Raw genomic sequence first — 115,343 nt, forward strand, 5'->3', positions numbered from 1 at the left:
AATTAAGAGGAGTAAGAAATACCGAGTTCTTCCTATTTAGACTCGAAAAATTATTTGCTTAAAAAAGCAAAAACCCAGAAAATGGTCTTGATCCGCCATTAACCATCCTTATCGAATCCATAAACCCGTATCCTAACCATATTTACTCTTCTCCAAAAAAGGATCTATCAATTTAAGACTTAGACTGCCTGACATATTAGAATTGCGATACAATTTGGTAGGGAAGACTCAACTGCTTTAAACTATTAGCTATCAGCAAATTGTAATAAAAACTCATCGATCGATGAGCCAAATATGAGCCGCTTTTTCGACTAAAAATGCGTAAGCCTCTGATTTACAGAGGCTTACAGCGATTTAGTAGCGGGAACTGGACTCGAACCAGTGACCTTCGGGTTATGAGCTTGACACTTAGCATCATTAAAACAACACAAAACCCCTCATAATGAATTGTTTTAAAGCTATTTAATATTTTATAGATTAGAATAAAATCATCCAAAATCAAATTATTCTGTACTTATTCTGTACTAGTTTTTAGTATCTTTGTGTTATTCTAAAAAGGTTATTATGGCAAGTATCAAAATTGTATTGCGTAAAAATATGATGAAAAAGGATGGCACTATTCCTTTGGCTATAAGAATTAGTGAAAACTACAAGACAAATTATAAATGGCTTGGTCAATATGTTTTTGAAAAGGACTGGGACAAAGTTGCCGGAAAAGCTAAAAGAACCCACCCAAATCACAAAAAACTAAATAACTTCTTGATGAAGAAGTTAACAGAAGCGAACGATCTCTATTTTGATTCTAAAGATGATAGCATTACCCCCAAACAAGCTAAACAAAAACTGAAAGGGCCTGGAGGCTCTAAATCATTTTTTTTAGTTGCTGCTGAACGAGTTAAAAGTAAATATGACCGTGGAACTTTCTCAGTAGCCAAATCTGAACTATCTATATTATATAACATTGAAGAGTTTTTAACACTTAAATCCTCATCACCCAAAAAGAAGGTGATTGCAGATATACAACAAAGAAGAAAGGACAGGGTTAGCAAGTCTCGAAAAGGCCAATATTCTTTTATGGATGGTATTAATCATTTTAAGAAAAGTAAAACCTTAAAATTCCGGGATATAGATCAAGCGTTTATAGAGAAATATAAAACTTTTTGTTCAGTTTATCTCAATCAGAAAACGCGCACTATTACAAATCAATTAATTTTTATAAGAACCCTTTTTAATATTGCAATTAAAGATGGGATTGTTGCTCCTAAATTTTATCCGTTTGCAGGAGAAAAAGAAAAAATACGGATTGGTTCTGGCAACAAAATCGGTCTTACGATTAAGGAAATTGAAAAAATAGAATCATTGGAATTTGAACCTCAATCATCAATCTGGCATACGCATAATGTATGGTTGATTGCTTTTTACTTCGCTGGAATACGCATCTCTGATGTTGTAAAATTAAAATGGTCAGATTTTAACGATAATAGACTTTACTACATTATGAATAAAAATGAAAAGCCTTTAAGTCTTAAGATTCCGGATAAAGCCAATACCATATTAAATTATTACAGGAAGAAACAGGTAGAAAATAACGGATATGTCTTTCCTTTCTTAAAAGATGCCAACTCTAACAATGATGAGGATATTTTTAGAAAGACGAGAAATGCGACAAAACTCTTCAATAAATACCTTAAGCGTATAGCTAATCAATGTGGTATTGATAAGAATTTATCAAATCATATTGCTCGTCATAGCTTCGGAAACATAGCAGGAGACAAAATACACCCTTTGATGCTACAAAAACTTTACCGTCATAGCGATTTAAAAACGACACTAAATTACCAAGCTAATTTTATCCATAAGGATGCAGATGATGCTTTGGATAGTGTAATAAATTTTTGAATTCAAGAGCCTTCAGTGAGAATCAACGTTCTTAAGTTCTCTAAATTGTTTCTTTTTTCCGTTTGTAATGCAACTGTGCCAATCCAGTATCAAATGTTTTTGCACTTACAAACTCAAGTAGCTGCTCTGGCCTTCCGCCTTTAAATAATCGTGTCCCATTCCCTAATAATATTGGGATGACAGAAATAATAAGTTCGTCAATCAAGTCATTTTTTAAGAGTTCATTTATGATTTCAGCCCCACCATCACAATAAATATTTTTGCCTCTATATTTTTTTAGCTTTTGCACTAATTCAGTTAGATCTCCAGTATAGAACTTAATTTTCCCCACATCCGGTCTTTCCGTTCTTGTAATTACATAAACATCTCTTTCTCCATTATCATAATGAGAAGCACCGATTTCCTTTAATACATAATCATAGGTTTTTCTACCAATAATTAAGGTGTCTATAGTTTCTATAAATTTCGTATAACCATAATCTTCTCCTTCTTTTTCTACCAATTTCAAGAAGCTAAGATCATCATTTGGCTTGGCGATGTAACCATCCAAACTCATCGCAATAAAAAGTGATAATTTTCGCATACATACTGTCTTAAAGTTTCAACAAAACTAATATGATATTTCAATTAATTCTTTGGAAAAAAACGACAACTTAAATTTCTGATGGGGAAAATCCTGTATTTCTCTTGATTTCGTTGGTAAGATGGGAATGGTCATAAAAACCACACTCAAATGCTATATCCAACAAACTGCGTTTTTCCTTTGAATTCTTAAGTAAGGTTAAAGCCTTCTGAAAGCGAATAATGTTTGAATATGCTTTTGGCGAAATTCCAACATACTTTTTAAAATTTCGTTCTAATTGCCTTACTGTTGTATAATTACGTTTTGAAAGTTCATAAATACGCAATTGCCCATTTGAAGAATGAATATCATTGATTACTGATTGCAATGGATTCCCTTCATTAATTCTGTCACTATAAAATCGATTGAAATGATTAACTGGATCTTTTAAAATTTCATCTATATCAAAGGAAAAGGATTTTTCAAGCTCCACGGTACTGCCGGTCAGTTCATTTTGTGGTGCGTAATTATAGAAGTTAGCAAAAGTGGCAGGTTTTAGACAAACGCCTAGTAAATGCGTGTTATTATCAATAAAACTATCTTTGAAAGAAGTCATAGTGCCCACTACATACGTTTTTCCAAACTCCATAGCAACTGAACCATTATCTGTAAGACAGGTATCCCCCAAGTTCACTACTAAGCCTGCACATCCATCAGGAAAATTCCGTTCCCATTGTTTGTCATTCTCACCCCCTTTCAATTCCCAATAGGAATGAATAAAGCGCGCTAGCTTTTTATATGGTTTTATTTCTAGGTATTCCATTAATTATTATGATTCCAATTTCTTGCTATTCTAAATCCTAAATCGTCAATTCTAAATGAAAAAGGATGACTTCTTCTGCGGGTTGTTGCCATTACACTTCTTTTTTGGTCGCACCATCCTCCACCACGAAAAATACGATAGGATCCATAAATTGTTTCGTCATATATGTCCGTACACCATTCCCAAACATTTCCCAGCATATCATAAAGCCCCCATTCATTGGGTTGCTTTTGTCCAACATCTTGAGGTCGGTTCCTAGAATTATCTTTAAACCAAGCAATTTCATTTAATTCTCCGTACCTAATATCTTTACTACCTGCTTGACAAGCATATTGCCATTCAGCTTCTGTAGGTAATCGAAAACCTGTTGCATCTGAATTCAGGGTTATTTCTTCAATATCCAAGTCAATTGAATAACATTGGGTTTCCCAAAAAATTTCAGATAATTTATTACAAAAATTCACTGCTTCAATCCAGGAAACAGTTTCAACTGGTAATTTTTTCCCTTTGAATGTTGATGGGTTTTCTTTAACAATCGCCTGATAGAGCTCCTGTGTTACCGGAAATTTCGATAATTCGAATGAGACTATTTTAGCTAACCAAACTTCCTTAGTCCGGTCATCTCTCATTTCTACTGTTCCTGATGGAATGTTTACAAACAAGTCGTCAATCAATTTCTTATCTATATCTTTATTTATTGTTTTCAATGTTATTTTTGATTAAACCTATGCAGTTCTTTAGTATTACAATTTTGACTTTTAAGTAAATTCAAATTCTTTTCCGACACCTTTTTATGTTGATAACCTAAGTCGGCACAATATAAATCTACTGGTTTTAAGTATCACCACTCTTGTCGATACTAAAATTATTGGTTTATATTGCTTTTATAGGTGGGTTAATAAATTTATAGTAAGCCCGTTTGGATCTTTGACAAAAAAACGCCTAACACCCCAACTTTCATTCGCAATGGGATAAACAATTTCTATTCCTCGATTTTTGGCTTCCTCATACCACTGATCAATATCGGACAGCTCTATTGATAAAAATATTGCCGAATTATCTAAAGGCTTATTATTTTCATTTTTGAAAATCGATATTTGTGCGGTTTTGTTTTCTTTTGATACGAAAGTGAGTATCCACCCCATATCCATCGCTAAGTCCATTTTCAAAAATTCGGTATAGAACTGTTTACTTTTTTCTAAGTCATTTGAATAAATATTTGGGACTATCCTTCGCATATCTCATCTGTTTTTAATTGTAAGAATTTTCATTTCTCCTGCTTGATTCCATCCCTATTTCTTGTAAGTGCTTTGCTCCGTTCAGAAGGAGTGCTCTCCTAAAAATAACAAGGCTGCTTTGACGTAATTAATTTATCTTAAGCTTTTTATTATTGATTATTTTTTAAATATCTAACTTAAGGTTCATTCAAGAATTGATTTATCATACTCATCAATAGTTCGGGTTATTCTTTATTCACTTAATGGCCGCAAAAAGGGATATTTGCCAAATTTGAGTCATTGATTCTTTCTGATAATTCCAACGTATGTCTTTTTTCTACTAAAAAGTCTTTATCACCCCGCACAATTAAAGTCGGACAGGTGATCAAGTTTTCGGAAAACATATCATTTTTGAAATGTTTTTTGTACAAATCAACTGAGAACAATCATCTAAATCACAAACAGAAAATTATTTTGTCTTGAATTTTTGTTTAAATGTTCATCTTTTTCAGTTTTCACATACTACTTTCTTGGTTGTCCTAATTCAATTTTAATTCATCCAAAGCACAGTTTAGATCAATCCGCTTCTATCTTTTATAGCAGAATCGAACAAAATAGGTTGTCCGTGAATATGTCATTTAAATATGAACAAAATTTGTACATTGATCTATAATAAATTTTATTTGAAGGAATTAATTTCCTGAATAATTTCACCTTCCCCATTTAGCATTTTGAACAATGGATTTCCAATACTATCTACAGAGATAATTATTCTTGGTTTCTCATCTGGACCATTAATTACTAAACTTGAATTTCCATTAGTAGTCATTAAATTAATTCTATTTGTATTACTTCCTATTTTACCAGAAAGATCTTTATCATTAATTACAATACCCGACTTATACATATTTGTATTATTATTTTGCTGGGTTAAAAGCCCTATAGCATCTGCATTATCATAATCAAAGGCCAACGCATATGTCCCTGTATCTGGATTTTTAGAAATTGCTATCCCGCCACATTCGTCTCCTTTTTCATTATAAAAAATAATACCTGCTGGATTAAGAGCCCGTTTGTATTTTTTACCTAATAAAATGGGAGGTTCCATCCGTTCTTGATTTGAAATAACCATTCTATTTATCCCGTTATCATCAACGATATTTATCCTTTTTACAGTAATTTCTTCAAATTTCTGATCCAAAGTTTTAAAGGAATAAAATAATATTAAAAATGCTACTGTGACAATTCCTGCATAAAATCCGATTATTAATTGAGATATTTTTTTCATTGTTTTTAGAGGTTTGTTGTTAACTATGTATGGTTTTCTTTAGATTTAAACTAATTATTAATGGTTATTTAAAATGTTAATATAAGTCAATTCGCAGTCGATAACTTTTAGAATGCCAAAAGAGGCTTCAACTGTGCCCAGCTTGACACTTTTGAATCAATTTAATCAAGTAACTATCTACAGACCTCCAGCATTGTTTTTTCGTTTTTTAGAATTTATAAGCATAATAATGAGACCTACAAATGTTAATAATACCGCAACCAAGTATGGGGCTCCGGGAAAATAAATATCTGAATTTTCATTTTTTGTAAAATGTGTAAAAACCATTGTCAATAAGGGTGGCGCGATAATCGTTGATAAACCTAAAAGACTGCTTAAACTTCCCTGCAATTCACCTTGTTCGCTTTTTGATACTTGAGAAGATATAATACTCTGAAAGCCGGTTCGCTGTACACTCCCAATAACATTAATTACCATTGCCGGGAATAACAACCATTCAACATTTGAAAATGCTATGAGTAAGTAACCTGTGATTGAGAAGAGCAAACCAAATATGGTCATTTTATCATCTCCAAACCTTTGGGCTAATATCCCTACAAGCCAAGATTGAACAATAATCGAAAGTAAACCTAAAAACGCTAACGAATATCCTATTAATTCTACGCTCCAATTAAATTTTTCAATCGTAAAATATGCCCAAACGCTTGGCATACTATGCCCTGCAACTGCTACAAAGAACATTGCCACAATTAAAGTAATAATAGTTGGAAATTTACTTAAATGTTTAAATGCCCCAAAAGGGTTTGCTCGCTTTAACTCGAACTTTCTTCTATTTGAATTCTCCAAAGTGTCTGGAAACAAAAAATAACCGAAAATAAAATTCCCGAAACTTAAAATTGCTGCTGCAATAAAAGGGATATGCGTCCCGAATTGCCCGAGTAATCCACCGATTACCGGTCCGATTATTAGACCAGAACTATAGGCCGCATTTATATACCCAAAATTCTTGGTTCTGTCTTGGTCAGTACTTATATCAGCAATAGAAGCCGCTGCAACAGAATAACTTGCTCCTGATATCCCAGCAATTATTCGACCTATAAAAAGCCAGGTTATGTTTTGTGCGAATGCAAGAAATATATAATCAATTGTAAAACCGAAAAGTGATATTAGCAAAACCGATCTTCGGCCATACCTGTCACTCAAATTACCTAAAACAGGGGCAAAAATAAACTGCATCAACGCATATGCAAAAGTTAACCAACCTCCATAAGTTGCCGCTGTACTTATGTCTGTATTTACTAAATCCTCTATGAGTTGTGGCAAAACAGGATAGATAATCCCTAACCCCGTGGTATCTAAAGCTGTAACAATTAAGACAAATAATATAGATTTTCTTTGCGATGGTACCATTTAAAAATTGAACTGTTGTTCTTTTACTGTTTTTGAATTATTCTATAATTAACTGTTTTACAATATCCCCTTCTTTTTCATAATTAGTAAACTTTGGTTCGTTATTTTTATCAATTTAGATATTCTGTTTTCTATAAGTAATTGGTGATTTCCCCGTCCATTTTTTAAAAGCTTTTGCAAATCCACTTGTTTCGGCATATCCTAAAATATGTGCAATTTCTTTTACCGATGAGCTTCCGTTTTGGATATAATGTATTGCCAATGATTTCTTAACTTCTTCAACAATCTGAATATAAGACACCCCCTCTTCTTTCAATTTTCTTTGAAGTGTGCGGACACTCATATTAAAGTTTGATGCCACAAATTCTACCGATATTGAAAATAAATAGGAATTTGCCGTTAAAAAATTGAAAATGGCAGCAGAAAACTCCTTTTTTCCTTCATAACTATTTTCTTTACTTCCCACGTGCTTTAATAGTAGCTTCTGAAGATCATAATTTGCCGTTATGATTCTAGTATTAAGATATTTATTATCAAATTCCAGTAAATAGATTTCCTTTTTTTGAATAGGACAATTCAAAATTTCATCATATATAGGAAGATGTTCTGCTTTATAAGTTGGTATTTCTGCTTTAATAGGGTGGAGTGACTTTAAAAGCAGTCCATCTAACTCGTGAAGCGTAAAAGCCATAAGAAAATCTCCCATCTGATTAAATGTATTCGGATAGTTCTTGAACTTTTTATTTTTCTTTAGCACAATACTAAATGTTTCGCCATTATCTATTAGCTGCATAGAAAACATATCAGTAAAAAGATGAATGAGGGAAGCTGCTTGTAGAAGTGCATCCTTTACCGTATTACTTGTTTGTATTATTTGGCCTACTGCATCTAAAGCGGCTATTTGCATTGTTGCGCCAAAACGAAGACCTATTAATTCGTCTCTTGAATTTTGAATTAAATTTCTCCACAACAATTCAAGTTGATTATGATCTATAGAAAAGTCTTTCGCAGAAAATAAGTCCTGTACCTTAAAACCAGAAATTGACGCCAACTTCTCAATGTCAATATTTTGCTGCTCACAAAATAAAAGTAATGCTTGAAGAAAAATTCGTTTGTAATTCATAGTTCAAAGATAAAAATAAGTTGACAAAGAATTGTTATTATGGCGCAAAATGACAGCTAAGTGTCGCATAAGGATAATAATTCAAAAAAAGGAAGGATTTAACTTTGTAAAAAAATAATTAAATATGAAATTAAAGACCGTTTTACTCATTAACGCCCTCAGTTCAGGCGCAACAGGTATTTTATTAACATTTATACCTCAATTTTTTACTGATGTTTTCAAAGTAAAAGTTACAACCCCTTTCTTAGCGACTGGTATTTTCTTAATACTATTTTCCTCTTTTGTTTTTGTTTCAGCCCTTAGTAAACCTATTAAAATAAGTTGGGTGAGAGCGATTATTTTTATGGACAGTATTTGGGTGGTTGCAAGTATAATTTGTGTGGCAATACTTTATTCTTCAATAAGTAATTGGGGCTCATTTTTAATTATTGGTGTAGCCTTATGGGTTGGCTTAATGGCATATTTACAGAAGAAATACATAAAACAGATATAAATATGAATTCCGTAAAAAAGATAACAGAAGAATTCCTAGACTACTTAGGAAAAAGAGATTTAAATAATCTTATCAGCCTATTTTCTGAAAATATAGAATGGGAAATCCCCGGAAATGTGGAGAAGGTAGATTGGTTGGGAAAGAGAAGTTCAAAAGATGAAATAAAAAAAAATTTCGAGATGTTGTGGTCTGCTACAGAACCCTTATCTGTGAAGATAAATAAAATTTTTATAGAGGACGACGAAGCAGTAATTGCTGGTGCCTTTTTTACTAAGATGTTGAAGACAAATAAAAGAGTCGATTCTATATTTTTTATTCATATAGTCATAAAAAACCAGAAGATTATTAAATACACTCTATTGGAAGATAGCTATGCTGTTTCAGAAGCTTTAATGTAAAAATTAGAATGCAGTTTGTTGTGACAATTGAAATACAACATATACTTGATGATTGTAAGTTGGCGCTTGGCGAGGTTAACGATAAGAGCCTAAATGAATTTTCAAACGTCGAAAAAGGCATTAAAATAACCCGAAAATATTTACAAAAACTAAGAGTAGTATTGCGAAAAGGTAGTTTTAGTAATAAAGAAAATGAAATCCTATTTTTTAAAAAGCAAAAGCCTTTTATCTATGGGCAACTTAAATTCTATGCTAAACTATATAAGTATTTAATGCAAAAACCAAGAGGTACAGTTAAATCAAAGCGTAAATACCTCAATACTGAAATAGTTAAACTACAAGAATATTATTATCACAATAGCGAGTTCATTAAATATTACAGGCAGAATGCAACCTTTTTGGATGAGTTTTATTTTTTACGTGGTAATGACAACATCGGACTGCTATCTGATACGTCTCATTTTTATACGGATGCTGAATTTTCAACAAGCCACGACAATGCGGTTGCAAAAATCTTGGCATATGATTTACTGCTGAATCATTACACTAATGAACTAAATGACTTGAAAAAATCAAAAAGAAAAATTTCCAGCAATGAAAAATTATTGGAAAGCCTGAATCTCACTTGGACATCCAATAAAATTGATTTAATCGAACTTGTTTATTCGCTAATAGCATCTGGAGCAGTAAAAGGAGATATCAAAGATTTGGCTACCGCTTTTGAAAAGATTCTTGATATTGACTTAGGAAATTACTATCGTAGCTTTCTTGAAATACGTGGCCGTAAAGAGGATTTCGCTAGATTTTTGGACTTATTGAAAACAAGTCTCATCAAAAAAATCAGGGAAGCAGATGAGTAGTATAAAAGTAATAATCTTAACAGAACAAACACCCAAGTTGAACCCAACTTGGGTGTTCGCTTTAGTAATAAATCTTAAAGGATTCTAGATGGTATTTTCAGTTTTCAAGCTACCAAAATCAACCAAATAACACTAATAATCAATATGTTAAATCTTCGCCCAACTTGGGTGTAACTTGTGAATAAAACCCGATAAAACTCTTCAAATTCGTAGAACGAAAGTCAAATCAGGTAAAAGCTCACTATTCTAAGCTTTTCCATAAATCATTCTATTATGCCAACAAGTATTATTACCACAGACGATCTTCGAGAATTTAAAATGGAATTGCTCGATGACATCAAAAATCTTCTAACCAAACAATCTTCTGGAAAGATTAAGAGATATCTTAAATCTTCTGAGGTTATGGATCTACTCCAAATAAGTCCAGGAACACTTCAAAATTTACGAATTAACGGCACCCTTCCCTATACCAAAGTAGGCGGGATAATATATTATGATGTGGAAGAGATTCAAAATGTTATGGATACCAATCGTGTACAGCACGATTTAAATTCATAAGAGATGAACTACATAAAGTTATTGAATTCGGCTTTTTCAACATTCTATTTTGACGACCGTCTAAACCCTACTCACATTAGTCTGTATATGGCTCTGTTTCAGGAATGGAACAGCAGCCGTTTTGCAGATGAGTTTTTCGTGAACCGCAGGGATTTAATGCGATGTGCCAAAATAGGTTCAAAATCTACTTACCACCGGTGCGTTACTGATTTAGACACTTGGAATTACCTCACCTACTTTCCATCAAATAATCCATACAAAGGAAGTAAAATCAAGATGTCCATAATCGGGACAAGTGTTGAACCGGATACGGGACACTACAATCCCGAATTAGAACAGCTGGCGGAACAGCACCATCCCATACGTGAACCAGTAGTGAACCAGCACCGTCCCGTGAGTGGACAAGCATTGGTATCTAATATAAACAATACCAAACAGGTAAACATTAATAAACAGCCAAACAGCAGGCAGGCTGTATTAAATTTTTTTATTGAAAAAGATTTTAATGCTGAGGAAGGGAAAAAATTCTATGCACACTATGAAGCCAACGATTGGAGAACAAGCGATGGGAAAGCAATTAGAGATTGGCAGGCTTTAGCCCAAAATTGGATGGATAGAAACGAATTATTTGCCGAAGAAAGCAAGTCAAACAAAAAGGGAGCGTCCCAGAATCGGGACAACCTGCGAACTACTAAAAGTAAGGATTATGGACAACCCCTCTAAAATAACCGAAGGTGGCGTGGAATATTCGCTAGGTAAATTCGACGGCAAAACTGTACTATATGATTTTTCAAAAATTCTAATTTATCTGAATGCAAAGGGCAAACTGCTTTTTGGTCAGAAATTCAAGATTTATGATGAAGACAAAGATATTTTGCTAAAACTCTGTTCCTACTTCATCAAGGATAAAGAAAACTGCAAAAAATATGATATTGATGTTGACAAAGGAATTTTGCTTTCAGGACCCGTAGGCTGTGGAAAAACCAGTTTGATGAAATTGCTTCGCCATTTAGTTCCTTTACAGCGACCCTACGAAATGATTCCTTGCCGTAATGTAAGCTTTAGCTTCAATCATTTAGGTTTTAAAACTATCGAAGAATACGGTAATACGAAGTTTTTTTGTTTCGACGACATGGGAGTTGAACCTGCTGGAAGGTTTTATGGAAAAGATTTGAACGTTATGGGTGAAGTGCTTTTATCTCGCTATGATTTGTACTTGCAAACTAAACATAAAATAAAAACTCACGCTATCACAAACCTAAACGCTGATGAACTTGAAGAACGTTACGGCAACCGTGTTCGTAGTCGAATGCGTGAGCTATTTAATTTAATAGCTTTTGATGAGCGAACTGGGGATAAGAGGAAGTAAAATATTTTAAAATAGAGATTCCTAATATATATTATTTCGAATTCATTACATTTGTTAAAAAATAATTGGCAGCAGCAGAAAAAATAAAGGCACTATTACAGAGTTTTGGTGATGAAGATGACAACCGTTTTTACACCACAGCAATGCAGATTGCCGCTGCTGAAGCTAAGAAAGGTCATACAAAACTAGCTGAAGAACTTAAAGGACTTATTGAAAAAATCAAGTCCAAGCGAAAGTTAGATTCAGTTTCCAAAACAAGAATTCTTCCCGTCAACGAGGCTCAACGAGAGTTAAAAGACTTACTTGAAGTATACCGTCCGCATATAAAAACAAAGGATATGGTTTTGACCGAACAAGTGTCAGAAGCAATCAAACGTATTCTTTCCGAACAGCAGAAATTTGATCAACTTTTACAACACAATTTAGAACCAAGAAGGAAATTAATGCTTGTTGGACCACCGGGCTGTGGAAAAACAATGACAGCCAAGGCTATTGCTGGTGATTTAGAAGTACCTTTATTCATAATACGTTTGGATGGATTAATTTCAAGATATATGGGTGAATCAATCGCCAAACTCAAACTAATTTTTGACTCTATGTATCAACATAGGGCAGTTTATCTGTTTGACGAGTTTGATTCCATTGGTTCAAATCGCAGTTATGGTAATGATGTTGGGGAAATCAAGCGTGTTCTAAATAGCTTTCTAATGAATATTGAGCAAGACCAATCCAATAGTTTATTGATAGCAGCTACCAATATTCCTGAATCTCTTGATAAGGCACTCTTCCGAAGATTTGATGATATTATACAATATCCATTACCAAAAGATAAGGAAATTGCTGAACTCATTAAGGTTCAACTTAAAGGATACTCACTCACTAAAGGCAAAACTGTTAGTGCTCTTGCCAAAGAAGCCGTAGGCCTTAGTTTTGCAGATGTTTCTAATGCGTGTAAGGACGCTATTAAGGAAATGATTGTACACAATACAGACAAAGTATCTTCAACTACTCTTCTCAAATTTATTCAAAACAAAAAGACCCAATTTTAATTCATAAATGCCTAGAAATTTAGAACATATAATTCTTTCTGGGTATACATCTACCGAGTCCTATACAAGCCCAAGCACAGGGAGGGACAGAGTGACGCCAATTGGAAGAAATAGAAACACCCACGGTAATGCTTTACGCAACCAGCTTCAAATGGCTGAAATGGCGTTTAGGCAAAATATAGATACTGATTTTGTATATCTGGAGTTTATTTCTGAAAGAGATTGTCTTTTGGCTTTCGATAGCTTTGAAGATGGTAGAAGTGGCGACCATCGTTTTGTGTCGTCAAAATTGGAGAAAGTAATAATTGATGGTCAGGAACACGAACGCTATAGAGCTTGTGTCTTTTTAAACACTAATGGAATATCTAAATTCCTAAGAAAAATTGAAGCCTATCTAAATCCTGAGAAGGACAGTGATTCCGGAAATCCTAGACATACAAAGTTACTTAACAATATTGCTAATATACAACAAGCTACCTTAGCTAGTTTTTGGCAAGAAGATGAAATCGATTTTCCTGACTTGGATGAAGAAGTTTGGTGGGAAGTTTGGTTAAGACGGGACAATACTCAAGGCGACATCCGGGAAGATGAGGACGTGATAAATATGCTTGCGGATAATATTATTGTGGTTGCCGAACGTAGATTGTTATTCCCAGAACACATTGTTCGTATGATTCGATGTACCGCAAGAGAACTATCAACGACTCTGTTATATACTGATAAACTGGCAGAATTAAGAAAACCCAAAGAGGCTGCTGATTTTTTCACAGGATTAAATAATGATGATGCCAACAATTGGGTTGAAGACCTAAAAAATAGGACGCTCAATAGAACCACAGATGATTCCATAATTATCTGCTTATTGGACACGGGTGTAAATCGAGGTCACACATTGTTACAAGATTTTATTCCAGAAGAAAATTTGGATTCCGTGAACCCTGAATGGGGAAATGCCGACACACATTCCCACGGTCACGGAACACCAATGGCCGGAATTGCATTGTACGGCGATCTTACCGATTTATTGCAAGACACCTCAAATATTGAAATATTTCACCGTCTAGAATCTATCAAATTAATTCATCCCAATAATCCACATCAACCTGAATTATACGGTGCGGTAACAGAAGAAGCTATTTCCAGAGCCATAATTCTTAACCCGAACAATAAGCGAGTTCTTGCAATGGCTGTAACCGCTACTGATGGGCGTGATAAAGGTAAGCCATCGTCTTGGTCAAGCTCGGTAGATAAAATTGCGTTCGGTGAGGAGGGTACATCCGATGACAAATCGTTGTTTTGCGTTTCTAGCGGAAACACTGTTATATTTGATGTTTCTGAATATCCGCAAAAGAACTTTGAAGAATCTATACACGACCCTGCCCAAGCTTTCAATGCGCTTACCGTTGGTTCATTCACTCAAAAGACTATCATAGACCAAAGTCAATTTAATGGAGCAACCCCTTTAGTACCAGCTGGAGGAATGTCACCAAGCAACAGTACTTCTCTAATTTGGGAGAACAGTTGGGCTTTAAAGCCAGAACTGGTTATGGAAGGTGGCAATTATGGTATTCATAACGATGGTATCATTGACCCTGATTCTTTACGAATACTTTCCGTGGGAAAAAATTTTAGAACCGAACCACTTTACAGTTTTGGTGATACCAGTGGTGCTACAGCTTTGGCTTCAAGATATGCCGCGATGCTGACCTCGCAATATCCAACATTATGGCCTGAAACCATAAAAGGACTTCTTGTTCATTCAGCAGATTGGACAACCGAAATGCTTGGCAATAGGGCTATACAGGAATTAAACAAGACCGAGCAAATCAATTTATTAAGAACCTTTGGGTATGGTGTTCCCGATTTTCAAAAAGCTGTGAGAAGTGCAAATAATTCACTTACACTTATTGCGCAAGAATCTTTAAGTCCTTTTATACTTGATGACGGTACGGTTAAGACAAATCAAATGCATTTACACAATTTACCTTGGCCTGTTGATGTTCTAACCAGTTTATTTGATAGTGAAGTGACCCTTACGGCCACCTTATGCTATTTTATTGAACCAAATCCTGGCAACAAGCAATATAGCAAATCATACTATTACCAATCTCACGGTCTGCGTTTTAAAATGATTGATTCAGGAGAATCCATCGAACGTTTTCGGGAAAGGGTAAATCGCGAGGCAAGAATGGAGGATCAAAATGGCTCCTATTCCGGTGAAAGCTGGATTATTGGTAATAAAGTCAGAGACAAGGGCTCAGTTCACAAAGATATATGGAAAGGAACTGCTGCTGACTTAGCTACTAGAAATGTAGTCGCCATTTTTCCAGTTAATGGTTGGTGGCGTACCAGAAAGAAACTGTTACGATACAATAATCAAGTCAGGTACAGCTTAATACTATCCATTGAATCTCCCGACAGCACGATTGACCTTTATAATCCAGTGCTTAATCAAATTGACATTCTGATATAAGAAGTTATAATCTCAAAGGTCGTTTTTAAAATTTCTTTTAGGCTACTTAAGATTTTTTGAAATAATTCTTTCATTGCTTAATTGTTTTGTAATTGAAATAAATATGATATTTGCCACGAGTGTAATATTTTTAGAGTTTGCAAGATATTTTTCCTCATCCCAATTACTCAAAAACCCCAGTTCTACCAATACCGAAGGAAAATAACTAATCGTTTCCCGCAACACCTGAAAATCGGCAAACTTCACACCTCTACTTTCAAACCCTAATTTCTTTTTAAACTGGTTCTGTAATTGATAGGCAAACCAAGTAGAATTTTCGGAATACTTTGATATAGGGCTGGCCACATAAATTTCAACCCCTCTTGCATTCGGATTATGAGAATGATTACAATGCAGAGACACAAACAAACCTGCTTTAAGGGTGTGGGCAAGCTTAGTCCTATCCGATAAGGAAATTAGCGTATCACTATAACGGGTTAAGTAAATATCCAATGGTGTTTCTGACATCTTGTTAAGCCTTAAAATTTCCAAGCCAATATCCAATACCACATCTTTTTCTTTAATACCATTTATTCCGACAGTACCGGAATCTTTTCCGCCGTGGCCAACATCAATCACTATTCCTTTTTTTAATTCAGTTTCCTGCCCAAAAATGATGCAGATTTTTAGAAACAAAATCACAAAACAGACGTTTTTAAGCACTTTTTCCATTTTCACTTTTCGAGTTATTAACAACCGCTCTTCCAAATTCCATAGAATTTGATATTAAATAACAGCATCGAAATCCAAATTAAACTAAATAATATTTTATCCACAATAATTTGATTTACAGTATTTTAAACACAAATATATGTACTTTTCTCATAACGAAAACGAATCAAAAATTTAAACCGTTCCGTTATGAAAAAATCAATTTACCTAGCGACCTGTCTTTCGCTTCTCTCAAGTTCTCTTTTTGCACAAATTGGCGGCATTGAAGATTCTGTTGATGATGTTTCGAATACCATTAGAACTATTTTCCCCATAATCCTGGGAGTAATTTTCTTAATCGGCTTTCTTTTTAATGCTGGTCACTTTTTTGGAGAGAATGCAGATCTAAAAAAAGGAATTACCCGTGTGCTTGTCTTTGTCCTTATTGCGGGTGCAGTAGTGGGTATTTTCACATACCTAATCGGAATCGTAGTATAATGAAACGGTTCGAGGTCTATAAAAACATCAGGAAAAGGGCAGTCATTTTTGGATTGCCTATATCCCTGTTTGCGGTGATGATGATTTCCATAATTACTTCTTTATTGGTCATTATCTTCTCGTTTAGTTTTGGAGTGATCATTGGCGTATTGGTTCTCAATTCAGTCTTATATATCGCCTTGACCCGAGTCACAAACAATCCACAGCTATTCCAAATGGCGAAAACTTTCCCAAAAAGCATCAGTAATAAACGAAATTCCGGTCTCGATTATGAATAAGATTAACCTTTCTACCTATCAACCCCTTGCGGACATTCAGGACAATATCCTATTTGCCAATAATGGTAATGTGGTTTTATGCTATGAAGGAAATCTACCTGAAATCTATTCATTGTCGGAAAAAGACTTTGAAGATATGCACGGTGCCTGGTTTCAAGCATTAAAATCGTTGCCCATCGGAACAGTAGTTCATAAACAGGATCTCTACCTTAGAAAGTCCTATACCTCTGAACAGCTTTCCAATAAAACATTTTTGGAAAAGGCCACACACGATCATTTTAAAGGCCGCGAGTATATTGACCACAAATGCTATCTCTTTTTCACCCTGACCAAAAATAAAGCGCTGAACAATCCTAAATATGTCAATCCTTTCCGCAAGGTTTCAAAGGGTATCATACAAGAATTGGATGATAATGTACAGCGTTTTATAAACGCCGTAAGTGATTCAGTTTCCTTTATCAATAATAGTCGGAAAATGAAATTTCTCCCACTTGACGCTAAAGAAATTCAAACGATAACCAAGGGATATTTCAATGGCTTCAATGAAAGTTTTGACACCGATATCATACTGGACAAGAAAAACGTCAATATAGGCGAAAACTATTTTGATGCCCTTGCCATCAACAGCGAACTGTGCTTTGGCGAAAGTGTACAGAGTAGCAAAACCAATGATAAATTCACTTCTGACGATTTTGTATTTCATCAAGGGTTTATTGATGGTTTAGGGCTTACGCTAAATGAGAATCATATTATCAACCAAATCTTATACTTGGATGACAAACACAAGTGGCGCAAGTTACTTGATAAGAAAGTCGAAGAGCTCAACAAGAGTTCTAATTTCGGTTCGCAAAACAAAGTGGTTCTTGGAAAAATTCAGCACATTCTGGATCAGATAAATGTCGATGACAATGCCCGGATTATACGCGGACACTTAAACATCATTTTCTGGGATAAAAATGTTGCGAACCTTAGCCGTATCAGCTCTAAAATTAAAACGGAGTTTAAAGAATTGGACATTATTCCCTATTACCCAAGGGGTGAGGAACGGAAGAATTATATTCTGAACAGCTACTGCTGTTTTTCTTCTAATTTTTCGAATAACGATTTGTATGTAACGGACCTGAAACACGCACTCTGTCTGTTCATTAACAACAGTAACTATAAATCGGATACTACTGGAATTATTTTTAACGATAGGGAACATAATATTCCTGTTCTTAAAGATGTCTGGGACGAGCAAAAAAAGCGCATCAAGGCACGAAATTTTGCCATTTTCGCCCCGACAGGTGAAGGGAAATCTTTTTTGGCTAATAACATCCTGCGCCAATATTTTGAGAGTGGTGTGCGCTTGGTCATTATCGATTTGGGTGGTTCGTATACCAAATTTGCCAAACTTTATCCTGATGAGTACACCGTACTCCGCTACGAAAGCGGAAAAAACTTGGGCATCAATCCATTTTACATTAGCGATACCAATGACCTGACACCGGAACGCCTTGAAGATTTGTCGGTATTTCTCTTTGAACTGTTTGCTTCTGATTTAAAGGTGACCAAGGCACAATCGGTTTCCGTAAAAAAGATATTACGCCATTATTACCATAGTGTTTTAGAAAATCACTCGCTGGATGGTTTTTACAACTTTATTGAAAGCAATCAGAAAGACCTTCTTGACACCCTTAAAATCCATCCTGACTACTTCAATATTACCAGCTTTTTACACGTAATGTCGGAGTATGTTGGCGATGGTCTATATAGTTTCCTTTTTGAAGTTAGTGAAGACCAGACATACAAAATCGAGGATAAGCGCCTTATTGTTTTTGAACTGGACGAAGTAAAGGATAATAAAGAAATCCTGTCCGTAATGTTGAAGCTGATCAAATCGGCCATTCAACGAACCATCTGGAAGAATCGTGCTGAAAAAGGAATCATCCTGTTCGATGAGTTCGCCAAGCAACTGAAGTTTGACGATGTACTCGAAAGTGTCGAGTTCTACTATCAAGCAATCCGGAAACAAAATGGTGCGATTGGTATCATTCTACAATCCATTAATCAACTTCCGAACAATTCCACTTCCGCAAGTATTCTCGAAAACACACAGGTCATTTATAGCCTGAACAATGAAAAAGGTTATGACGAACTGGTCAGGCGGCTCAACCTTTCTAGTCACGATTTGAATCAATTAAAATCCATCAAGAATAACCTTTCCGGATCACGCAAGTACACCGAAATGTTTATCAAAATCGGAAAGGAAAGTAACATTTTCCGGCTGGAAGTCCCGAAGGAAGTATATGCCGCTTACTTGACCGATGGACAGGAAAATGAGGCCATAATGGCCATTTATAAAAAGACACAAGATATGGAAATGGCTATAAAAGAATTCACCTCTAAAACATAATATTATGAAGACAAAAATTTTAATCGTTGCAACAGTAATCATCCTTTTCTTGCCTACCCGCGCTGCGTGCCAAGGGATGCCCGTTTATGACAATACCAACTTTGTAAGCTTGGTAAAATCACTTGTTGAGTCTGCAAAACAGACTTCCAATCTTGTAAAGACCGTAAAATTTCTGAAAACCCAAAAGGAAAACCTTGAAAAGGTCAATAATGTCGTGAAGCAATTAAAAGCAGTGCAAGAAATAGGACAAAACAATCAGCGGCTCATCAATGTGATGCAAAATGACCTTCAGGATATTTTAAACTCTCCCTATATCAAACCCGATGAGATTAACCGGGTCACGGAATCCTTCAACAGCATTATAGATAATTCTTTGGAAACAATGGATTTTATTGACCAGGTATTGTCCAGCGATTACCTAAAAATGAGTGACGCCGATCGCGCTGAAATCCTAAAGCAAAAAGAAATGGAATCGAAGGAAATGGTCTCCAACATAAGGGTGAAAACCAAACGTTACCGGGAGATTATTTCCTTTCGGAAAATGCAGGATAAAATCAATAACAGGGAAACAGGATATTGATTATGAATGCGGTAATTATTTTAGGAATTGGTCTTGAATATGTGGACACCGTTTTTCAGACCATTCAAAACAGTGATTTTTCCCAATATACCATTGGCGGAATGAAAACCCTTGCGGTACTTTTCTTCCTGATTAATATTCTAAAAAAATATAATGAGGGCGTAGCTGATAAAGATGGCTATACTTGGGGATTGAGCCCGGCGGAACTCGCCAAGAATTTTGCGGTTGTCGTCTTAGTTATTTTTTCCACACAAGTATTGGGCTTTTTTGATAGTATTCTTGTTTCCATCGAAGGACAATATAGAGACACAGCTCCCGCTTTGCTCCCCTTGCAGATGCAAGATATTCCTATTGAAGAAGATGTAAATCTAATAGATGCTGCTAAAAATGCAATGACATTGCTTTATGAAGCCTTAGTCACCCCATTATATGGTTTCAAGTTAATCGCTTTTATTGGAGGTGTTATTTTATGGATTCTTGATTTATTTATCTATCCATTATTCTTGGCTGAACGCTTTTTCCTTCTCGGAATAATGCAGGCGTTTTTCCCATTGGTTATCAGCTTGGCCGTTTTTGAAAAATTCCGCTCACTGGCGTATACATTTTTTAAACTTTATGCCGCGGTTTATATGTTAGTGCCTGCTTTCTTTCTGGTGAATGTTTTTGTCAATGCGCTCTATACCGAGATCAATACTAGTTTTTGGACCAACCTATTTGGTTCAGATGTCAGCCAGGGAATATTCGCCCCTGTGGTACAACTCGGGTCAATTGGGTTCATTGTTTTTCTGAAGTTCAAATTGTACCGCCGTGCGACTTCCTTTACGCTTAGATTATTTACCAATTAATTAATGCTCAATGAAAACATATTATAAAAATATCTATACTGTCTTGAAAATTAACCGGTTCATCGTTTTGGCTTTGATCGTGTGCAGCTTGCTTTCCAATATTTTTGCTTTATGGATGGCATTCTCAACCCATAAAAAGGCCCTGAACAATGCTTTTGCCATCAACACCGATGGCAGTATCATCCCTTTAAAGCTTGTTACCCAAAAAGAAAATTTTAAAGTAGAGGCCTTGGCGCATTTACAACTCTTCCATAATTATTTCTACAATATTGATGCAAGCAATTATGAAAAGAATTTAGAAAAAGCACTGTGGCTGGGCAATAGTACTGTGGATAATTTATATCGCCAAAAAAAGGCAGATGGTGTTTACAATCGACTTTTGCAATATTCCCTAGTTCAAAAAGTATTGAGTATCGATTCGAAAATCGAAGAAAAAAACGGGGCTTATACCTTCAGGACGGTTACCATTTTTGAGATCAACCGGGGATCGATCATCGACACCTATCAATTGGTCTCCACCGGAAACCTGATTACCGTAGACCGAAACTTCCCCAACAATCCGCACGGATTACTCATCACCGATTACTTCGAAAAGTCGCTTAAAAAACTAAACGATGAAAACCGATAATGGGTATTTAAAAAACCAATGATTATGAAGATAGAAAAAAATAAAATAGTTTTTGCGGCAGTACTCGCCGTAGTAGTCATTTTCCTGATCTCCTATTCTATTATGGTAATGGGCGATGATAAAAGTGAAGATACAAACCTAAAAGAAACATCGGTTCCTGCACTGGAAGAAGACCAAAAGGAATATGATTCCAAACTGGATGCCATCAACGACCTAAAAGAAGTACGTGAAACCAATGCCCCCAGCATCTATGACGAAAAACTGATTGATTCCCTTGGTTTTTACGATGAGGACTTCGCCGAAAATGAAAAAGAACGTATTGTGGATAGTATCTACTCCGCAGGGAAAATCAAGTATTCCAAACAAAATTATCAGCATATTGGTGATAGGAAAGCTTCTCCCAAGGTTGAAAAGGTTGTGGACTCTGCAGAAATAAAAGCGGAACAAAAAATTGCTGCTAAAGAAATGGGACTGGAACATCAGTTGTTCTTTGCCTCAGATCCGAAAGAAAGTGATATTTCAGTTTCCGGTAGTACCGATGCCTTGATTTATGCAGTTGTGGATGGCGACCAAGTGGTCAAAGCCAATTCCCGTTTACGGATGCGCTTGACCAAAGCCGCTACCATTAACAGCAAACAGATTCCAAAAAACACCCCTATCTACGGTTTTATTAGTTTTCAGCCCAACCGGGTTTTAATAGAAATCGAAAATATCAAGAATCATCCAACCAAATTAAAAGCCTTCGATCTTCAAGACGGAAACGAAGGGGTTTATGTAGAAAACAACTTTCGCGCCCAGGTTTCAACTGAGGTTATCGGTGATATGGTGGATGATATCAATATTGCCGGTGTGCCACAAGTAGGTGGTTTTAAAAAGATATTCCAGCGCAATAACCGCAATATTAAGGTCACCGTGCTTAACAATTACAGGCTCATCCTTAAACCTAAATTATAGACTCAAAACATTAAACCTATTCTTATGAAAAATTTTATTCTTATCTCAATATTCCTGTTTGGTACAATTCTTACTACAGCACAAACATCTTTTCGACTTGATACCATTTATGCGAATGATCAAAAAAATGTAGCATTGTTCTTCCCAGAACCTATCCGCCAAGGAATAACAGGATCTGAAAACTTTGTCTTTACCTATAACCGTGACAAAGGACAATATTTCGGATTGCTCCAGGCAAAGCCCGGAAAAGAAAGCAATCTTTTGGTAGTCAACAAAAATGGTTCTGTTTTTTCGTATATTGTAAAGTATAGGAAAAAGCTGGATCGGCTGAATTATTTTATACCAACGTCTAAAAGCATCGGTAATGAAAAACCTATTGTTGCTGATTCAACTACTATTGTTAAACGTGAAGACACAATAGATAACAGAACCTATTATTACAATGAATTTTGTTCTTATCTAAATAATCGAAAACAACGGATTGGGCGACTCAAAAAAAGGAACGAAGGCGTCATATTAAGTGTTGAAAATATTGTTTTTGACAAGGAGGAACTTTATTTCGTAATTCAGGTTGAAAACAAATCTTCATTGGATTATGACCTCAACTTCCTGAAATTATCGGTTGAGACAAGAAAAAAGGGCAAAAAGAAGTCTTTACAACGACTTTATCAAGAACCAGTTTTTAAATATAATTTGCCCTCAAAAGTAAAAGAAAACGAAACAGTGAGGTTGGTTTACATATTGCCAAAATTCTCAATAGGAAATGATCGCAGGGCAGTTATAGAGCTCAATGAGAAGAACGGGGAACGGAACCTAAAATTAAAGGTCTCGCATAGATTCATCAATAATCCAAATTAACATTGTTATGAAAAAAATAGCAGTTTTTTCTTTAGTAGTATTATTTCTCTCTTGTGCCGGAAAACAAGATTTATCACCTTCAGAAACCGCCAAAATCGTAGCTGACAGCTTTTATCACGGTGATAAGACAACTTTAAAGGAATATACTACAAAATCCGGGTATGCAAATCTTTCCAGTATACAAGAAATGTTTACCGAGGATAAAAATTCTGAATCTCATTTTAAGGTCGTGGATGAACAAAAAGAAGGTGAGATAACCTGGATTAAGTATTCAACATCCTACGACCCCAAACCTGGTATCTTTAAATTGGTCAAGGAAGATGGTCAATGGAATGTTACCCATAATGGACCGAAGGATAGAGGGCCGTTTTAATATTTTAACAAAAATTTTTAATTATAGCCTGATTTTGAATATTTTAGTGGTTTTTAACTAGAAAAACCACTATATGGAAATAAAAATTAGAGAAATAGCTATTCATTATTTGGAAAAGGAACCAAAAAAAATGGAGGCTGAAATTGATTATTCTAAGGAACCTCTCGAAAAGAATGAATTTGCTTTAAACCTAACCGAACAAGTCCATAAAGCAATTAATACAAGTCCAAGCCTTAAAAACGCTTCTTTTAAAGAGGATGAAGAAAATAAATTTACCATTACGCTCCAAAAATATATTAGTGAACCCTCTGAAGATAAATTTACTAATTTCACGCATTCTTTGGACTTGTTAAAAGACAAAGTAAAAAAAGAACCTTTTGCCAAAGGTGGGTACTACTTATTTTCGGACTACACTATCGATAACCAAAGATATTTAGGTGTTATATTATTACGAAAAAAATCTGGAATTAATATTATTAAGAAGAATGGAACATATATTCTAGATAGTACTGAGAATATTAATATTGAAAAGATTGCTATGGGAGTTCGGCTTAATTTTACTATTTATAATTCGAATTCTGATGACAGAAATTATTTAGCTTTGATTACTACTCAACAAGATGGGGAAGTTTCTGAATATTTTAAAGACTGGATCTTAGCAGCAGGTTTAATTAAAAATTCAGTCAACACTGAAAATATGATTAACATAATTAAAACCATCCCATTACCATTAGATGAAAATGGGAAAGAATTATTTGGGCGAAGTGAATTCAATAAAGCTGTCTTTGAACACGTTAATAGTAGAAGAGATAAGCGTATAAATTTATTTGAATTGGGCTCTACTTTCTATGGAGAGGAAAACAAAAACTCATTCAGAGACTTTGCAGATTCCAATGGTATAACGATAGATTCGGAATTTAAAAGAGATGCACCTAAATGGAAAACACTTATCTCCATAAAAGCTTCTGTTCCTGGAATTAACATAAATGTAGATTATGATAAATTTGGCCAAGATGGAGTACAAATAAAAAATGGTAAAGTGATAATAAATTCTAAAGATTTAGCTGAAGCTATGCAGAAACAATATGAACAATATTAATACTGGAAATAAGGATATTGATAGATTTTTAGAGACTATAGCTCAACAACACTTGAAGGATAAAAAAGTTGAGTATAATGGTAGCAAACTTATATTAAAAACTGAGGTTGAATTTTCTCAATTAAAAGAAGCAGCTGAAAAGATTTTTGATGATGTAAATACTCTTTTAAGTGATACTCTAGAAATTAGATTATCCTCTTGTAAGATAAACAAAACAAGTATTTTTTATAAAGTAGAAGATTTCCTACAAAAATATGAAAAGGTGAAAGAAGACTTTGTTTTACAAACAATAGTCATAATTACTGCAGATGGGCGCTACTTAATTAAAAAACCTAACGCCACTTATAACAAGACCAATAAGGCAATATTTAATATTCACGAATACAAACAGATATTATTTTTTTTCTTAAATACTCCTGAGTTCACACCATACATTAGTGAAACTGACAATCAGTTTACTCTTATTAGTAAAACCCACGGCGTATTTAATATAGGTTATCAATTACCAAAGGTTAGTTTTTTTCAAGAACTTGACTTAAATAATTTGTTCAATCGTTTTCAAAAGGAGTTTAAAAAGAAGGAATTTATACAATTTTTTAAAGAGGTACTAATAACCGGAGTTCACAATACTGAAGAAGAAAATAGGTTTAATAAAATAATAAAAGAACACAATACACTTTTAAACCTAGCAAAAAGAGATTATGAAATCTATGTTTCAAATTTTGCTTTTGATAAAGTGAAGTCTGAATTCAAAGAAGAGCGTGGAATGTATTTCGATTCAATCGACAAAAACATAGCTTCAATAGGAAAGCAAGTTATTTCATTCCCTTTAACCTTTGGTGCAACCATTTTTGCAAGCTATAAAGTGAAAGATCAACCTGCACTATTAATTTTAATTCTATCAGCTTATTTTCTCTATACAATAATTGCTTTCCTTGTTCTTAATATGACTGCGTATAATATTAAGTGCTTAAGAAAAGACGTGAAACAAGAAGAAGAAATTATTCAAAAATCATATGGTGTAATTTATGACGATTTTAAAAATGATTTTAAAAAAATAACTCATAAGATAACTAATCTTCGTATAATAATAGGTTTTCTCTATTTTATTTTAATTTCTTTATTGAGTTTATTTATAATATTTACACTTCATCAAATTAATATTTTAGATTTATCTGATTTACTTTCTTCAAGCTGATATTATTAAATTCTATAGCGCTTCTTCTAATCTTAAAATTCGGTTACTTGTAAAGTAGCTTTAAGAAAAGGACCTCCATTATTTGAAACTCGTTTAAAATTATCATTACTTCTTAATAAATCCCCTTACTTCATCAAATTTGTTAGGAATTAGCTTGCTCTTTTAAATACGTTCACTATATTTGAATGTTCATTGTCACTGAACAAAATTAAATAATGAACACAAAGAGCTATGTATCGCAATAACGACTTCATCTACGAGGCTGCTTCTAAACTGGAAGAACTAACTAAAGTTTCTATTCAGGTAGATAGCAATAGAGCTGATTATGATGCACTTTTGATTGTAAACAACACACCGTTTATCGTAGAGAGCAAATCTGCTGTTCGGACATCTAACCAAGGGTTTATCTTATCTCAATTAGAAGAACTGAAAAATAATAGTAGCAGACCTATTATTTTAATAGCTGAATATATTTCAAAAAAAGCAGCCCTGGAATTGAAGGAACGTGGTATTAATTATATCGATGTTGCCGGCAATGCGTTTATAAAGCATAAGGATTTAACGATTTTCGTAGAAGGTCAAAAGAATGTAAAGAAAGATAAGACAAATCAATCACGAGCTTTTCAAGAAACAGGGTTAAAAATTATTTTTCATTTATTAAATAAACCAGAAAACCTTCAAGATTCTTACAGAATAATTTCGGAACGAGCTGACGTATCCGTAGGATCGGTAAGCAATGTAATGGCTGAACTTGAAGCCTTAAATTACTTATTGAAAACAAGTAATAAACGAGTTCTTAAAAATAAAAGAGAATTATTAGAGCGTTGGGTGGTCGATTTTAATGCAACGCTTAGACCTCGAATTCTCAGAAAACGAATGCGTTTTATAGATCAGGAACAACTAAAAAACTGGCGCACTATAAATTTACATTCAGAAAATGGTTCTATTCTTTGGGGAGGTGAACCAGGAGGAGCGCTTTATACAAACAACTTAAGACCCGAGCAATTTACCCTATTTACAGATTTAGAACTTTCTCAAGTCGCAAAAACACTGCGTTTAATCCCAAGTGAAACCGGTACTGTTGAAATCTTACAAAAATTTTGGAAAGATAGCGACACTAACAACAAAGCCGCCCCTCCACTTTTAGTGTATGCAGATTTAATAAACAGTGGCTATGGAAGAAATATCGAGACCGCAAAAAAAATACTAGAGAATGAACTACAGTATATCTAGCGAGAAATTTACGCATCCACTATTGAAACCTATTCTGGTAGAACTTACAGAATACTTCAAAGAAGCGGGTATTTCTTTTTTTGTGATCGGTGCCACCGCAAGGGATATCATTATGGAACTACACGATGCGCAGTCCGGTCGCTTAACCTATGATCTTGATATCGCAATTACAGTGAATAATTGGAAACAATGGTTAAGTGTTGAAAAGGAGCTTGTAAAGCTTGAAAATTTCACCAAAGATAAAGATCAAAAACAACGCTTCATTTACAAAGACAAATTCCAATTAGATATTGTGCCTTTTGGAGAAATAATGAAAAAAGAGCACAAAATATTTTGGCCTCCTAACGAAGAAATAGCGATGTCCGTTTTAGGTTTTACAGCAGCTAATGAAGCTGCATTGCCCGTTCGTATAGACGATGAAACCGAAATCAAGATTGCAACACTCAGTGGCATTTTCATTTTGAAAATAATCGCTTGGAAGGATCGCCACCAGCGTAACAATAAAGATGCCGATGATATAGGTTTTATTTTAGAAAACTACTTATCAATTCACGAAGAAAGAGCTGCTACCCATTATTATGATGCCGTATATGGCCAAGAGCCATTCAAAAATACTACGGGAGGAGCGGTTCTTTTAGGAAAGGATAGCAAGGAATTATTAGAAAAACACACAGAAACAGTAGTCTCCATTCTTAAAATCTTGAACGAAGAAATCGATAAAAAAGAAGAAAGTAAACTGATTAATCAAATTATAGAAACCCATAAATCCCTAAACTATGACGACGTGCTACAATGCATTCAAAATATAGTTAATGGATTAAACGAAAAATAAATGACTCAAAATTCGCATTCTAAACTTATAGCTTTTATCTGGTCTATTGCAGACGATTGTTTACGTGACGTATATGTACGTGGAAAATATCGTGATGTTATCCTACCAATGGTTGTTTTACGCCGATTGGACGCTTTACTCGAACCATCGAAGAAAGAAGTAATGGACGAAGTCCAGTTCCAAACTGTAGAAGCAGGGTTTACAGAGCTGGAATCTGAAGGACTGAAAACGGCAGCTGGTTATGAATTTTACAATACCAGCAAATGGACACTTCAATTACTAAAAGATACTGCTTCTAACAATCAGAGTATTCTCTTAGCTAATTTTGAAGACTATATTCTTGGATTTAGCGATAATGTTAAGGAAATCATTTCAAAATTTAATTTGGTTCGCCAAATTAAACATATGGCCACCAAGGATGTATTACTCGATGTACTGGAAAAATTCACCTCACCACGAATTAACTTAACTCCATTTGAGAAAGAAGATCCCGATGGCTATAAACTTCCCGCATTATCCAATTTGGGGATGGGATATGTATTTGAGGAACTCATACGAAAATTCAACGAAGAAAATAACGAAGAAGCCGGAGAGCACTTTACACCACGTGAGGTAATTGAATTAATGACGCATTTGGTATTCGAACCCGTTAAGCACCAACTCCCACCCGTAATGACTATTTACGACCCGGCCTGTGGTAGTGGCGGAATGCTCACGGAAAGTCAGAATTTCATCAAAGATGAAGCTGGTGCAATTCAAGCCAAAGGAGATGTCTATTTATTTGGAAAGGAAATCAATGACGAGACCTATGCCATTTGTAAAAGTGATATGATGATTAAGGGCAACGATCCGCAAAATATCAGATTGGGATCTACGCTTTCTACCGATGAATTTTCCGGAAAGAACTTCGACTTTATGCTGTCAAATCCGCCTTACGGAAAAAGCTGGGCCAGTGAGCAGAAATACATCAAAGACGGAAAGGATATTATCGACCCACGTTTTACCATTCAACTTTCCAATTACTGGCAAGAAACAGATACTGAAAAAGCCATTCCTAGAAGCAGCGATGGGCAATTATTGTTTTTGATGGAAATGGTGTCCAAAATGAAAAATCTAAAACAAAGTCCATTGGGAAGCCGTATTGCCAGTGTTCACAATGGCAGTAGTCTTTTTACTGGTGATGCAGGCAGTGGGGAAAGCAACATTAGGCGTTATTTAATTGAAAACGATTTGCTGGAAGCCATTGTGCAACTGCCCAATAACCTATTTTACAATACTGGCATTACCACTTACATATGGTTGCTTAGCAATAATAAAACCAAAGAACGACAAGGCAAAGTACAACTCATCGATGCGCAACCGCTTTACCAAAAACTAAGAAAAAACCTGGGGCAAAAAAATTGTGAATTTACTCCGGCACATATTGCAGAAATCACCCAGACTTTTCTCAATTCAGAAGCAAGAGAACGAGAGGAAGACGACCAATTAGCAAGCAAAATTTTTAACAATACAGATTTTGGGTATTATAAAGTGACTATTGAACGTCCCAAGCGCTTACGGTCTCAATTTACATTAGAAGCTATTGAAAGTTTACGCTACCACAGCCAATTGCAAGAACCAATGGAGTATGCTTATAAAACCTTTGGTAAAAAGGTTTATACAGAATTGCCCAGTATTAAAACAGAAATCTTAAACTGGTGTGAGGCTAATGACATCAGTTTGAGCTCAAAAAAGAAAACGCAGCTTACAGCAAAGAAAACTTGGGAAGATGCTAAATTCTTGGTCGATACCGCTACCAAATTATATGAAGCTATTGGAGACGAAGTGTCTATGGACTTTAACCGATTTTCAAAACAGGTCAACAAGGCACTCAAAAAATTGGAGATCAAACTAAGCAACTCTCAGAAAAAAGCCATTTTGGATGCGGTGAGTGTTTACGATCCTGAAGCTGAAAAAGTCATCAAAGCCACCAAAATCTTAAAAGGTGAAAAATTAGAAAAACTTTGTTCCCATTTGGATTGCAGTACAGACCAACTCTCGCATTTCGGGTATTTCCCAAGCGGAAACAAAGGCACCTACACCATTTATGAGAGTGAAAGTGATTTACGGGATTATGAAAATGTTCCCTTAAACGAAACCATTTATGATTATTTTTTAAGGGAAGTTTTACCTCACGTGGAAGAGTCTTGGATTGACTTGGATAAAACCAAAATTGGGTATGAAATCAGTTTTAACAAGTATTTCTATCAGCACAAACCCTTACGCCCGCTGGATGAAATTGATATAGACATACGCGAACTGGAAACCGAAAGTGAAGGTTTGATTATGGATATTTTAAACAGCGTGAACGTATGAAAACCTATCCGACATATAAAGACAGCGGCGTAGATTGGCTGGGTAAAATACCTAAGGATTGGCAAGCTATAAAAATGAAATATTTATTTAGAGATGTTTCAATAAAAGGCAAACCTGAAGAAGAATTGCTTTCCGTAACCCAAAATAGAGGTGTAATTCCCAGAGATTGGATTGAAGAAAGGTCTGTAATGCCTTCTGGGAATTTAGATTCTTTTAAATTCATAGCTAAAGGTGATTTTGCAATTAGCCTGCGTTCTTTTCAAGGTGGTTTAGAATATTGTTTTCACGATGGAATAATTAGTCCAGCATATACTGTGCTAAAAAAGTGGAAGCAAAATACTCAAGATAACTATTTCAAATACCTATTTAAGAGTATTAGTTTTATATCAGAACTCCAAACAAGTGTTGTGGGTATCAGACAAGGAAAAAACATAAGTTTTAGTCAACTTTCCTACTCTCTAATGCCTCTCCCCCCAAAACAAGAACAACAAGCTATCGCCAATTTTTTAGACGATACCTGCGGAAAACTGGACACCGTCGTAGCGCAAAAGGAAAAAATGATTACGTTTCTTAAAGAGCGTAAGCAAGCTTTGATACAAAATGCAGTAACACGAGGTTTGAATGAAAATGTGCCTATGAAAAATTCAGGAGTAGATTGGATTGGGAAAATTCCCGAAAATTGGGAAGTGAAGCGATTGAAGTTTGTTTCAGAAATTAGAAATGATAAACTGTATGCTAGGGAAAGTAAACTTCCTTACTTGGGTATGGAGAACGTGGAGTCTTGGTCTGGTAAATTAATAGAAACAGAAAGTGAATCCGAAGGTTTAGCTAATGTTTACAAATCTGGAGATGTATTATTTGGTAAATTAAGACCCTATTTAGCAAAGGTATATTTAGCGGATCACGATGGTCTTTGTAGTTCCGAATTTCTACCATTTATTTCCTCAGACAATCTTACAAACAAATTTTTAAAAAATATAATTTTAAGCTTCAGGTTTATCAATCAAATAGATTCATCCACTTATGGTTCTAAAATGCCACGAGCAAATCCTGATTATATTAAAAACACCCTTATACCAATCCCTCCTAAAGAAGAACAAGAAAAAATTGTCAATTATATTGACGCGCAATCTGAAAAAATAAATCAAGCCGTTAAGCAACAAGAGCAGGCTATTATAAAATTAAAAGAATACAAAGCAAGCTTAATTGATAGTTGTGTGTTGGGTAAAATTAAAGTGAGTTAAGTTATGGCAGTAAGTCAATTAATAGATCCAAATGATATCCATACTGCCGCAGCAACTTGGAGTGGATTTATATATCAAGGAAAGGTTGCCCTTTATCACGTTTTAAAGTTATTAAATGCTGATTCGGATAATGTGAAATATAACTTACAATTGGACTCATTAGAGGATTTTGCAATAGTAGAGAAGGTCGACGGTCAGATAAGGCCAATTACGCTTCATCAAGTCAAAGCAATGAAAAGTAGACTCTACTCATCTTATAAAGAAGCTTTTGAAAAATTAGAAAAAAGGATAGATGATTTTCCTTGTGAAGCTGCATATTTTCATCTTACAACTGAAAATGAAAAGAGCGTAGATGAAATAAAAAGAGAGCATCCAAAAATGGATATTTACAATAATTATGATGGTAACTGTTTTTGCCCTTTAGATGAAATTGATGAAAAATGTGAAAGAGAGATAAGCGAGTATTTAAGGAAACAAAATTTGGACCATTTTGATACTACAGAAATACGTCAAATATTTAGAAATAATTTAGAATCAATAATTAGTGGACGCATAATTGAAATTCACAGTAAAAACCATAAAGATGATATGAAAATTCGAGAAGGTGCCTACCATTCCATAATACCACTAAAAGATTTTGACATAATTCTAAAAACTGATCCTCAAAAATCACTTGACAACGAGGATTATTATTTATTTTTAACGAAAGAGCTTTTAAATCAATATTATTGTGAGTTTTGTCTTGAAACGACTGAGGATTTAGAGGATAGAGGAGAAATATTGACCGAAGATGAAAGAGAAAAATTAAGCGATTATTTGCAACAGATAAATGACCTTGATAAAAATTCTTTATTAACCTTTATTCAAGGTTTATTACCAAACAGAAAAGTCAAGCTTCAAACAATAAAAGAGCTCAAAGATTTTAATGTTCAACAGGATGAATTTCAAGATGCTTTTCTTCAAATTTTATTAGAATTGATTCGTCCATCTGGCAAAATTGGTCAAAACTTATCTTGGAAAGGTACTGATAATTTAAGGTATACAGCCACAGCCATTAACACAGGCCAGGCAACTAAATATAAGATTTGTAAGCGTATATATAAAAATATTAGCGATATAGATATTGATGTCCCTTATGAAGCCAATAAGCTTATAACCACGAGTATAGATATTGAAAGTCTAAAAAATGAACTCAACCTTCAAAATGAAATAGAGGAAGAGCAAAATAGTGAGAAAAATAATATTGTTAAGTGGTATGATATTGGACTCATATCACTAAATAATGCAAAGAAAAAAATAAAATGAAATCATTATTACACGATATATTCATAAAGGAAGATTTTGAATCCACACAGGTTTCAGAGTTAACTTTCTATAAAAAGAAGTCAGAAGAAACTATTATTTACTATTGGTTGGTAGTCGAGGTGGATACACTCGAAAAAGTACTCGAATTACAAGATGAATGGTTTGACACTTGTAAAAATGAAATGAACTTGGAGGATTTTGATAAAAATACATCTCTTTTGATAATAAATGAAAGGACAGAAGATGAAGAGTGGAAAAAAGAAGTTTTGAATATTGAAGAAGATCCTTTTCAATTCAAAAAATATGTTTTGGGATATAATCAAGAAAGCTTAAAAGAACTGAAAGAACATTGCGAAGAAGGGAATCCTGAAAGTATTAAAAAATTAATAACTGATGAGAAGGTATTCAATGATTATAAAGAAAACTATTCCGATTTCACTTGGCATAAATTACTTTATACTATTTCACAAAAACTACCTTTTATAAATTTAAATATAGAAATTGAAAAAGGTTTAGATAGCTTGTTTACTGAGTCTTATGAAAAATTGGAAGAAATAAACCTCTATGAATCCTTTAAAAGAATAGACGAGGAATTGGATGATGTAAAATTAAGTCAATTGGAAGATATTGAATTTGAAGATCTATTTGCAAGCATCGTAAAAGAAGAACACAATGGGAATAAAGATTAAAAAACTTTCAATTAAAAATTTCAAAGTTTATAAGGAGAAAGAATTTGATTTTAAAGATAATTCTTTAATTGTTTTTGATGGTCCAAATGGTTTTGGTAAAACCACCTTTTTTGATGCTATGGAATTAATTTTTACTGGTAAAATAAGAAGGTATGACGATTTTAAAAGTAAATTAATTGATAATCGGGAAACAAGACTAGAAAATCCATTGTATAACAATGAAGGAGACGGCTTACCAATTACTTTAAAAGTACAATTTGAATATAAAGGTGTCGATTATTTTTTAATGAGACAGACAGAGCCATTTAATGAACTTAATAATTATTTAGATTTTAATGCCTTTAAATTATTTGCTCTAGCAAATTTTGAAGACATCCCAACTGAAAATAATAGAAAAAGTGATGACTACATTTCTGAATTTTTAGGTCTTAATTACAAAGATGATTTTGAATTTCTAAATTATATCGAGCAAGAAGATAGTCTATACCTTTTAAAAAGGAACGAAAAGGATAAACAGGAAAGTATTAGCTATTTGTTCAATACACAGGACTTTGAGGTGAAAATCAATAAGTTTAAATTGATTAAGGACAGACTAAAAAAATTTGATGATTCTTTTTTACAGGAAATAGATAAATTAGAAGAAAAAATTGAATCAATAAAAGAAGATATATTCAATGAAGAGAAAACCGAATTTTCTAAACTATTTGAGAAAAAAGAATATAATTGGGATTCCGAAGATATTGATTTTGATATAACAAGTTATGAATCAATTCTTGCAGAAGATGCGGGAATACTTCCAAAGATTAAAAATTTAATCCAAAATAAGGAGGATTTTCTTAAAAGCATATATAACAAAAAACTAGATAGAGTTTTAGATGAGGAAATGACACTCACTAGGATTTACTATTACGATTATTTTAGAAAGGAAGAAGAAAAAATATTTTTGGAGAGAGACCTATCTTTGTTAATCGATAATTTAATTGAAGGCTTGGATGACTTTTCATTTACCCAATTAATGGATAATGATTATGATTTAGATACAAAAATCAAAGATGAAATAGATGATGATCAAATTATAGCGAGTTATGAGAAGAAATTAAATGAATTGAAAGTAGCTTATGAGAGGTCAGATAAGGCCTCGAAAATTTATGCACGAATGCTTTCTTCTCATAATAATCTGAAATCTCACTTGAATGAATTTCATATAAACATTGAGGAAAATGGTATTTGCCCATTATGTGGTTATGATTGGGGATCTAAAGAAGCTTTGTTGGAAGAAATCGAAGAGCAGCGATTAGAATTAGAAGAATTTGATAAAGATTTGAATGCTGAATTAAATAATCTTAGGAATAAATTTTTATCAAATCAAGCTGAAGAATTAATAGGCGTCTTAGAGAATTTTCAAGAAGATTTCTTATTTAAAAAAGAATACTTTGAGAGTGATTTTTTTAATAAAGACTTTAAAAAACTTGATGATGAGATAAAAGATATTCTAAAAACTTTAGAAATTGATTATTCAAAGTTAATCTCAACATCTACTGAATTAAAAGACGAGCAAAATAAACCTGATGGGTTTCTAGAGTTTCTTCAATTACAAAAAATAACTTTCGATGAAGATAACTTAATGTCATACTTTGAAGAAATCTATAGTTCATATTTTGATCGGAATGTTGAATCTCTTGAGAATTTATCTATAACAGATATCGACAAAAAGAAATTATATATCAGATACCGCTTCTCTTTATATCTAGATGAATCCTTAAAAAATAAAAATGCGGATCTTGAAAAGCTTCAGAATCAAAAATCTAAATGTCAAAATTCATTAAGCACTGTTAACAGGATAGTAAAGTCACTTCAAGAATCTTTAAAATCTTATAATGATCAATTGATAAAGGATATAGAGCTGCTTTTCCATATTTATTCTGGTAGAATAGTTCAAGATTTTTATGGAGGGCTTGGTCTGTTTATAGTAAATAAAAGAGATAAAATAAAGTTTGTTACAGCCCCAGATAAAACCTATGATGCTATATTTTCTATGAGCAATGGTCAACTTTCCGCATTAATTATTTCTTTTACAATGGCATTAAATAAAAAATATTCATCAAATAAGCTATTATTAATTGACGACCCCGTGCAGTCAATGGATGATATGAACACAGCGGGGTTTGTAGAAGTTTTACGTAATGATTTTAAGGACACTCAAATATTTCTTTCAACACACGAACAGAATCTGTCAACTTATGTAAGATATAAATTTAAAAAGTTCAATATTTCAACTTTAAGATATAGCTTAAACGAAAACCATTTACAATGAGTAACCAAACCAACGAACAAGCTTTAGAAGCTGCTATTCAAAAATGCTTAACCGGGGTTTCACTAGAAACACTCAAAGAAGAAGGCATTTCAGTTTCAGAAGCCAATGCGGAATACAGAACAAAAAATGGGTATTATAATGGCAACCGTTCTCATTTTGATTCAAAATATGCACTAGACACCGAGCGGTTTTGGGATTTTTTGGAAAGTACACAGGAGGAAGAACTCAATAAACTCAAGCGCAGCAACGATTGGAAACTTAAAATCTTGCAACGTTTGGATCGCATTATCAAAAAACAAGGGGTGTTGCACGTCCTCAAAAAAGGTTTGGGAGTTGATGATGCACACTTCACTTTGTTGTTTCCGCTCCCCTTGGGAAGTAGTAGCGCAAGAGTTGCCAAAGATTTTGACAGTAACCAATTTAGCGTAACCCGCCAAGTGCCGTATTCAGAAAGTAATCCACGGGAAGAAATTGATATGGTAATTTTCGTCAATGGTTTACCACTAATTACCCTTGAACTCAAAAATCAATGGACAGGTCAAAATGCCCGATTACATGGTCAAAACCAATACCGTAAGCAACGTGATCCCAAAGAAACCCTGCTCAATTTTGGGCGATGTCTTGTACATATGACTGCCGATACCGATGAAGTATTTATGACGACAAAACTGAACGGCACAGATACATTTTTCTTACCTTTTAATCAAGGCTACGAAAATGGTAAAGGCAATCCGCCCAATCCATTTGGTCATAAAACAGCCTATTTATGGGAAGAGGTATTTAAGCCAAAAAGCATAGCCAATATTATTCAGCACTTTGTGCGCTTAGATGGAAAGTCTAAAGACCCTATAAATAAACGTACTTTATTTTTTCCTAGATACCATCAAATGCGTGTGGTACGAAAAATTATGGCACACGTGAGTGATAATGGAACGGGCTTTCGTTATCTTATTCAGCATTCTGCCGGTTCGGGAAAATCAAATTCTATTACCTGGGCAGCTTACCAGTTGATAGAAGCCTATCCAGAAAATGAACAGGCGGCTGGTAAAAAAGCAATAGACAAACCTATTTTCGATTCTGTTATTGTCGTAACCGATCGACGTTTATTGGATCGGCAGATTCGTGAAAACATTCGCAGTTTTTCGGAAGTCAAAAATATTGTAGCCCCTGCTTATTCCAGTCGTGGTCTAAAAGAAAGCTTGGAGCAAGGTAAAAAGATCATTATTACTACGATTCAAAAATTCCCTTTTATCGTGGAAGGTATTTCTGATTTAAGCAATAAGCGCTTTGCCGTGATTATTGATGAAGCACACAGTTCTCAATCGGGCACCACAGCAGACAACCTGAACCGGGCTATTGGACAAGAGCCAACCCAAGAAGAAGCTGAAGATGTTCAAGATAAAATAGCACAGGTAATGCAATCTCGAAAGATGCAAACCAATGCTTCATATTTAGCTTTTACGGCAACACCCAAAAACAGTACGTTAGAAAAGTTTGGAATGCCACAAGAAGATGGCAGTTTTAAACCTTTCGATTTGTATGCGATGAAACAAGCCATAGAAGAAAGCTTTATTTTAGACGTGCTGAACAATTATACCACATTTAAAAGCTATTACCGTTTGACGAAATCGGCTGAAGAAAACCCCATATTCGATACCAAAAAAGCCCAAAAGAAATTAAAAGCCTTTGTTGAAAAAGACCAGCAAACCATAGATACCAAAGCCGAAGTGATGCTGGATCATTTTATAAAGCACTTTGTGCAAAAGAAAAAACTAAAAGGAAAAGCTAAAGCGATGATCGTAACGCAGAGTATTGAGTCTGCAGTTCGTTATTTTAAAGCTATTCAACGTTTGTTGGAAGAGCGTGGAAACTCATTTGGAGCCATATGCGCTTTTTCAGGAGAAAAAGAAGTAGACGGCATTTCCTTAACCGAAGAATCTGTCAACAACCTACCCGCTCATTTGGATACCGCCAAGTCATCTGATCCCGATTATATCCAAGACAAGATTGCGCGTTATTTTGATATGGATGATTACCGTATTTTGGTAGTCGCCAACAAATACCTCACAGGGTTTGACCAACCGCAACTCTGCGCAATGTATGTTGATAAAAAATTGCAGGGCGTAATGGCAGTGCAAGCGTTGTCACGATTAAATCGGTCTGCTCCAAAACTGGGCAAAAAGACCGAAGATATTTTTGTGTTGGATTTTTTCAATGACAAGGATGATATAAAAAAAGCTTTTGATCCTTATTATACAGTAACGACTTTAAGCAGTGCAACAGATGTAAACGTGCTGCACGATGCCAAAATGATGCTGGATGAGGAAGGTGTTTATGAGTGGTCTGAAGTGGAACTGTTCAACGACTTATTCTTTTCCAATGCCGATACGGAAACCTTGGGAGCAGCTTTGAGCAAACCCCAAGCACGTTTTGATGTGGAATTACAGTTGGAACAAAAGCAAAAGGCAGATTATAAAATCAAGGCACGGCAGTTTGTTAAAATTTATGGGCAAGTGGCGGCACTCTTAGATTTCAATAATCCGGAATGGGAAATGTTATATTGGTTCCTAAAGTTCCTTATTCCAAAAATGATTGTCAAGGACCCCGACGAAGATGATTTGGACAAATTATTGGATGCCGTTGACTTGGCTACCTATGGGTTGGAACAGCGTGATAAAATAGGTGTAAAAATAGGTTTGGACGAAAGTGACTCGGAACTCGATCCGCAGAACTCAAGTATTCGCGGTGCTCACGGAGAAAATGAAGAAGATGAACTGGAAGCAATTATCAAAACTTTTAACGAACGTTATTTTCACGGCTGGGATGCTACCCCAGAGGAGCAACGCGTTAAAATGCTGAGCTTGCAGAAATTTGTAGAAGCTCACCCAGACTTCGAAGAAAAGGTTAAACAAAACCCAGACGAGCAAAATAGCGATATTGCTTTACGTCGCATTATTCAGGAAGTGTTGTCCAGACAACGGAAAAATGAATTGGAACTGTACAAATTGCACACCCAAGATAGTGCCTTTCAACAAGCTTTTTTCGATACGCTGAAACGGATGGTTCAATTGGATGTACCGACAAATAAATGAAATCTAAAGTAATATCACATGTCGGAAAGCGAGAAACCAATCAAGACCGAATATTGGCTAAAAAAATCAATATTGATTCTTATATTTATTTAGTTGCAGACGGAATGGGGGGTTATGATAATGGTGATATCGCTGCGGAAATGGTTATTGACAGCTTGACTACTTTCCTATCCAATAGCGATCAATTTAACGTAAATGTCATCCATAAGGCCATAAACAAAGCAAACTTAGCTTTACGCCAATACCAAGAACAACATCAATCAAAACTTGGATCTACCCTTGGCGGAATACTAATCTCAGAAAAAACCGCTAAGACGTTTTGGGTGGGAGATGTGAAAATTCTTCATTATTCAAAAGGCAAGCTTTGCTTTGAAAGCAAATCACATAATCTGAGTAGTGAGCTCTCTGAAACTGAAAATTCAAATGACAGTGTAAATTTTTCTAAATACAATCACATTGTTACCCGTTCCATTCAAGGTAATTTTCAGAAATCTGTGCCTTCCTATCACGAACTCACCTTGAATAAAGGAGACAAATTGTTTATTTGTTCGGATGGTGTTCACAACATCATAGATCCAAACACGCTTCAATATTTACTCAATAAAGAGGAGTCAACCGGTGCTCTCATTTCAACTATTGACCAAAGACTTCAAAAAGAAGGGAGTGATAATGCTAGTTTGATTTTGATAGAAAGTTTTGATTAAATTATGCGAGAATTTTGCATTGTCGATGAAGGAGATATAAAAAAAATCAAATTTTAAAAGATATGGTACAGAATTGCAACCTTATAAATGAGTTTGAATTTGGGACACAGTGTGTCCCAAATTTGGAAAACCTGTTAATGATTAAATTAACTACTCAAAGATCGACCTTGCTTCATCATAAATCCGCTCAAAATTAGTTTCTAAATCAGTCTGAGAATATTGTTTTGGCTCTATGGGAATCTCACGATAAATTTTCTTCAACTTAAATTGAACTTTCTTATCCATCCCATCAGCATACGTAATAAACTCCCCCTGTTTTAACCGAAAGAAAATATCTGCCCTGATTTTTGGAATTTCTTTTTCACCCGTAGTTACCCTGGTATCAAAATCCAAATTATGGCCACGGCTCACGCTCTTTGTAGGGTCTTTTATAATTTCAAAAAAACGTTCATAATATTTCGCGGTGTCCGGGTCATTGACCTTTCCAAAAAATTGATAGGAAAGATTGCTCAATATCGCCTTGCTCGCCTTATCACCATACATCATATCGTTCTGGATCTTGTCCTGCATCACATAGACCGTTGAAATATTATAGCTTCGAAGAGTCGCAGGAATACGATGCATATTCAATAATCGAATAGTAGGCGCTTCTTCCATTAATAAGAAAGAAGGTTTGGAATTCCGCACACTCATTTGTTTGGTGATGGTATGGACAATGGTAGCAATTACTGGCGAATACGATGTTTCAAATTTTGGATTGTTCACGATTGAAATTACCGCAGGATTTTCTTCACTATTGATATTGAGCGACACTTCATCTGCGGACAATACCATAAAAATCCGTTGCGTACTGATGCGTTTGAGTGCATTGGCTAAAGTGCTTTTTACACCAGCGGTTTGTCGTTCCGAATCCTTACCACTAATGAAGGCATCTGCCATTGCCCTTGATGTGGTATTGGTTTCCAAAAACTGTATCAGGCTGTCGGTGTCCAGGTATTGATAAATAGCAATTAAATGCGGCAGGGTACAGAATTTTGGATAGGTTGTTTTCAGTTTCCAGATGAGTCCGCCAATCAAACCTTCAGCAGCATCATTGAAAAATTTGGTTGTTCCCGTTGTTCCAGATTCCCTTTGTTCCAAAAGGTTCTCGATCAATACCCGAGAAACCTCATTCACGCTTTCCTCGTTCTCTAAATAGCGAGGTGCAATAGGATTGACCCGATGGATGGTTTTATCAAAGGAAATCACCTTAAATGGAATATCGCTATCTTTAAAAAGCGGATACGCCATTTCCGTAAGCTCAAAATCCTTGTAATCGTGGATAATGCCACAAAAGCCTTCTTTCCGGAAATGTTTCAGGAATCCATACACTACACTTTCGGTCTTTCCGCTTCCCGCAGAACCGATGATGGATGCTCCACGTTTGATATTGTCCAGTTTGAACTTTCCCTTGGTAGTGGCAAAATCGACTTGATACCTATCGTCGCCATTTTTTGGCACCTCCTTTTTATGCAAGAAAGCATACAATGCCGTATTGATCAACAAAAGCGGACAGACCACATTTAACAAAACTAAAACCAAATTGTTCCAAGGTTGTAAAAAATAGGCCAGGGCAAACAAAAAAAGGCTGTTTGCAAAAAATGCATATTTGGACACCTGATACAATCCATAAAATATGGCACTGGTCAGACAAATGGTTAAAAAAGCGGTAAAGAGATTGTCTACTTGCATACGTTCGGATTAGATGCCTATGGAACTTGATTTAATGGCCACTTCCACCCCACGGCGCAGTCGGTTGAATGCTTTCATTGCCAATTGCGCCTGTGTTACCGGAATGCTTGGCAGCATTGGAACACCACTTTCCTTCATCATTTTAAAGGCAATCGCCTTTTCATTGATGGGCAGTTTCATCAGCGATGCAAAATAGACTTTCGGATTCTTAACAAAATCCTTTCTTGCCTTGTAGGTCTCGACAAAGTTTCGTTGGTAACCGAAAGTTTGGTCAAAGGTCTTCTCCGCACTCTGGAAAAATTTATCACGGTCAAAGCCCCGTTTAACATTCTTCCCGTGCATCTCAACTTCCGATGCCTTATGTTTGCTCCCTGGAGAAAGACTAAAAGTGTTGGAGGCATCCTTTCGGCTTACGATGATATGGATATGGCTTTGGTTTCCCGCCTTTGGCATCCCCTGAACAATCCGCTTCCCGTCCTGTTGGTGCGGGGCTTCCTTTTCCAATCGGTCAATTTTTTGCTGCAATAGTTTGCTATTGCCTTCAGCCCGCCCTTCTTCAATATTTCTGATTTCTGTTTTAAGCTGAAGGATTTTCGTTGCATATGGTTGGTTTTCCTTGATTTGCCAATCCGTTCCCTTAAAGGTGCGTTGGTGTTCAATTTTTGCGTAATATTTTATATCATCGATGGTAATGGGTCTTCCGTTGATTTCACGGTTAAAGGATGCCACATAATCCTTCATTAGTTCACGGGTGTATCTTTTTAAATCTTGGCTACTGTTCTGTAACCGGTTCAGTTCGTATTTGGAAGGGCTTACCGTAATGGAATAGAATTTTGGTTCGGTCTTTTTGAGTTTGGCACCGTTGCCATCGATATCCTTCACCACTTCTTCCACGGAAATCTTATCTCCATATTGATTGAAAAAGTGCTCCATTTCTTCCTGTTCCAAACTCTGGTTTTCCTTCTCCAGATAACCGACAAAATCGCCTGAACTTTGTGAATAATTTCCTCCCAGTTTTTGAGGTGTAATTGTGATATACATAGCTCAAAAATTTATAATTCGTTAGTATGGTTTTGCTTTTCCCGGAACCGAACTTCCTTTTTTTCTTCAATGATTTTCTTTTCCAAAATCAAGGGCTTCTTTTTGGGTTCTTCGGTCTGAAAAAGAGATTCTATCATTGCGACCGTGGGTTTGGTCTGTGTCTTTTCCATATCCCGCATTATGGCAATGACTGCATTGATACGTTTCTTTAGGGAAGCTTCGATCGTCCTCCCTGTAGGCCCCAATTTTTCCTTTGGAGAAATCTCGTTATAGAAGAAAAAGTCGAGCATTGTTTCCAATGCTTCGGTGTGTGATCTGAAGTGTGTTCTTGAAAATTCCTGAAAACGTTTTGCCGTTTCCTTTTTGAACCTAATGCCGATAAATGAGTCCATAATTCGCCGATTTGTCGCAAATCCTTCCCTAAAAATGGGCGTTCAGAGGGCATTTGTCGCAAATTGTAGGAGGTCGGGAATTTTATATTTTTTCAAATTACTGAATATCAGTAATTTGAAAATAAAAAGGAGTGCTAAACATCGCATCGCGTGTTACCCTCTTGCTACTCCTTTTCGTCCCGCCCAGCGGGACAAAATTCCGTACAATTTGGCTAAAAGCCAATTGCCAGTTTCAGGGAAATAATTTCCTGTTATGTAATTTTTCGATGGGTATGGTTATCGGCGAAAGTCAAAAAATGGATAACCCTACGTAAAATTGAATGCTGAATTTCAGCGAAATAAAGATAATGATTTTTATTGAATTGGAATTAATCAAACAAAAAACACCTCCAAATATTTAGAGGTGCTTGACTATAAAGTTTAGAAAATCAGATGTTGAATACAAACGTATAGGAATACAAATTGCGTAATGCTTCTTCGGCTATCATCGTTTCAAAATAAGCGTGATTTTTTCTTACGCATTTGCGGATGTCCTCCCCAAATTTTCGTTCCACATCCTTTTTGGAATTCTCCAAAAGTCGGTTTTGAGCCTCTTCGCTCAAGTCTGTAAAATTTAGATAAATCATAAGCTTGATTTTAAAGGATTCCATTATCTGCAAAACTGTAATAGTCGCCATCAGGGGAAAGTATCAAATGGTCGAGGACTTTAATATCAAGTAAGTCGCCAGCCTTTTTAATCTTTTGGGTCAGGCTCTTGTCCGCTTCACTAGGTCTTAAGGTACCGCTCGGGTGGTTATGAAGTAAAATTACTGCGGTTGTCAAGCTCTTTAAAAGTACGGCAAATAGAATGCGGACATCCACTAAAGTACCTGTGATACCTCCATTTGAAACCTCATAAATTCCTTTTACCTTATTGGCATTATTGAGCAACATTATTTTAAAGGTTTCGTGCAGTTCAATTGTTTCTTTGTTCCATTGGCTGTAGGCTATATCGGCAGCACTTTGGGAACAGGTTACTTTGGGAAGCAAATTTGCCTTTGTGCTTCCGCTGTAACTTATGGCTATTTCATTAACTTTGCTTTTCATTGTTAACTTATTAATTGGGTTAATAATTAAAAGAGGGCGCTACTTTCCAAGGGAACGCCCTCTTAAATTTGAAGGATTACTTATCATTTTTATTTCCGAGCAAAAGGACTTCCTTTGCTTCCACTTCGGTTACATAGCGTTGGTTTCCGTCATCGGTGGTATAGGTGCGGGTTCTCAATTTTCCAGTAATGGCTATTTCTTTTCCCTTACCTACATAATTTTCGATAATCTCGGCTGTCTTGCCCCAGGCTACAACGGTGTGCCAATCTGTGGACTGTACCTTTTCGCCTTTGTTGTTTTTGTAGTGTTCATTTGTGGCGATTGAAAAACGGGCTACTTTTTTACCGCTTTTAAGGTTGGTAATGGTTGGTTCTTGCCCAACGTTTCCGATTAACTGTACGTGATTTTTTAAAGTACTCATAATAAAATATTTAAAGATTAATTAAAATACTATCTGAACTATTCAGACAGTTTGCGTTTCTATTTTTGAAGTGGTTTACTTATTATATCTTGAGCGTTTTCCTTTTTTGTTTTTTTGGTGCCGCTTCCTTTTTTATGTTCTTGTACGATTTCATAAGCTTCATTTTAGATTTACTTCCCATAGCGCCCTCGCTGTTACCTTTTTTTGTTGCTGATACATTTTCAATATTTGGAATTGATAAGGACTTATAAAAGGGAGGCACGACCGGTTATGCAGTCCGTTCAACTTCCAAATGTTGGTATTTTGCTTTCAAAAAAAGGGAGGAACAGTGAGGGTGCGGGAGTAGGTCTAAAGGTTTTTGTGAAGTACCAATACATAGGAAGCGGCACCAAATGAATAATGGAATTCCGATTGAGCGGACTCCGTTCACAATTTCGGATTGGGAATGGAGTGTTCCTTCCCAAAGCATCGGGAAGGGTTAACGGAATGGAAAGGAGAAATTGGGGATGGTATCCAAGACTTTGTAGGGAAGCTCTTTGCCCGGAATGTAGCTTTTTGCGGAATGGAGGGAATGTGCTTAGTGAAGCGTATTGGCTATTCTTTATATACATTATCAATCGATATAATTGAGACCTTTGAGCCTCATTTAAATTGAATATATACCCCCGTCTCGTCATAAACTTTTCAATCTTAAATTAAAAAAGTTAAATAATTTGCCTACCTATTAGTAGGTATGTATATTTGCAATATGAATACAAGAGATAAAATTATTTCAATTGGAGATGTTCTAATAAGAAAAAGAGGTTGTAATGCATTTAGTTTTAGTGATATATCTAAAGAGTTAAATATAAAGAATGCCTCTATTCATTATCATTTCCCCACCAAAACCACTTTAGTAATGGCTGTAATTCAGAAACATCATATACTTCTGGAGAAATTCAAACAAAATGTAACGGACATAGATTCGATTCAAAAAATCATAAAGTTTCTCTCTGTTTATACAATGGCCAAAGCTGATGGAAAAATCAGCATTTTAGGTTCACTAGCAAATGACTATTTCACATTTGAACCAGAAGTACAAACAGCATTGAAGATACTAACAGACAATACTCTTAATTGGCTTACAAGTACATTAAAAGAAGGTAAAAAAGAGGGGGTTTTTCAATATAAAATGTCAGATAGAAACAAAGCACTTATGATCATTACTAATATACTTGGTGCAGAGCAATTATCACGAGTTACTTATCAACACGATTTTCGGAATATTAAAGAAAATATCATAAATAATTTAATACAATAGTTAAAATGAAACGAGTAGTCATCACTGGATTGGGCGCATTAACGCCAATAGGAAATAATGTAAATGATTTTTGGAAATCATTACTTGAAGGGAGGAGCGGTGCGAGAGCTATCACAAGATTTGATGCTAGTAAATTCAAAACAAAATTTGCTTGTGAGCTCAAAGACTTCGACCCACTAGACCATATTGAAAAAGCAGAAGCAAGAAAATATGATTTGTTTACTCAATACGCTTTAATTTCAGTTGAAGAAGCTATTAAAAATGCGCATATCAATTTTGAAGAATTGAACAAGAATAAGATTGGTGTTATTTGGGGATCGGGAATTGGTGGGATTAGCACATTTCAACAACAGATAACTGAATTTGCACAAGGAGATGGTAGACCCCGTTTCAATCCGTTCTTTATTCCGAAAATGATTGTTGATATTGCATCGGGTATCATTTCTATAAAATATGGACTTCGTGGAATAAATTTCACAACTGTTTCTGCTTGTGCTACTTCAAATACCGCTATTATTGATGCTTTTAATTATATACGTTGGGGAAAAGCAGATATGATAATAACAGGCGGTTCAGAAGCATCAATAACCGAAAGTTCTATAGGTGGTTTCAATGCTTCTAGAGCATTATCGACGCAAAATAAAAATCCACAAATTGCTTCTCGTCCGTTTGATATAAATAGGGACGGTTTTGTAATGGGAGAAGGAGCAGGTGCTATCATTTTGGAAAGCTACGAACACGCCATAAAACGAAATGCACCAATTATTGCGGAAATTGCTGGTGGTGGTATGGCAGCAGATGCCTATCATCTTACAGGAACCCACCCCGAAGGTGAAGGAGCATATTTGGGAATGATGGCTGCCTTGGAAGATGCCCATATTTCTGCCAATGAAATTGATTATTTAAATACACACGCTACATCAACACCACAAGGAGACGCTAGCGAGTTAAAAGCGATAGAACGGGTTTTCGGAAGACAAAGTAAAGTAAGCATTAGCGCTACAAAATCAATGACAGGTCACTTGTTAGGTGCCGCTGGCGCTATTGAAGCGATCGCTTGTATTAAAGCAATTCAGAGTGATATTGTTCCACCAACAATCAATTCAATAGATATTGAGCCCGAATTTAAGGACTTATTTAACCTGACTTTGCACCAGTCACAAAAAAAACAAATAAACTTCGCAATGAGTAATACTTTCGGTTTTGGTGGCCATATTGCAACAAGTATTTTCAAAAAGCATATAGAATAAAAGTTACAGTCAATTCAGGTCGTTGTTGCATAAGCTTCTAATGCTTAGAAAAATGTATTCATTTAAAACACACTTAAGCGGTTTTCTAATTTTATATCGTCCTCAGATTAGTTTTAAAAAATTTTGAATGGATTTATAAGTTGTGTTAAAGTTGTATTGAGGATTGAAAACAAGTTGGTCATTCCTGCTAAACTTTTCCTCTTTCTTGAATACGATTGAACAGAATACAGGTCTGTGGCAACAACTAGCGATTGATTTAGGTATTCCTAGAAATGAAATTAATGAAAAATACTATTTCTTGCTAAAAAATAATATCATTTGAATTCAAAATAAATATCAAATCGAAAATACTAAGATTCTGTACTTATTCTGTACTATGTGAAATAAAAAAAGGCTTCACATTTCTGTGAAGCCTTGTCTTTGCTAGTAGCGGGAACTGGACTCGAACCAGTGACCTTCGGGTTATGAGCCCGACGAGCTACCTACTGCTCTATCCCGCGATATCGACTGCAAATATAAGACGTTTTTTAAGTTTCAGCAAAGCTTTTTCAATAAAAATTAAAGAAAAAATCAGGAAAAATATTGCATACCTGAATATCAAACAACTAGCCTGGTCTTTTAATATAAAACAACTAAAAACTAAAGAAATAATTATTGTTCTATGCTATTGGCTTCAAAAGCCTGCAACTCATTTTCGTGAAATGAAACCACAAACTCAATGGGATTACAGCAATTCTCACAGTCTTCAATATAAATTTGTTGCCTCACCGAAGGATCTAGCAAAACCGATATTTCTTCCCAGCAATATGGGCATTGAAAAAAGTGCTCAAACATATATTACAATTCAACATTCAACAATTGACCGGTAAGCTGCAACAAGCTTAACTCGGCAAGCTTGGCATCGTATTTTGCAAGGCTTAGACTTGTCCTGGCATCTAATAGGTTAACCTGGGCCTGCCTAAACTCAATAGAAGTAATTCTTCCAAGTTTAAATTGTTCCCGGGATCGTTCAAAATTATCTTCATTGGTCCTTACATTTTCTTTCTGGACCTTATAAATATATAATCGGTTTTCATAATTACCAAGGGCATTGGCAATGTCCCTTCTAATTCCCAGCGAAAGTTGCTTTTTTTGTAATTGCTGGTTTTCATGATTTATTTTAGCATTCTGTACGCGCAGGCTTGTAGCCCCCCCATCAAATAGATTCCAATTTAAACTAACTCCACCCGAAATCCCGTCGGTAGTTTGCCTACTACCCGGAAAAAATGCCGTTGCTGCACTTCGGTTGTAATTCCAGCCATAAGAACCGCTTAGGTCTATGGTAGGCAGGTATCCCGATTTACTTATTTTAATATCATAGGCTGTAATTTCCAAACTTTTATCTAACTGTAGTAAAGACACATTATTAACTTCGGCATCTGCAACATAGCTATCCAGCTGTAATTTTGGGATAAAGCTTACCGTAGTATCCACACTAAAATCTTTATGTGTCATTTGGCGGTCTAATAATACGTTTAAATCTCTTTTTGTATTACTAAGCTGTTGCCGTGTTTGTAGAAGGTTTACACTATCGTTATTAACATCTACCCTGGCATTAAGGACCGCAAGATTGTTACTTTGTCCAAAATCAAATTGATACTGCGCCCTGGTTACTCGGTCTTTTGAAGTTTCCAAAACATCTTTTAAAACTGCTACATTTTCAGTAAGCCGTGCGATTTCATAATACACAGCTAATAATTGTAACATGGTATTTTCTATAGTTTCCCGGGCCTGTAATTTTGAAAGCTGATATTCCTCTTTTAAACTTTTATAATTATACAACCTGCCCAGGCCATCAAAAAGGGTATAATTTAAATTCACAGAGGCGTTATAAGAATTGTTTTCTATCCCATCTTGCTGTAATGGTTCTCCATCTTCAGGTTCGGTTAACCTATCGTTTAAATCGTATCCTGCTCCTGCCCTACCCGTGAGTGTGGGCAAATAACCTGAATTTAAAATCCCCTTATTATTTTCAGCAATTTCAACCTCATTTTCGGCAATTTTAATTCCATAATTAAATTCTAGCGCAAGTGAAATCGCCTTTTCTTTTGTAATAACTTCTTTCTCCTGAGCCAGGAGATTCCCTATAAAAAAAAATAGGATTGCAAAAGTTAGCTTAACTGACCTCTCCATGGGCTTTCTCTTCTTTTTGTTCTTTTATAGCTCTTTCTACTTCTTCATTGCTTACCTTATTTCCCGTGGCAAGCCATTTTCCGCCTACTTTAATATTATTACTGATAGACAAAAGTAATGGCAGCAGGAGCAATGTTAAAACAGTAGCGATGGCAATTCCGTAAGAAATGGAGATTGCCATGGGTTTTAAAAACTGAGCCTGCCTGCTTTTCTCTAAAAGCAATGGCGCCATTCCTGCTATGGTGGTAAGTGAGGTAAGAAAAATAGCTCTAAACCTGGCACGACCGGCTTCATACAATGCATTCTCAAACTTCATCCCATTTCGCAAGTTCACGTTGAATTTACTAATAAGCACCAGGCCATCATTAACCATAATTCCAACTAAGGCAATAATTCCTAAAGCTGAAAGTACATTTACCGGAAAATTATGAATCCAATGTCCCCAGGCTACTCCAATAATGCTAAAAGGAATCATAATCATTAACAGTAATGGCTGACTGTAACTTCTAAAAGTAAAGGCGATTACTGCATAAATAAGAAATAACACTACCGGCAAAACTCCTTTTGCTGAACTGGTTAATTTATTCGCCTCCCTGTTTTGCCCTTCATAAGAAACCGAAAGGCTGGGGTATTTTGCCAAAAGTTCTGGCATCACATTGCTTCTAATATCTGCAAGTATTTCCGTTGAGCTTCCATTAGGATCTTCCATATCTGCACTCACCCTAATTTCCCTAAGTCCGTTTAAATGGCTTATAGATTCAGTACCACGAATAATCTTATAACTGGCTATTTCTTCAAATGGCACACGATCTCCTCCGGGGGTTGTTAAGCGCATATCGTCTAAATCGTTAATAGAGGAACGGTTTTTAAGGTCGTAACGCACCCAAACCCTTATCTCGTCCTGACCTCTTTGAAAACGCTGTACCGGAGTTCCAAAAAAACCGTTTCGTATCTGGCGCATAACTTCATTAAGATCCAGTCCTAACGCATAGGCGCTTTCCTTAAGCTCAACATTAATCTCTTTTATTCCCTGCGGATCATTATCTGTAACATCTTTTAAGAGCGGGTTGTTCTCAAAATTCTCCTTCAACTCTTCTTTTGCAGCTTCCAATTCCTGGAGGTTGTTCCCCAATAACGACACCGAAACTGGTGAACCTCCAAAATTACCACCCGAACCAAAAGTAAGGTTTTCCACCCCATATACAGTCCCAACTTCATCCCTTATCGCATTGGTTATCTCGGGAGATCCAAAATCCCTTTCTTCACCTGGAAGTAAATTTACTTGCAAAGAAGCTTTATTATTCCCGGGACCAACTCGTTTTATAATATTCTCTACTACGTCCTTATCCCCACTTTGACGCTTACTAAAATCTTCATTAACCCGCCAGGCTGCTGCTTCAACCATAGAGATAATAGAATCTGTTTTTTCAGGATTAACACCCTCGGCCATTAGAAGGCTTATACTCACACGGTCACTGGCAATACTGGGAAACAAAGTAACCCTAATCCAGTTTCCGCCAATAGCTCCAATAGTAAGAATTAGGATCGCCACTAAAATTCCTAAAGCTAATATTTGTTGCCTGAGCACAAATTTTAATATTGGGCTATAAAATTTATCCCTTAGATAGCTCATAGCATTATCTCCTACGCGATTTACAACGCGCATCTTAATAAAGAGTTTTGCAAGCCCCTTTTTCTTTTTATCTTCTTCTGGTTTTCTTGCCTGCAAAGCTTTGGAATGAGCAATATGTGCAGGCAAAATTATAAGCGCCTCTACAAGGGAAACTATCAAAGTTAATATAACCACCGTAGACACTTCTCCGAAAAACTCTCCTATTCTACTATCTAGAAATAAAAAAGTAGAAAACGCCAAAACCGTAGTTAGAATAGCGGAAATAATGGGCGGAATAACCTCCATAGTTCCATCTAAGGCCGCCTGAATGGGAGATTTTCCCATCTCGTAATGCTGATAGATGTTTTCACCAATAACAATACCGTCATCTACCAGGATACCAATTACAATAATCATCCCGAATAAAGAGAGCACATTAATGGTTACGCCAAATTGCCCGGCAAAAATAAACATTCCCAGAAAGGCTATAGGCAGGCCAAAGGCTACCCAAAATGCCAGTCTTATATTTAAAAAGATAGATAAAAATAATAGAACAAGTAATATTCCTACCGCGCCATTCTCAAGTAATAATTGAGTTCTTTGACTTAAGGTGATAGACGAGTCTGAAACAACATCCAGTTTAATCTTACTGGCTTTTGCGTTATAGTCTTTTATATAGGCTTTTACCTTTTTTGCCGCAGATAAAAGATCTTCGTTATTTGTATTGCTTATAGCTACATTTACGGCGATATTCCCATTAAAATAAGAAGAATTGGAGGTTTCGCCAAACTGATCCCGAACTTCAGCTACATCACTTAAGCGTGTAGTTTGCCCGGTGACTGAAGACCTAATTACCAGATCGTTTAAAGCATCTGCATAGTAACTTCTGCTATTTGCCCTTATTAGATAATCTTCGGCTTCGGTTTTAATAGTTCCCCCGGTACTTAAAATATTTGAAGCTCCAACGGTTCTTGCAACTTCTTCAAAAGTTAAATTATAAGCCAAAAGATCGTCCTGGCTAACGGCTATTTCAATTTCTTCTTCTGGGAAGCCCGAAATTTCTATTTGCGAAACACCGTCTAGTTGTCGTAAATCATTCTCAATTTGCTCACTAATACGCTTTAATGTTACCAACGGCACATCTTCACCGCTTATGGCAAAACTAATAGAAGGCCTAACCCTTTCCTGTTTTGAAACCACAAGTGGCTCCATTCCCCCGGGAAAGCTAGGCACCCTATCTACCGCGTTCTTAACTTCGGTAAGCATAACATCTATATTCTCATCTTGCTCAATCTCTACGGTAATAGAACCACCACTTTCGCGTGCTGTAGATGTTACCCTATCTATACCTACAAGGCCCTTTAGGTTATCTTCTATTTTTAGAATAATACCTTCCTCAATTTCCTCGGGTGCCGAACCGGGGTAGTTTACATTGATATTTATAATTCGGGAGTCCTCCAGCGGAAAGAAAGAAGAGTTTAAACTGGCCACTCCCACAATACCAAAAATTACAAATGCAAGGATGAGTATATTTACGGCTACCTCGTATTTTATAAAATAACTGATTAACTTTCTCAAAGTTCTGTAGCTTTAGCAGTGTCTATTTTCTCCTGAATTTGCACTTCCATTCCCGGGTATGCTCCAGGAACCGGAGCAGAAACCAAAGTCTCACCATCTTCCAGGCCTTTTACCACCACTTTATTACTCGAAAAATAAACCGGGTTAATTTCCTTTAAAACCAAAGCGCTATCCTGTACTAAATAAACTTTGGTACGATCTATTAACAATTCCCTGGGGATTTCTATGGCATTTTCTTCGTCCCGCGCGTCTAATTGTGCCTCCAGGTACATTCCTTCCCTAATCCCGGGCTCTTCAATTCTTATAAAAACCTGTATGGTTTGTGAGGCCCTATCTACCCTGGCGTTAATTCGACTTACCGTACCTTTAAAAGTTTGATTACCTTCAAGGTCCTGTAGTTTTACATCTTCCCCCGTTTTCAAAAGATCTGAAAACCTTTTTGCCACGGCTACTTCCAATTCGTATACCGATGGGTCTATAAATTCCCCCAATTTTTGGCCAGGTCTTACCAAAGTACCCGGATTTACGGCAGCTTCGGTTAAGACACCATCAAATGGTGCTCTTATGGTAAACTTTCTAAGGCGTTCTTCCAGGTTTTTTATATTGTAATAAGCTGATTCGATTCCCCGACCGGTAACGAAGTACCGCTCTTTATCTGAATCTGGCTCTGGCAATGGTTTTATAGAGTTATTGACATCAAAATTAGTAAGATATTCCTGCCACTTTGGGAAAGATTCCGGGTAATCTAACCGAAGGTCTGGCATGATAGAAGTGATATTATTAAATAATTCACTTTTAGCTGAACGCACACTGGCAGCATATTCTTCTGAATTTATACTTAAAAGAACCTGCCCCCGGCTATAAACCTGCCCCGGCCTAAAATCTTTACTGCTACGCTGAAATATGCCCTGTACTTCCGAAAAAAGCTCCAGTTTTTTAAGTGCTGTTACATTTCCATTAGCAGGAACCACAATAGGTACCTTACGGTTTTCTACAGTTTCTACGAATACATTTTTTATAACTTTAGTGCTTTTCGGCACTTTTTTCACATTACTGTCAATAATTGCTTTTGCCCCAAAAACTGCTAAAACAATAAGTAATACTCCAATAAAAGAAAGAATGATTTTGCGTTTATCCATGTTTGTAAGACCGCATTCTTTCCATTTGGTTTAATTTTAAAATTGAAATTTTACAAAAAACTATTCCAAATCATCAAGAAGCTCCTGAATTTCTTCCCATTCCTGCATTAAAGAGTTTAATTCTTTTTTCTTGCTTTTATACTTATCTAAATACCCGGGACGGGCCATAACCTCTTCGTAACTTGTAGCCAATTCCATATCCCGTGCTTCAAGATCCTTCTCCAGCTTCGTTATTTTAGACTCGGTGTTACTTAGTTTATTTTTCAGGGATTTTATCTTCTTTTGATCCTTGTAGGCCTTTTTGTTGTTAGTGGCGGCTATTTCTTTTTGCACTTTTGCAACCTTCTCCTTCTTCTCAACACTTCGCATATCTTCCAGCTTACGTTGGTCTAAAAAGAAATTAATGTCTCCTAAATACTCCTTGATCTTAGAGTCTTTAAACTCATAAACCTTATTGGTTAAGCCCTGAAGGAAATCCCTATCGTGCGAAACAATTATTAAGGTTCCTTCAAACCTGTTTAAAGCTTCTTTTAAAACGTTTTTAGATTTTATATCCAGGTGATTGGTAGGCTCATCCATAATAAGCACATTAAAAGGCTGTAGCATAAGTTTACAAAGGGCCAACCTGTTTCTTTCACCACCAGAAAGCACTTTTACCTTTTTATCTACTTCATCTCCCCTAAAAAGGAAAGACCCCAACATATCCCGAACTTTGCTTCGGTTCTTTTCGTTGGCGGCATCAATCATAATATCATGTACGGTTTTTTCACCCTCCAGGTAATCTGCCTGGTTTTGAGCAAAATAACCTAACTGTACATTATGCCCTAGTTTAAGATGTCCTTCATAAGAAATTTCATTAATTATAATCTTGGCGAGGGTAGTTTTACCCTGCCCGTTTTGCCCAACAAAAGCTATTTTACTTCCACGTTCTATTAAAAGGTCAATACCATTTAACACCTGATTATTGCCATAAGCTTTTGCTATATTTTCGGCTTCTATCACCACTTTTCCGGGTTGTATAGAAAGCGGGAAGCTTACATTCATCACCGCATTATCATCTTCATCTACTTCTATACGGTTTATCTTATCCAATTTTTTAATAAGCGATTGTGCCATGGAAGCTTTTGAAGCCTTAGCACGAAATTTCTCAATAAGTTTTTCGGTAGTTTCAATCTCTTTTTGTTGGTTCTTTTGTGCAGCCAGTTGTTGCTCTCTTAACTCCTTTCTAAGAACCAGGTATTTTGAATAGGGTTTATTGAAATCGTAAATTTGGCCTAATGAAATTTCTATGGTCCTATTGGTTACATTATCCAGGAACATTTTATCGTGAGAGACAATAACCACACAACCAGAATAATTATTAAGAAAATTCTCTAACCAAATTATACTTTCAATATCCAGGTGGTTGGTAGGCTCATCCAGTAGCAAAATATCGTTATTTTGCAACAACAGCTTGGCCAGCTCAATACGCATTCGCCAACCTCCAGAAAAAGTCTCGGTTAATTTATCAAACTGTTCCCGCTGAAAACCGAGCCCCAGTAACACCTTTTCGGTATCACCTTCATAATTATAACCTCCAATAATTTCGTAGGTATGGGTTATCTCACTAAGATCCTGAATAAGTTGTGTATAAGAATCACTTTCATAATCGGTTCTTGTCGCTAATTGATGGTTAATATCATCTATTTGCTTTTCGAGTTTCTTTATTTCCTCAAAGGCTTGTTGAGTTTCCTGCAACACAGTTCGCCCTTGTTCAAAATCAATATCCTGCTTTAAGAAACCTATATTTAACTCTTTATCTCTTGCTATTTGGCCTTCGTCATATTCCTGCTCACCGGCAAGAATTTTAAGCATAGTAGATTTTCCGGCTCCGTTCTTTCCAATTAGTCCCACGCGATCTCCGGCACCAAGCCTAAAGGTTAACTCTTCAAAAAGGTATTCTCCGCCAAAAGAAACAGAGAGGTTATGAATATTAAGCATTTGTATATTTTATTTTTGCAAATATGCCTAAATTTACAATGTGAAAAAAATATGTTCACGCCCAATCTACACAGTCATAAATACATATAACTCCCTGAATACCAATTATGAAATTTTTAGAAGGAAGTAAACTTTACAGTATTTTTACCGGCACCTGTCCGGTTTGCCATGCAGAAAGCATGTACAAAGAAAGCAATCCCTATAAAATACACCGTGTTTTTGAAATGCACGAACATTGTTCTAACTGTGGTACTAAATATAAAATTGAGCCCTCTTTCTTTTTTGGAGCTATGTATGTAAGTTATGCGGTGGGAATTGCATTTGCAGTGGCGGCCTTTATAATTACTTATCTTTTTGTGGGTAGTGATTTAATGACGTCCTTTTGGGCAATTATAGGAACCCTGGTGGTTTTTATGCCTGTAATTATAAGATTATCCCGAAATATCTGGATTAATTTCTTTTTACACTACAAACCAAATGCTGGCAAAAATTAAGCAGGAAAATGCTTTTTATTAAATCGGTGTAAATCTATTTCGGCCGGAAGTGGAATTTGGTCTTCAATCAATTCAATTAATTGGGCTGAAACCATAGGAGAAATCAGGATTCCCCTACTCCCAAAACCGTTACAACAATAAAGGTTTTGATGCTTTGGATGCCGTCCTACAATTGGCTTTCTATCATTACTGGCAGGCCTAATCCCCGCAGACTGATCCAATACCTCATATTTACAGCTAATGAGTTTTAAAAGCTTCTCTTCCAACTCATGCCTTGCTTCTTTGCTTGGCCGCGGATCTTTATCTTTACTATTATAGGTTGCGCCCACTTTATATAAATTATTGCCCAGGGGAATAATAAAAACCGAAGATTTCACCGCTTCCTGTAGCTGTAATTCTTCTGAATAAATTGTGAGATATTCACCTTTATTTCCGCGAAGCGGAAGGTAGTTAAAGAATGGATTTTGCTGCATTCCAAAACCTTCACAAAAAATAATTTGTTTAGCTGAAATACCATTGTATTCCACTGAATCGGGTTTAATCTGAAGCTTATTGTATTCGAATCTTTCAAACTTAATTTTGCCTTCTTTATTTAAATAGTTTCGATATTCATTTAGTAAAACATCGGTATCCACAATTCCGGTTTGCCGTACCCTGCCAAATGAAAACTCAGAAGGAATACATGCATTGATTTTCTTAACTAAATTAGTGTCTAAAAATTCAGAAAGCAACGGTTTATCTGCTGCTGCAAACCAGTTATTTTGTTCTTCAGCCGAATAAAATTTCCTATAGATTTCTATGGGGTAAACAATTTTTGCCTGTAAATGCTCCTCCATTTCTTTATAAAAAGGAATCGCGGTTTTCATATGCTCATGGGCATTCCAGGCCAATGTAAAGCGCTTTAGAATTACCGGATTGAACAATCCGCCGGCCACCAGGGAAGACCTTTGTGAACTGTCCTCAAAAACCACAAACTGCTTATTCCTTTTTTCCAGGTTACGACTTATAGCCAACCCACTTAAACCTAATCCAACTACTATATAATCTAACATATTTCAAAAATAAAAAATTAAAGCAAATTGTGTCCTTGCAGCATTCCCATTAAAAACCAGCCATAAAAATCAAAGGAGGCATTTATTAAAATATAAATGTTTACTATTAAAAAATCCGCTCATTAAACCAATTTAAAATTCACTTTTAGGTAGGCATAAAAAAAGCGCTCCCGGAGGAACGCTTTATATTTTATTATGGTTTTTACAGCATTAGTAATTCCACATATCTAACTCGAAGTTTCGTATTTGTTCTTTTATACGTTGGGCTTCCAGAAGTTCCATAAAGGCATTATCCACAATATATTCATCTACTTCGCGATCTCCATAAACATTTTCTTCTTTGTATATTACTGAAGAAAACCTCCTGGAATTAAGCAAATGATCGAAAGTGACAGACTGGCCTGAGTTATTGCCGGTAAAGGCTTTATTATCATGCAAAACTTCTCTGGCATCGGGGAACCAAATCCAGAACAGTTCAACAAGATCTGTTTGACCTGAGTCTATAAAATTAACATCTGGAGCAACCGGTGCAATCCCAAGGAGACGGTATTTCATCTCTGCCTGGCGCTTATCAAAATACCACATACCGCGAATATGATATTCGGCTATATCAGCTGCACCAAGATCCCTACGATCTATAAATTGCGCATCTACCTGCTCTCCTGCATTATATTGCTCAATACCCAGATCTGTTGTATCTACTTTAGAAATCGTTGCCTGGATATCTTTTAAAGTACGCTTTTCATTAAAATAAGAATCGGCATAAATATTATTAATCTTTCCGTCTTTAATAGCAGCAATCAGAACATCATAAAGAGCACGACGATTGTTTCCAATGTTATTAGTATCTATTGGATAATATAGTGGAAAGTTAACCCTTTCGTCCAGATCTATCTTCTCCCATACAATTTTAGACCACAACACATCTCGTTCTTCAACATACCCATACTCTAACGGCTTATCATTTAAGTCGCTTTGAATTTGAGCTTCAGTTCTTTTCCCAATATCTTCCGGACTATTGGCATTTAAGATATTAGCCTGTCCATAAGATGTTACGGTAAGAACCAACATCAAAGTATTTAATAAAAATCCTCTCCAACTCATCTTCTAAATTTTATTAGTTTGTCAACTCAACAATTACAGGAGCTACCTTTTTTAACTTGTAACTAGAGTTTCCGGCAATACTGGCCTGAATATCAAAAATTTGTACAGTCTCACCTCTTCCTGCTCTTCTCAAGGCCGCTTTTGCGTTGTTATCTAACTTACTACCATTAACTCGGATGGTAGGCTGTCCAGGGACTTTAAAACTAAATCCTGAAACATTTAAGTTAAGATTAAAATCAAAGTCTGGCAAATCTGCACTAATAGTAGAAATCTCTAAGCTATTACGCTGCATTTTAACCGTACCATCTTCTCCCCTAACCGTTCCAACCGGAGTTGGAATATCTTTAATTCTAAAGGTTTTACTATCTGAAACAGTTTCTCCACCCGGTAATTTACCGCTAACATTAATTGCTACCTCTCTAGCCTGAAGGTTGGTAACGTTCATCACATAGTTTCCTGCCCCTCCGGCAGATGAAAGACCCGGCGCCTGAGCGCTAATACTTCCAACCCCGGGAATAGAAATCGTCATTGGGTTTTGCACACCGCGATAAAGCACATTCATCTTATCGGCCGAGATAACGGCAGAATTTGGCTTTGGAATAACAGCATAAGAACTTTTAATAGGTATTCTAACAATAGAATCACCTTCCTTAAATTGCAGCTCTCCATTAATTTCTTTTTCTCCTACATTTCCTGCAGGAAAATCTAACATTACCTGACCGGCCTGAGTACTTTCTACATCATTGCCGTTTATGGTTACGTTTTCAAATTTTAAAGTCGGATCAACCCTACCTAATACAACTTTTCCTTTAAAGTTTTCTCCACTAAAGAAAGCCGTTTTATCTGGAACCACGATGGCCTGGTAATTAGTTAAAGAAACATCGCTTTGTAACTGTCCTTCAAGCATAGCAGACAGAATATCATTTTCAGTGGTTCTTACATCAGACTGGATTTGCGTTAATTTTGTAAGCGAAGCAATTAAAGGGAAGCCCTGATAATTGTACATTAACCAAGGTTTAGTCACATTTTCGTTATTGGTCACCTCTTCTGTAGAAAAATCTTTTGCTATTTCACTTCTAATTTGCGGAAAACCATCACCCAGTATAGCTAATACCTCATTCCTATAATTATCTATTGCCGCCACAAATTCCTCTCCTCTAGGAGTTACCCTTCCGCTTGCAAAAAACAAGTTATCAAGCTTATCTGCACGATCCATAGACTCGTAATTGGTCTTTTCTTCAGCTTCAAAATCAGATAATAATTCCTCCTTAAGGCTACCTATTGTATTATATAAATTATCGGAAAGGCTACTAATTTGTTCTGCTTTTGCCTTTAACTCCTCATATTTTGCAGGTTGTTCTTCGGCTTTAGTGGCTAAACCTGCCATTGCCATCTCATTACGTTGTGATGTGGTAGTATTAGACTCCTCAAGGTCCTCGTTCATTTGACCAAAGGCTGTTAATACTTCCTTAGACATATTTAGTGCCATCATCGCGATGAATACCAAATACATCAGGTTAATCATCTTCTGTCTTGGTGATTGTTTTCCAGACGCCATGTGCTAATTAGTTTGGTTCATTAATAATTTAGATTTCAGGTAATGTAATGCAATCACTAATTAGACATACTACGGGTACCGTTCATTGCAGTAAGCATACCTCCATAAACTCCGTTTAACGAGGAAAGGTTAGCGGCAAGTGATCCCATTTCCTGGTTCAATTTACCGGCATTCTCAGCAACTTCCTGATTGATCTCTGCCTGACGGGAGGCCGATTCTACCTGAGCCTTATAAATATTGTTTAATGTTTCCATTTGAGTTGCAGCAGTGGTAAGCTCTTCACTATATTTCTTTTGTGAAGCCATAGCATCTACAGTTGGAGCAATCCCCTTTGCTGCTCCTTCAAAATTACGAATACTATCTCCAAGGCTATGCATTAAGTTTGCATCTATCTTAGCTTCCTTAAGCATTTCGTCTAATTTCTTAGAAAGTTGCCCTTGTGTTTCTTTGTCGTCTTCAATTACAGTGGCAGTTTTACGAGTTCCCTGACCACCGGCTAGTTCCGGGTATACAAGAGACCAATCAAGATCATCATCGGTTGGTTCAAAAGCAGAATAAGCAAATACAAAGGCTTCAACTACAAGACCTGCAATAAGCATAGGATTTGCAAAAGGCCAGTGCATAATTTTAAAAAGGGCTCCCAATATTACAACCGATGCACCTAAACCGTACACCATGTTGGTTATTCTTTTACTTGAATTTGATTTTGCCATAATAATAAAATAGATTTAGATTCTCTACTGGTTAATAGGTTGTTAATTGTTGTTTGGTTGATTTAAGGTCACATCAGTACCGAGGTAATCCTGTACTGTTCTAAAGCCGATATAGCTTCTTGCTGAATCTGCATATTCGTAATCTCTTGAACTTACCTGAAGGAAATAAGCTACATCCTTCCAGGAACCTCCACGAACCACTTTTCTCATATCATCAGGATTGTTAACAGTAGGGTTCATTGAAGACATATATTGGTAAGAAGCCGGATCGTAAGAAGAATCTACCCATTCTGCAACATTTCCAGCCATATTGTAAAGTCCATAGTCGTTAGGATCGTAAGATTTTGCTTCTACGGTATACAGAGCCTGATCTGCGGCATAATCTCCTCTCAGAGGTTTAAAGTTCGCCATAAAACACCCACGATCGTTTTTAGCGTATGGACCTCCCCAGGGATAAGTTGCCCCTTCCAGGCCACCACGGGCAGCATACTCCCACTCTCCTTCTGTTGGCAAACGGTAAGAGGGTACATTATGCTCTCCTTTTTCTCTTCTATAATAATTATGGTACAGAGTTCTCCATTGCGCAAAAGCTCTTGCCTGTTTCCAGGATACCCCAACTACTGGATAATCATCAAAAGCACTATGCCAAAAATAATCGTTATGCATAGGCTCATTATAAGAATAATTAAAATCCCTAATCCAAACAGTAGTATCTGGATATATAGAAATCTCTTCCCTTTTTATAAAATTACTTCTATTTCCCTTTTCTCTGGCAGCATTTTGCACATCCATCCAGGAATAGGTAAACTTTAATTTTTCAACATCAATGGTACGCTGTCCATTATAAACTTCCTCCATAGGGATATACATCATATCCATTACCTCGGCATAATAAACATCGGGGTAATCTTCAGTATCCCAAATAATATCTATATCCTTGTTTAACCTGCGATTTTCATATGTATCTGATGGACCACCCTGCCCATAAGTATTCAACATATATTCTTCGTATGGCGTCATATTAGCTTCATCTGAATCTAAAAATGCATAGTCACCAATTCCGCCAGAACCTTCTGCCTCTCCCATATTCTCGGCCATAATAGCCAATTCAGTCCTAACGATAGAATCTTTTACATAGTCTACAAACTGCCGGTATTCAGCGTTGGTTATCTCGGTTTCATCCATATAAAAAGAACGTACTGTCACCGTTTTTGGGGGTGCATTTCGTTGACCTGCGATATCATCATCAGACTTACCCATAATAAAGGCACCTCCGGGAACTAATGTCATCCCCAGCGGCTTTTCTGGATTCCACTTTTCCCCTTTCGCACCAACCAACTGTCCACGATCTCCACGCCCACAACTTGAAAGTATGGCTAGAACAGCTATCAGCGAAATAAATTTCTTCATAGTATTTCTTCGGTTAAGACATCTCAATTTACGGCAGTAAACCTATCTAATTATTTTTTAAAAAACAATAATTTGGTTAAAAATACAGTAAATCAAATTAATGCGTAAATTTATTTTAAACTTCGTTTTTCCTTTTTGCTTTGTACCATCTTTCAGGAATTACCTGATTACAGGCCTCCAAATAATCTTCCTCACTGCAAGGTAATAACGTGCTTCTTTTAAGTTTAGTATCTATGTGTGGCAAAAACGGAATCTCTATCCACCAACGCCCACTTACCGGACTTTTATAAAAAACAAGCACTTCATCATCTATAGGAACCTGATACTTTATAAACTCTTTTCTTGCCGAAATAGTATTCTCATTGGTACGATAATTAACCCCTTCAGCAAAATACCACATTATTTGCGCCATTAACATGCCTCCCAGGTTTCCGTATTTAATATTGTCGTATTCGTAAATACCAAAGGAGCTTACTTTATCACTAATGCCGGCATAGCGTGCAAGCGCACAAATTTCCTTTCCGTCAAATCCATTAGGAGAAGCAATATCCCTGGCTCCCGAAGAAGCCGCACTAACAGCCGCCAAATCTACAGCTACCATATTGGCGTCTCGCATTACCGGCTCTACCAATTTAAAGTTATTACTTAACTCACCTAAACGATACGCATCAAAAAAGAGGCGGTCCATCAACTCTATTTCATCTTGAGAATTAAAATAAGTTTGATAACCCAAATTTGAATAATTAAACAAATTATAAGGCTGATTCACAACTATTTTACTGATATAAGACCTATTATTTATAGGGCTCTCTGCATCACCCAAATCAAAACGACTATCTATATTCACAAGATTAACCATTTGGTCTAAGGTATCGTATGCCCTGTATTGTGCGTAAACCAAATCCTGACTTCCGCCCAAAATCATAGGAATAACATCTTTTTTCACCAGTTGCGCTACCAGGGTCTGTAACGCAAAATACGTATCTTCTACAGTTTCGCCTTTTTCAATATCACCTAAATCTGCAATGGTAACATCCCAGTTTCCGGGATACAAACTATAAAAAGCTTTTCTGACTTCTATAAAATCAAAAAAATCTATTTCATCACCAAGGCGATTTTCCCTAACACCAACAACAGCAACTTGTACAGTTTCCAAATCTGGCAAACCTTCTTCTAAAGTATGCTTTTTTATGGAATTACCTAAAGAATGCTCACCAAACCCGGCAATTTCCTTTAGCAAATCTTCAGAAAGGGGACTCAGAAAGTCTAAATCCATATATTATTTCTTCTTTTTGGTAGTCGTTTTTTTCTTAGAAGCAGTTTTTTTAGCCGCCGTCTTTTTAGCAGGTGCTTTCTTTTTAGTGGTTTTCTTCTTAGACTTTTCTTCTATAATCTCCTGCACCTCCTGTAAAGTCAAATTTTCTGCATCGGTAGTTTTTGGCAGTTCAATCTTGGTTTTCCCTTTTATAATATTGAATCTTCCCCAACGTGCTTTTTCCACTCTAATTCCTTCTTCTTCCCAATTATGGATTAATTTCTCGCGTTCCTTGCGTTTTTTATCCTCAATTAAGGTTTCAATATCTTCAACAGAAAGATTATCAAAATCGTATTTTTTATTTACGTTAATAAAAATACCATTCCATTTTAAGAAAGGGCCAAAACGCCCCACGCCTTTCTGCACAGGCATATCTTCGTAATGGTGTATTGGCGCATCTGCTTTTTCTTTCTCTTTTATTAACTCCATTGCACGCTCAAAATCTACGTTTAACGGATCTTCTCCTTTTTCAAGAGAAACATATTTTTTCCCAAATTTCACATAAGGACCAAAGCGACCATTGTTCACTTCTACTTTTTCACCTTTATACTCCCCTAATTCTTTTGGAAGCTGAAAAAGGTCCATCGCTTCTTCATATGTAATTGAATCTAAGGTTTGGTCTGGCCCAAGACTGGCAAATTTTGGTTTTTCATCGTCTTCTACAGAACCAATTTGAACCATGGGTCCAAATTTACCCAATCTTACACTTACAGGTTTGCCGGTTTCAGGATCTTCACCTAAAATTCTTTCACCAACTTCCCTTTCAGCGTTTTTGGCAACATCCAGCACCTGCGGGTGGAATTCTTCATAGAATTCTTTCATCATATGGGTCCACTCTTCATTCCCTTCGGCTATATCATCAAAACTCTGCTCAACTTTGGCGGTAAAATTATAATCAAGAATGTTCGAAAAATGATTTACAAGAAAATCGTTCACCACCATCCCCACAGCAGTTGGCACTAATTTGCCTTTATCACTACCAACGGTTTCAGTTAACTTGTTTTCTTTAATATTTTCACCTTTAAGCACAAATTGCACATACTCGCGCTCTGTACCTTCTACCGATCCTTTTTCAATATAATTTCTATTTTGAATAGTAGAAATTGTTGGAGCATAAGTTGAAGGACGACCAATCCCCAATTCTTCCAGTTTCTTTACCAAAGAAGCCTCGGTATACCTATAAGGCGGCCTGGTGAATCGCTCTGTAGCGGTAATATACTTATTATTAAGTGGCTGATTTTCTTTTAAAGCAGGCAGCATTCCATTTTGCTCTTCTGCCTCCTCATCATCGGTACTTTCTAGATAAACCTTTAGAAATCCGTCAAATTTCAACACCTCTCCATTAGCCGTAAAGAGTTTGTCGTGTTTAGAAGCTTCAATTTTAACATTGGTACGTTCTAATTGAGCTTCACTCATTTGTGAAGCAATAGCGCGCTTCCAAATTAGCTCATACAAGCGTTGTTCATCCCTATCTGCCCTTACCGAATGATTGGCAAAATTTGTAGGCCTAATCGCTTCATGAGCCTCCTGTGCGCCTTTAGTTTTTCCTTTAAATTGCCTTGATTTAGCGTATTTATCTCCGTAAGCTTTTAAAATTTCTTCTTTAGCTCCTTTTCTGGCATCTTCTGAAAGGTTTACCGAATCTGTTCTCATATAAGTAATATGACCTGCTTCGTATAAACGCTGTGCCATAGTCATGGTTTTGCTTACCGAGAAATACAACTTCCTTGCGGCTTCCTGTTGTAAAGTGGAAGTGGTAAATGGTGGCGCCGGAGATTTTTTAGCTGGTTTGGTAGTAAGCTCAGCCACCTTAAAATCTGACCCCAGGTTTTCCTGAAGAAATGCTTCAGCTTCTTTACGGGAATCAAAATTCTTTGGAATTTTAGCTTTAAAAGATTTTCCTTGCTCTGTAGCGAATTCAGCATCAATTCTAAAGGAAGCTTCCGCTTTAAAATTTTGAATCTCGCGCTCCCTTTCAACGATAAGTCTCACTGAAACCGACTGTACTCTCCCGGCAGAAAGACCTCCTTTAACCTTTCTCCATAAAACCGGTGAAAGCTCATAGCCCACCAATCTATCTAAAACCCTTCGAGCTTGCTGGGCATTTACCAGGTTATAATTAATCCCTCTTGGGTTATCTATAGCTTTAAGAATAGCCGATTTGGTGATTTCATGAAAAACAATTCTTTTTGTTTTCTCTTTTTTAAGCTTAAGCTCCTCTGCAAGATGCCAGGCAATAGCTTCTCCCTCCCGATCTTCATCACTTGCCAGCCAAACCATTTCAGCATCTTTAGCAAAGCCTTTTAGTTTTCTAACTACATCCTTCTTATCTTTAGAAACAATGTATTTTGCTTTAAAATCGCCCTCGGTATCCACACCTAATTCTTTGGTAGGCAGGTCGGCAATATGCCCAAAACTGGATGCCACCTTATAATCTTTTCCCAAAAATTTCTCGATGGTTTTTGCCTTGGCAGGGGACTCTACAATCACTAAATTCTTTGCCATAACTCTCTTTTTTCTAGCTGCAAAAGTATATCAATTTTTTATTAACAACCTAAAGCATTTCACAAAACAACTCCAAATAAGCCGCAAAATAGCCTCATTCAAGACTTCGCACAATAAAAAGTTTTTTCTGAACAACATAAAAAAACCCCACGGATTTGTGGGGTAACCTTAAAAAACCAAACAAATAAAATCAATTGAGCCTAAAAGAATTTAGCAAATTGATCTCATTACCTTTATAAGTATATTGGAAGAGTGTATTATCCCCAACCATTAAGAGCACTTCCTCTAAAGGGATGACGTCATAGGTGTTAATGTCTGGAAAGTGATCTATTAACTCCAGGTTGGGGGTATTTTTTGTATCAAATATTTTTAAGCCTGCATTGCCATCGCAAACAAATAACCAGTCATCTTTTACACCCAATCCATACGGATTTTCCATCGCGTAAGATTGCAGCAATTGTGGGTTGGATTTATTGGCTACATCTATCACATCAAGCTGACTCCATTGCTGTCCGCACGCATTTCCACCTCGAATGGTTACATAAGCAATATCATCTTTTACCACTACCGGATCACAACCTAGGATATGGCTAAACACAGACCTAAACTGAGGCGCAGCGGGATCTTCTATACTATAGATATACATCCCCCTGGAACTTCCAAGGTACAGATGCTTATCTTTTTGAAAGATAGTTTCAATATCGTCACCTACCCATTCTGTTTTTATCAGTTCAGGATTTTCTAAAGCTGAAATATTAAAAACTGACAATTGATATTGATCTACAGTATATAAATAATCATCGTATATATTAAATCTAGCCAAAGAACCTCCTGTCCCCGAGCCTCCAAAAGAATTGGACAACTCAAAAGCATCACCCCTGTCGTTTGCCACCCATCCATTATCATTTGCCATCTCAATTTTCCTGGTTTCCATAAGATATCCCACTATTACCTGGGTTTCAGGATTAAAATTATCGCTATCCATAAAAGCCGCATTGGCCGGTATACGGGTATTATGGTTTGGAAAAACATTTTCTATGCGCTCTCCCTGCTTAATATTATTCATATCACTAACGTCAAAAACCACCATATCCATAGCAGAGTTTGCAAATAGCATATCATCCTTTACCGCGATATCTGTGTTTTGCGGAATCTCAAGAAATTTAATTTTCACAGGATTTCGTGGATCGGTATTATCTATAATATGTACTCCTTTATAATCATCATTTATAAAAACATAATTACCATAAGCATAAATTTTACCCGCCTGGGTAATTGCCCTGGGCTCCGAAATTTCAACCATTGCCCTAAACTCAGCTATAGGCTTAACAATAGGGACCGCAACATTATAAAAATCTTCCTCAGCCTCTTCCTTTTCACAAGATGCGAATAAAGCCATTAAAACGAGTAAAGAAAACAGATAAAAGTTGCGTAAATTTCTCATAATAATCAGGTTAGTCCCTATAGAGATAACAAAAACACTAAATGGTTGCGTTAGAAAATTAAAAAAATTGCTGTCACTTTGTCAGAAGTCTGTTTTAGCCTTATCTTTGCCCTTCTTAATCCTGAAAAGGAAACTGTGAATTATGGAGAAGAAAATAGATGAGAAAAAGCAGGGAAATGCCCTGGTAATGGAGCCCAGAAAAGAAAATAATCGCAAGCTTTTCATTGAAAGCTATGGCTGTGCAATGAATTTTAGCGATAGTGAAATTGTAGCCTCCATTCTTGCTAAAGAAGGTTTTAACACCACCCAAAAGCTTGAAGAAGCAGATCTTGTTTTAGTAAATACCTGCTCTATTAGAGAGAAAGCCGAACAAACAGTTCGAAAAAGGCTTGAGAAATACAATGCTGTTAAAAAAACAAACCCGGGGATGAAAGTTGGCGTTTTAGGCTGTATGGCCGAACGTCTTAAAGAGAAGTTCCTTGAAGAAGAAAAAATAGTAGACCTTGTAGTTGGCCCAGATGCCTATAAAGACCTACCCAATCTTATAAACGAAGTAGAAGCAGGTCGCGATGCTATTAATGTACTCCTTTCTAAAGAAGAAACTTATGGCGACATTTCGCCTGTTCGTTTACAAAGCAATGGAGTTTCAGCTTTTGTTTCCATAACAAGGGGTTGCGATAATATGTGTACCTTTTGTGTGGTGCCTTTTACCCGTGGAAGGGAACGAAGCCGTGATCCACATAGTATCATAGAAGAGGTTAACGAACTTTGGGACAAAGGTTTTAAAGAAATTACGCTTTTAGGCCAAAACGTAGATAGTTATCTTTGGTATGGTGGGGGCTTAAAAAAAGATTTTAAAAATGCTTCTGAAATTCAAAAAGCCACAGCCATTAATTTCTCCCAACTTCTAAAATTAGTTGCTGAAGCACAGCCAAAAATGCGAATTAGGTTCTCTACTTCAAACCCACAAGACATGACTTTAGATGTAATTGAAGTAATGGCTGCTTATCCTAATATATGTAAACACATTCACTTACCGGTTCAAAGCGGAAGCAATAGGATGCTTAAAGAAATGAACAGACTTCACACCCGGGAAGAATACTTTAAACTTATAGATTATATTAGGGAACTTATGCCGGAATGTTCCATTTCCCAGGATTTAATAGTTGGTTTTCCAACTGAAACCGAACAAGACCACAAAGACACCCTATCTTTAATGGACTATGTAAAGTACGATTTTGGATATATGTATGCTTATTCTGAACGCCCGGGCACCATGGCTGCGCGTAAACTAAAAGACGATGTTCCTGCAAAAACAAAACAACGCAGACTGGCAGAAATAGTGAAACTACAACGTGAACATAACCACTATAGAACGCAACGCTTCCTTGGCGCTACCGTAGAGGTTTTAATAGAAAGGGAGTCTAAAAAATCCAGTGAACACTGGAGCGGCCGAATAACGCAAAACACGGTAGCGGTTTTCCCAAAAGAGAATTACAAAGTTGGAGAATTTGTAAATGTAAAAATAAACGATTGCACCAGCGCAACGCTTATTGGCGAAGCAGTAGGATATAGCGAAAACAACTAAAATTTAAGCTTATTTCAAATAAGGAGAACATATCCTTATAGGAAAAATAGTATTGTATATGGAATCAATTCAGGCAGTAAAGCAACGCTTTGGGATTATTGGAGACGACCAGCGCCTTAATCGCGCTATAGAAAAAGCAATTCAGGTTGCTCCAACAGATATTTCGGTATTGGTAACCGGAGAAAGTGGGGTTGGTAAAGAAAGTATCCCAAAAATAATCCACTCACTTTCCCACAGAAAACACGGCAAATACATTGCGGTAAACTGTGGCGCAATTCCCGAGGGGACCATAGATTCTGAACTTTTTGGGCACGAAAAAGGCGCATTTACAGGGGCCACTCAAACCCGTAGCGGTTATTTTGAGGTAGCCGATGGTGGCACCATTTTTTTAGACGAAGTTGGGGAATTACCGCTTCCTACCCAGGTTAGGTTACTTCGTGTTCTGGAAAACGGGGAATTTATAAAAGTTGGTTCTTCCAAAGTACAAAAATCTGATGTTCGCATTATCGCAGCCACCAACATTAACATGCAGGAATCTATTAAAAAAGAGCGTTTTAGGGAAGACCTTTATTACAGATTAAGCACTGTAGAAATAAAACTACCTCCTTTACGAGATCGCAAAGACGATATTCATTTACTGTTTAGGAAATTTGCCTCAGACTTCGCACTAAAATATAAAATGCCTACCATTAAGCTTCAGGACGAAGCAGTTGATTTACTGCAAAAATACCGTTGGGGCGGTAATATTAGGCAACTAAGAAATATTGCCGAGCAAATTTCGGTTTTAGAACAAGATCGTATCATTGGGCCAGAGCGTTTAAAAGAATACCTCCCCAATATTGGCAGCAATTTACCCGCAGTGATTGCCGATAAAAAGAAAGAAAGCGATTTTAGTAACGAACGAGAGATTCTTTATAAGGTACTTTTTGATATGAAAAGCGACCTTACCGACCTCAAGAAGCTCACCTTAAAACTAATGGAGAGTGGAAATACACAAAAGGTGCAGGATGAAAACGAAAGTCTTATCCAAAAAATATATGGCAATAATGAAGAAGGGGAAGACATAGATGCCGAAGAACTGGATGCTTTAAGCAACGAAAACCTGGAAGTATTACAAATTCCGCAAAACAGTCCTAACTCTGAACTCAACAGGGAAAAAGATAAATATTATTTTGCTGAAGAAATTCAGGAAGAGGAAACGCTTTCTTTACAGGATAAAGAACTGGAACTTATTAAAAAATCGTTGGAAAGACATAACGGAAAACGTAAAGCTGCTGCTGAAGAATTAGGCATTAGCGAGCGCACCCTATATAGAAAAATAAAACAATACAACCTGTAATTTAGTCCCCTACTTTATGAAAAAACTTGCTCTTCTTCTATCTGCCTTATTCATTTTTTCATTTCAATCTTGTGGAATTTATTCCTTTACAGGTGCAGATACCGGTGCTGCAGAATCCTTTCAGGTGAATTTCTTTCAAAACCAGGCAGATTTGGTAGAACCCGGAATAGACAGGACCTTCACCCTGCAATTACAGGATCTTATTCAAAACCAAACCAATTTAAGCCTGGCAAATAGTAATGCCGATCTTATTTTTGAAGGTGAAATAATAGATTTTTACGTAGCACCAATTACTGCAACAGCCGATAATACGGCTGCGCAAAACCGACTAACCATCGCAGTAAATGTTCGTTATTACAACACTCTGGAACCAGAAAAAGATTTTGAAAGAAGATTTTCTTTTTATTACGATTATCCTGCCAATGCCCAACTAGTTGGAGGTACTCTAGAAACTGCGGTAAACGAAATCTATACTCGTTTAACCCAGGATATTTTTAATGCTGCGTTAACCGATTGGTAATTATGCAAACAACCGAATTTATACAATTGCTCCAGCAGCCGGCAACAATCACCGCCGATCAAACCACTGCGTTAGAAAACATAATTCAAGAAGCCCCGTATTTTCAGGCAGCCCGTGCCATTAGGTTAAAAGGTTTAAAAGAACATCAGGAATTTAGCTACAACAGCGCACTAAAAAAAACCGCTGCCTATACCACTAACCGCAGCGTGTTATTCGATTTTATTACTTCCAAAGAATTTAATCAGAATAAAATTGCCAGGCAAATTCAGGATCAGGAAGAACAATTACGAAACATCACGGTTTTTGAACCCGAAGAGGTTTTTGCCAAAAGAAGCATGGCTATAGGTGAAGCTATTAAAATGCAGCAATCGGAATCTGAACAGGTGATGGATCCGGAGCTGTTTTCTGAAAAGCCAAAAAATGCTGAAACTTCCCAAAAAACAAATTCAGGGAATAATAAATTGAAATTAGGCAAACCTTTGGAGTTTGATGCTTCAGAATCGCATTCTTTTTCTGAATGGCTTAGGCTTACTTCAGCACAACCCATACAAAGAGAGAAACAAAAAGAAGAATCACAAAAAAATGAACTTCAGCATAAAAAATTTGAACTTATTGATAGGTTTATTTCCAAAAGTCCCAAAATAAAACCCGGCCAGCCTACCAATAAATCAAATCTTGCAGAAACCAATGCCACCCCACCCGAGTCCTTGATGACAGAGACTTTAGCAAGGGTTTATTTAGAACAAAAAAATTATAAAAAAGCCATTCAGGCATATAAAATATTAATTTTGAAAAATCCCGAAAAAAGTGGTTTCTTTGCTGACCAAATTCGAGCGATCGAAAAATTACAAGAAAATAATACAAAGCAAGAATGAGCACATTCACGATTTTTTTAGCATTAATAGTTATTGTAGCCTTTTTACTGGTAGTGGTAATTATGGTACAGAATCCTAAAGGCGGAGGATTATCTTCTTCTTTTGGCGGTAGTGGACAACAAGTAGGTGGCGTTAAGAAGACCGGAGACTTTTTAGATAAAAGTACCTGGACCCTGGCTACCCTTTTATTAGTCCTTATTTTACTTTCTAACGTAACAATTATGGACGATGCCGGTTATGGTGAATCGAAAGTATTTGACGAAGCTTCTATGCCTCAAAACACCACAACTCCACCGGCACAAATGCCAGGACAGTCAACAGAATCTGACAGCGCTCAATAAAGGCTTTATTCTTTATACAATTTACAAATGCCAGCTTATGACAAGCTGGCATTTTTTATTGGTAAATGGCAGTAAAAACGAGGTGGCATAATTTTAGAAATAGGCCTTATCGCTTATTTAAATATTAATTAACCTAAATAAATTTATAAAAAAATGGGACTAAACATTAAACCGCTCTCAGATAGAGTTCTTATTGAGCCCGAGGCAGCCGAAACTAAAACGGCATCTGGAATTTATATTCCCGAAACAGCTAAAGAAAAGCCACAACGTGGTAAAGTAGTAGCAGCAGGCAAGGGTACTAAAGATCATGAAATGACTGTGAAAGTTGGAGATACTGTACTTTATGGAAAGTATTCCGGTACAGAATTAAAACTGGATGGGACAGATTATTTAATGATGAGAGAAGACGATATACTTGCAATAGTGTAAACTTCTTTTCCCCCGCTTAAGGAAAGGTTTAAAATAAATATTAACAATTAGATTTCCGTTTTAACGGAAATGACAAAATATAACTAACAATGGCAAAAGATATAAAATTTGACATTCAAGCTCGCGACGGAATTAAGCGCGGTGTAGATGCATTGGCAAATGCCGTAAAGGTAACTTTAGGTCCAAAAGGACGAAATGTAGTAATAAGCAAATCTTTTGGGGCACCAAACGTAACCAAAGATGGTGTTACAGTAGCAAAAGAAATTGAACTTGAAGACCCATTAGAAAACATGGGGGCTCAAATGGTTAAGGAAGTTGCTTCTAAAACCAATGATCTTGCAGGAGATGGTACTACCACCGCTACTGTGTTGGCACAGGCTATCGTAAAAGAAGGCCTTAAAAACGTTGCTGCCGGTGCAAGCCCAATGGATCTAAAAAGAGGTATAGATAAAGCCGTAGAGGCCATTACCAAAGATTTAGAAAAGCAAACAAAGGAAGTTGGTGATTCTTCAGAAAAAATAAAGCAGGTAGCTTCTATTTCAGCAAATAACGACGAGCACATAGGTGATCTTATCGCCAAGGCTTTTGGCAAAGTTGGAAAAGAAGGTGTAATTACTGTAGAAGAAGCCAAAGGTACCGAAACACACGTAGAAGTGGTGGAAGGTATGCAGTTTGACCGTGGTTATCTTTCTCCATATTTTGTGACAAATTCAGAGAAAATGACTGCAGATCTTGAAGATCCGTACATTTTATTGTTCGACAAAAAGATCTCTTCCATGAAAGATTTGCTTCCAGTACTTGAGCCGGTAGCACAATCTGGAAAGCCTCTTTTAATTATTGCTGAGGATGTTGACGGCGAAGCCCTTGCTACCCTGGTAGTAAACAAACTACGCGGTTCTCTTAAAATTGCTGCCGTTAAAGCTCCAGGATTTGGAGATCGTAGAAAAGCAATGTTAGAAGATATCGCTATCTTAACCGGTGGTACCGTAATTTCTGAAGAAAGAGGATTCTCTTTAGAAAATGCTACTATAGATATGCTGGGTACTGCTGAAAAAGTAGCTATCGATAAAGACAATACTACTATTGTAAACGGTGCTGGTGATAACAAGCAAATTGAAGAACGTGTAAACCAGATCAAAGCTCAGATCGAAACCACTACTTCAGATTATGATAAAGAAAAACTTCAGGAACGTCTAGCTAAATTAGCTGGTGGTGTTGCCGTACTTTATGTTGGTGCAGCTTCAGAAGTTGAGATGAAAGAGAAGAAAGACCGTGTAGATGATGCCCTTCACGCAACCCGTGCGGCTGTAGAAGAAGGAATTGTTGCCGGTGGTGGTGTTGCTTTAGTTAGAGCTCAGGCTGTTCTTGCCAAAGTAAAAGCTGAAAATGATGATGAAGCAACAGGAGTTCAGATAGTGGTTAGAGCTATTGAAGCTCCACTTAGAACCATCGTAGAAAATGCCGGTGGCGAAGCTTCTGTTGTAATCAATAAAGTTCTTGAAGGTAAAAAAGAGTTTGGTTACGATGCAAAAACCGACACTTTTGTAGATATGATGAAAGCCGGAATTATAGATCCTAAGAAAGTAACTAGAGTTGCCCTTCAAAACGCTGCTTCTGTTGCCGGAATGATCTTAACTACCGAATGCGCGCTTATTGATCTTCCAGAAGAAGACAAAGGCGGTGGCGGAATGCCAGGTGGAATGGGCGGAGGTATGCCCGGAATGATGTAATGGCCCGGCCATAACAACCTATTAAAAAACCCGTTTCTTAATTGAAGCGGGTTTTTCTTTTTTTCTCAGGAACTTAAAAAGTTAGATTATAAATTATTTTTCCAATCCCGGAACAATCCTTTTGCCGTGATAAGCTTTGGCTCCAATTTTTTGGTGTAATTCTTCGATATTTCCATCGGTGATTTTTCCTGCACAAATAACCTGCATATCTCCAGCCTCCAGTAGTATATTCTTGAGTTGAGAAAGCCCCTTTATAGCAGTACTTTCTCCGCCTGAAGTTAGAATACCACTAATAAGTCCGGTTTCTCTTAAACACTTCACCGATTCCAAAATATTGCGGGTTTCATCAATAGCTTTATGAAATATACACTTCATGGGCTTTGCTATTATTGCCAATTTTTCAACGGATTCAACAGCTATAGTTTTATCATTTGCCAGCATGCCCAGTACTACACCCTCTACCCCAATTTCTTTACAAAAAGTAATGTCACTGGCCATTTGTTCAATTTCAGCACTATTATAATTAAAATCACCTCCACGGGGCCTAATCATCACGTGCACCGGTATTTGTAACTGAGACTTGACTAAACCAATCAATTCTCTTGAAGGTGTTAAGCCATCCAACTCTAAATTGGCACAAAGTTCAATTCTATTGGCGCCATTTTTTTCTGCAATTATGGCCTGCTCCAAACTCTCTACACAGGCTTCTTTTAAATAAGACATCAATTTATTTTTTTTATAAAATCGAAGCTACCTTTTCTAAGGTTAATTCCAAATTCTAAATAAGCTTTTAAACAAGCGAGGAAATTTGCCCAACCTTCGGTATTTCTTCCAAACCATTGAAGACCCATCTCATCTGCTTCCATCTTTCCTTCGGTTATTTTTACCAGCGTATTGGAATTGGAAATCTGCACAAGCCTAATTTCAACCAGAAGAATTTTATCTTTTGCTCCCTCCCATTCAAATGAGACAAACTCATAGGGAACTAATTTCAACACCTTTACAGGCACATATTCATTAAATTCCGGGAATTTCCAGCTAATTGATTTCCCCTCTTCCATCATCCCGGAGCTTCCCTCGATAAAATAATGCTTCATTTTCTCGGGGTCTCTGATTGATTCAAAAACCTCAGCTTTTGGTTTTGCAATTTGCAGAGCGGTTTTAATTTCTAACATTTTCATAAGTTAAAATTTTTTCGATAATGGAGATTTGTCCCGATAGTATGGGGACAAATCTCCATTATCAAGCACTAAAGTTAAAGAATAGGTTTTAATCAAATAAAGTTTCCATTTTATTAAATTTAATATCTTGGCAGCTCCTTGAGAACCTTATCTAATGAATAAATTTTTAAGAGCCCTTATTTTAATAGCAGGGCCATTGTTATTTTTTATACTTCAAATACTGGGTGCTCCAGAATCTATGCCCCCGGCAGCATTTGATATTCTTTGCATCACCATCTGGATGGCATTATGGTGGGTCACCGAGGTTATCCCAATTTCGGTTACCGCTTTGCTGCCCATTGTCATGTTTCCCCTAACCGGAGCTTTAAATATTGAAACCACAACTGCTGCTTTTGGTCATAAATATGTGTTTTTATACCTGGGCGGGTTTATACTTGCTGTAGCTATAGAAAAATGGGATTTACACCGAAGAATTGCACTGAATATCATTAACCTGATTGGAAGCAAGATAAAATTCATCATTTTAGGCTTTATGATTGCCACTGCATTTCTTTCTATGTGGATATCCAACACCGCAACATCAGTAATGATGCTGCCAATTGGCACCGCAATAATTAGTCAATTAAAAAACAATCCTTTTAGCGAGGAAAATGAACCTATGGTTTTTGGCAAAGCCCTTATGTTGGCTATTGCCTATAGTGCATCAATTGGCGGAATTGGAACACTAATTGGAACACCTCCCAATCTGGTTTTTGCTGGAATAGTTGAAGAACTATATAACATTGAGATCAGTTTTCTAAAATGGGCAATGTTGGGGATTCCTATCTCGGTTTTCTTATTGTTTATCTGTTGGAAATACCTCACCAGTTTTGCATTTAAGTTTGATAAAACTGAATTTCCAGGCGGAAAGGCCGAAATTACCAAACTCCTAAAGTCTTTAGGAAAAATAAGCAAACAGGAAAAAAGAGTACTTATTATTTTTGGTTGTACCGCTTTTCTCTGGATCACAAGATCCTTTTTAATTCAGCCCTTTCTACCTTTCATAGATGATACTATAATAGCTATTATTGCTGCAATAGCACTTTTTATTATTCCGTCAGGAAAAGGAACAAAACCTCTATTAAATTGGGATGAAGCGGTAAGAATTCCATGGGGAATTATTTTACTTTTTGGCGGAGGAATGGCACTGGCAAAAGGTTTTAGTGAATCGGGGCTGGCCACCTGGATAGGCGAACAACTTACCTACCTACAGCATTTACCACTATTTTTGTTGATCTTAATTCTTGTAGCTACGGTTAATTTTCTTACTGAGGTCACTTCTAACCTTGCTACTACGGCCATGTTACTACCTATTTTAGCGCCTATGGCTTTAGCGATGGGGCTTCATCCTTACTTACTTTTAATAAGTGCCACCCTTGCTGCATCCTGTGCTTTTATGCTTCCTGTTGCTACACCACCAAATGCTGTAGTTTTTGGATCAGGCTATCTAAAAATTCCAGACATGATAAAAACCGGGTTATGGATGAACCTATTTTCTATTTTTCTAATAAGCTTACTCGTGTATTTCTTTTTACCTAGTATTTGGGGATTTAAAATTAATGAGATACCCGAAATTTTTGCATAAAAAAAGAGGGGTGTCTCCCCTCTTTTCTTTAAATAAATTTTTAGGCTAATCTGCCCACCATAATTCAGTTCCCTGTTCGTCTGGTCCCTGTTCCTGTATAGCTGCTTCAACATTAGCTCCATTTGTATTATATTCCTGGTTACCATATCGCATTCGTTGTGGATACTCCCCGTTTAGGGTTCCTGCCGAATAAATATCGTAATCTGAAACACCATTTGCCAATTGGGCAGGGTAACCTGTATCCCTTACAATTGCCCAGGCTTCAAACCCATCGGTATAAGAAACAATCCACCTTTGAATGGCGATTTTTTCTAAGTTCTCTTCATCGGTTCCGTTTAACAGTGCCATTTCTTCATTAGCAATAAAAGCTTCTATCTCGCTTTCATCAACTCTCCAAACCTTCATAGCCTGTCTTATTCCTTCCTGATAAAGAGCTTGGGCATCACCAGTACCAAAACCTTTTATAATAGCCTCTGCCTGTAAAAAGTTACCTTCGGCAGCGGTAAATACAACCTCGGGGAAAATTTCCTGTCCCTGATTTTTCGGGTTAATAATCCAATCTGCCGGCTCAGAAAACAAGTCGTTTTTAACGTGAGGATAGATTTCAGGATTTAACCTGGAAGGCTGCCCCACGTAATAATCTTCATCATCAGCTACCGTAATGGTAAATTCATCTCCCGAACCAGTTTTCGTATAGTCCACTCCTGCGTTATCAAGTTCATCTAAAATAAACTCAACATGTTTATCAAAAAGACTTGCTCCTGCACCTTCAGCCGGTTTTGTAAAAGTAAACTCTCCTCCCTTAATTGGTTTGGCGTAACGAGACAATCTGGGATCGTTGTTATCTCTTAAATAATCAATAAGAGTTTTTCCAACATTCCATTTGGAACCAATTCCTCCGAAATTATGCCAAATATCGCCATATGCTGCATTTCCAAATTGGTCTATCTCGGTATCTTTTTCCATCAACGCGTTATCCATTTCGGTTGTTAAAAGCGGCGCCTGTAAAGCTTCTGAAATAGCTGTTTCGGCAAAATCTGCACCCGGTGCCCCCTGTGCCCTTAAAGCCATCCTTAATTTTAAGGTATTTGCCATTTTTTTCCATTGTTGCATATCTCCATTAAAAAACAAATCGTTTTCTGCAAGAAACTCGATACCACTCCCTGTTTCGGTTTGATCTCCAATAATGCTCATTGCCTGATCCAGATCGGCTATTACTCCACGGTAAATTTCCGATTGACTATCTAATTTTGGAGTAATTATATCTGGGTCTAATGCTTCTGAATAGGGCACCATTCCAAAAGTATCGGTATACATCTGGTAATAAAGGCCTTTCATTATAAGACCAAGGGCGTAAAAATTCTGATTTTCCAAATCGCCACCTTCACCTACAAAATTTTGATACACACTTAGGTTACTTACATAACCAGCCATCCAATTATAGGTAGCATCGGTATATCCGGCACTATAGTTATAGCCCAATGAGCCAGACCACCAGCAACCGTTAAAACCAAAAGTGAATTGACCTGCATACCTGTCGGCATGAATTAACTGTGCTCTCCAGTAAGGAAACCGGTTGGGCGCATAAAGTTCAATTTGAATCCCGGTAAGAAAGTATTTGGCACTTACCTCGTCAGATCCAAATGCATCGGGTCTTGTATTGATCTCCTCAAAATCGGAACATCCGGCAAGCAAAAAGACCAACAACAAGCTTGTGCTAATTGTTTTTAATATTCTTTTCATAATTATTTTTATTAAAATTTAATATTAATATTTAAACCAAGACTACGAATAGTTGGTGCGTTGTTAAGGGAAATACCCTGGCCTGATAATCCTGTACCTATAGATGCATCGGGGTCTATATCGTCAGCTTCTTTATAGATAAAAAATAAGTTTCTACCAATTACACCTATAGAAGCAGAAGTTAGGCCTACATTATTGATAGTCTCTCCCGGCAACCTATAAGTTAAAGCAAATTCCCGAAACCTAATATTAGTTTGATCGTAAACATAATTTGAAGTAATCCCTGAATAACTTCCCCAATATTGCTGACCGGTAATTTGAATATCATTTTGCTGGCCTGTAGCCTCATTAATGGCATCTACGGTTATCCCTCCATCTCTGTATTGAAGGCTTCTTTCCGATACCCCGGCACCGTCAAGATAAGATGAGGTGGCTGAATAAATCTCTCCGCCAAATCTACCATCTAATAAAAATCTGAAATTCCAGTTTTTATAGGTAAAGGTATTGGTTAAACCACCAATAAAGTCGGGTTGTGCATTCCCCAGCTTTTCTCTTTCCACCGAAGCTATCGGGAAACCCTCTGCATTCACTAATCTTTCTCCGTTTTCATTGGTCTTCCAGGTGGTTCCATATAAATCACCAATTCCGCCACCAACTTCGGCCCTCACAGAAAGACCTCCTAAACTATTTAATACGGTATAATCTAAACCATCAATTAACTCTACAAGTTTGTTATTATTTCTGGACATATTTACAGAAATATCCCATCTAAAGTTTTCATTTTGCACGGGAATACCTCCAAGCATCAATTCAAACCCGTTATTTTTTACCTCTCCAACATTCTCTTTAAAGAAGCTATATCCAGTTGCGAAAGGAACAGGTACATTAAAAATCATATCATTGGTTACGATCTCATAAATTGAAAAATCCCCGTACAACCTGTTTTTAAACATATTAAATTCAACTCCAAATTCAGTAGATTTAACGCTTTCCGGTTTTAGGTCGGGATTTAATTTTACGCTAGGCCCTTCTAAAACAGTTAAGCCTAAATACCCCTGCTGTGGCACACTAAAAGTTTGGTATAATTGGTATACTCCCGTGTCGTTACCTACTTCTGCCCAACTGGCCCTTAGCTTAAGCATATCCAAAAACTCTCTATCCGGATCTATAAAGCGGTTTACCAATAATGAATAACTTACAGAGGGATAGAAGAACGAGCGGTTATCTTCACGTAAAGTTGAAGACCAATCATTTCTTGCGGTTAAATCTAAATACATAAAATCATCGTAAGAAAAACTAAAAGAACCGTATAATGAGTTAATCTTTTTAATTCCTAACGGAGTATGTGTACTGGTTTGTACGTTTGTATTATTTAAAAATGCCCTTGAAGGTAACCTAAATTGATTTCCGCTAACGCTCATCCCTTCAAAAGTACGTTTAGATAAACTTCCCCCAATATTGGCAACCAGGTTTAGCTTTTCTGTAAGATCTTTATCTGCCGTAAATAGAAAATCGCTATTTATTTCTACATTTTTACGATTACCAAAATTTAAACGACCATCATAAAAAAAGTGATGCCCATAATCCTGAATAATTTCCGTTCTAACATTGGTTACATCACCACCAATTCTAATAAAAGCAGAGAGCCAATCATTAAACTCATAATTCAATTTTGTAAAACCTAAAAACCTATCTCTACGTTCATCGTTCGTATCTTGTTGTAGCATCCAATAAGGATTACCCGTACTCTTATTCTGGCCCGCATAACTTATGGCGGCATATTCATCTGGAAATAGTTCTGGATTAGACCATAAGGAAGGCTTATACCTTTTAAGATCATCGATAGCTGTATTTCGTGGCATCCTATATACATAAGCCAAAACCCCTTCTGTACCTACATTCACTCTATTCTCAAGTTCCTGAGTAAAATAGGTGGCTTTAGTATCTAAGGTTAACCTATCAGATAGATCTATAAGTCCTCTTAAATTGAAGTTATGGCTTTGAAGTTCAGAATTCGGAATAACCGAGGTTGTTCTATTGTTTGTGTAAGAAAATCTTACACTATGATTTTCTCCCCCCTGATCCATGGAAATGGTGTTTATACTTTTAATCCCATTTTCAAAGAAATCTTCCACGTTATCTGGCTGTGCAGTATAAGCTCTCTGCTCTCCGGTATAGTACAATTGCTGCGAACCATCTAATAATGGCCCCCACGAGCTGGATCCAAAATTATCTAAATCTGAATAAACCGCACCATTGGTCCCCTGTCCATATTCATTTTGCAGATCGGGAAGGAACATAGTTTCTTCAATAGAAATATTAGAATTAATAGATATACCTAAACCAGCACCTCTTGTTCCTTTTTTAGTAGTTATTAATATAACCCCACTGGCGGCCCTGGAACCATAAAGCGCAGCCGCGTTTGGACCTTTAAGTACTGAAATCGATTCTATGTCTGCCGGGTTAATATCTGTAATTCCCCCACCGGTAACCGTGCTATTAAAGATACTTCCTCCAGATTCATTTCCTGAAGCATCAATTGGAATCCCATCTACAACCACCAGCGCCTGGTTATTTCCGGTTAAAGTATTATTACCACGAATAGTAATCCGGGAACCAGAACCTACTCCACTAGCCTGATTAACTACCAAACCGGCTACCTTACCCACTAAGGAGCTGGCAACATTATAGTCTTTTACGGTATTTACTTCTTCCGAATCTAGCTCGGTAACAGCGTAACCCAGAGATTTCTTCTCTCTCGTTAAGCCCAGGGAAGTTACTACCACTTCATCTAAAGCCTCTGTATCCTGAGAAAGCTGTAGATTAATCGTAGCCCGCCCATTTACGGAAACCTCCTGTTTAACGTAACCTACCATAGAAAATACTAAGGTAGCATCATCGGTAACCTCCAGGGAATAGTTCCCATCAAAATCTGTAGAGGTTCCGTTATCGGTTCCTTTTTCCAGTACAGTAACTCCCGGTAAAGGCATTCCGTTTTCAGAATCTGTTACTGTTCCTGTTACTGTCTGCTCCTGCGCAATCAAGTTCTGATTAAATGAAAAAAACATTAATCCAAGCAGGAATAATAATTTTTTACCCATGTGTAAAATAGTTTTGGTTAGAATTTCACGTCTTAAAAACGCCTTTCACATATAAATATAACCAAATGTTACAAGAGTGTTAACGATTTTGCTCTTTTTTCGAGAAAAAGCATGTTTAAAACGTTAAAACACTAATTATAACTCAAACTATTTTGAATAAAAAATAAAAAGAATTGTATGTTTTTTAAAATTTTTAATTAATCCTTCGGGCTTATTAAATTAATTTCTTTTGAGTTTAGGAAAGTTTTATGATCTACAAAAAACTCATTCCTTAGAAATTTAGAAGTTTGATTATCTTCTAATGCTTCTTCTGAAGAGTATAGATTAATTATGATTTCTTCATTATCATAATATGTATCGTTAAGATTTATCTTTACCTTTTCAAAAGCCGGCTTGGTAAACGTATAAGCAGGCTCTGCTGGAGTCACAGGATAAAAGCCCATCATAGAATATACCAGCCAGGCACTCATCGTCCCGGTATCATCATTACCTGGAAGCCCAGCGGGTCTGTTTGTATAGTATTCATTGATAAGTTTAGTAACCCTTGATGAAGTTTTAGCTTCACTGTCCTCAATATAATTATAAAGGTAAGGGTAAAGTATATCGGGCTCATTGGCCATATCGTAATGCCCTCCATCAAAAACTTTATCAAGTTTATCTTCAAAAGCAGTAGCCCCACCCATAAGTTTCATTAACCCCTTAATATCGTGTGGTACCATGAACAAATATTGCCAGGCATTACCTTCTATATAGCCTACATTTTTTTCAAAGTTTGCTCCGGCTAACGGGTCAAAAGGCTCATACCATTTTCCATCACTGTATTTTGGCTGTAAAAAGCCTGTTTTTGGATTGTAAAGCTTTTTGTAGGACAAAGATCTGTTTAAAAATGTTTTGTAGTCTTTTTCTTTCCCCAATCTTTTTGCCAATTGCGCAATAGCATAATCGGCTATGTTATATTCCAGTGTTGTTGAAACCGGTCCCGCAACGCCACCATCAACGCCTAAATAACCAAGATCAATATAAGATTTAAGACCGGGCCTCAAAGGATTATTAACTGTATCAAGTGCACTTTTCAACATAGCCTCATAAGCTTTTTCTACATCAAAGTCTGTTAGACCTCTTACGTATGTATCTGCCAACACTACAGCAGCAGGATCTCCTACCATGGTAAACGTCTCAGTTGAGTTTAGTTCCCATTTCGGCAACCATCCATTCTCATCGTACATCTCAAGCATAGAATTCACCATTTGCAGCTGCTCTTCAGGATATAACAAACTCATTAACTGATGATAATTTCTATAGGTATCCCATAATGAAAAAGTGGTATATCTTGTACCCTTGGTTTTACCAATTTTCCCGGTGGATACCTCAGGGTATTCCCCATTAAAATCATTTAAGATATTAGGGTGAATTTGAGTGTGGTATAAAGCCGTATAAAAGATAGTCTTATCATCCTTGCTTCCTCCTTCAACTTCTACAACCTGAAGCTTTTCATTCCAGGCCTCTTTGGTTTTAGCATATACCTCTTCAAAAGTTGAAGCTCCCACCTCATTTTCCAGGTTCTCCCTGGCATTATCTATACTCACATAAGAAACGCCAATTTTAACTTCTACCTCTTGCGCTTCTTTAAAGTTATAGGTCATATAAGCTCCAATACTATCACCTACTACTTCCCGGGTAAACCCTTTTTTAATTCGGGTTTTACCATTGTAGCCCATCCATTGAGCTTCTTCACCTTCATATTTATAAGGAGTTTTCCAGGCACCAAACTCATCAGCAGCTTTTGAAAATTTAGCCACAAAATAAACCGGATAAGCAGCTTCAGCATTATTATAGCAAAAAGAACCTACTGTGCGCATTCCTTCAATCTCATTAGAGGAAACAACACGAAGCATCCCTCCCTGTTCATTTGTAAGTCCTAAACCTAAATTCAATAAAATATTAGATTTTCCTGCCGGAAATGAATATCGGGAAACACCCACTCTTGTACTCGCGGTGGCTTCTGCTTTTACATTATATTTATAAAGATTTACCGAATAATACCCAGCCTTTGAAACTTCATTTTTGTATGTACTCCCGTATTGTAAATGATTTGTTTGCAACTCCCCTGTTGTAGGCATAGTAATAATCACACCAAGATCGGGACAACCAACTCCGCTTAAATTAACATGAGAAAAGCCTGTTAAAAACCGGTTTTCATTAACGTAAGGATTAGACAGCCATTGGCTATCTTTCTCCAGTGGATTAAGGTCTATTCTTCCGGCAACATTAAAAGGAGAAACACTGGCCATCCCCCTTGGAGCTATGGCTCCGGGATTGGTTGCTCCATAATTAGAAGTTCCTATAAAAGGATTTACATAATCTACCGGGGCTTCTTGTGCGGTTATAAAACCGGAAACTAAAAAAGCCAGTACTGGAAAAATAATATTTTTCATAAATTGAATTAGTTTTTATCTGAACTCATAGAAAAGGGAAACGCTTCTTTAGTAACAGCCCTCTTAGTATTAGGCGTATTGGATAATTCAAACTGAAGTGTCCCCCCTTGCATTAAATCGTTATAATTTAGATAGTTTTTATTCCATTCCTGTCCATTGAGGGACGCAGATTCTATATAAAAGTTTTCTTCGGAATTATGATTAGCTATAATCTCAAACTTCTTACCATTTTCAAGATGTAGGCTTGCTTTATCAAAAAGCGGGCTACCAATTACATATTGATCAGCTCCCGGCGTAACGGGATAAAATCCTAATGAACTAAACACGTACCAGGCCGAAGTTTGTCCGTTATCTTCATCTCCAGGATAACCATCTGGCGTTGGGGCATAGAGTTTAGTTAGTACTTCCCTAATCCTTTGTTGGGTTTTCCAGGGCTGGCCGGCATAGTTATATAGGTAAATCATATGCTGAATAGGTTGATTTCCGTGGGCATAATTCCCCATATTCACTATTTGCATTTCCCTTATTTCGTGAATGGTAAAGCCGTAATAAGAATCGTCGAATTTAGGTGGCATTTCAAACACGGTGTCCAATTTTTGAGTAAATTGCTTCTTCCCACCCATTAGGTCAATAAGCCCTTCAACATCCTGAAACACACTCCAGGTATAATGCAGGCTATTACCTTCTGTAAAAGCATCTCCCCATTTTAAAGGATTAAAAGGCTCCTGAAAAGTTCCATCTTCATTCTTTCCACGCATTAAATTGGTAGAAGGATCAAAAAGTTTTTTATAATTATAAGCTTGCTTATAAAAGCGATCTGCAATCTTTTCTTTGCCCAAATCTTTCGCCATTTCGGCTATAGTCCAATCGGCATAGGCATATTCCAGGGTTCTTGCAGCGTTTTCGTGAATATCTACATTGTAGGGCACATAGCCTAATTCATTATAATAATCAACGCCTTCCCTTCCTACAGAAGATACCGGACGCCCCTCCTCTACATTTGCATTTTTAAGTATTGCTTCAAAAAGTACATCAACATCTTCAGGGTAAACATTTCCTTTTAAATAGGCATCTACAATGATGGGGGCCGAATTAGAACCAATCATAACCCCTCTATGTCCCGGGCTGGCCCATTCAGGCAGCCATCCAGATTCTTTATAGGTATTGGCCAAACCGGCCATTATCTTTTTATTCAATTCGGGATACATCATATTAAAAAAAGGAAATACAGCCCTAAAAGTATCCCAGAAGCCATTATCGGTAAACATATAACCCGGTAAGACTTCTCCGTTGTAAGGACTATAATGTACACGCTCTCCCTCTTTGTTTATTTCATAAAATCTTCTCGGGAACAACAAAACCCTATACAAGCTTGAATAAAAAGTTTCTATATGGTCTGAATTCTCACCTTCTACTTTTATTCTACCAAGTTCCTGGTTCCATATCTTTTTTGCATTGGCCTTTACTTCCTCAAAATCTTTATCTCCAATTTCAGAATCCAAATTTTGTTGTGCCTGCTCAAGACTAATAAACGAAGAAGCAACTTTTACATTAACTTCCTCTCCTTTTTTTGTTTTAAAACCGATAATAGCCCCTACATGGTCGGCTTCTGCATTAGTAGAATTTTCCTGAAGCTCCCAATTGTCTTTCCAGGTATGTTTAATTTCAAAATCCTTATCAAATTGAGCTACAAAGTAATTATGAAAATTATCAGGTACACCCCCGTGATTATTTCTGGCGTATCCAATTATTTTACGCTCTTCAGGGATAATCTTTACCATAGATCCTTTATTAAAGGCATCTAATACAATATAAGAACTATCTGAATCTGGAAAAGTAAACTTAAAGTGAGCCGCTCTTTCAGTTGGTGCTACTTCTGTAGTAACATCATAATTGGCTAAATAAACGCTGTAATAATGCGGTTTTGCAGTTTCAGCTTTATGAGAAAACCAGGAAGCACGTTCTTCTTCTTCATATTTCAAATCTCCGGTTACTGCCATTAAAGAAAAGGCTGCATAATCGTTTAGCCAGGGGCTGGGCTGATGTGTTTGCTTTATTCCGCGAATTTTATAATCATCATATTTATACGCCCAGCCGTCTCCCATTTCAGCCGTTTGGGGTGTCCAGAAATTCATACCCCATGGCAGGGCTATAGCCGGATAGGTATTCCCATTAGACAAATCGAAAGTAGAATCGGTTCCCATTAAAATATTTACAAAATCTACATAAGAGACTTCTCTTTCTTGCGCAAAGGTACTTGCCGTAAAAACAAGTGTAAAAAGCGTACTGAACAATAAACTTACTTTCATTTTAATATTTTTTGATTTAATGCTAAAAAATCTATCCAAACGGAACACCTTTATAAACTTAGGCTTACAACTATTCTACAATTATTTCATCTAAAAATAACCAGGCTCTACCTTTTCCCGGTAAGCCCTTATAAACATCTACTTTTAACTTCACAAACCTGGCTTTCTGCGGCTCGAAATTGATTTCAAAATCTTTTAAACCAATAGCGCCATTGATTTTAAAATCTCGGGAAACTTCTCCAATCTTTGTGTAGTTTTCTCCATCTTTAGAAGCAAAGGCAGTGACCTTAACCGGAAAATAGATCCCAGAGCCCTGGTTTTCCATAGCACCAACTTTTAGATTTTCAATTTTAGTAAGCTCGCCCAAGTCTACAGTAGTTTCTATATCTTCTCCTAACCAGCCAAGCCACTGGCCATCGTGGAAGTTCTTGGTAGCTCTAATCACATTAACCGTAGTATTTTCCCCTACCCCGGTATAACTATCGTGATACATAGGCTTATAGGTAACCTCTTTCCCCACGGCTTTATGAAAATGAAAGTTTTTAACCAGGGTATCACCTTTGGGTTTTCCATTTTCAAAAACAGCGGCTCTTAGTAAGCTACTGGTATCTACCTGAATAGGCTCGGTATATACTGCAGAAGAAGCATTTAAATTCTTATCGTTTAATGTATATCTAATTTCAGCATCCGGAAACTCGGTATTTAGAGCTATTTCAATAGCACCTGAGTTCGCATCAACTTCACTCTGGGCGGTTACAGAATAAGCACTGGTAGCATAATTAATACCCATAAGATCGAAACGCTTAAACATTACCTGCATCCTTCTAGAAAAATCTGCCCAATCTTTATCCTCTTCCGGGATCCAAAGTACTTCAGACAATGCTGCCAATCTTGGAAAAAGCATATATTCTGAAAGCTCTGGCGAATCTATAAACTCAGACCATAAGTTTGCCTGGCCACCAAGTACATGTTTTTTCTGGGCCACACTCATGCTATCTACAACCGGATCAAATTCGTAAACCTTGGTTAAGGGGGTAAAACCAGAAAACGCCATAGGTTCTGTATCAAAATCACCCTGATAGAAATTAAAATACACGTGGCTTCCAGGGGTCATAATCACATCATGACCTTGCTCTGAAGCTTCCCAGCCACCTTTAGTACCTCTCCAGCTCATTACAGTAGCACCCGGCGCCAGTCCTCCTTCTAAAATCTCGTCCCAGCCAATCAAAATGCGGTCATGAGAGCTAAGGAAATTTTCCATGCGGCGAATAAAATAACTCTGTAACTCCTCTACATCGGCTAATCCTTCTTCCTTTATTCTACGTTGGCAATCCTCACACTTTTCCCACTCTGTTTTGGTTGCCTCGTCACCTCCCACGTGAATATATTTTGCAGGAAATAATTCCATTACCTCCAACAATACGTTCTCAAGAAATTCAAAGGTCTCGTCTTTACCGGCACAATAGATATCGGTTATAGGCCAAAGTCCACCCGATGGCACAGCAACCGGTTTACCGGTACAGGATAGCTCCGGGTAGGCAGCAATAGCGCTGGTAACATGCGCGGGCATTTCAATTTCGGGAATTACATCTATCCCGTGTTTACCGGCATAGGCAACGATTTCCTTAATATCTTCCTGGGTATAAAAACCTCCATAAGTTGCTTGGTCTCCAGGCTTGTTCTCACTACGGGCATCCCAGTGTTTATGCTCCTGGTCTACTCTAAAACCACCTACTTCGGTAAGTTTTGGGTATTTCTTAATCTCAATTCTCCACCCCTGGTCGTCTACCAGGTGCAAATGCAGGGTATTCATTTTTAAGAATGCCAGTCTATCTATAGTTTTGAAAATATATTCTTTCTCAAAAAAATGTCTGGAAACATCTAACATTAACCCACGCCATTCAAATCTGGGCTCATCGCTTATTTCGATTTGAGGAATTTGCCAGTTTATATCGCTTATTTTTTCCTGGCTCTCAATTTCAAGCGGTAACAACTGCCTTACAGTTTCAAGTGCATAAACAAAACCCGAATAAGAAGCAGCCTCAATTACTATTCTCTTATCATTTACATTGAGCTTATAAGCTTCATCATTTAACTCTTTATTTTCTTTAAACTGGATAAAATTAGCTTCCGGTTTTTCTTCAAAGATTTTTAATTCCCAGCCTGCAGCAGCTTCAAACTTCGCACTTAATAATTCTGCAATATCACGTTGATTTTCTCCTTCTAAAACAAAGCCGGTTTCCTTTGTAAAATTAAAACTCCCTTCCTTTAAATTTAATTCTGTAGGCTTGGGAATAAGGCTTAATTCCTCTTCTGAAAAAGTCTTTTGATTGTTCCCTGAACAGGCCGACAAAACTAATACTGTTAAACAAAGTAGGTAGGATAAAGATTTCATCATTAGTAAATTTTATTTGGCTTTGGTGTTTTAATTTTTCTGTTTTTAGATTTTTTCTTTTCGGGTTTATCGGTCATTTTAAAGACTAATTCACCACCTGAGACTATTTCTTTATGAGTTATAAATGCACGATCAAGCTTCTTCCCGTTTAGGTGTACGCTCTTCACATACATATTTTCGGGAGCATAATTTTCTGTTTTTATACTAAACATTTTATTCCCGGGTAAATTTATTTCGGCACTTTCAAAAAGAGGGGCGCCAAGAATATAAATGCCCTGTGCCGGATTTACGGGATAGAACCCAAGGGAACTAAATATATACCAGGAAGACATTTGTCCACAATCTTCATTTCCACAATGTCCCGCCGGTTCATTTTTATACTGACTTGTAAGTACTTCCCTTACCCGCTTTTGGGTTTCAGAAGGATTGTCTAAATAATTATATAAATAGGCTACGTGATGGCTGGGCTCATTACCGTGAGCATATTGCCCAATCATACCTGTACTAAATATTGGAAGTTTATCTGTAGCAAGCGGATGATAGGTAAACATAGAATCCAGTTTTTGTTCAAAGCGTTGCTCGCCACCTACTTCTTTTATCAATGCCGGAATATCTTGTGGCACAAACCAAAAATATTGCCAGGCATTACTTTCACTAAAGTACTTTGTATACTCTTTTGCCACAAAATCTTCTACAAATTCCCCTTGTTCAGTTTTAGGCCTAAAAAAACTACTTTGTTCATCGTAGATATTCTTCCAGTATTGGGAACGTTTTTGAAAGTATTGGTAATCTGCAGTTTTGCCTAAATCTTTAGCAAACATAGCTATGCACCAATCGTCGTAAGCATATTCCAGTGTTTTTGAAACACTCCAATCTTCATTATCTTCACCTGCCGGCACATACCCCAATTCCCGGTAAACATCAATTTCCCGGTCATTGGCCATAGCACTTGCCTTACAGGCTTTATAAGCCAATTCGGCATCAAATTCAAAGCCTTTAAAATAAGCGTCTACCACCACCGGAACGGCGTGATAACCAAGCATCATGTTGGTCTCATTTCCTTGCATAGACCAAACCGGAAGCAAGCCTGTTTCCTGGTAATGAGCAAGCATCGATTCAATAAAATCGGGCACTTTTTCCTGTTGAATTATTGTATAAAGTGGGTGCGCTGCCCGAAACGTATCCCACAAAGAAAAAGTATCGTAACGCTCAAAACCTTTAGCTGTTTCCACCTCGCCATTTGCCCCCTTGTAATTTCCGTTAGGATCACTAAGCAGAGTTGGCGCCAACATAGATTGATACATCATGGTATAAAAAACCGATTTCTGATCTTTATTGGCAGTTGTAATTTTTATTTTTTTCAGCTCACGCTCCCAAATATCATTGGCTTGAGCCCTGTATTTATCAAAACTGAAATGAGGCGCTTCTGTTAGCAGGCTGGCGTAAGCCCCTTCAATATTTGCTGAAGAAACACCTGTTTTTAAAACTATTTGTTCTCCTGAAGTAGTTTTATAGTTCAGGATAATCTTGGTATCGGTTCCTGTAATTTGTTCTTCTGAAACCAGGTTGCCATTTTCAAAAAGTTTAAAACTTTTAAATGGTTTAGAGAGCTTCATCACAAAATAAACCCGTTGATCGTTGGCCCATCCGGTAGACTTTCTAAAACCTTCAATAACCGAGTCGTTTACTACATTAATATGCGTTTCAGTTGGACGGTCCCAATTAAGCGCATAACCCAAATCTACGTGAATTTGGGATAAGGAATCTTTAGGAAAGGTATATTGCTGTATTCCTGTTCGTTTGGTTGCAGTAAGTTCTGCTTTAATGTTGTAATCTAAAAGCTCTACCGAATAATACCCGGGAGAAGCTTCTTCTTTATCATGGCTAAAATGTGAAAAAGGTTTATTATTATTCTCAGGAATTCGTTTAGAAAAACGAGTATTGGTGGGCATCACTAAAATATCATAGAGATCGCCTGCACCGGTTCCTGAAAGATGCATATGGGAGAATCCACTAATTATAGAATCCTGATAGAAATAACCAGCAATACGATCCCAGCCTCCAATGCCATTGTCGGGACTTAATTGAACCATCCCGTAAGGAACGGTGGCACCGGGATAGGTATTTCCCGGGCCATCGGTTCCAATAAAAGGGTTTACATATTCTGTTAGCCTATGCTTTTGGGCAATAGCAGAAACAGTAAACAACATTAATAAAAACAAACCTAAATTCTTCATCTACTTACTCGCTTCTTTTATAGCTTTTAATTGCTCTTTGGTAAGTGCATTTCCATCAAAAAACGAAATTCCTTTAGCCCCATTTTCTTTTGCAAGTTTAATGGCTTCAGTAACATCTTCTCCACTCATAGGTGGTAAGTACACTCCTGTGTGCAAGTCGGTATTTTTTCCTTTTAAATCTTCAACCCCTTGTTTTGTGGCATACCCAATCCAGTCTACCTCCTCATTATAGAAGTTATGGTAGATCATTGGTAAAACGGCGTCAATTTCCCATTTGTCCCAACGCTGACGTACCATATGATCTGCCATTTCAGGATAAGGAAAAACTGCTGCAGTTAATTGCTTATTATTGTCGTGTACAATTTTATAAGCATCATTAACCACATCTCTAATTTTGTTTAAGCGGAATTGTTTCCACTCCATATCTATGGCAGGATTTTCAAAGTCTCTTGGGTTTTTGTGGTGAATTTCTTCAAATTCAGCAACACAAACATCACAGTAACAAAAATCAAACTCAGGAAGTTCCTCTTCTTGTTCCAAATCGTATTTAGGCAATAAGCCTATTGGTAAAAAGATATCAGAAAATCTTATATAATCAAGGTGCACACTAGCCACACCTTCTACCTTAGACAAACCTTCTACCAGGCCTAATACATGATTTCTTGATTCTTCACGCGTAGGGCACAACCACTGGTAATAATCTACATAAGGTCTGGTATCGTGGGTAGAATTTCCATCTCTACTTACTGTGTACCACTCTGGATTTTGCAATGCTACACTATCTCCGGGACGGTTCATAGCCATAATCCAGGCGTGTACCTCCAGTCCTTCTTCTTTAGCCAAAGGAGTTAAACGCGAAAGCAGCTCAGGATCGGTATTGGTATTAATAAGTACCGCTTCAATTCCATTTTCGCTATATTTTTTAAACTCAGAAGTATAAGAAGAGTCTGCTCTTTTTGGGTCTGCGGTGGTCCATACCCAGAATTTAAAGTCGTCCTGCTTTTCTACAGAAGCAGTATCATCCTGATCCTTTTTTGAAGCTGCCACATTATCCAGGCAGGAAGTAAACCCAAGGGCTATTAAAGCAATTAATAAAAGTTTAGTTTTCATATTATTTAATTTTGGAGGTTAAAATTTTACCATCTTCTCTTATGATATATTGTTTCCCGGTGAAAGGGCTTATTACGGCGATATTCCATCCGGCAAGATGAATTTCCAGTTTAGGCTGTAAAGTCTCACCATTTAGCTTAATTGGTTTATTTTCAATTTCACTGATGCTTGAAGCCCATTTTTTATTTTTACTGAAATAGTTTTTATGCTTTCGGTAGAGCTTGTAAAGCATCCATTTAACCTTTTCGTCTTCAGGTATTTCAAACTCGTCCTGCTCCCCGGCATTTTTTGAAGAAAAGTATACATAACCCCAATGCTCAGGTTCGTGCATATTGATAACTCCCTGTGGTGACCATACCCAATTATATTCAGGCAAATATTCACCATTTTTATCTTTCTTTCTGGAATATCTACCTTCAGTAAGATCAAAATCCCAATTTACCCGCGAAAAGTTAACCCTCCAGAATTCTTCTTCCGGAATATTATTATGGATATTTGCTTCTTTTAAAACCTCCCAGGGAATGGCAACCTCAACACTCCAATAATCATCTTCGTCTGAGGCATCATTTAAGGTTCCTGAAATATGTACAGCCGATTGCAAGCCCTGAATATCCCAACTATCAACAATGGGTGCCGGTTCGCGATAGGGTTTTACTATAAAAAGATCCCACACGGTATTTAAGGCATTCATTTCAAACTCCATATAATTATGGGTATCTCCATCTGGATCTATAAAAATTTCAAAATCATTATTATAGAAAATCACCGTATCACGTTGTTTTAGTGTTCCCCAGATGTGAGGCTCTTTCATCTTTGCATAGAAGTAGAGGTTATCTTCATCATACACCATTTTCATATAGGTTTGATATTTTGGCACTTTGTCGCCTTCAATATCAATAAAATCCTTACTTCTGGGTGCTTCTTTCCATGAAGCTTCTTCAGCCCTACCATCTATCTCTATCTCATCGAGAGTTTTATAAGCTATATAAGATCTTGGCGGATTTTGGGCATAAGCAGAATTCAAGGCAAACACACCAATAATGAATAAAAGCAATTTATATTTCATAATTAAAGGCTGTTATTTTTCACATAATCAATAATCTCACTAAGGTGGCCAAAAGCAACCGATGTTACCGTATCTGCAGCACCGTAATAAAGCGCCAATTTATCTTCTTCCTCTGAATGTAAAGCCGCGCAAGGGAAAAGTACATTTGGCACATCGCCCGTTGTTTCATATAGTTCTGCCGGTGCCAACAAATAAGGTTGAGAGCGATATTTTACTTTATCCGGTTCGTTTTCATCTAAAATAGCAGCCCCCACCGAATATCTAAATCCGTTACAGGTGTTAATTACCCCGTGATAAAAAAGTAACCAACCTTCTTTAGTTAAAATAGGAACAGGCCCCGCACCAATTTTAGTACACTGCCAGGCACTATCTTCAAAAGGAGATACTTTCATAACACAGCGATGCTCGCCCCAGTATTTCATATCGGGGCTATAGCTTATATAGATATCACCAAAAGGAGTATGTCCATTATCACTTGGACGACTCAACATAGCATATTTCCCATTTATTTTCTTAGGAAACAAAACGCCATTTCGGTTAAATGGAAGAAATGCATTTTCACATTGATAAAACTTTTTAAAATCGAACGTGTATCCAATTCCTATGGTAGGCCCATGATATCCATTACACCAGGTAATCCAATACCTATCTTCAATAAAAGTAACTCTGGGGTCGTATTTATAATCTGAATCGATCATTTCAGTATTACCAGGATTAAAATCGATGGGTTCATGTTCTATCTCCCAATCGATCCCATTTTTACTGAATCCGGCGAAGATATTCATCTGCACAGCTTTATTATCACATCTAAACACCCCGGCATAACCACCCTCAAATGGGACTACTGCAGAATTAAAAATACTATTAGAACTAGGAATGGCATAACGATCAATAATAGGGTTCTCGTTATATCTCCACATCACTTCCTTAGAATTGCCCGGCCTGTCTTGCCAGGGAATATTATTTTCCATATTAATTTTTATATTTTCTAATTTTATCTAACCATGTAAATTTAAGAATAAGGGAGCTTAAAAGAAAGACTAAAAAGCTTGCCCCCATTTTAGGGTAATCCCTTACCACAAAAAATATTGGCATAAGTATCATCGTAGACTGCCATATTATTCCAACAAGGCAGTTTAACATATCTATCCCAAAATCTTTGTTACCTTTTATTTTTGCATTTTCTGCCTGCAATTCTTTTAGCACCGGTTTCCACAGACCCCATGGTCTCACATTTTTATAAAAACTTTTTAGCGTATCCATACTGGTGGGGGCGGTAAAATAAGTACCCAGGAAAGATCCTAATAAAGAGAATAAAAAGATTGCGGGAAAAAGGTATATGGCCGGAACATGAGCAATTTCATATAAAAAGGAATCGGGAACAAAGTTAGCCTTGTTTTGATCCATAAAAAATTGAGTAGTGGCGATTAACAAGCCAGAAAGCATTCCCCAAAAGTAACCCCAACCATTAAAACGCCACCAAACCCATTTTAAGAAATTGGCTGCCACATAGCCACCATACAGGGCACTGGTAATCCAGAGAGTGATAGAGTTAATAGAATCGGCAAAAAAGCCCATAATAACCCCCAATAGCACCACTAACATAGATGTAATATGACTGGCTTTAATATAGTGACGATCTGTTGCTTTAGGCTTAAAGTATTTTTTATAAATGTCGTTCACAATATAGGCAGGGCCTGCGTTCACAAAAGCAGAAAAGGTAGACATAAATGCCGCCAACAAACCGGCGAGCAACAAACCTTTAACCCCTACCGGCACATGATTATTAATTACTTTTGGTAAAATAACCTCCAAATCATCTCCTGTTATATTACCTGCAGCCGTCATCTCGGGAGCTACATACACCAGGCCTAAAAGTACTACTGCAGCTATTAAAAGATATCTAGGCACAAATAGAACAAGGTTGGTAAAACCACTCATGTATGCAGCTTCCTTTACTGTTCTGGTAGAAAGTATACGTTGCATATCGTAGCTGGGCGTAGGCCCGGCAATACTTGCAAAAAAGCCTTTAAAAAGTGTCATCCCTATAAAAGCCCCAAACATTTTATAACCCTGAGAATCTATAAGAGCATTAAACGGCTCTTTTTTTCCTTCCCAAAAGCCTTGAAGTTCATTACTAATAGAAACACTTTTCCAGGCTTCAGGTATAAGGCTATTCACCTGGGCATCGGTAAAACTCACAAAAGTATATCCAGCTACCAATACACCTGCCAGCACCATGATGCCATATTGTAAAACCTCAGTAGTCACTACAGAAAACATCCCTCCTTTTATGGTATAGATAGTGGTAAAAAATATTATAAGCAAGGCATAAGACTGCTCAGAATTCAAGAGGTTAAATTCGCCTATATAGAGCGAAAGGTCCCATGGAAGAATTACCGTCATAAATTTACCTACCCCTTCAAAAAAATAGGCAATAAAACCTATAGAAGCGATTACGGCAAAAATAGCAACAATAAGGTGTGAAGCCCTACCTGCTTTATCATCACCAAACCTGGTAAGAATCCATTCAGAACCCGTCATTACTCCAGACCGCCTAATCCAAACTGCCAGGAACATCATCACAAAAATTTGGTTCCAAATGGGCCACATCCACATAAACATATAGCTCTTAACCCCGTAAAGAAAAAGAATGCCCACCATCCAGGCAGTACCTGAAACATCAAACATCCCCGAGCCATTGCTTAGCCCTAAGTAATACCATTTAATACTTTTTCCACCCAAAAAATAAGAATCCAGACCTTTAGAAGCCTTTCTTGAAACCCATATTCCAATAAAAATGGTTAGAAAAAGGTAAAGCGCAATAATTAAAACATCTATTAGTCCCATTCCTTAGTCTTTATGCTTAACACCCCAGTCTTTATTGGGTGTACTGCCCATTTCAAACACCAATTCACCACCCTCTAAAAGAGTTTTATGAGAAATAGAAGTTTGGTTGAAATCTTTTCCGTTTAAAGTAGCAGATTGGATATAGATATTTTCTTCGGAAACCTTATTAGCTATAATTTTAAAACTATTTCCATTCTTTAGTTTAATAGTTGATTTCTCAAAAATCGGACTCCCAATTTCATATTCGGTTGAAACGGGGTTAAAAGGATATAAGCCCATAGAACTAAAAACATACCAGGCAGACATTTGCCCCGCGTCTTCATTTCCGCTTAACCCATCGGGTTGTGTACTATACTGGGTTTTTAATATTTCACGAACCCAGAATTGTGTTCGCCAGGGTTGTCCTGCTTTATTAAACAAATAAGCAATATGATGACTGGGCTCGTTCCCGTGTGCATATTGCCCTATTAAACCTGAAATATCTGCCGAGGTATTATCTCCGGTAATTTCAGAACTTTCAGTAAATAATTGCTCTAACTTAGCAGTAAAAGGTTTTGCCCCTCCATGAAGCTCTATTAAATCCTGTGGCTCGTGCAATACAAACCAACTGTGTTGCCAGGCATTACCTTCGGTATAATCTGTATCTACCCTATGGTTGGAGTGTTTGGGATCAAAAGGCGTATTCCACTTTCCTTCTGGAGATTTACCACGCATAAACCCAGTTTCAGGATCAAATAATTCTTTATAGGCCTTAGCCCTTTCTGAAAAATATTCATAATCTTCCTGCTTACCCAAAGCTTCAGCCATTTGCGCCACACACCAATCGTTATAAGCATACTCTAAAGTTTTGGTAACCGATTCATCCCCTAAATTAAAAGGTATATAACCATATTCCTTCAATTCCTTTAAGTTTCGGTCATTTTGCATCATTGTAGCTTTTAATGCCTCATAGGCCTTTTCAGCATCAAAACCTTTAATACCTTTAAAGTAAGCTTCAGCAATTACAGGAACCGAATGATAACCGGTCATGGTATTTGTTTCGTTTCCATAAAGTGTCCAAACTGGAAGGCTTCCACTCTCTTCATAGTATACCAACATACTATTTATAATATCACTGGTTATATCAGGATTCGTAATAGTCAACAAAGGGTTTTGCGCTCTAAATGTATCCCAAAGCGATAAAGTGGAATATGCAGTAAAATCTTTTTGAACAATACTATCGTTTTGTAAACGAAATTCCCCGTTTTTATCACTAAAAATAACCGGAGCCAATTTTGTATGGTAAAGTGCCGAATAAAAAATGGTCTTTAAAGAATCTGTAGGAGTTTCTACGGTGATGTCTGAAAGCGCTTTCTCCCAGGTTTGATTCGCCTGTTTTCTGGTATCATTAAAATTGAAATTCGCATCCCCATCCAGATTTTCTTTAGCATTTTTAAGACTTACCGATGAAAGTGCCACTGCAACCTGCAGTTCTTTAGGATCTTTTTCAAAATACAATTGAGCTGAAGTTTTCTTATTGCTCACCTGAGTTCCTGAGGCTGCTTTGCCTCCCGAAAATAATTCAGATTTTATTATTGGAGTCGAAAATTTAGCTACGAAGAATACTTTTTGATTGTTTGCCCAACCAGTACTGTGCCTATAACCACTAATAGTATATTCGTCCTCTACTTTAATAGACGTCTCTGTAGGTTCGTCCCAGTTTATTGCAAAACCCAAATCTATTACTACAGATTTTTCTTCACCTTCCCCGAAAGTATATTTATGATAAGCAGTTCTTTGCGATGCACTAAGTTCTACATTAACATCAAAATCTTCAAGGAATAATTGATAATACCCGGGCGTTGCCGTTTCATCTATATGCGAATATTTAGAAAGGTAAGGAATATCTTCCCTTTCTTTTACCTCTTTTGTAAGATCTATTTTTTCGTTTACCGGCATAAACAAAATATCGGCAAGATCACCAATTCCGGTTCCAGAAAGATGCAAATGACTAAAACCTGCAACCAGAGAGTCTGAATAATGATAACCTGAACACCAGTCCCAACCACTAACCCCATTATCGGGACTTACTTGCACCATACCAAAAGGAGTGCTCGCACCGGGATAAGTATGCCCGTGCCCTCCCGTACCAATAAATGGATCTACGTAAGAAGTTAGCTTTTTAGCGGGTTCTTGAAAATCATTAGTTTTACCATTTTGCTGCTTACAGGAAACCAAAATAAAGGGCAAAACAAAAAAGAAAAAAGAAAATTTTTTAAACATTTTTTTATTTAAATTATGCTGCATTAAAAAAAATACAGGTAGATATTTCATAAATATTTATATATTCAGCATCCCAAAAAATAATATTAGACAAACAACATTTAAAAAAAGCCGAATAGCTAAAATCTATCTTTTTCCATTCTATGCCATTACGAAAACGTTTTAAGAAAGAGTTTTTTTTAAATGAAAATTGGGAGTATAAAATCGACCCAATTCATCATATAATATTTTGGCTTGTCTACTTTATATTTAACACTTTAAGATGGGGCAGTTACTATGGCGACTACCTTTATTCCCTTAAAACAAATTCGCTGGGATTCCCTATACATATCATTTTATGTTATTTTACTATTTACCTACTCATCCCTAAATTTATTTATACAAAAAGATTCTTTTGGTTCATTTTTCTTTTATTGAGTTCTATTTTCTTAATGGTATTTTTAAAATTTGAACTCACATATCTCCTTATAAGTAATAATGTGTGGCCAGAAGGCCCCGGAGAAACTTCCAGCTTCAGTTTTAACTATATTATGGTAATGATGCTGGGAGAACTATATGTAATATCTTTTGTTACTGCTATTAAAATCACCATAGATTGGATGAGCGAAAACAAAAGAGCGGCCAAACTAAAAAAAGCACAACTTGAGACCGAATTAAGATTTTTACGCTCGCAAATATCGCCGCATTTCTTCTTTAACACTTTAAACAATATATACTCCCTTAGCCTTAATAAATCGCACAAAACCCCTGAAACTATTTTAAAACTTTCAGAATTAATGCGCTATTTAATTTACGAAACAAAACCCAACCTACAAGCTTTAGATAAAGAGATTAATTGCATACAGAATTATCTGGACCTGGAAAAAATTAGATATGGCGAAAAATTGAGCATAGACTTAAAAATTGAGGGGAATACAGCTAATAAAGAAATTACCCCAATGCTACTTATACCGTTTATTGAAAATGCCTTTAAGCATGGAGCCAATAAAAGCATCAAAAAAGTGTTTATTAAGATAGAACTCATTATTAAAGAGGATATTTTGTACTTTAGAGCCATAAATAGCCTACCTAAACCAGAAGAAATCAAAACATATCCCCAGCAAAGACAGGAAGCTAAAAAACAAGGAGGGATAGGCATTGCTAACGTTAAAAAACGTCTTAGCCTATGCTACGACAAAAAAGATTATGAGCTAAAAATCGATAAGAGAGAGTGTGAATTTTTAGTAGACTTAAAGTTAAAATTAGAATGAGCCTTAATTGTGTAATTATTGATGACGAGCCTTTAGCGATAGATGTAATTAAGAACTATATCTCTCAAATAAAAGGTTTAGATATAATAGCAAGCTTCAATAGCGCCCTGGACAGCCTTGATTTTATACAGGAAAACAAGGTAGACCTTCTATTCTTAGACATAAACATGCCTATTTTAGACGGTTATAGTTTTTTAAAAAGTTTAAGCGATAAACCCCAGGTTATTATCACTACTGCCCATGAAGAATATGCGGTAAAAGGATATGAACTTGAAATTTTAGATTACCTGGTAAAACCCATTCCATTCCCCAGATTTCTAAAAGCCATAAATAAGGCCAAAAAAATTCACGAAGAAAACAAAGACGATAACGAAAGCTGGAAAAACAAACATCTTTTTCTAAAAATCAACAAGAAGAAGATGAAAAAGGTTTATTTGAATGACATTTTATTAATTGAAAGTTTAAAAGACTACATAAAAGTAATAACCCCCAATAAAAGCTATATAATTCATCAAACCTTAAGTAGCTTTACCGAGAGCTTACCCCCTAACAGGTTTATAAGAATTCACAGGTCCTATACCGTTTCCCTGGACAAAATTGAAGCCATAGAAGGCAACAGCCTGGAGATTAACGGTAAAAGATATGTTATTGGCCGCAGCTATTTATCTCAGGTAAAAGATATTATTCTAGAAGACTAATCATTTAGCATCTTTCTGGTTTTCAAAAAATACTTAGGGTTCACACCATATTTCTCTTTAAATATCTTAGAAAAGTAGCTCCTATTGTTAAGGCCAATGGCAGTCACAATTTCTGAAATATTCTTATCGGTGGTCATAAGCATCTCTTTAGCAGCCTCCAGTTTCTTATGCTGCATATATTTATTCACGGTAAGATCATACACATATTTAAAGCCTTCCTGCAGTTTATTTACATTGGTACCTGCCTCTTTAGCTAAAGATTCTACTGTTAAATTACTCCCAAGATCCCCCTGTATACGTTTCACCACATAATCTACTTTTTCTATATCAGATTGTCTTAAAATTTGTGGAAGTTTATCACCAGATTCATCATCTTCATATTGCGAAATCTGTATTACCAGCATCTGAAAAGCCTTTGCTTCAAGATATAGAGAACGCAAAAATCCAGAATACTCCCTGGTATTTATCTCGTTCATAATATCAGCAGCTTTAATGCTATAATTCCCCTGATAAAAAAATTGTCTTTCTGCCACCGCGTCTTGAAAAAGCTCCTTTAGAGTGGGATTAAGATTTTCAAAATCGTAATTTCTACGATGAGCAAAAACAGAACGAATTATCTCTAAACTAGACACGTGAGTAGATTCGTTAGCTTTAAAATAAAGCACATGACCATTGTATCCGCTACTGGAAACAATAATATTTTGAAAGGCCTTAATATTATGAACCTTTTCTGTATCCTGAAAAGAATGACCCGTGTTTCCGGCAGAACAAAATATAAATTTTAGAGGGTGCACCGTATTTAGCGAAAAGTGAATTTCTACATCTTCATAAAACTTACAATTGTAAGTTATAAACCCCATTCCCGAATCAAAACTAATACCCCTAATAAAGCCTTCACCTATATGTTCTGGCAATTCTATAGTATGTTCTCCGCTACCATTCTTAACCGGAACATTAAGGCTTTCAGAAATATCCTCGATAATATCCTCTACTGGTAGGGTTTTTACATTTATTCTCATAAATCTAATTATTGGGTGAGACCCTTTACATCAATTTACAATATCCCAATATTAACATCAGCTCATCAAACAACGCAGCAGGACTAATGCTCAATATTTCATGGTAAAGATAAAGCTCTAAGAAAACATATAGTTAAAAGTCATTAGCATTTTTGTTTTAAGCTAATATTAATGTTAAATACGTTAGTTTGGCTTTAAAATTTTAAGCCCTTAAAATACATAATATAGATTATAAAAACCAACTTTTATTTAAAAACAGCCAGGCAAAGTAAATATTTAAACCCCATATCCAAAAATAAACTACCTCATAACGAGTTTCTAGCGCACAACTATGCTTCAACTCTTCCTCAAAAACTTATACGTCACAAAACTGCCTGAAAAATCCATAAGTATCATTTTCAGAAAAATTGATTGGTTGCGTAAGTATTAATAGATATTTTAGACCAAAATAACTTAAAACCTAATAACTGCTATGGCTAAGACCTATTATAACCCCGATGATTTAAGGAAGTTTGGAAAAATAACTGAATGGAGCGAAGAACTGGGAGCTAAGTTTTTTGATTACTACGAAAAAGTTTTTGAAGAAGGAGCGCTCTCTGCTAGGGAGAAATCACTTATAGCCCTTGCCGTATCCCATGTAGTAAAATGCCCTTATTGTATTGATGCTTACACTAAAGATGGTTTACAAAAGGGGATCACAAAAGAAGAAATGATGGAAGCCGTGCATACCGGAGCTGCTATTGAAAGTGGAGCAACCCTGGTACACGGTGTACAAATGATGAACAAATATGATAAATTAAGCATGTAAACCTTTTTAATTGCTTTAGTTTAAATTATTTATTCCCAATAGCACTAAATTTTCAAAATGGCTCTACTAAAATCTTTATCGGCGAGAAAAGATGACCTTTCTAAACCCGAAAACCAGCTTACATTTTTAAGCAACGGGATCTTTAAAGAAGGGGAACTTCCTTTGTTTAAAGATAAAATTGCAGAAACCGGAAATGCCCCTTTAAAACCTAAAAAGCTAGAAATACTTCAACTTAATTTAGGTTATATGTGCAATCAGGTTTGCTCGCATTGTCACGTAGACGCAGGTCCAGATCGGAAGGAGATTATGACCAAAGAAACCATGGAGCAATGCCTGGAGGTTATTAAAACAACCAAAGCCCACACCCTGGATCTTACCGGGGGCGCACCAGAAATGAACCCGAATTTTAGATGGTTTGTAGAAGAAGCCTCAAAAGCCGGAATTAAAGATTTTATTGTTCGTTCTAATCTTACAATTATACTGGCAAATAAGAAGTACCATGATTTACCTGAATTCTTTAAAAAATATAAGGTTCACGTAGTTTCTTCCCTTCCTTTTTATAAACGGGAAAAAACCGATAAGCAGCGTGGTAATGGAGTATTCGACAAGTCTATTAAAGCCCTGCAAATGCTTAACGCTGTAGGTTATGCACAGCCAGGCACGAACCTAAAATTAGATCTTGTTTATAATCCTGCCGGTGCATTTTTACCTACAAACCAGGAGGCCTTGCAAAAAGATTTTAAAAAAGCGCTAAAAGAAGATTTCAATATAGATTTCGATAATCTTTTTGCCATCACCAATTTACCAATTAGTCGTTTTCTGGAATATTTAATCGCTTCCGAAAATTATGAAGATTATATGTATGCACTGGTAGAAGCCTACAATCCTGCTGCGGTAGAAAGTGTAATGTGCACCAATACCATTTCAGTAAGTTGGGATGGCTGGCTATACGACTGCGACTTTAACCAAATGCTGGCCTTAAAAGTAGATAGTAAAGTGCAGCATATTAGTGAATATAACGAAGACCTGCTTAGTAATCGCGAAATAAGAATTTCACAACATTGTTACGGTTGTACCGCCGGTGCCGGAAGTAGCTGCCAGGGTACCGTAGCCTAACCAACCTCGCTAAACCATTAAATTTTGAGCCTAAAAACCTCCCAGAACTTATTAATTATCTTTACAAGAAATCCGGAACCGGGAAAAGTAAAGACCCGGCTCGCCATAGATATTGGGGACACGGCTGCTTTTGAAGTTTATAAGTTTTTACTACAACATACTGTTTCGGTTACTAAAAATCTTCCTGTTAGCAAAAAGGTTTATTATTCTGAAGATATTGTAGATAAAGACATCTGGAATTTAGAGCTATATTCGAAAAAGCTTCAAGAGGGAAAAGAATTGGGTGAACGTATGAAGAATGCTTTTAAAGAAGGTTTTGAAGAAGGCTATAAACATATTGTTATTATTGGCAGCGATCTTTACGATTTAAAACAGGAAGACCTGGAAAACGCCTTTCATCTACTTCAGGAAAAAGAAGTGGTTCTTGGCCCTGCTACAGATGGCGGTTATTATTTATTGGGTATGAACCAATTGTTTCCGGAAGTTTTTCAGGGAAAAGAATGGGGAAGCTCATCGGTTTTCCAGGAGACTGTAAAAGATTTAAAAGGAAAAGATATTGGCTTTCTTGAAGCCAGGAACGATGTAGATTATTATTCAGATATTAAAGATCATAAAGATTTTCAGCAATTTTTCAAAAAGTAAAAAATGATTCAAAAAATAGAGGAAACAACTAAATACCTCAAAAAAAAAGGCTTTATAAATCCGGAGATAGGGATTATACTGGGCACAGGCCTGGGTCAACTCTCAGATGAAATAATAACAGAGGTAGAGGTTAGCTACAACGAGATACCTCATTTTCCTACCGCCACAGTAGAATTCCATAAAGGAAAATTGATTTTTGGAGAGCTGGAAGGAAAAAAAGTGGTAGTGATGCAGGGGCGTTTTCATATGTACGAAGGCTATACTATGCAAGAGGTAACCTTTCCTGTTCGCATTATGCATCAACTGGGTATTAAAAAGCTCCTGGTTTCAAATGCTTCAGGTTCAATCAATTTGAAATTTAAAAAAGGGGAACTTATGCTTATTGACGATCATATTAATTTGCTGGGAGATTCTCCTCTGGCTTTTAAAGGGGTTTCCCAATTGGGTGAACGTTTTGTAGATATGAGTGCTCCTTATAATGCCGAGATGAACGCAGCCTTTGAAACTATTGCTAAAAAAGAGGGAATAAAACTACATAAAGGGGTTTACGCAGCACTTTTAGGGCCACAATTAGAAACCCGTGCCGAATATAGAATGTTGAAAATTTTGGGCGCAGATGCTGTTGGAATGAGTACTGTGCCAGAAATTATTGTGGCCAATCATTTAAACCTGCCGGTTTCAGCTATTTCTGTAATTACCGATGAAGGTGACCCTGATAACCTAAAACCGGTAAATATCGATGAAATTATTGCTATGGCCGCGAAAGCAGAACCAAATATGATTACGCTATTTAAAGAAGTTGTAAAAGCTGTTTAAGCAGAAAATCACAAATAAAATTCAGCAGGTATAATCAAAATAGAATACTTTAATTTTGAGGAAGGCCTCTAAGTCCCGATAGTGATCGGGATAAATCTCGATTATCTGGCAAATATGGAACACATAGTTATTATAGGAAATGGGATTGCAGGAATTACCTGTGCGCGGCACATTAGGAAAAATTCCGACGCAAAAATTACCGTAATTTCTGCGGAAAGCGATTATTTCTTTTCTCGCACCGCATTGATGTATGTGTATATGGGCCATATGAAATGGAATCACTTAAAACCTTATGAAGATTGGTTTTGGGAGAAAAATAGAATTGATTTAAAAAAAGCCTGGGTTGACACTATAGATTTTGAAGGGAAAACATTGCATTTCTCTTCTGAAGAAACAATGAGTTATGATAAGCTGGTTTTGGCAACAGGCTCGGTTTATAACAAATTTGGTTGGGAAGGTCAGGATTTAGAAGGAGTGCAGGGACTGGTTTCTAAACAAGATTTAGAACTGCTGGAGAAAAACACTCAAACTTGCCAAAAAGCAGTAATTATTGGTGGAGGATTGATTGGTGTGGAACTAGCTGAAATGCTTAATACACGAAATATTGAGGTAACTTTTCTAATCCGGGAAGAAGCCTTTTGGCATAATGTATTGCCAATTCAGGATGCTAAACTAATCTCTAAACACATTAGATCGCACGGGGTAGATCTTAGGGAAGAAACCGAACTGGATCGGGTTATTGGCGATCAAGACGGAAAAGTCACTTCTATAATCACAAATTCGGGTGAAGAAATTGAATGCCAGTTGGTAGGACTTTGTACAGGGGTTAGACCCAATATAGATTTTCTTGCAGATTCGGCTTTAGAAACAGATAAGGGAATTCTGGTAGACGAATTTCTACAAACCAACATTAAAGACGTTTTTGCTATTGGCGATTGTGCACAGGTAAAACAACCCCTACCCCATCGAAAACCTATTGAAGCCGTTTGGTATGCAGGCCGTATGATGGGCGAAACCCTGGCACAAACCTTAACAGGCAATACGATGAAATACAAACCCGGGAACTGGTTTAACTCGGCTAAATTCTTTGATATTGAATATCAAACTTACGGCAATGTTTCAGCACAACCGGGCGATAATGAAATGCACTTTCACTGGCAGCATAAAGATAATACCAAAGCCATTACTATTGCTTTTGATGCTAACTCCAATAAATTCCTGGGAATAAACACCTTTGGAATAAGGATGCGCCATGCCATATTTGACCAGTGGTTAAATGAAAATCGCAAGATAGATCACGTCCTGGCCAACTTAAAGCAGGCCAATTTTGATCCTGAGTTTTACACTCGGTACGAAAAAGAAATTTTTAAAAGTTTTAAAGAGAATTTACAGAAAGTATGAGCAAAATAGAACACAATATGTCTCTTACACCAGAGGCAGCGACAAAACTTTCTACCAGGCAAAAACTGGCCAGCGGTATAGGTTTGATTGGGCTTTTCATTTTAGTACTGGCCATAGCCAATGTAAACTTTCCAAACAAGCCCCTATTTTTAAGTTTGTCTTTAGGGCTTATTGCATTGGGGACCGTAATTTTCGCCAACGATTTATATCTGGGCAAACACGCGGGTATCAAAAACGACGGAGTTTGGTTTAAATCACTTAGTGGCCGTGGTTTTTGGGCCTGGGTCCTGGGCATTGTTCTTACGCTTTTTTATGTGGTTTTATATTGGTTTCCGCAGTATCTAGGACTTAATGCCGATGGGCAAAACACAGGGATCATTTCACTTTTCGATCCATTAAGTAAATTAATTAGCGGAAACCCTGCCAGCCAATGGTTTGTATATGGCACACTGTATACCCTGGCTATTCTGGCTTTTGGATATAAGTTTATTTTAAAATATCGCAATAATCGCTACGAAGTAATTCGCACCTTCTCGGTGATGTTCTTTCAGTTGGGTTTTGCCTTTCTAATTCCCGAAATTTTAATTCGGTTAAACCAACCTTACTATAACCCCGCCAATATTTGGCCGCTTAACTACGATTTGTTTACCGATTATAAGATCAACGAATTCCTTTCAGCAGGCAATGTTGGCGTAATTATGCTAGTTTTTGGATTGATTTCCATATTTGTAATCACGCCTATTTTAACCTATAAATACGGAAAACGCTGGTATTGTAGCTGGGTTTGCGGTTGCGGTGGACTTGCAGAAACCGCCGGCGACCCGTACCGTCAACTTTCTGACAAATCTCAACATGCCTGGAAGATTGAACGCTGGGTAATTCATAGTGTTCTAGTATTTGTTACGGTTATGACCATTGCGGTTTTGTATTCATTTTTAGGCGACAGTGCCAATGATTTCTGGCTTACCAAAGATGCTTTTCTTTGGGGAACTGCCGGTTTTCTTACGTTGCTTTTCGCGGTAATTATGATTTTTAAACGTAAAGAATTAGCTAAGGATGCTAAATATGGTGCTATTGGCTATTTGGTGGTAATTTTATCAATTATCTGTATTAATTATTTCAGCGGAAATGGAAATATCTTTTTCTTCGGGGGCTATCAACTTCGGGAATGGTATGGTTTCTTGATTGGTGCCGCATTTTCGGGGGTTATTGGCGTAGGCTTTTATCCAATTTTCGGAAGCAGGGTTTGGTGCCGTTACGGTTGCCCAATGGCAGCGATTTTAGGAATGCAGCAACGCCTTTTTTCAAGATTTAGAATTACTACCAACGGCGGGCAATGTATCTCCTGTGGAAATTGCTCTACCTATTGCGAAATGGGAATTGATGTGCGCGCTTATGCTCAAAAAGGAGAAAATATAGTACGCTCCAGTTGTGTTGGCTGCGGAATCTGCTCGGCGGTTTGCCCAAGAGGAGTGTTAAAACTTGAAAATGACGATATGGAGGGACGCATAAACTCTGAAGAAGTGCTCTTGGGAAATGATGTAAACCTAATGGACCTGGTAAACCAGAAATCGAAGTAAATGCCACAAGAAAATCAAGAATTCCAGGGCAGTCACGAAAAATGTGAGCCTGGCCCAAATTATCCTAAAAACTCTAAGTCTGAAGTAGACTTTTCTTCCAAAAAAATCAAAGTAATTATTCCGGCTTTTAATGAGGAAGAATCTATAGCAAAGGTTATTGCGGAAATTCCGGAGATTGTTCAGGAGGTTATTGTGGTAAGCAATAATTCTACCGATGCTACTGAAGCCAATGCTAAAAATGCCGGTGCCACAGTATTACAGGAAAAAAGAAAAGGTTATGGCTATGCTTGTTTAAAGGGACTGGACTATATTTCCCAACAGCCCTTTGAAAGCCCTAAACCGGATATTATTGTTTTTTTAGACGGAGATTATAGTGATTTCCCCGCCGAATTAACTAAAATAATCGCCCCAATTATTGAAGAAAATAAAGATTTGGTTATTGGCTCCAGGGTTAAAAGATGGAGAGAAAAAGGTTCGATGACCTTTCCGCAGATATTTGGAAACTGGTTGGCAACTTCTCTAATGAAATTATTTTTTAATGCCAGGTTTACAGATTTGGGGCCGTTTAGAGCAATTAAATACCATAAATTGCTGGAGCTGCAAATGCAGGATAAAACTTACGGCTGGACGGTAGAGATGCAATTGAAAGCCTTAAAAAAGGGGTTTTCTTACACCGAAGTGCCGGTACATTATAAAAACAGGATTGGCACCTCAAAAGTTTCCGGCACTGTGAAAGGTGCTATCTTTGCAGGAGTTAAAATATTAGGTTGGATTTTTAAATATAGTTTTAAATAATGGATTTAGCCATTATCATCATATACACACTTGCCCTGCTGTTTATTTTCTTATATAGTATTTCGCAGCTTCAATTATTATTGAATTATCTAAAGGCAAAAAAAAAGGTGGATGCTTCTGAGAAATTCAACCTTAAAAATCCTGTCGAAACACCTTTTATTACCATACAACTTCCCCTATACAACGAGCTATATGTGGTGGAGCGCCTTTTAAAAAATATTGCCAGAATTGAATATCCAGCGGAGAAATTAGAGATTCAGGTATTAGATGACTCTACCGATGAATCGGTTCAAAAAATTAAGGCTCTAGTAAAGCAACTCAAAGAAACCGGACTGGATATTCAGCATATCACAAGAAAAAATCGTAGTGGCTTTAAAGCCGGCGCATTAAAAGAGGGTTTAAAGATCGCCAAAGGAGAATTTATTGCCATTTTCGATTCCGATTTTTTACCAAACAAAGATTGGCTGTTACAAACAGTACCTTATTTTAAAAATCCTAAAATTGGTGTGGTACAAACCCGTTGGGGGCATATTAATCGAGACTATTCTTTACTTACAAAAATCCAGGCTTTTGCTTTAGATTTTCACTTTATCCTGGAGCAAACCGGACGTAATTTTGGCAGGCATTTTATCAACTTTAACGGCACCGCCGGAATATGGAGAAAGGAATGTATTCTAGACGCAGGAAACTGGAGCGGAGACACTTTAACAGAAGACCTCGATTTAAGTTACCGGGCACAACTCAAAAACTGGGAATTTAAATACCTGGAAGATGTAGAAACCCCGGCCGAATTGCCGGTAGCAATAAGTGCGGCACGTTCACAACAATTTCGCTGGAACAAAGGCGCCGCCGAAAATTTTAAAAAGAATTTTAAAAAATTACTAAAGGATAAAACTGTTCCTTTTAGCACAAAATTTCATGCGTTTTTCCACTTACTTAACTCCAGTATGTTCCTGGTGATCCTGGTGTTAGCGGTATTGAGCATTCCCATTCTTTTTATTAAAAACAACAATCCCCAGTTTGGCTGGTATTTTAATTTGGCGGCCTTCTTTTTAGTGAGCACGTTAATTTTCTTTTTTTGCTATTATGTCGCGTATTCAAGAATTCACGGAAGGGATTTTAAAAGCTTTTTAAATTTTATAGTCCTGTTTTTTACCTTCTTTTCGGTAGCTATGGGATTTTCGGTTCACAATTCGCTGGCGGTTTTAGAAGGGCATCTCGGAAAAAAATCGGCTTTTATTAGAACCCCAAAATTCAATGTAAGTTCCCTGAACGATTCCTGGAAAAAGAATATTTATATTCAACAAAAGTTTTCGTTAAGTATTGCGGTTGAATTCTCTCTATGGGTGTATTTTGGTTTCGGACTCTATAGCGCTTTTATGCTGAACGATTTTAGCCTGGCCATTTTTCATCTGATGCTTTTTATAGGCTTTGGCTTTGTGGTTTTTAGATCGGTGAGGATTTAAAAGGCTAAATAGATAATTTCAAATTGTTGTCATCATCATCCTGAACCCGTTTTAGGATCTAACTCGAAAAGAATATTAGAAGCTGAAACAAGCTCAGCTTGACGTATTAAGAAAAGTTAAATGACAGATTTCCTTAAACATCATAAATTTTCCATCCTCCTGATTTTAACAGGGGTTGCATTTTATGGGTCTTTCGCTTACGATTTAAACCGCGCTGATTTTATAAAATTAGTCGGACTTTATACCGGCTTGTTTTTTATTAGTTTTAAGCTTATTCAATTAGAAAAAACTAATTTTTGGATGCTGGCCGGAGCTGCAATTATATTCCGACTCGTCTTTATTGCAGCCACACCAAACTTATCTCAGGATTTTTATAGGTTTATATGGGATGGCCAGCTAATTCTAGAAGGAAATAACCCTTATTTATCGGTTCCTGATAATTGGAAAGAACTCTTGGCCTCGCTAAACCTAACAAAACAAAAACTAATACAGGGAATGGGTAGCCTAAGTGCCGGAAACTATACCAGCTACCCACCGGTAAATCAATTGCTATTTACAATTTCGACTTTTTTAGGAGGAAAAAGTATTCTGGGATCTGTAATTGCCATGCGGTTCTTTATCGTTTTAGCCGATTTGGGTACGCTATATTTAGGCAGGAAATTATTATTGAAATTAAATCTCCCCCCTTACCAAATATTCTGGTTTATCTTAAACCCATTTATCATTATAGAACTCACCGGGAACTTACATTTTGAAGCTGTAATGCTATTCTTTTTCACCTGGGCTATCTATTTATTACATCACAAGAAATGGATTTGGAGTGCAGTATTCCTTGGAATCTCTGTTTCAGTGAAATTGTTGCCATTGTTGTTCCTACCCCTACTATTAAATTATTTTATAAGAAGTAAAAAGATAGAAAATTCAGGTATTCACGCTTTAAATTTCAAAAAACTCCTGGGTTATTATTTTGTAGTTGGACTAACTGTTAAATTTAGTTTTCTTCCTTTTATTTCTTCAGAATTTATCTCAAATTTTTCAGCCAGTATCGCGTTATGGTTTCAGAAATTCGAATTTAATGCGAGTATTTATTATATAATTAGATGGATTGGATTTCAACTAAAAGGCTATAATATTATTGCCACCGCGGGTAAGATGTTACCTTTGGTGGTAACACTAATTCTTTTAGGGCTGGCATTTTTCCAAAGAAATAATTCAACTGAAAAATTGCTAAAAACCATGCTGCTGGCAGTTTCAGTCTATTTTTTTCTATCTACTACTGTACATCCCTGGTATATTGCCACCCCTCTTTTACTTTCGGTTTTCACCAGGTATAGATTTGCGTTGATTTGGTCTTTTTTGGTCGTATTAAGCTATTCGGCCTATAATGATGCTGGATTCCGGGAGAATTACTGGTTAATTGGGATAGAATATATTGTAGTAATTGCGGTTTTTATGCTCGAAATTCTTAAACCAAAGCTACTTTCGAGACTTCCTTATTATAAATAAATTTCGAATATATACCAGGCCTCCAAAAAAGTGTGCAGCCAGCAAAACAGGGTCATAGCGTAAAAGACCATAGATAAAAATAAGGCTGGAGCCTACAAGGCTAATCACCCAGAAATTCCAGGGTAAATCTGATTCCTGATTCTTTTCAGCGTGAATCCATTGATAAATAAACCGGGCTGTGTAAATAAGTTGCCCCACTATTCCCAAAATTATAATCCAGGTAGAAATATTATCGCCTTTCACCAAATCGGCCCAATCTAACCGGCCAAGAAAAATAATATACAGTGCAATAAGTACCGGAAGTGCAATCACATACAACTTGAACATAATACCAGACTTTCCCCATTCCCCCTGAAGCTGAAGGTTTCTAAAGTAACCACCATAAACCAGAAATTGCCCCAACATAATCGCCATATCGTCGCGTAAATAGCCGTATATAAACAGTAGTACAGCGCCCTGCAAACTCAATTTCCAGAACAAACTGGGTGTTTGAATCTTTTGGGTTTTTTCAGACTTAATCCACTGCATAATCAATCTGGCAGAAAATAAAAGCTGCGCTAAAAAACCTATTGCATAAACAAACCAACTACTAGCCATATATATTCTACTATAAAAATGAGCATAAAAAAAGCTGTTCAATAATACATTAATTGTATTACCAAACAGCTTTAATTCCTACTAATTATTTGTTAATTAGGGATAGAGTCTATTTATTTAATTTGTTCATTTTTTCCATTGATGAAAAAACGAACCAAAAAAATCCAGGCTTACGAAACTTTATCTAAATTCATCGTTCAATCCCTAAATTTTAGGAACTCGCCTTTAGAACCAGTCCTTTAAAAACTATTCCGGCGGGCTCAAACAGCCTAAAATTTTACGGGAACTTCACTTCAAATTTTACGATAAATTTTCGGTAGGCCAAAAAATCAATATCTATCCAAACAGGCTAAGAAACATAGAAATCTTTACCACTCAATTATAATAAAATTCCGAAGGACATCCCTGAAAACCTTTAAGACGTTAATGGTTACATATCTAACAAATAAGCAAAAATTAAAGGTGCCACAATGGTTGCATCACTTTCTATAATATGTTTTGGAGTATCTATATCTAATTTTCCCCAGGTAATTTTCTCATTAGGCACCGCGCCCGAATAAGAGCCGTAGCTGGTAGTAGAATCTGATATTTGGCAGAAATAGCTCCAAAAAGGTGTATCGGTACGCTCTAAATCCTGATAAAGCATAGGCACTACACAAATAGGGAAATCGCCGGCAATTCCGCCTCCAATTTGAAAAAACCCTATTCCTTCCTTAGAATTATCGGTATACCAGTCGGCAAGGAAAGTCATATATTCAATCCCAGATTTCATGGTACTTGCTTTTAGCTCGCCTTTAAGCACATAGGAAGCAAAAATATTTCCCAGGGTACTATCTTCCCATCCGGGAACTACTATTGGTAAATTCTTTTCGGCGGCGGCATACATCCACGAATCTTTTAAATCTATCTCATAATGCTCTTCCAGAGCTCCCGAAAGCAGTAATTTATATAAAAATTCATGAGGAAAATAGCGTTCTCCTTTAGCCTCTGCATCTTTCCATATCTTTACAATATGATGCTGAATTCTTCTAAAAGCTTCTTCTTCGGGAATACAGGTATCGGTAACCCTATTTAAGCCACTCTCCATCAAGTCCCATTCTTCTTTAGGGGTTAGATCTCTGTAATTTGGCACACGCTTATAGTGCGAATGTGCTACCAGGTTCATCACATCTTCTTCCAGGTTAGCTCCGGTACAGGAAATGATATGTACTTTATCTTTTCGTATCATTTCTGCAAAGATTTTCCCGAGCTCTGCCGTACTCATAGCCCCGGCAAGGGAAACCAGCATTTTAGAACCGCCTTGAAGTTGTTTTTCATAATCTTTGGCCGCATCCACGAGGGCAGCCGAATTAAAATGCAAATAATATTTTTCTATAAATTGAGAAATAGCTCCTTTACTCATCTTCGTCTTCTTCGTTATAATTTTGATATTTAAATTTGTAGCTCAGCATTTTGTAATACAACTTAGCCGCAAGGAAATCTGATGATTTTTCGTTTTTATTTGGACAAAGTTCCACAATATCAAAACCTACTACATTTTTCTTTTTGAACATCATCTTTAGAAACTCAAGGGTCTCATACCAGAAAAGCCCTCCGGGTTCCGGAGTACCGGTAGATGGTAAGATAGAAGGATCAAAAGCATCTAAATCTATGGTAATAAACACATTGGGTGACATTTGACCAATAGCATCCTCCTGCCAATCTTCATATAGATCGTGTGCAAAATACACCTGATTTTCGTCCATATGTTCTACTTCAGAAACATCCATAGATCGAATTCCAACCTGAACCAAATTATTCTTCTTACTGGCTTCATGAAGTGCACAGGCGTGGTTGCAAGTAGAACCTTCGTACTCTGGCCTTAAATCGGCATGCGCATCTAATTGTACCACTGTAAGATCTTCAAAACTTTCATTAAAAGCTCTTATAGAGCCTATAGAAATAGAATGTTCCCCTCCAAAAAGCGTTACAAATTTCTCCTGCTTAATGTAGTTTTTGGTTGTTTTATACACGGCCTCTACCATTTTTTCTGGAGAAGAATTCTCTGTAACCGGTGGCGCGAGATAAATCCCTTTTTTGTAAACTTCGCTACGGGTTTCTATATCGTAAAGTTCCATATTTTCTGAAGCCTCCAAAAAAGCTTCAGGCCCTTTATCAGATCCTTTTTGCCAGGTACTGGTACCATCATAAGGCACCGGGATTAATACCACTTTCGCATCATCTATTCGCGAATATTTATCGGGTATTCCGGCGTAATTCTTTTTGTTCATTGTAATTAAGTAATTGGTTGTTGGTTATATAAAGTTACTATTTTTTACTTGATAATAGAGATTCACCCCTACAACTATCGGGACTCAGCTGCTTGCTTCGGGTTAGTTTATTTATGGCCATTATAACCTAATATTTTAAGCATATCATTGGCATCTTGCTGCTCACTAAACACTGTAGTCCCAATATTGCCATCTTCGTCTCTATCTATTAACAGGTGTTTTGGCTGCGGGATTAAACAATGATGCAAACCGCCATGGCCACCAATAGTTTCCTGGTAAGCGCCTGTATTAAAAAAGCCAATATATAAAGGTTTATCTTTCTTAAACTTAGGAAGATAAATAGCATTTACGTTTTGCTCTGAGTTATAATAATCGTCGCTATCGCAGGTTAGTCCTCCCAGTAATACCCGCTCATATTCATCGTTCCAACGGTTTACGGGTAACATCACAAATTTCTTACTTATCGCCCAGGTATCTGGTAAAGTGGTGATAAAAGAAGAATTGATCATGTTCCATTTCTCGCGGTCGTTTTGCTGCTTTTGGTATAAAATCTCATAAATGGCCCCGCCGCTTTCTCCCACAGTAAAACTACCGAATTCGGTAAAAATATTGGGCACCTCAACTTCGGCTTCTTCGCAATATAATTTGATTTGATTGATAATCTCATCTACCATATAAGCATAATCGTACTCAAAATGAAGTGAGTTCTTTACCGGAAATCCACCTCCAATATTTAAACTATCCAGTTCTGGGCACACTTTCTTTAAGTTTACATATACCCGTAAACACTTTTGCAGTTCATTCCAGTAATATGCGGTGTCCCTAATACCGGTATTGATAAAGAAATGCAGCATTTTTAATGCTACCTGTTCATTCTCTTTTATCTTTCTATTGAAAAACGGAACAATATTCTTGTAACCAATTCCCAGCCTTGAGGTATAAAATTCAAATTTTGGCTCTTCTTCTGAAGCGATCCGTATTCCAATAGGAAATTTACCGTCTATTCGTTCAGTGAGCAAATCAATCTCTTCGTAATTATCTATTATAGGAATACAGTTTCTATGGCCATTATTAAGTAAACGGGCAATATTTTCTATGTATTGATCGCGTTTAAAACCATTGCAAAGCACATAGGTATCGTTGGTTATTTTCCCTGTAGCTTTTAATTCTTCCACGATATTAATATCGAAAGCTGAAGAGGTTTCTATATGGATATCGTTTTTTAAGGCTTCATTTAAAACATGCTGAAAATGGGAACTTT

97 protein-coding genes and 1 tRNA gene (1 of these 98 running past the window's edge) are annotated in these 115,343 nt (G+C 36.6%); 50 read left to right on the forward strand and 48 right to left on the reverse strand.

Annotated features, from left to right (window positions below):
- The first annotated feature begins 564 nt into the window (after positions 1–564).
- The gene (locus I6U50_RS03655; RefSeq protein ID WP_198637891.1) at positions 565–1,899 is read left to right on the forward strand and encodes a tyrosine-type recombinase/integrase; all 1,335 of its coding nucleotides are present in this window, start codon (positions 565–567) and stop codon (positions 1,897–1,899) included.
- 40 nt (positions 1,900–1,939) lie between these two features.
- Here the strand turns inward: I6U50_RS03655 and I6U50_RS03660 are convergent, their stop codons facing one another.
- The 8 genes from I6U50_RS03660 to I6U50_RS03695 all read right to left on the reverse strand — a co-directional run bounded on the left by I6U50_RS03660 (position 1,940) and on the right by I6U50_RS03695 (position 8,322).
- On the reverse strand, positions 1,940–2,482 hold the full coding sequence (locus I6U50_RS03660) for a dihydrofolate reductase family protein (RefSeq protein WP_198637892.1): 543 nt from the start codon (positions 2,480–2,482) through the stop codon (positions 1,940–1,942).
- Between the two features lie 70 nt (positions 2,483–2,552).
- Positions 2,553–3,284 carry a helix-turn-helix transcriptional regulator gene (locus I6U50_RS03665; RefSeq protein WP_198637893.1) on the reverse strand — a complete coding sequence of 244 codons (732 nt, stop codon included), beginning with the start codon at positions 3,282–3,284 and terminating at the stop codon, positions 2,553–2,555.
- Positions 3,284–3,991, reverse strand: coding sequence for a formylglycine-generating enzyme family protein (locus I6U50_RS03670; protein ID WP_232805871.1), 708 nt, complete (start codon positions 3,989–3,991; stop codon positions 3,284–3,286). Before I6U50_RS03670 ends, I6U50_RS03665 begins: the two co-directional genes overlap by 1 nt.
- Positions 3,992–4,168: 177 nt before the next feature.
- On the reverse strand, positions 4,169–4,522 hold the full coding sequence (locus tag I6U50_RS03675; protein WP_198637894.1) for a VOC family protein: 354 nt from the start codon (positions 4,520–4,522) through the stop codon (positions 4,169–4,171).
- Positions 4,523–4,761: 239 nt separating this feature from the next.
- Positions 4,762–4,905 (reverse strand): alpha/beta fold hydrolase, encoded by a 144-nt coding sequence (locus tag I6U50_RS16145; RefSeq protein WP_198637895.1) that lies wholly within the window; start codon positions 4,903–4,905, stop codon positions 4,762–4,764.
- A 275-nt stretch (positions 4,906–5,180) separates the two neighbouring features.
- The gene (locus I6U50_RS03685) at positions 5,181–5,789 is read right to left on the reverse strand and encodes a hypothetical protein (protein ID WP_198637896.1); all 609 of its coding nucleotides are present in this window, start codon (positions 5,787–5,789) and stop codon (positions 5,181–5,183) included.
- A 177-nt stretch (positions 5,790–5,966) separates the two neighbouring features.
- Entirely contained in the window at positions 5,967–7,199 is a 1,233-nt protein-coding gene (locus I6U50_RS03690) for a TCR/Tet family MFS transporter (protein WP_198637897.1), read from the reverse strand.
- A 115-nt stretch (positions 7,200–7,314) separates the two neighbouring features.
- Complete coding sequence (locus I6U50_RS03695; protein ID WP_198637898.1) at positions 7,315–8,322, reverse strand: AraC family transcriptional regulator; 1,008 nt, start codon at positions 8,320–8,322, stop codon at positions 7,315–7,317.
- A 124-nt stretch (positions 8,323–8,446) separates the two neighbouring features.
- Here I6U50_RS03695 and I6U50_RS03700 point away from each other — a divergent pair, with 124 nt between their 5' ends.
- From I6U50_RS03700 to I6U50_RS03735, 8 genes are all read left to right on the forward strand, one after another.
- Positions 8,447–8,815, forward strand: a complete 369-nt coding sequence (locus I6U50_RS03700; RefSeq protein ID WP_198637899.1) for a hypothetical protein — start codon at positions 8,447–8,449, stop codon at positions 8,813–8,815.
- 2 nt (positions 8,816–8,817) lie between these two features.
- Complete coding sequence (locus tag I6U50_RS03705; protein ID WP_198637900.1) at positions 8,818–9,213, forward strand: nuclear transport factor 2 family protein; 396 nt, start codon at positions 8,818–8,820, stop codon at positions 9,211–9,213.
- 8 nt (positions 9,214–9,221) lie between these two features.
- Positions 9,222–10,073 (forward strand): RteC domain-containing protein, encoded by an 852-nt coding sequence (locus tag I6U50_RS03710; protein ID WP_232805872.1) that lies wholly within the window; start codon positions 9,222–9,224, stop codon positions 10,071–10,073.
- Between the two features lie 273 nt (positions 10,074–10,346).
- The gene (locus tag I6U50_RS03715; protein ID WP_198637901.1) at positions 10,347–10,631 is read left to right on the forward strand and encodes a helix-turn-helix domain-containing protein; all 285 of its coding nucleotides are present in this window, start codon (positions 10,347–10,349) and stop codon (positions 10,629–10,631) included.
- Positions 10,632–10,634: 3 nt separating this feature from the next.
- Positions 10,635–11,354 (forward strand): hypothetical protein, encoded by a 720-nt coding sequence (locus tag I6U50_RS03720; RefSeq protein WP_198637902.1) that lies wholly within the window; start codon positions 10,635–10,637, stop codon positions 11,352–11,354.
- Positions 11,338–12,000, forward strand: coding sequence for a P-loop NTPase family protein (locus I6U50_RS03725; protein ID WP_198637903.1), 663 nt, complete (start codon positions 11,338–11,340; stop codon positions 11,998–12,000). Before I6U50_RS03720 ends, I6U50_RS03725 begins: the two co-directional genes overlap by 17 nt.
- A gap of 65 nt (positions 12,001–12,065) precedes the next feature.
- Positions 12,066–13,049, forward strand: a complete 984-nt coding sequence (locus tag I6U50_RS03730) for an AAA family ATPase (protein ID WP_198637904.1) — start codon at positions 12,066–12,068, stop codon at positions 13,047–13,049.
- Between the two features lie 151 nt (positions 13,050–13,200).
- Positions 13,201–15,522 carry a S8 family peptidase gene (locus I6U50_RS03735; protein WP_198637905.1) on the forward strand — a complete coding sequence of 774 codons (2,322 nt, stop codon included), beginning with the start codon at positions 13,201–13,203 and terminating at the stop codon, positions 15,520–15,522.
- A 42-nt stretch (positions 15,523–15,564) separates the two neighbouring features.
- On the opposite strand, the gene I6U50_RS03740 is transcribed toward I6U50_RS03735, so the two are convergent.
- On the reverse strand, positions 15,565–16,233 hold the full coding sequence (locus I6U50_RS03740; RefSeq protein ID WP_198637906.1) for an N-acetylmuramoyl-L-alanine amidase family protein: 669 nt from the start codon (positions 16,231–16,233) through the stop codon (positions 15,565–15,567).
- Positions 16,234–16,422: 189 nt separating this feature from the next.
- Between I6U50_RS03740 and I6U50_RS03745 the strand changes: the two genes are divergently transcribed.
- On the forward strand, positions 16,423–16,710 hold the full coding sequence (locus I6U50_RS03745) for a hypothetical protein (protein WP_150546526.1): 288 nt from the start codon (positions 16,423–16,425) through the stop codon (positions 16,708–16,710).
- A 16-nt stretch (positions 16,711–16,726) separates the two neighbouring features.
- On the opposite strand, the gene I6U50_RS16065 is transcribed toward I6U50_RS03745, so the two are convergent.
- Positions 16,727–16,870, reverse strand: a complete 144-nt coding sequence (locus tag I6U50_RS16065) for a hypothetical protein (RefSeq protein WP_198637907.1) — start codon at positions 16,868–16,870, stop codon at positions 16,727–16,729.
- Between the two features lie 110 nt (positions 16,871–16,980).
- On the opposite strand from I6U50_RS16065, the gene I6U50_RS03755 reads away from it, so the two are divergent.
- From I6U50_RS03755 to I6U50_RS03840, 18 genes are all read left to right on the forward strand, one after another.
- Positions 16,981–19,383: a TraG family conjugative transposon ATPase gene (locus tag I6U50_RS03755; RefSeq protein ID WP_198637908.1), complete on the forward strand. Its 2,403-nt coding sequence runs from the start codon at positions 16,981–16,983 to the stop codon at positions 19,381–19,383.
- Positions 19,384–19,387: 4 nt separating this feature from the next.
- Positions 19,388–19,963, forward strand: coding sequence for a conjugal transfer protein (locus tag I6U50_RS03760; RefSeq protein WP_198637909.1), 576 nt, complete (start codon positions 19,388–19,390; stop codon positions 19,961–19,963).
- Between the two features lie 2 nt (positions 19,964–19,965).
- The gene (locus tag I6U50_RS03765) at positions 19,966–20,808 is read left to right on the forward strand and encodes a hypothetical protein (protein ID WP_198637910.1); all 843 of its coding nucleotides are present in this window, start codon (positions 19,966–19,968) and stop codon (positions 20,806–20,808) included.
- Between the two features lie 10 nt (positions 20,809–20,818).
- A complete protein-coding gene (locus tag I6U50_RS03770; protein WP_198637911.1) occupies positions 20,819–21,436 on the forward strand; it encodes a conjugal transfer protein TraK in 618 nt (205 codons plus the stop codon).
- Positions 21,437–21,460: 24 nt separating this feature from the next.
- Positions 21,461–22,390: a conjugative transposon protein TraM gene (traM, locus tag I6U50_RS03775; RefSeq protein WP_198637912.1), complete on the forward strand. Its 930-nt coding sequence runs from the start codon at positions 21,461–21,463 to the stop codon at positions 22,388–22,390.
- 24 nt (positions 22,391–22,414) lie between these two features.
- On the forward strand, positions 22,415–23,248 hold the full coding sequence (locus tag I6U50_RS03780; RefSeq protein WP_198637913.1) for a DUF4138 domain-containing protein: 834 nt from the start codon (positions 22,415–22,417) through the stop codon (positions 23,246–23,248).
- Positions 23,249–23,255: 7 nt separating this feature from the next.
- Complete coding sequence (locus I6U50_RS03785) at positions 23,256–23,621, forward strand: hypothetical protein (protein WP_198637914.1); 366 nt, start codon at positions 23,256–23,258, stop codon at positions 23,619–23,621.
- Positions 23,622–23,694: 73 nt separating this feature from the next.
- Positions 23,695–24,720, forward strand: a complete 1,026-nt coding sequence (locus tag I6U50_RS03790) for a nucleoid-associated protein (protein ID WP_198637915.1) — start codon at positions 23,695–23,697, stop codon at positions 24,718–24,720.
- Complete coding sequence (locus I6U50_RS03795) at positions 24,707–25,918, forward strand: hypothetical protein (RefSeq protein WP_198637916.1); 1,212 nt, start codon at positions 24,707–24,709, stop codon at positions 25,916–25,918. The genes I6U50_RS03790 and I6U50_RS03795 overlap by 14 nt, the downstream gene beginning before the upstream one ends.
- Positions 25,919–26,149: 231 nt before the next feature.
- A complete protein-coding gene (locus I6U50_RS03800; protein ID WP_198637917.1) occupies positions 26,150–27,151 on the forward strand; it encodes a type IV toxin-antitoxin system AbiEi family antitoxin in 1,002 nt (333 codons plus the stop codon).
- Positions 27,132–27,983 carry a nucleotidyl transferase AbiEii/AbiGii toxin family protein gene (locus I6U50_RS03805; protein ID WP_232805874.1) on the forward strand — a complete coding sequence of 284 codons (852 nt, stop codon included), beginning with the start codon at positions 27,132–27,134 and terminating at the stop codon, positions 27,981–27,983. The genes I6U50_RS03800 and I6U50_RS03805 overlap by 20 nt, the downstream gene beginning before the upstream one ends.
- Complete coding sequence (locus I6U50_RS03810; RefSeq protein ID WP_198637918.1) at positions 27,984–30,338, forward strand: type I restriction-modification system subunit M; 2,355 nt, start codon at positions 27,984–27,986, stop codon at positions 30,336–30,338.
- On the forward strand, positions 30,335–31,582 hold the full coding sequence (locus I6U50_RS03815; protein ID WP_198637919.1) for a restriction endonuclease subunit S: 1,248 nt from the start codon (positions 30,335–30,337) through the stop codon (positions 31,580–31,582). The genes I6U50_RS03810 and I6U50_RS03815 overlap by 4 nt, the downstream gene beginning before the upstream one ends.
- A gap of 3 nt (positions 31,583–31,585) precedes the next feature.
- A complete protein-coding gene (locus tag I6U50_RS03820; protein WP_198637920.1) occupies positions 31,586–32,887 on the forward strand; it encodes an ABC-three component system protein in 1,302 nt (433 codons plus the stop codon).
- Positions 32,884–33,576, forward strand: coding sequence for an ABC-three component system middle component 1 (locus tag I6U50_RS03825; protein ID WP_198637921.1), 693 nt, complete (start codon positions 32,884–32,886; stop codon positions 33,574–33,576). The genes I6U50_RS03820 and I6U50_RS03825 overlap by 4 nt, the downstream gene beginning before the upstream one ends.
- A complete protein-coding gene (locus I6U50_RS03830) occupies positions 33,560–35,890 on the forward strand; it encodes an AAA family ATPase (protein WP_198637922.1) in 2,331 nt (776 codons plus the stop codon). Before I6U50_RS03825 ends, I6U50_RS03830 begins: the two co-directional genes overlap by 17 nt.
- Positions 35,887–38,982, forward strand: coding sequence for a type I restriction endonuclease subunit R (locus I6U50_RS03835; protein WP_198637923.1), 3,096 nt, complete (start codon positions 35,887–35,889; stop codon positions 38,980–38,982). The genes I6U50_RS03830 and I6U50_RS03835 overlap by 4 nt, the downstream gene beginning before the upstream one ends.
- The gene (locus tag I6U50_RS03840) at positions 38,979–39,686 is read left to right on the forward strand and encodes a PP2C family protein-serine/threonine phosphatase (RefSeq protein ID WP_198637924.1); all 708 of its coding nucleotides are present in this window, start codon (positions 38,979–38,981) and stop codon (positions 39,684–39,686) included. Before I6U50_RS03835 ends, I6U50_RS03840 begins: the two co-directional genes overlap by 4 nt.
- Before the next feature lie 150 nt (positions 39,687–39,836).
- On the opposite strand, the gene I6U50_RS03845 is transcribed toward I6U50_RS03840, so the two are convergent.
- From I6U50_RS03845 to I6U50_RS03870, 6 genes are all read right to left on the reverse strand, one after another.
- Positions 39,837–41,417: a type IV secretory system conjugative DNA transfer family protein gene (locus tag I6U50_RS03845; RefSeq protein WP_198637925.1), complete on the reverse strand. Its 1,581-nt coding sequence runs from the start codon at positions 41,415–41,417 to the stop codon at positions 39,837–39,839.
- A gap of 9 nt (positions 41,418–41,426) precedes the next feature.
- The gene (gene mobB / locus I6U50_RS03850; protein WP_198637926.1) at positions 41,427–42,458 is read right to left on the reverse strand and encodes a MobB family relaxase; all 1,032 of its coding nucleotides are present in this window, start codon (positions 42,456–42,458) and stop codon (positions 41,427–41,429) included.
- 11 nt (positions 42,459–42,469) lie between these two features.
- The gene (locus tag I6U50_RS03855) at positions 42,470–42,850 is read right to left on the reverse strand and encodes a BfmA/BtgA family mobilization protein (RefSeq protein ID WP_198637927.1); all 381 of its coding nucleotides are present in this window, start codon (positions 42,848–42,850) and stop codon (positions 42,470–42,472) included.
- Positions 42,851–43,278: 428 nt separating this feature from the next.
- On the reverse strand, positions 43,279–43,476 hold the full coding sequence (locus tag I6U50_RS03860) for a hypothetical protein (RefSeq protein WP_198637928.1): 198 nt from the start codon (positions 43,474–43,476) through the stop codon (positions 43,279–43,281).
- A 10-nt stretch (positions 43,477–43,486) separates the two neighbouring features.
- Complete coding sequence (locus I6U50_RS03865) at positions 43,487–43,936, reverse strand: JAB domain-containing protein (RefSeq protein WP_198637929.1); 450 nt, start codon at positions 43,934–43,936, stop codon at positions 43,487–43,489.
- 76 nt (positions 43,937–44,012) lie between these two features.
- Positions 44,013–44,357, reverse strand: a complete 345-nt coding sequence (locus I6U50_RS03870; protein ID WP_198637930.1) for a single-stranded DNA-binding protein — start codon at positions 44,355–44,357, stop codon at positions 44,013–44,015.
- A 748-nt stretch (positions 44,358–45,105) separates the two neighbouring features.
- Between I6U50_RS03870 and I6U50_RS03875 the strand changes: the two genes are divergently transcribed.
- Together I6U50_RS03875 and fabF are read left to right on the forward strand one after the other, a co-directional pair.
- A complete protein-coding gene (locus I6U50_RS03875) occupies positions 45,106–45,657 on the forward strand; it encodes a TetR/AcrR family transcriptional regulator (RefSeq protein ID WP_198637931.1) in 552 nt (183 codons plus the stop codon).
- Positions 45,658–45,662: 5 nt separating this feature from the next.
- On the forward strand, positions 45,663–46,907 hold the full coding sequence (fabF, locus tag I6U50_RS03880) for a beta-ketoacyl-ACP synthase II (protein WP_198637932.1): 1,245 nt from the start codon (positions 45,663–45,665) through the stop codon (positions 46,905–46,907).
- 427 nt (positions 46,908–47,334) lie between these two features.
- On the opposite strand, the gene I6U50_RS03885 is transcribed toward fabF, so the two are convergent.
- The 6 genes from I6U50_RS03885 to I6U50_RS03910 all read right to left on the reverse strand — a co-directional run bounded on the left by I6U50_RS03885 (position 47,335) and on the right by I6U50_RS03910 (position 55,388).
- A tRNA-Met gene (locus I6U50_RS03885) sits at positions 47,335–47,407 on the reverse strand.
- A gap of 151 nt (positions 47,408–47,558) precedes the next feature.
- On the reverse strand, positions 47,559–47,741 hold the full coding sequence (locus I6U50_RS03890; protein ID WP_193710258.1) for a CPXCG motif-containing cysteine-rich protein: 183 nt from the start codon (positions 47,739–47,741) through the stop codon (positions 47,559–47,561).
- Between the two features lie 3 nt (positions 47,742–47,744).
- Entirely contained in the window at positions 47,745–49,079 is a 1,335-nt protein-coding gene (locus I6U50_RS03895; protein WP_198627410.1) for a TolC family protein, read from the reverse strand.
- Positions 49,063–52,269 (reverse strand): efflux RND transporter permease subunit, encoded by a 3,207-nt coding sequence (locus I6U50_RS03900; RefSeq protein ID WP_198637933.1) that lies wholly within the window; start codon positions 52,267–52,269, stop codon positions 49,063–49,065. The genes I6U50_RS03895 and I6U50_RS03900 overlap by 17 nt, the downstream gene beginning before the upstream one ends.
- Positions 52,266–53,408 (reverse strand): efflux RND transporter periplasmic adaptor subunit, encoded by a 1,143-nt coding sequence (locus tag I6U50_RS03905; protein ID WP_198637934.1) that lies wholly within the window; start codon positions 53,406–53,408, stop codon positions 52,266–52,268. Before I6U50_RS03905 ends, I6U50_RS03900 begins: the two co-directional genes overlap by 4 nt.
- A 60-nt stretch (positions 53,409–53,468) precedes the next feature.
- Positions 53,469–55,388 (reverse strand): ABC-F family ATP-binding cassette domain-containing protein, encoded by a 1,920-nt coding sequence (locus I6U50_RS03910; RefSeq protein WP_193710254.1) that lies wholly within the window; start codon positions 55,386–55,388, stop codon positions 53,469–53,471.
- Positions 55,389–55,495: 107 nt separating this feature from the next.
- On the opposite strand from I6U50_RS03910, the gene I6U50_RS03915 reads away from it, so the two are divergent.
- Complete coding sequence (locus I6U50_RS03915) at positions 55,496–55,882, forward strand: DUF983 domain-containing protein (RefSeq protein ID WP_193710253.1); 387 nt, start codon at positions 55,496–55,498, stop codon at positions 55,880–55,882.
- On the opposite strand, the gene I6U50_RS03920 is transcribed toward I6U50_RS03915, so the two are convergent.
- The 8 genes from I6U50_RS03920 to I6U50_RS03955 form a co-directional block, all read right to left on the reverse strand.
- Positions 55,879–56,934, reverse strand: a complete 1,056-nt coding sequence (locus I6U50_RS03920) for an NAD(P)/FAD-dependent oxidoreductase (RefSeq protein WP_198637935.1) — start codon at positions 56,932–56,934, stop codon at positions 55,879–55,881. The two genes, I6U50_RS03915 and I6U50_RS03920, sit on opposite strands and share 4 nt — an antisense overlap.
- Before the next feature lie 210 nt (positions 56,935–57,144).
- Positions 57,145–58,038, reverse strand: a complete 894-nt coding sequence (gene porN / locus I6U50_RS03925; RefSeq protein ID WP_198637936.1) for a type IX secretion system ring subunit PorN/GldN — start codon at positions 58,036–58,038, stop codon at positions 57,145–57,147.
- Positions 58,039–58,051: 13 nt separating this feature from the next.
- Positions 58,052–59,596, reverse strand: coding sequence for a type IX secretion system motor protein PorM/GldM (porM, locus tag I6U50_RS03930; protein WP_198627403.1), 1,545 nt, complete (start codon positions 59,594–59,596; stop codon positions 58,052–58,054).
- A gap of 56 nt (positions 59,597–59,652) precedes the next feature.
- Positions 59,653–60,309 carry a type IX secretion system motor protein PorL/GldL gene (gene porL / locus I6U50_RS03935; RefSeq protein WP_193710249.1) on the reverse strand — a complete coding sequence of 219 codons (657 nt, stop codon included), beginning with the start codon at positions 60,307–60,309 and terminating at the stop codon, positions 59,653–59,655.
- Positions 60,310–60,351: 42 nt separating this feature from the next.
- Positions 60,352–61,719 (reverse strand): T9SS ring complex lipoprotein PorK/GldK, encoded by a 1,368-nt coding sequence (gene porK / locus I6U50_RS03940; RefSeq protein WP_198627402.1) that lies wholly within the window; start codon positions 61,717–61,719, stop codon positions 60,352–60,354.
- A gap of 115 nt (positions 61,720–61,834) precedes the next feature.
- Complete coding sequence (locus I6U50_RS03945; protein WP_198627401.1) at positions 61,835–62,995, reverse strand: formimidoylglutamase; 1,161 nt, start codon at positions 62,993–62,995, stop codon at positions 61,835–61,837.
- Between the two features lie 3 nt (positions 62,996–62,998).
- Positions 62,999–65,539 carry a type I DNA topoisomerase gene (topA, locus tag I6U50_RS03950; protein WP_198637937.1) on the reverse strand — a complete coding sequence of 847 codons (2,541 nt, stop codon included), beginning with the start codon at positions 65,537–65,539 and terminating at the stop codon, positions 62,999–63,001.
- Positions 65,540–65,729: 190 nt separating this feature from the next.
- Positions 65,730–66,983, reverse strand: coding sequence for an LVIVD repeat-containing protein (locus I6U50_RS03955; protein ID WP_198637938.1), 1,254 nt, complete (start codon positions 66,981–66,983; stop codon positions 65,730–65,732).
- Positions 66,984–67,125: 142 nt separating this feature from the next.
- Here I6U50_RS03955 and miaB point away from each other — a divergent pair, with 142 nt between their 5' ends.
- The 7 genes from miaB (at position 67,126) to groL (ending at position 73,805) form a co-directional block, all read left to right on the forward strand.
- On the forward strand, positions 67,126–68,571 hold the full coding sequence (gene miaB / locus I6U50_RS03960) for a tRNA (N6-isopentenyl adenosine(37)-C2)-methylthiotransferase MiaB (protein ID WP_198637939.1): 1,446 nt from the start codon (positions 67,126–67,128) through the stop codon (positions 68,569–68,571).
- A 58-nt stretch (positions 68,572–68,629) separates the two neighbouring features.
- The gene (locus tag I6U50_RS03965; protein ID WP_193710243.1) at positions 68,630–69,910 is read left to right on the forward strand and encodes a sigma-54 interaction domain-containing protein; all 1,281 of its coding nucleotides are present in this window, start codon (positions 68,630–68,632) and stop codon (positions 69,908–69,910) included.
- Positions 69,911–69,926: 16 nt separating this feature from the next.
- On the forward strand, positions 69,927–70,430 hold the full coding sequence (locus I6U50_RS03970; RefSeq protein WP_193710242.1) for an LptE family protein: 504 nt from the start codon (positions 69,927–69,929) through the stop codon (positions 70,428–70,430).
- Positions 70,431–70,432: 2 nt separating this feature from the next.
- Positions 70,433–71,305, forward strand: a complete 873-nt coding sequence (locus I6U50_RS03975) for a hypothetical protein (RefSeq protein ID WP_198637940.1) — start codon at positions 70,433–70,435, stop codon at positions 71,303–71,305.
- On the forward strand, positions 71,302–71,646 hold the full coding sequence (gene secG, locus I6U50_RS03980) for a preprotein translocase subunit SecG (RefSeq protein WP_193710240.1): 345 nt from the start codon (positions 71,302–71,304) through the stop codon (positions 71,644–71,646). Before I6U50_RS03975 ends, secG begins: the two co-directional genes overlap by 4 nt.
- A 153-nt stretch (positions 71,647–71,799) precedes the next feature.
- Positions 71,800–72,075, forward strand: coding sequence for a co-chaperone GroES (locus I6U50_RS03985; RefSeq protein WP_193710239.1), 276 nt, complete (start codon positions 71,800–71,802; stop codon positions 72,073–72,075).
- 89 nt (positions 72,076–72,164) lie between these two features.
- Positions 72,165–73,805 (forward strand): chaperonin GroEL, encoded by a 1,641-nt coding sequence (gene groL, locus I6U50_RS03990; RefSeq protein WP_193710238.1) that lies wholly within the window; start codon positions 72,165–72,167, stop codon positions 73,803–73,805.
- Between the two features lie 93 nt (positions 73,806–73,898).
- Here the strand turns inward: groL and I6U50_RS03995 are convergent, their stop codons facing one another.
- Positions 73,899–74,528: a copper homeostasis protein CutC gene (locus I6U50_RS03995; RefSeq protein ID WP_198637941.1), complete on the reverse strand. Its 630-nt coding sequence runs from the start codon at positions 74,526–74,528 to the stop codon at positions 73,899–73,901.
- On the reverse strand, positions 74,528–74,986 hold the full coding sequence (locus I6U50_RS04000) for an SRPBCC domain-containing protein (protein ID WP_198637942.1): 459 nt from the start codon (positions 74,984–74,986) through the stop codon (positions 74,528–74,530). The genes I6U50_RS03995 and I6U50_RS04000 overlap by 1 nt, the downstream gene beginning before the upstream one ends.
- Positions 74,987–75,140: 154 nt before the next feature.
- Between I6U50_RS04000 and I6U50_RS04005 the strand changes: the two genes are divergently transcribed.
- Positions 75,141–76,610: an SLC13 family permease gene (locus I6U50_RS04005; protein WP_198637943.1), complete on the forward strand. Its 1,470-nt coding sequence runs from the start codon at positions 75,141–75,143 to the stop codon at positions 76,608–76,610.
- Between the two features lie 45 nt (positions 76,611–76,655).
- Here the strand turns inward: I6U50_RS04005 and I6U50_RS04010 are convergent, their stop codons facing one another.
- The 11 genes from I6U50_RS04010 to I6U50_RS04060 all read right to left on the reverse strand — a co-directional run bounded on the left by I6U50_RS04010 (position 76,656) and on the right by I6U50_RS04060 (position 98,118).
- On the reverse strand, positions 76,656–78,353 hold the full coding sequence (locus I6U50_RS04010; RefSeq protein ID WP_198627393.1) for a SusD/RagB family nutrient-binding outer membrane lipoprotein: 1,698 nt from the start codon (positions 78,351–78,353) through the stop codon (positions 76,656–76,658).
- An 11-nt stretch (positions 78,354–78,364) separates the two neighbouring features.
- Positions 78,365–81,454 (reverse strand): SusC/RagA family TonB-linked outer membrane protein, encoded by a 3,090-nt coding sequence (locus I6U50_RS04015; protein ID WP_198637944.1) that lies wholly within the window; start codon positions 81,452–81,454, stop codon positions 78,365–78,367.
- Between the two features lie 197 nt (positions 81,455–81,651).
- Entirely contained in the window at positions 81,652–83,889 is a 2,238-nt protein-coding gene (locus tag I6U50_RS04020) for a GH92 family glycosyl hydrolase (protein ID WP_198637945.1), read from the reverse strand.
- 8 nt (positions 83,890–83,897) lie between these two features.
- Positions 83,898–86,198, reverse strand: coding sequence for a GH92 family glycosyl hydrolase (locus I6U50_RS04025; protein WP_198637946.1), 2,301 nt, complete (start codon positions 86,196–86,198; stop codon positions 83,898–83,900).
- Between the two features lie 70 nt (positions 86,199–86,268).
- The gene (locus I6U50_RS04030) at positions 86,269–88,596 is read right to left on the reverse strand and encodes a glycoside hydrolase family 20 protein (protein WP_232805875.1); all 2,328 of its coding nucleotides are present in this window, start codon (positions 88,594–88,596) and stop codon (positions 86,269–86,271) included.
- Complete coding sequence (locus tag I6U50_RS04035) at positions 88,596–90,830, reverse strand: GH92 family glycosyl hydrolase (RefSeq protein ID WP_198637947.1); 2,235 nt, start codon at positions 90,828–90,830, stop codon at positions 88,596–88,598. Before I6U50_RS04035 ends, I6U50_RS04030 begins: the two co-directional genes overlap by 1 nt.
- Complete coding sequence (locus tag I6U50_RS04040) at positions 90,831–91,940, reverse strand: putative glycoside hydrolase (protein ID WP_198637948.1); 1,110 nt, start codon at positions 91,938–91,940, stop codon at positions 90,831–90,833.
- Between the two features lies 1 nt (position 91,941).
- Positions 91,942–93,006, reverse strand: coding sequence for a carbohydrate-binding family 9-like protein (locus tag I6U50_RS04045; protein WP_198637949.1), 1,065 nt, complete (start codon positions 93,004–93,006; stop codon positions 91,942–91,944).
- A gap of 2 nt (positions 93,007–93,008) precedes the next feature.
- Positions 93,009–93,977 carry a glycoside hydrolase family 130 protein gene (locus I6U50_RS04050; RefSeq protein WP_198637950.1) on the reverse strand — a complete coding sequence of 323 codons (969 nt, stop codon included), beginning with the start codon at positions 93,975–93,977 and terminating at the stop codon, positions 93,009–93,011.
- 1 nt (position 93,978) lies between these two features.
- The gene (locus I6U50_RS04055) at positions 93,979–95,856 is read right to left on the reverse strand and encodes a sodium:solute symporter family protein (protein WP_193711313.1); all 1,878 of its coding nucleotides are present in this window, start codon (positions 95,854–95,856) and stop codon (positions 93,979–93,981) included.
- 3 nt (positions 95,857–95,859) lie between these two features.
- Positions 95,860–98,118, reverse strand: coding sequence for a GH92 family glycosyl hydrolase (locus I6U50_RS04060; protein ID WP_198637951.1), 2,259 nt, complete (start codon positions 98,116–98,118; stop codon positions 95,860–95,862).
- A gap of 479 nt (positions 98,119–98,597) precedes the next feature.
- Between I6U50_RS04060 and I6U50_RS04065 the strand changes: the two genes are divergently transcribed.
- Together I6U50_RS04065 and I6U50_RS04070 are read left to right on the forward strand one after the other, a co-directional pair.
- Positions 98,598–99,368, forward strand: a complete 771-nt coding sequence (locus I6U50_RS04065; protein WP_317192013.1) for a sensor histidine kinase — start codon at positions 98,598–98,600, stop codon at positions 99,366–99,368.
- Positions 99,365–100,066, forward strand: coding sequence for a LytR/AlgR family response regulator transcription factor (locus tag I6U50_RS04070; protein ID WP_193711316.1), 702 nt, complete (start codon positions 99,365–99,367; stop codon positions 100,064–100,066). Before I6U50_RS04065 ends, I6U50_RS04070 begins: the two co-directional genes overlap by 4 nt.
- On the opposite strand, the gene I6U50_RS04075 is transcribed toward I6U50_RS04070, so the two are convergent.
- On the reverse strand, positions 100,063–101,085 hold the full coding sequence (locus I6U50_RS04075; protein WP_193711317.1) for a helix-turn-helix domain-containing protein: 1,023 nt from the start codon (positions 101,083–101,085) through the stop codon (positions 100,063–100,065). The two genes, I6U50_RS04070 and I6U50_RS04075, sit on opposite strands and share 4 nt — an antisense overlap.
- 472 nt (positions 101,086–101,557) lie before the next feature.
- Here I6U50_RS04075 and I6U50_RS04080 point away from each other — a divergent pair, with 472 nt between their 5' ends.
- The 9 genes from I6U50_RS04080 (at position 101,558) to I6U50_RS04120 (ending at position 111,215) form a co-directional block, all read left to right on the forward strand.
- Positions 101,558–101,893: an arsenosugar biosynthesis-associated peroxidase-like protein gene (locus I6U50_RS04080; protein ID WP_193711318.1), complete on the forward strand. Its 336-nt coding sequence runs from the start codon at positions 101,558–101,560 to the stop codon at positions 101,891–101,893.
- Between the two features lie 57 nt (positions 101,894–101,950).
- On the forward strand, positions 101,951–103,009 hold the full coding sequence (gene arsS, locus I6U50_RS04085; RefSeq protein WP_198637953.1) for an arsenosugar biosynthesis radical SAM (seleno)protein ArsS: 1,059 nt from the start codon (positions 101,951–101,953) through the stop codon (positions 103,007–103,009).
- A gap of 24 nt (positions 103,010–103,033) precedes the next feature.
- Complete coding sequence (locus tag I6U50_RS04090; protein WP_198637954.1) at positions 103,034–103,651, forward strand: TIGR04282 family arsenosugar biosynthesis glycosyltransferase; 618 nt, start codon at positions 103,034–103,036, stop codon at positions 103,649–103,651.
- Positions 103,652–103,654: 3 nt separating this feature from the next.
- Positions 103,655–104,467 carry a purine-nucleoside phosphorylase gene (locus I6U50_RS04095; RefSeq protein WP_198637955.1) on the forward strand — a complete coding sequence of 271 codons (813 nt, stop codon included), beginning with the start codon at positions 103,655–103,657 and terminating at the stop codon, positions 104,465–104,467.
- A 114-nt stretch (positions 104,468–104,581) separates the two neighbouring features.
- The gene (locus I6U50_RS04100; protein WP_198637956.1) at positions 104,582–105,868 is read left to right on the forward strand and encodes an NAD(P)/FAD-dependent oxidoreductase; all 1,287 of its coding nucleotides are present in this window, start codon (positions 104,582–104,584) and stop codon (positions 105,866–105,868) included.
- Complete coding sequence (locus tag I6U50_RS04105) at positions 105,865–107,448, forward strand: 4Fe-4S binding protein (RefSeq protein ID WP_198637957.1); 1,584 nt, start codon at positions 105,865–105,867, stop codon at positions 107,446–107,448. The genes I6U50_RS04100 and I6U50_RS04105 overlap by 4 nt, the downstream gene beginning before the upstream one ends.
- The gene (locus I6U50_RS04110) at positions 107,449–108,243 is read left to right on the forward strand and encodes a glycosyltransferase family 2 protein (RefSeq protein WP_198637958.1); all 795 of its coding nucleotides are present in this window, start codon (positions 107,449–107,451) and stop codon (positions 108,241–108,243) included.
- Entirely contained in the window at positions 108,243–109,709 is a 1,467-nt protein-coding gene (locus I6U50_RS04115; protein WP_198637959.1) for a cellulose synthase family protein, read from the forward strand. Before I6U50_RS04110 ends, I6U50_RS04115 begins: the two co-directional genes overlap by 1 nt.
- Positions 109,710–109,829: 120 nt before the next feature.
- Positions 109,830–111,215: a glycosyltransferase 87 family protein gene (locus tag I6U50_RS04120; RefSeq protein WP_198637960.1), complete on the forward strand. Its 1,386-nt coding sequence runs from the start codon at positions 109,830–109,832 to the stop codon at positions 111,213–111,215.
- Here I6U50_RS04120 and I6U50_RS04125 read toward each other — a convergent pair.
- The 4 genes from I6U50_RS04125 to I6U50_RS04140 form a co-directional block, all read right to left on the reverse strand.
- The gene (locus I6U50_RS04125; protein WP_193711327.1) at positions 111,186–111,812 is read right to left on the reverse strand and encodes a lipid-A-disaccharide synthase N-terminal domain-containing protein; all 627 of its coding nucleotides are present in this window, start codon (positions 111,810–111,812) and stop codon (positions 111,186–111,188) included. The two genes, I6U50_RS04120 and I6U50_RS04125, sit on opposite strands and share 30 nt — an antisense overlap.
- A gap of 430 nt (positions 111,813–112,242) precedes the next feature.
- Positions 112,243–113,214 carry a deoxyhypusine synthase family protein gene (locus I6U50_RS04130; RefSeq protein ID WP_193711328.1) on the reverse strand — a complete coding sequence of 324 codons (972 nt, stop codon included), beginning with the start codon at positions 113,212–113,214 and terminating at the stop codon, positions 112,243–112,245.
- A complete protein-coding gene (gene speB / locus I6U50_RS04135; RefSeq protein WP_198627375.1) occupies positions 113,207–114,082 on the reverse strand; it encodes an agmatinase in 876 nt (291 codons plus the stop codon). Before speB ends, I6U50_RS04130 begins: the two co-directional genes overlap by 8 nt.
- 107 nt (positions 114,083–114,189) lie before the next feature.
- A protein-coding gene (locus I6U50_RS04140; protein ID WP_193711330.1) for an arginine decarboxylase crosses the window boundary here: on the reverse strand, positions 114,190–115,343 show its 3' portion. The gene runs 250 nt beyond the window's last position; the window shows 1,154 of its 1,404 coding nt (coding positions 251–1,404); its start codon lies off the right edge, out of view; it ends in the stop codon at positions 114,190–114,192.

Source organism: Salegentibacter maritimus (assembly GCF_016236975.1).
Lineage (GTDB): Bacteria > Bacteroidota > Bacteroidia > Flavobacteriales > Flavobacteriaceae > Salegentibacter > Salegentibacter maritimus.

Bases quoted from the DNA above. Each gene is read 5' to 3' on its own strand.
- I6U50_RS03655 (WP_198637891.1), top strand. From the start codon at position 565: ATGGCAAGTATCAAAATTGTATTGCGTAAAAATATGATGAAAAAGGAT.
- I6U50_RS03660 (WP_198637892.1), bottom strand. From the start codon at position 2,482: ATGCGAAAATTATCACTTTTTATTGCGATGAGTTTGGATGGTTACATC.
- I6U50_RS03665 (WP_198637893.1), bottom strand. From the start codon at position 3,284: ATGGAATACCTAGAAATAAAACCATATAAAAAGCTAGCGCGCTTTATT.
- I6U50_RS03675 (WP_198637894.1), bottom strand. From the start codon at position 4,522: ATGCGAAGGATAGTCCCAAATATTTATTCAAATGACTTAGAAAAAAGT.
- I6U50_RS16145 (WP_198637895.1), bottom strand. From the start codon at position 4,905: ATGTTTTCCGAAAACTTGATCACCTGTCCGACTTTAATTGTGCGGGGT.
- I6U50_RS03685 (WP_198637896.1), bottom strand. From the start codon at position 5,789: ATGAAAAAAATATCTCAATTAATAATCGGATTTTATGCAGGAATTGTC.
- I6U50_RS03690 (WP_198637897.1), bottom strand. From the start codon at position 7,199: ATGGTACCATCGCAAAGAAAATCTATATTATTTGTCTTAATTGTTACA.
- I6U50_RS03695 (WP_198637898.1), bottom strand. From the start codon at position 8,322: ATGAATTACAAACGAATTTTTCTTCAAGCATTACTTTTATTTTGTGAG.
- I6U50_RS03700 (WP_198637899.1), top strand. From the start codon at position 8,447: ATGAAATTAAAGACCGTTTTACTCATTAACGCCCTCAGTTCAGGCGCA.
- I6U50_RS03705 (WP_198637900.1), top strand. From the start codon at position 8,818: ATGAATTCCGTAAAAAAGATAACAGAAGAATTCCTAGACTACTTAGGA.
- I6U50_RS03710 (WP_232805872.1), top strand. From the start codon at position 9,222: ATGCAGTTTGTTGTGACAATTGAAATACAACATATACTTGATGATTGT.
- I6U50_RS03715 (WP_198637901.1), top strand. From the start codon at position 10,347: ATGCCAACAAGTATTATTACCACAGACGATCTTCGAGAATTTAAAATG.
- I6U50_RS03720 (WP_198637902.1), top strand. From the start codon at position 10,635: ATGAACTACATAAAGTTATTGAATTCGGCTTTTTCAACATTCTATTTT.
- I6U50_RS03725 (WP_198637903.1), top strand. From the start codon at position 11,338: ATGGACAACCCCTCTAAAATAACCGAAGGTGGCGTGGAATATTCGCTA.
- I6U50_RS03735 (WP_198637905.1), top strand. From the start codon at position 13,201: ATGGCTGAAATGGCGTTTAGGCAAAATATAGATACTGATTTTGTATAT.
- I6U50_RS03740 (WP_198637906.1), bottom strand. From the start codon at position 16,233: ATGGAAAAAGTGCTTAAAAACGTCTGTTTTGTGATTTTGTTTCTAAAA.
- I6U50_RS03745 (WP_150546526.1), top strand. From the start codon at position 16,423: ATGAAAAAATCAATTTACCTAGCGACCTGTCTTTCGCTTCTCTCAAGT.
- I6U50_RS03755 (WP_198637908.1), top strand. From the start codon at position 16,981: ATGAATAAGATTAACCTTTCTACCTATCAACCCCTTGCGGACATTCAG.
- I6U50_RS03760 (WP_198637909.1), top strand. From the start codon at position 19,388: ATGAAGACAAAAATTTTAATCGTTGCAACAGTAATCATCCTTTTCTTG.
- I6U50_RS03765 (WP_198637910.1), top strand. From the start codon at position 19,966: ATGAATGCGGTAATTATTTTAGGAATTGGTCTTGAATATGTGGACACC.
- I6U50_RS03770 (WP_198637911.1), top strand. From the start codon at position 20,819: ATGAAAACATATTATAAAAATATCTATACTGTCTTGAAAATTAACCGG.
- traM (WP_198637912.1), top strand. From the start codon at position 21,461: ATGAAGATAGAAAAAAATAAAATAGTTTTTGCGGCAGTACTCGCCGTA.
- I6U50_RS03780 (WP_198637913.1), top strand. From the start codon at position 22,415: ATGAAAAATTTTATTCTTATCTCAATATTCCTGTTTGGTACAATTCTT.
- I6U50_RS03785 (WP_198637914.1), top strand. From the start codon at position 23,256: ATGAAAAAAATAGCAGTTTTTTCTTTAGTAGTATTATTTCTCTCTTGT.
- I6U50_RS03790 (WP_198637915.1), top strand. From the start codon at position 23,695: ATGGAAATAAAAATTAGAGAAATAGCTATTCATTATTTGGAAAAGGAA.
- I6U50_RS03795 (WP_198637916.1), top strand. From the start codon at position 24,707: ATGAACAATATTAATACTGGAAATAAGGATATTGATAGATTTTTAGAG.
- I6U50_RS03800 (WP_198637917.1), top strand. From the start codon at position 26,150: ATGTATCGCAATAACGACTTCATCTACGAGGCTGCTTCTAAACTGGAA.
- I6U50_RS03805 (WP_232805874.1), top strand. From the start codon at position 27,132: ATGAACTACAGTATATCTAGCGAGAAATTTACGCATCCACTATTGAAA.
- I6U50_RS03810 (WP_198637918.1), top strand. From the start codon at position 27,984: ATGACTCAAAATTCGCATTCTAAACTTATAGCTTTTATCTGGTCTATT.
- I6U50_RS03815 (WP_198637919.1), top strand. From the start codon at position 30,335: ATGAAAACCTATCCGACATATAAAGACAGCGGCGTAGATTGGCTGGGT.
- I6U50_RS03820 (WP_198637920.1), top strand. From the start codon at position 31,586: ATGGCAGTAAGTCAATTAATAGATCCAAATGATATCCATACTGCCGCA.
- I6U50_RS03825 (WP_198637921.1), top strand. From the start codon at position 32,884: ATGAAATCATTATTACACGATATATTCATAAAGGAAGATTTTGAATCC.
- I6U50_RS03830 (WP_198637922.1), top strand. From the start codon at position 33,560: ATGGGAATAAAGATTAAAAAACTTTCAATTAAAAATTTCAAAGTTTAT.
- I6U50_RS03835 (WP_198637923.1), top strand. From the start codon at position 35,887: ATGAGTAACCAAACCAACGAACAAGCTTTAGAAGCTGCTATTCAAAAA.
- I6U50_RS03840 (WP_198637924.1), top strand. From the start codon at position 38,979: ATGAAATCTAAAGTAATATCACATGTCGGAAAGCGAGAAACCAATCAA.
- I6U50_RS03845 (WP_198637925.1), bottom strand. From the start codon at position 41,417: ATGCAAGTAGACAATCTCTTTACCGCTTTTTTAACCATTTGTCTGACC.
- mobB (WP_198637926.1), bottom strand. From the start codon at position 42,458: ATGTATATCACAATTACACCTCAAAAACTGGGAGGAAATTATTCACAA.
- I6U50_RS03855 (WP_198637927.1), bottom strand. From the start codon at position 42,850: ATGGACTCATTTATCGGCATTAGGTTCAAAAAGGAAACGGCAAAACGT.
- I6U50_RS03860 (WP_198637928.1), bottom strand. From the start codon at position 43,476: ATGATTTATCTAAATTTTACAGACTTGAGCGAAGAGGCTCAAAACCGA.
- I6U50_RS03865 (WP_198637929.1), bottom strand. From the start codon at position 43,936: ATGAAAAGCAAAGTTAATGAAATAGCCATAAGTTACAGCGGAAGCACA.
- I6U50_RS03870 (WP_198637930.1), bottom strand. From the start codon at position 44,357: ATGAGTACTTTAAAAAATCACGTACAGTTAATCGGAAACGTTGGGCAA.
- I6U50_RS03875 (WP_198637931.1), top strand. From the start codon at position 45,106: ATGAATACAAGAGATAAAATTATTTCAATTGGAGATGTTCTAATAAGA.
- fabF (WP_198637932.1), top strand. From the start codon at position 45,663: ATGAAACGAGTAGTCATCACTGGATTGGGCGCATTAACGCCAATAGGA.
- I6U50_RS03890 (WP_193710258.1), bottom strand. From the start codon at position 47,741: ATGTTTGAGCACTTTTTTCAATGCCCATATTGCTGGGAAGAAATATCG.
- I6U50_RS03895 (WP_198627410.1), bottom strand. From the start codon at position 49,079: ATGGAGAGGTCAGTTAAGCTAACTTTTGCAATCCTATTTTTTTTTATA.
- I6U50_RS03905 (WP_198637934.1), bottom strand. From the start codon at position 53,408: ATGGATAAACGCAAAATCATTCTTTCTTTTATTGGAGTATTACTTATT.
- I6U50_RS03910 (WP_193710254.1), bottom strand. From the start codon at position 55,388: ATGCTTAATATTCATAACCTCTCTGTTTCTTTTGGCGGAGAATACCTT.
- I6U50_RS03915 (WP_193710253.1), top strand. From the start codon at position 55,496: ATGAAATTTTTAGAAGGAAGTAAACTTTACAGTATTTTTACCGGCACC.
- I6U50_RS03920 (WP_198637935.1), bottom strand. From the start codon at position 56,934: ATGTTAGATTATATAGTAGTTGGATTAGGTTTAAGTGGGTTGGCTATA.
- porN (WP_198637936.1), bottom strand. From the start codon at position 58,038: ATGAGTTGGAGAGGATTTTTATTAAATACTTTGATGTTGGTTCTTACC.
- porM (WP_198627403.1), bottom strand. From the start codon at position 59,596: ATGGCGTCTGGAAAACAATCACCAAGACAGAAGATGATTAACCTGATG.
- porL (WP_193710249.1), bottom strand. From the start codon at position 60,309: ATGGCAAAATCAAATTCAAGTAAAAGAATAACCAACATGGTGTACGGT.
- porK (WP_198627402.1), bottom strand. From the start codon at position 61,719: ATGAAGAAATTTATTTCGCTGATAGCTGTTCTAGCCATACTTTCAAGT.
- I6U50_RS03945 (WP_198627401.1), bottom strand. From the start codon at position 62,995: ATGGATTTAGACTTTCTGAGTCCCCTTTCTGAAGATTTGCTAAAGGAA.
- topA (WP_198637937.1), bottom strand. From the start codon at position 65,539: ATGGCAAAGAATTTAGTGATTGTAGAGTCCCCTGCCAAGGCAAAAACC.
- I6U50_RS03955 (WP_198637938.1), bottom strand. From the start codon at position 66,983: ATGAGAAATTTACGCAACTTTTATCTGTTTTCTTTACTCGTTTTAATG.
- miaB (WP_198637939.1), top strand. From the start codon at position 67,126: ATGGAGAAGAAAATAGATGAGAAAAAGCAGGGAAATGCCCTGGTAATG.
- I6U50_RS03965 (WP_193710243.1), top strand. From the start codon at position 68,630: ATGGAATCAATTCAGGCAGTAAAGCAACGCTTTGGGATTATTGGAGAC.
- I6U50_RS03970 (WP_193710242.1), top strand. From the start codon at position 69,927: ATGAAAAAACTTGCTCTTCTTCTATCTGCCTTATTCATTTTTTCATTT.
- I6U50_RS03975 (WP_198637940.1), top strand. From the start codon at position 70,433: ATGCAAACAACCGAATTTATACAATTGCTCCAGCAGCCGGCAACAATC.
- secG (WP_193710240.1), top strand. From the start codon at position 71,302: ATGAGCACATTCACGATTTTTTTAGCATTAATAGTTATTGTAGCCTTT.
- I6U50_RS03985 (WP_193710239.1), top strand. From the start codon at position 71,800: ATGGGACTAAACATTAAACCGCTCTCAGATAGAGTTCTTATTGAGCCC.
- groL (WP_193710238.1), top strand. From the start codon at position 72,165: ATGGCAAAAGATATAAAATTTGACATTCAAGCTCGCGACGGAATTAAG.
- I6U50_RS03995 (WP_198637941.1), bottom strand. From the start codon at position 74,528: ATGTCTTATTTAAAAGAAGCCTGTGTAGAGAGTTTGGAGCAGGCCATA.
- I6U50_RS04000 (WP_198637942.1), bottom strand. From the start codon at position 74,986: ATGAAAATGTTAGAAATTAAAACCGCTCTGCAAATTGCAAAACCAAAA.
- I6U50_RS04005 (WP_198637943.1), top strand. From the start codon at position 75,141: ATGAATAAATTTTTAAGAGCCCTTATTTTAATAGCAGGGCCATTGTTA.
- I6U50_RS04010 (WP_198627393.1), bottom strand. From the start codon at position 78,353: ATGAAAAGAATATTAAAAACAATTAGCACAAGCTTGTTGTTGGTCTTT.
- I6U50_RS04015 (WP_198637944.1), bottom strand. From the start codon at position 81,454: ATGGGTAAAAAATTATTATTCCTGCTTGGATTAATGTTTTTTTCATTT.
- I6U50_RS04020 (WP_198637945.1), bottom strand. From the start codon at position 83,889: ATGAAAAATATTATTTTTCCAGTACTGGCTTTTTTAGTTTCCGGTTTT.
- I6U50_RS04025 (WP_198637946.1), bottom strand. From the start codon at position 86,198: ATGAAAGTAAGTTTATTGTTCAGTACGCTTTTTACACTTGTTTTTACG.
- I6U50_RS04030 (WP_232805875.1), bottom strand. From the start codon at position 88,596: ATGATGAAATCTTTATCCTACCTACTTTGTTTAACAGTATTAGTTTTG.
- I6U50_RS04035 (WP_198637947.1), bottom strand. From the start codon at position 90,830: ATGAAGAATTTAGGTTTGTTTTTATTAATGTTGTTTACTGTTTCTGCT.
- I6U50_RS04040 (WP_198637948.1), bottom strand. From the start codon at position 91,940: ATGAAAACTAAACTTTTATTAATTGCTTTAATAGCCCTTGGGTTTACT.
- I6U50_RS04045 (WP_198637949.1), bottom strand. From the start codon at position 93,006: ATGAAATATAAATTGCTTTTATTCATTATTGGTGTGTTTGCCTTGAAT.
- I6U50_RS04050 (WP_198637950.1), bottom strand. From the start codon at position 93,977: ATGGAAAATAATATTCCCTGGCAAGACAGGCCGGGCAATTCTAAGGAA.
- I6U50_RS04055 (WP_193711313.1), bottom strand. From the start codon at position 95,856: ATGGGACTAATAGATGTTTTAATTATTGCGCTTTACCTTTTTCTAACC.
- I6U50_RS04060 (WP_198637951.1), bottom strand. From the start codon at position 98,118: ATGTTTAAAAAATTTTCTTTTTTCTTTTTTGTTTTGCCCTTTATTTTG.
- I6U50_RS04070 (WP_193711316.1), top strand. From the start codon at position 99,365: ATGAGCCTTAATTGTGTAATTATTGATGACGAGCCTTTAGCGATAGAT.
- I6U50_RS04075 (WP_193711317.1), bottom strand. From the start codon at position 101,085: ATGAGAATAAATGTAAAAACCCTACCAGTAGAGGATATTATCGAGGAT.
- I6U50_RS04080 (WP_193711318.1), top strand. From the start codon at position 101,558: ATGGCTAAGACCTATTATAACCCCGATGATTTAAGGAAGTTTGGAAAA.
- arsS (WP_198637953.1), top strand. From the start codon at position 101,951: ATGGCTCTACTAAAATCTTTATCGGCGAGAAAAGATGACCTTTCTAAA.
- I6U50_RS04095 (WP_198637955.1), top strand. From the start codon at position 103,655: ATGATTCAAAAAATAGAGGAAACAACTAAATACCTCAAAAAAAAAGGC.
- I6U50_RS04100 (WP_198637956.1), top strand. From the start codon at position 104,582: ATGGAACACATAGTTATTATAGGAAATGGGATTGCAGGAATTACCTGT.
- I6U50_RS04105 (WP_198637957.1), top strand. From the start codon at position 105,865: ATGAGCAAAATAGAACACAATATGTCTCTTACACCAGAGGCAGCGACA.
- I6U50_RS04110 (WP_198637958.1), top strand. From the start codon at position 107,449: ATGCCACAAGAAAATCAAGAATTCCAGGGCAGTCACGAAAAATGTGAG.
- I6U50_RS04115 (WP_198637959.1), top strand. From the start codon at position 108,243: ATGGATTTAGCCATTATCATCATATACACACTTGCCCTGCTGTTTATT.
- I6U50_RS04120 (WP_198637960.1), top strand. From the start codon at position 109,830: ATGACAGATTTCCTTAAACATCATAAATTTTCCATCCTCCTGATTTTA.
- I6U50_RS04125 (WP_193711327.1), bottom strand. From the start codon at position 111,812: ATGGCTAGTAGTTGGTTTGTTTATGCAATAGGTTTTTTAGCGCAGCTT.
- I6U50_RS04130 (WP_193711328.1), bottom strand. From the start codon at position 113,214: ATGAGTAAAGGAGCTATTTCTCAATTTATAGAAAAATATTATTTGCAT.
- speB (WP_198627375.1), bottom strand. From the start codon at position 114,082: ATGAACAAAAAGAATTACGCCGGAATACCCGATAAATATTCGCGAATA.